The organism is Candidatus Pelagibacter sp. PS_16, from assembly GCF_059417965.1.
The window spans coordinates 915,178-1,030,520 of the sequence record NZ_CM182074.1 but is presented as its reverse complement, the minus strand read 5'-3'; the positions used below and the strand labels follow the sequence as shown (position 1 = coordinate 1,030,520).

The window sequence follows — 115,343 nt, the reverse complement described above, 5'->3', positions numbered from 1 at the left end:
CTGTAAGTTTTTAAATTTACTGAGTTTCTTTGACTTAATCAGTTTAAAACCCCAATTTAAATTTATTTTTATGTGTTGTTATTAGCATTACTTTAAACAATTCACCCATTTGATTTTTATCTATAAGTCTTTTTATTCTAAAATAAATATCAGCTTTTTCACTAAATAACATTTTCTTGGACAATATTTCTGCTCTTTCAAGAATACCAAGTTTTGTTAAAAATTCACCTTGAGTAGTATTCATTGAGGTAAGTGAGCTTAATTCTTTAACTATTCTATTTAATAAACTAAAACTTAAATTGTAGGTAATATCAGAATTACCAAACCCTTTTAGTACATCACAATATTTATGTTTCGATACAGCTTGCAGGGTATTTTTCATTTTTTTATCAGTATACGCATAATCTATTATTAAAATTCCACCATTATTACGTTTAATCTTATTGAAGATAATTTCTAGGTATTCGGTTGATTGTGGTGAATACTCAATAAAGTTCTGTTGTTTTGTAATTTTAAATTTAATTTTATTTACAAATTTTTCCATATCAAAAGGAACATCAAAATACTCAAATTTATTGTTAAAAAATCTGACATGTCTTTCAAACCATTTTCTTTCTTTCTTTATGAATTGTTTAATAGGTAAGGCGTCAAAAAATTCGTTTGCCAAAAAAATACATGGCGAATTATCTAATTCGCTTAAATCATTTAACCATTGAATATTTTTTTTATTGATATTAATTTTTTGTTTTTTTCGAAGCAATTTACTTCTTTCTAAAATCTTAATGTGACAAGAATTTTTAAATATTTGAAATTTTTCAAAGGTATTGACTAAAACTTTCATCATTTCACCATTACCGGCCCCTAATTCGATTAAATTAAATTTTTTAGGGCAACCTAGATTTTGCCAAAATGAAACCACCCAAATTGCAATCATTTCTGAAAATAATACAGATATGTTAGGTGAAGTTATGAAATCACCCTTTTTGCCAAAGGGATTTTTTTTCATGTAGTAGCCTGATGTTTTATTATAAAGAGACTCCTCTATAAACTTATCTAGGGTAAACGACTGATTATTCTTAATTTTCATTTTTTAAAGATAAAAGGTAAACCCCAGTCAGAAAAAAAAGAACACTTATCAATTGACCTAATGTTAGATTTAAAACTAAGTAACCGATTTGTGGATCTGGAGATCTGAAAAACTCTATAAAAAATCTAAATAGAGAATAAAAGATCAGGAATAAAGCAGAGATTTTTCCAGGTACTTTTAAATAATCTTTTTTAAAAAAATACCCAAGTACAAAGAAAAGAATTATTCCCTCAAAAAAAGCCTCATATAATTGTGAAGGGTGCCTTTTGATATTATCTATTAGAACAAATTGAACTGACCAAGGAAGGTCTGTAGCTCTTCCATAAAGCTCTGAGTTTATAAAATTGGCAATTCTACCAAAAAAGATTCCAATTGGAGCAGATAGGGCAACCAAGTCTAAAAATATAAACGAATTTGTATTGTGTTTTTTTGAGAACAATATTGATGCAATTATAATTCCAATTAAAGCACCATGAAATGACATTCCTCCATTCCAAACCATCAATATTTCTATAGGGTTATCTAAATAATATTTTAGATTATAAAATAAAGTATAACCAAGCCGACCTCCCAAAATCATACCTATAATGAGATAGGTTATAAAGTCATCAAATAGCTGAAGAATATGAGAGTCTTTTATTAATTTTTTTTTACAATACAGCCAACCAAGTGCAATACCCACAATATAAGCCAAAGAATACCATCTGATTTCTAATGAAAATATTTGAAACGCAACTGGGTCAAAATTATTAATAAACATTTTTAAAAAACTACGTATAAAGTATATTAATTTTATAAGCGAATATATGACAAAATCAAAATTTGTAATTGATAAATTAACAAAGCTATTTGAACAAGGGCTAATTTCTTATAAAGATTTAAGTTCTGAAATAATAAATGTTTTAAGATCTAAAAGAGAAGAGATCATTTTTAAAATGAAATTAACTAGCAAAGAAGAAATGGATATATTAATTAAAAGAGTTGAAAATTTAGAAAAAAAAATCAACAAATTTGAAAAAAAAAGTCCAAATAAAAAATCTACAAAGGTAAAAAAATCTTAACTCTAAGGCCGTTTAAAGGAGATTTATCTAATAAAATATTTCCTCCATGGGATTTGATTATGTCAGATGTAATTGACAATCCAAGACCAACACTAGATTTAGAATCCCCTCTACTTTTATCTACTTTATAAAATGGTTTGAAAACATTCTCGAACTCTTCTTTAGGAATACCGACTCCATCATCATCAATAGTAATTATTATGTTGCTGTCTTTTTTTGATAGATGAAAATTTATATTTTCAGCATATTTAATTGAATTATCAATTAAATTATTTAAAGATCTTTGTATTAAATTCTTTCTTCCATTCATGTAAACTCTTGGAATTATTTTTTTGATTATTTTATCATTATTATAATTTTTTATTGTAGTTTCGATTAATTCTGAAATATCAAAGGTTTCATCTTTTTCTAAATATGATGAACTTGTAAACTGCAGATATTCATTAAGCATTTTTTCCATTTCATCTATATCTAAAGACATTTTTTTTGATAAATCTTTATCTTTCATAAAAGATAGCTGAAGTTTTAGTCTTGTTAAGGGTGTTCTTAAATCATGGCTTATGCCAGATAACATTTCAGATCTTTGATTGAGGTGTCTTATTATTCTTTTTCTCATTTTATCAAATTCCAAACCTGCTTGTCTGATCTCTAAGGCACCTGATGGCCTGTACTCATCAATGTTTTCTCCTTTACCAAATCTTTCTGCAGCTTTAGCCAGGTTTATAATTGGTCTGGTTTGATTTTTTAGAAATAGTATAGCTATGGTTATCATTAGTAGAGCTGGTATAGTGATCCATAACGCAAATATTCTAGCAGATGAGCTTGCAACCCTGTCTTTTGGAATAAAAAATTCAAAGTAACCCTCGTTATGTTTAATATTTATATGAATAAGCTCTTTATAACTTGTTGTATCGAACCAGAAATTTTGAGTGCCCATATTAGATTTCAGTTCTCTTCTAAGTGTTCTATCTATTGGACTAAACCATCTTTCTTTTTGAGCTTTTTCAAATAAATCATCTTTTTTAAACTGAACATTAAGATCTAAATAAATTGAGAATAAGCCTGAAAGGTCGTTATTATTATATTTTCCATTATCGTAAGCTGTTATGAATGTTTTCATCTCACCGATTAATGCTCTTGTCATACCTTTATTTGTTTTAATCCAAAGACTATCAAAAAAAACAATCGATATGACTACTTGAAGAACAATTATTGGAACTGCTACGATTAATAAAGCTCTATAAAATAATCTTTTTGGTAGTAAATTTTTTACAAAATTATTCAATCCATAAAACATAGCCAGCACCTCTTAAAGTTTGTAAGTATTTTGGATTTTTTGGGTCCATTTCAATTTTTTTTCTAAGTCTTGTAATTATCACATCTATTGACCTTTCTTTATCAAGATCAGTTAGTTTGCCAATATCCTCTCTTGAAAAGGTTTTGCCAGGATTGTTAATCATTTTTTCTAATATAATTTTTTCAGTACTATTTATTTTATATTCAATATCATTTTTTATGATTAAAAGTTTGTTAAGATCAATTTTAATATTATCAAAGGTTATAATTCTTTTTTCATCATTTCTTTTTGTTTTATTTAAAATATTTTTTATTCTTAAAATAAGTTCTTTTGGCTCAAAAGGTTTTGGTAAATAATCATCAGCACCTATCTCTAAACCTTCAACCCTATTTTCAGCTTCTCCTTTAGCCGTTAATAAAATTATAGGGGTAACAATTTTAGATTTATTTTGTTTGATAAAATCCAACCCACTTTTGCCTGTCATCATTATATCCAAAACGATTAAATCAAATTTAATTATTGAAATTTTTTCTTCTGCATTTTCTGCACTATTTGATGTAGTAACCAGAAAATTATTTTCATTTAAATATTGTTTAATTAGGGATCTAATTCCCTCATCATCATCTACAACTAAAATATGGGCTACAAAATCATTCATTAATTATTTTCTTTAAAACATTGTCAAAGTTTAAGACTTGATCTGAACTTGAATTTAAAAGAGCATTATAAATTCTTTTTTTTTGTATCGAAAATATTTCGTCAAAAATTTTTTCTCCTTTTTCATTTAAAAAAATGTGTTTTACTCTTGTGTCTTGTTGGTCTTTTTCAAAAAAAACCACATCAAGTTTAATTAAATCTTTTAAAACTCTATTTAAACTCTGCTTGGTAACCTTTAACTTCTTTAATAGATCAGAAATTGTAATCCCTTTATACATTGATAAAAGATGTAAAACTTTGTGGTGAGCTATACCTATAGAGTATTTATCTAATGTTTTCTTGGCATCTGAAAAAGACTCACGGTAACTTGTAAATAACTTTTCAATCAGCTGCTTTAACTGAGTATCCTTTAAATATAAAAGTTCTTTCATTATGGGTAAGTTATATTGACATATTATAGATACAAAGATAATTTTAGATAAAATTTAAATTATTTCATTCATGATACCATACGATAAAAGATCAGGTAAAATTTGGTTTAATGGCGAGCTCGTTGATTGGGCTGATGCTAAAATTCATGTTTTAAATCATGGCCTTCACTATGCTAGTTGTGTTTTTGAAGGTGAAAGAGTCTATGATAATTCAATTTTCAAATTAGAAGAACACACATCTAGACTTTTTTATTCTGCAAAAAGAATGGGTATTAAAATTCCTTATACTGAAGAAGAAATAAATTTAGCATCAAAAAAAATAATTTCAGTTCAGGGTGTCAAAGATGGATATGTTAGACCAACAATATGGAGAGGTAGCGAGATGATGGCTATATCTGCTCAACAAACAAAAATTCATGTTGCCATAGCAACTTGGGAGTGGGGTTCATATTTTGATCCAAAACTAAAAATAGAAGGTATTAAATTGAATATATCAAATTGGAGAAGACCTGCGCCAAATACGATACCTTGGGATACGAAAGCTTCTGGATTATATATGATTTGTACTTTATCAAAACATGAAGCTGAACAACAAGGCTATACAGATTCTCTAATGCTTGATCATGAAGGAAATGTTGCAGAAGCAACAGGTGCTAACATTTTTTTTAAAGATAAAAATGGAGAAATTCACACACCCATTCCAGATTCTTTTTTAGACGGCATTACAAGAAGAACGGTAATTGAAATTGCAAAATCTAAAGGAATAAAAGTCAATGAACGAAAAATTGCACCAGCTGAATTATCAAATTTTGTAGGCTGTTTTTTAACAGGTACGGCAGCAGAGGTTACGCCAGTTTCATGTATTGCTGAAAATAAGTTTAAAGTTTGCGAAACTATAATTGACTTAAATGAAAGTTACCAAGCATTAGTTAGAAAAAGAAAAGCAGCTTAGTTTTTGTTATCTTCAGATATTGCATGGTCAATGCCTTTTCTTAAATATTCATAACCAGTATACAAAGTTAAAAATGCAGAAAGCCAAAGCAGGATTATGCCAATAGTTTGAGCATTATAATCTTGAAAATTTAAAATTTTATTACCAGTTTCACCAGTTAGTAAAAGAGCTATAGCAACCATTTGTAAAAAAGTTTTTAATTTTGCTAAGTTAGTTACTGGTAATTTAATTTGTCCTCTAGCTAAAAACTCTCTTAAGCCTGAAATTAGTATTTCTCGTGTAAGTATTATAATTGCTGCAATAACCTCGTAATGTTTAATTGTTCCACTCATGACAAGCAATATAAGTGCAGTAGCAACAATAATTTTGTCTGCTATAGGATCAAGTAATTCACCCAACTTAGACTCTTCACCCATCATTCTCGCCAACATTCCATCCAAAAAATCAGTAAATGAAGCAATTACAAACAATACGCATGCAGTTAAATCACCATAAAAACCAGGTAAATAAAATGCTAGAACAAAAAAAGGTACAATTATTATCCTACCTATTGTTAAAATATTTGGAATTTTTTTAAGCATAATTATTCGTGAAAAAAGTTATATATCTTTTTTGCAACTTTTTCCTCAACACCTTCAACTGATTTAATTTCATCAAAACTTGCAGATTCTACTGCTCTAGCAGAGCCAAAATGGTTCAATAGCGCTCTTTTTCTAATCGATCCAATACCATCAATTTGATCCAGCAAGGATTTTGTAATTCCTTTTGCTCTTTTTGCTCTATGAGAGGTGATAGCAAATCTATGTGCTTCATCACGTAGTCTCTGCATAAAAAATAGAGTGGGGTCATTCTTATCAAATTTAAATGATTTTCCTTTGTAAAAAAAAGTTTCATCTCCACTATTTCTTAGTTTACCTTTAGCAATGGCTATCATAGGAAGATCATGTAAACCAAATTCATCTAACACTTCTTTGGCAGATGAATATTGACCTTTACCACCATCAATTAAAATTAAATCAGGAAGAGTTAAATAATTTCCTTTTTCTAACATTGCTCTTTTAAATCTTCTCGTAAGTACTTCTTTTAACATTGCAAAATCGTCTTGTTCATTACCTTTTGTCTTAATATCAAATTTTCTATATCTTTTTTTAACAAATCCTTCATTTCCAAAAGTAATCATAGCACCCACACTATTTGTTCCTGAGATGTGACTATTATCATAAACCTCAACTAAGTTTAGGCCATTTTTAAGATCAAATTTTTTAGCAACACCCTCAAATAAATTTTTATTATTATTTGTTTCATAAATTTTTCTATTAAGTGACTCTTTGGCATTTTTTTCTGCCATAGCAATTACTTTAGCTTTAGTGCCTTTTTTTGCTACATTAATAGAAATCGCACTATTTTCTTTTTTGCTTAAAGTTTCTTCAATTAATTTTTTGTCTTCTATTTCTGTATTAATGATTATTAATTTTGGAACATTTTTATTTTCATAAAACTGCATCAAGAACGAAGACATTATTTCAGATAAGCTTTGATCAGGATCATGTTTTGGAAAATAAGCTTGGTTGCCCCAATTTTGTTTAGACCTATAAAAAAATACTTGAATACACGTTTTACCAGATTCTTTGTATGCAGCAATTACATCTGCATCAATTAAATTTGCTTCATTAATTCTTTGTGAAGATTGAATTATATTTAAAGATTTAATTCTATCTCTAAAAATAGAAGCTCTTTCAAAATCTAGCTTTTCACTAGCTTCCTCCATTTGTTTAGATAGATTTTTTTGTATATCTCTTGATTTACCCGATACAAACTGAATTGCTTGATCTACTGATTTTTTATAATCTTCTTTATCAATATAATCGACACAAGGACCAGAACATCTTTTTATCTGATAAAGAATGCAGGGTCTTTTTCTATTCTTGAACGTGCTATCATCACAAACTCGAATTTGAAATATTTTTTGAAGCATCTTAATAGTCCAATTTGCAGTTCCTGCTGAAGCAAACGGTCCAAAGTAAAATCCTTCTTTATCCTTTTTGCCTCTATGTTTTGTAACTTGTGCCCATTGGTCTTTATTGCTGATGAAAACAAAGGGAAAAGATTTGTCATCCTTGAGCAATATATTGAATTTAGGTTTATGTTTTTTTATTAAATTAGCCTCTAAAAGTAGAGCTTCACTTTCATTGGCAGTAGTTGTTATCTCTAGCTTAAAAGTTTGAGAGAGCATTCTTGCTGTTCTAATAATGTGGTTTTTTTCAGCTACATAGCTTTTTAATCTATTGGGTAGGTTTTTTGCTTTACCTACATACAAAATCACATCTTTATGATCAAGCATTCGATAAACTCCAGGGCTTTTAGGAATTAATGGGAGCTCTTTTCTAATTACGTCTTTACCTAATTCAGAGCTCTTCATGACTTCTTTTTTTGGTAATTTGGATACCAACAGAGGCACACTCTTTTATAATTTCTAATTTTTCAATCTGAAGCATAATTTTTCCAATTCGTTTGTCTTTAAATAATACATCAAAAACATCTTCAGCAAGTGTTTCTAAAAAATTATAATGTTTATTTTTTGCAAGTTTTGTAATTAATTTCACAACCTGACCATAATTAACAATTGATTTAATATCTTTGTCATTTGTTGGTTTTCTATCTTCATAATCAATCTCTAAGCTAAATTTTACTTTTTGAGTTTTTTCTTTTTCAAAATCATAATAACCAAGCTTTAAATCTAGAGTTAACTCTTTAATAAGAATTTTTTTTTCGTAATTAAATAAACTTTTATTTTTATCTATTTTAATAATATTTAAATTAGTTTTTTTCATTCTTTTCCGATTACATCTGGTGTTTGCCAGTTTAAACTTTGTCCACTATCTATTGCTATTACTTGACCTGTAATTGAACTGTTTTTGATAAAAAAGTCAACAGCAGAACATATATCCTGTACATTTACCTGCTGTTTTAAAGGAGTTGCCAAGTACTGCTTTTTAAAATGCATGTCAGTTTGTCTTTTATTTTTAATAGTAGGACCAGGAGCTATTCCATTAACTCTTATATTTGGAGCTAATTCCATGGCGCTAGTTTTTGTTAGAGTATAAAGCCCTGTTTTACTTAAAGTATAAGAAAAGAAAAAGGGAGTTAACTTAAAAACTCTTTGATCAATTATATTTATAATATTGTTATTTTTACCCTTAACGTTTTTTGAAAATTCTTTTGTAAGATATGCGGGTGCTTTTAAATTTACATCAATATGTTGGTTCCAGCTTTTAGAAGAAAAATTTTTAAGACTATCATTTTCAAATAATGAAGCATTATTAATTAAACAATCAAAATATTTTAATTTTAACTTTGAGAATTTTATAATTTTTTTTAAATCTTGTTCTTTTGCAAGATTACCTTTTACCAAGTAAACTTTTGTTTTATTTTTTGATAATTCTTTTTGTAATTTTTCAGCTTCAGATTTAGAGCTATTGTAATGAATAACCATTTCAACTCCTGGACCTGAGAGTTTCTTTGCAATAGCAGCGCCCATTCTTGTTGCGGCTCCTGTGATAATTATTTTGTTTGCTTCCATTTTTTCTTACCTTTTTGTGCTCTTGTACCAGGTAAGCCCATCTTTGATCTACCTTTTGGATACACTCTATTTTCTTGATTATAGTGTTTTACTTTTGGATTTAATACAATTTCTAACTCTGACGCTTCAAGGTTTCTTATTTCATCTCTAATTTTTGCAGCTTCTTCAAATTCAAGGTTTGTTGCAGCATCTTTCATTCTTTTATTTAATTGTTTTAAATGTTTCTTTAAATTGCCACCAATATTGTCACCTGTTCCAACTTTTAGGTAGTCTTTTTCATAAACACTTTCTAAAACATCGCTAATTTCTTTTTTAATTGAGGTTGCATCAATGTTATGTTTTTTGTTATAGGCTACCTGAATTGTTCTTCTTCTATCAGTTTCTTGAATTGCTTTTTTTATACTTTTAGTTTCTTTGTCAGCATAAAGAATGACTCTACCATCTAAATTTCTTGCTGCTCTTCCTATGGTTTGGATTAGTGATGTTTCAGATCTTAGAAATCCCTCTTTATCAGCGTCTAGAATTGCAACTAATGCACACTCAGGTATATCAAGCCCCTCTCTTAAAAGATTTATACCAACCAAGACGTCGAAAACTCCTAGTCTTAGATCTCTCATAATTTCTATTCTCTCAAGTGTATCAATGTCAGAATGCAAATATCTAACTCTAATACCATTTTCGTGAAAATATTCAGTTAAGTCTTCAGCCATTTTTTTAGTTAAAGTTGTAATCAATACTCTAAAATTTTTATCGATTGTTTTCTTACACTCATGCATTACGTCATCGACTTGGTTTTTAGCTGGTTTGATTTCAACTGGTGGATCAATTAAGCCAGTAGGCCTTATTATTTGTTCAACGAACTTACCTTTAGTCTGTTCTAACTCCCATGGACCAGGTGTTGCTGATACAAAAACTGTCTGCGTTCTCATTGCGTCCCACTCTTCAAATTTAAGTGGCCTGTTATCCATACAAGAGGGTAGTCTAAAACCATATTCTGCAAGATTACTTTTCCTTGATCTGTCCCCTTTGTACATTCCATTTAATTGTGGAACAGTAACGTGACATTCATCTACAAATATAAGTGTGTTGTCTGGAAAATATTCAAATAGAGTAGGAGGTGGCTCTCCAGGTTTTCGTCCTGATAAAAATCTAGAATAGTTTTCAATACCAGCACAAGAACCAGTAGCCTCAATCATCTCTAAATCAAATTTTGTTCTCTCTTCTAATCGTTGAGCCTCAAGAAGTTTATTTTGTTCTTTAAATTTCTTAAGAGTAACCTCAAGCTCTCTTTTAATTTTTATTACTGCTTGTTCGATAGTAGGTTTTGGAGTGATGTAGTGACTATTCGCATAAACTTTTATAACATCTAAATCTTTTAATAGATCTCCTGTTAAAGGATCAAATTCTTCGATTTTTTCTAGTTTATCTCCAAATAAACTTAATCTCCATGCTCTATCTTCAAGGTGTGAGGGGAATATTTCAATGTATTCACCTCGTGCTCTAAAGGTACCTCTATAAAAACTTTGATCATTTCTTTTATATTGTAGGTGTACTAAGGTTTTTATTAACTGTTCTCTATTATAGTCATAATCCTTCTTTAAACTTAAAGTCATTTTACTGTAAGCTTCAACTGAGCCTAGTCCATAAATACAAGAAACACTGGATACAATAATCACATCATCTCTCTCTAGTAGCGACCTTGTTGCTGAGTGACGCATTCGATCTATTTGTTCATTAATAGATGCTTCTTTTTCAATATAGGTATCAGATCTTGGAACGTATGCTTCTGGTGTGTAGTAATCATAGTAAGAGACAAAATATTCAACAGCATTTTCTGGGAAAAATGATTTCATCTCTCCATAAAGTTGAGCCGCTAATGTTTTATTGGGAGCAAGTATAAGAGCAGGTCGATTAGTTCGTTCAATAACTTGAGCCATTGTAAAAGTTTTACCCGAACCAGTTACACCAAGTAAAACTTGGCTTAACTCATCTTTATTTGCACCCTTAACTAATTGTTTAATTGCCTCAGGTTGATCACCTGCGGGTTTAAAATCTGTTACAAGTTTAAACTTTTGTCCACCTTCTAGTTTCTGGTGAATTTCTGGGTTTTTACTTTGGATTTCAGTAATTAAATCTTGATAAGTATTTTGCATTATCTATAAAACTATTAGAATAAAATTATATTTCAATGAGCATTATATCAAACAGTTTAAAAAAGATTAAACCATCGCCAACTATTGCTGTAACTCAAAAGGCAAGAGAGTTAAAAGCTGCTGGAAAAGATGTAATAGGACTTGGGGCAGGTGAGCCTGATTTTGATACTCCAGATAATATCAAACAAGCGGCTATAAAAGCCATTAATGATGGTGATACTAAATATACGGCCGTTGATGGAACTGCTGCTTTAAAAGATGCCATTGTTAAAAAATTTAAAAGAGAAAATAATTTAGACTACACAACTGATCAAGTCACCGTTGGTGCTGGTGGAAAACATGTAATTTATAATGCCATGATGGCAACTCTAAATGAAGGGGATGAAGTTATTGTTCCTGCACCTTATTGGGTTTCTTATCCTGACATGGTTTTATTAGCGGGTGGAACTCCAATTATTTTAGAGTGTAATGAAAAACAAGGGTTTAAAATTAATCCAACTGAATTAGAAAAATCTATAACACCAAAAACAAAGTGGATCATATTAAATTCACCATCAAACCCAACGGGTGCTTGTTATACTGAAGGTGATATTAAAGGAATTGCAGATGTTTTAGCAAAACATCCTCATGTTCATATTTTAAGTGATGATATTTATGAGCACGTAACATATGAAGGATTTAAATTTTTCACCATTGCCCAAATTGATAGCTTGAAAGAAAGAGTTCTAACAATGAATGGTGTAAGTAAAGCTTACTCAATGACTGGCTGGAGAATAGGGTATGCGGCTGGTCCTAAAGAAATTATTAAAGCAATTGCTAAAATACAATCGCAATCAACAACAAATCCATCTTCAATTAGTCAAGCTGCAGCTGTTGAAGCATTAAATGGAACTCAAGATTTTATAAAAGAAAGAGCAATATCTTTTCAAGAAAGAAGAAATTTTGTTGTTAAAGCACTAAATGAAATTGATGGAATTGAATGTTTAAATCCAGATGGAGCATTTTATGTTTTTCCAAGTTGCAAAGGATTAATGGGGAAAAAAGATACAAGTGGCAAAGAACTTAAGACAGATACTGATTTTGTTCAGTCTTTATTAGAGAATAGTGGTGTAGCAGTTGTTCAAGGTTCTGCATTTGGTTTAGAAGGTTTTTTTAGAATTTCATATGCAACTTCAATGGACAATCTTAAAAAAGCTTTAGAAAAAATATCTACTTTTTGTAAAAGCTTAAACTAATGTTAAACGTATATTTAGCAGGTGAAATTCATAGTAATTGGCGAGAAGAAATTACTCAACTTTGTGAAAAAGAGAAATTAGATATTAAATTTACATTTCCCGTCACCGATCATGAGGCATCTGATAATTGTGGTGTTGAAATCTTAGGAGCTGAAGAAAAAAATTTTTGGAAAGATAGAAAAGGCGCTAATATTAACTCCATTCGAACCAAAAAATCTATTCAAGATTGTGATGTAATTATTGTTAAGTTTGGTGAAAAATTTAAGCAATGGAATGCAGCTTTTGATGCAGGTTATGCTACTGCACTTAATAAATCTATGATTGTTATTCATAACGACGATCATCAACATGCTCTTAAAGAAGTGGATGGTTCAGCTGCTGCTGTTGCATCAGATCAAAAACAAGCCTTTCGTATATTGAAATATATATTGGAAGGGTCTTTAGACTAACCCAAGTCTAATTACTGAGTTCCCAGCATCTACAATACTTTCTTTTGCAGGTTTAAATTTCATACCCAATAAATCTTCAGAATATGAAGTGTCTGTCTGCATTAAAATTCCAAGATCAGGCAACATAATCTTTACAGAAGAATCTAAGTAACTGATCAATTTAACCACGAAATTTGGCATTTCTTTTTTTGGAAGTTTTTTTGCATACTTTGGAAATGCTTCAGCCATAATTTTAGAAACTTCGAGCATTTTTTTTACTTCTGAACCAATAATCAATCGTCTTCCATTAACCTTGGGATTTTTTATAGATAAAACATGAGCTCTTGCTACATCTTTTACATCAGAAATTAATATTCCAAAATTTGGCGCCATAGGATATTTTCCTTTAAGGAAAAGTTCAACATAGCTAGTTGAAGTGTTTGTTTTTTTATCTAAAGCATCACCAAAAACTCCTCCTGGATTAATTACAGTTAATTTATCTTTTAATCCTTTGCTTTCCATTAATTCCCATGCAGCTTGTTCAGCTTTTGCCTTTGATATAGTGTAGTCATTCGACCCACTCCAATCAGTATCTGTCCAATCACTTTCCCCAAAAGTATATGGGTTTGTTCTGTTAGGTTTTTTAAACATTGCTACTATTGACGAAGTAAGAATTATTTTTTCAACATTAGCTTCTATACCAGCATTTAAAACTCTTAACGCCCCACCTTTAGCAGCTGGAACTAAAGCTTCTCTATTTCTTGAACTTTTCATAGGGTAGGGAGAAGCAGTATGTATAATATATTTACAATCTTTAGCAGCCTCAACCCAACCATCATCTTTTAATAGGTCCAATTCAACAAATGATAATTTATCTGTTGAAATATATTCACTTAGAGTTTTCTTTGTTTCATCTAATGAATTTTGACTTCTAACAGTTCCTAAAACTTCATATCCAGAATTTAATAATTCAATTGCTATATGTTTTGCTATCCAGCCACTTATTCCAGTTAGTAGTACTTTGTCAGTCATTTTGTTTCCCTTTAGTTTGTATTAAGTTTTAATGGTTCTTATCAGTGAGATAAAAATTTTTCAGCTTCAAGCGCAGCCATACAACCCATTCCAGCAGCTGTAACTGCTTGTCTAAACGTTTTGTCTTTAACATCACCCGCAGCATAAACTCCAGGGATATTCGTCTCTGTTGAATCTGGTTTGGTCAATAAATAACCTTCTTTATCCATTTCTAACTGTTCTTTAAATAAAGCTGTTGCTGGGTCGTGACCAATTGCAATAAATAAGCCATCTATTTTCATTTCTTCAATTTTATTAGTTTTTAAATTTTTAATCTTAATAGCTTTAACATTTTTAGGTTCGCTATCCCCAATAACCTCTTCAACAGCACTATCCCAAATTATTTCAATTTTTTTATTTTCCATTAATTTTTTCTGAAGTAATTTTTCTGCTCTTAAAGTATCTCTTCTATGAATTAATTTTACTTTTGATGCAAATTTTGTAAGAAACATTGCCTCTTCAACTGCAGCGTTTCCACCACCAACAACTGCTACAACTTTTTCTTTAAAGAAAAAACCATCACATGTTGCGCATGCTGAAACTCCAAAGCCTCTATAAGCTTGTTCTGATTCTAAGTTTAACCATCTTGCTTGAGCACCAGTTGAAATAATTATGCTGTCAGCTGTATATTTTTGTCCACTATCTCCAATAGCTTCAAAGGGTGTAGATTTTAAATTAACTGAAGAAATATGATCTTCAATTAGATCTGTTCCAACTGCTTTTGCTTGATCTCTCATTTGATCCATTAACCATGGACCCTGAATTACATCTGAAAACCCAGGATAATTTTCTACATCGGTTGTTGTCGTTAATTGCCCACCAGGCTGAACTCCATAAACTAGAATAGGATTTAGCATTGCTCGGGCAGCATATACAGCGGCTGTATAGCCAGCTGGACCTGACCCTATTATTAACACTTTTGTGTGTTTAATTGGATTTTCACTCATGCAGAAGTTATATAAGGATAAATGACAAAATTAAAAGGGATATTATTGACTGAGGGTATGCACGGCATGATCAGCCAAGTAGAAGGTTTAGCAAAGGCCCTAGATTTAGATTTTATACACGAGAAGATTGAACTTAATAATTTTTGGAAATTATTTCCCCCAAAGCTAACACCAGTTTCAAGTAATGTTTATAAAAAAGTAGAATCTTCTGATTTTGATGTAATCATTTCATGTGGAAGAAAAAGTGTAATTCCATCTATTCATTTAAAAAAGAATTCTAATAAAAGAGTTATTAATATTCATATTCAAAATCCAAAAGTTAATTTTAAAAATTTTGATTTCATTGTGGCACCAGAACATGATGGAATTGAAGGCCAAAATGTTATCAGTACAAAAGGTGCAATTCATTACCTTACTGAAAGTGAAATAAATGAAAATAAAGATTATTTAAATTCATTTATAAAAAAAGATGAAAGAAAAATTTGGGCTTTAATAATGGGTGGTCCTACAAAGTATTATGAATATTCAAGAGAAAATATTAAAGCTATTTTTGAAAATTTAAACAACTTAAATAAACAGAACAACTTTCAACTAGTTGTGATCCCTTCAATGAGAACACCAAAAAATATAATTCAATATGTAAAAGATTATTTTGGTGAAAATCATACAGTTATTGAAACTATTGATAAGAAAGCTTATCTATCAGCTTTAGCAATTTCAGAAAAAATTGTAGTAACATGTGACTCTAGCTCCATGATATCAGAAGCTGCTTTAACTGGAAAACCAATCTACGTAGCTAATATTTCACCTAAAAAAAATGACAAAAGATTTCAAAGATTTAGAAATTTATTTAAAGAATTAAATATTACTAGAAATTTAGGTGAAGAAGTAGAGAATTGGAACTATCAAAAATTGGATGAAACGAATAGAGTAGCAAATATTATTAAACAAAAAATTAATTCTTAATGTCATTCTTAAATTCAATTCAAAATCAGGCAAAAAAACATGAATTTCCTTTTGATCACTGGGAATATAATAATGCACTATCTGACGGGGCCATTGAGGAAATTATTAAAGCTGATATTCCAGATGTCAGTAAGCACAATCTTAATTATGATGGCACCAGAGCAATTGATGGTGGTGCTGCAGAGTTTAGAGAGGGAATAGCTTCGGGCGGTGAGGCAATTAAATTTAGATGTTTTGTAACAAAAGAAAATGAAAAAAAATTTCCAAACTTAGTAAAATTTATTAAAGAACTTCAATCCAAGGAAGTTCATGGAACTATTTCAAAAATGATCGATAGAGATTTATCGAACTCATATGTTAGAGTTGAAGTTATTTGTGATAGGGAGGGTTTTTGGTTAAAGCCCCACTGCGATATCAAAGAAAAACTGATGTCTGGATTAATTTTTATAAATAATGCTAACGAGTCTGAAGATCTTGGAACAGATTTTTATAATGAAAAATTAGAAAAAGTTAAAACAGTTCCTTACAAAAATAACTATGGCTACATGTTTACTAGTGGGCCCAACACTTGGCATGGTATGGAAAAGAAAAAAATAGTTAAGGAAAGACGATGCATTCAGGTTAACTATGTTACTTTTGAAACAGATTGGAAAGTTCTGTAATTAAATTAAAACTCTTTCATTATTAACAATAACATCTATTAGTCCCCATTCTGATTGCTTCATTACCTCCAAATAAAAGAAAAAACTTATTTTGAACACAGATGACTAAGTAAACATTGTTTTTGTTAATATTTGTATGTAAAAATTCATCATGTTTGAAAAATTAGAAGAATTAGCAAAAAATAATAAAAAAATTTCAGATTTTCATATTAGAACTGGTTGGCCATTAGCGTTTAGGCAAACTGGAGAAATACACAAAATTCAAGAAATTGTTGTTAAAGAACAAGATCTTCAAGATCTAATATCTACTAATTGTAACGAAACTGAAATGAAAAAGTTTAGTGAAACTCATGAGTTAGATTCATCAGTTACATTAAGTGGATTAAGATTTAGAGCTAATTTTTATAAAACTATTCAAGGACCAGCTGCTGTATTAAGAAGAGTAGAGAGCGTTATTCCTGAAATGGATCAATTTGATTTACCCCAAGTTCTTTATGATATTGTCGATATGCATAAAGGATTAGTTTTAGTAACTGGACCAACAGGGTCTGGTAAGTCTACAACACTTGCGGCAATTGTAAATGAGATTAATAAAACTAGAACTTCAAATATTATTACAGTTGAAGATCCAGTTGAATTTATTCATAAAGATTTAAAAAGTATTGTGTCTCATCGAGAAGTAGGAAAGCAAACCAAAACATTTTCTAGTGCATTAAAAGCTGCACTCAGAGAAGACCCAGATGTAATTCTAGTTGGGGAGATGAGAGATTTAGAAACAGTTTCACTTGCATTAACTGCTGCTGAAACAGGACACCTAGTTTTTGGAACACTTCACACTAGTGGTGCTCCTAATACCATCAATAGAATTATTGACGTTTTTCCACCTGAGCAACAAGCTCAAATAAGAGCACAGATATCTTCTTCTTTAAAGATGGTGGTTACTCAAAGACTTCTTAAAACAAAAGATGGTCAAGGCCGTTGTGCAGCGTTTGAAGTGATGAAGTGTACGCCTCCAATTCAAAACTTAATTAGAGAGGCTAAAATTCATCAAATACCTAGCATCATGCAAACTTCTGTGAGAGATGGTATGATTACTATGACTAAATCATTAGAAGAATTAGTTAAGGCAGGTAAGATAGATGCGAGTGCAGGACGAGAAGATTAAAGGATTTAACGTCCTTGAATTAATTGTTGTCGTTGTACTTATTGGCGTCATCTCAGCCATAGGTTATCCCAATTTTTCTGAATGGCGAAAAGATAGAGAGACTAGAAGCGCAGTACTTAGCATAAAATCTTTAATCGAAGGAATAAATTCACAAGTTCAAAGAGGTCAATATGCATTTGTTCAAGTACATATATTAGAAGAAGTGAATGGCGCAGAAAGAAATTTAATTGTTACATCAAAAGGAATGAAACCAGAAAAACTAGCAAGTTTGTTAAATGATGGAACTAGTGACTGGTGGGCAAAAATTGGTGATCGATGTAATATAACAGACGATGCATATTGGGATGATGATCCAGATCAAGGTGCTGATAATGTTGAAGTAAGACAAATTACTTATGATAATATGGCAACTTCTTGGGAAGGGGATGACGGAGCTATTTGTTTTAGTAAAAATGAGAAATGGTACAGTGGCGCAGGTAAATTACAATCATCCTTGCCTGAAGAGGGGGATGTAGCAAGATCTGTAGATAATACTTTATTTATTTGCAGAAGAACAAATGATCGATCAAGTTGCGATGTTGATAGCGATGGAACACCTGCTTCAGAGCATGATCATTTATATGTTATTGAATGGTCAAGATTTGGCAATGTGATACTTGAAAAATGGGATACAAGAAATTCTGATTGGGTTAAACAATAACAAGATGAAAAAACAAAAACATAATATTTCTGGACTTTCTTTAATAGAAGCACTTGTCTCAGTTGTGATTATTGGAATTGGATTTGTTTCAATTTTACAAATGACAAATTTTTCCGTTCAATCAATAGATAATTCAGGAGATAGAACTAAGGCAAATTTTTTAACTGAGATGATAGTAGAAGACGTCATTGGAAGTAAAAATTCTTTCTATGGAGTAAATTCTGATAATGAAAATATAATCTATAGTACTGATGGGACCGCATCACTAGATGGAGACACATTAAATACATTTTCAAAGCATCTAAGTGACAATAGTTGGAGTGCAGATCTGAGCTGTGGTGGAAGCAGTTCTAATACCACTACACCAGTTGAGAATAAACAAAACATCTATGAAACTCAACAAGTGGATGCTCCTCGAAATAAACAAGCTAAGTGGAATACTATATTTGAAGAAAATAGATTTTTAAAATGTAAAAGCACAACTGAAGAAAAAAAATTGCAAGTATTTGAAATATGTAAGTGGGATGCTTGTGATTATAAATTAGATTCTATAACAGATGAGCCTTTGTACATTGGTAGAGTGGAGATGAAATTAAATGAAGGTAAAAAAAGAAAATTTATATATTTTCAGTCAGACTATAAACTTAAACAATGAATAAAAAAAATTTAAAATCTATTGCTGGTCTTACATTAATTGAGATTTTAATTAGTGTGGTGGTGTCATCGATAATGATGGCTGCAATTTATACAACTTATTCAATTGTAAATTCAACTTATACTCAAGTGTTAGAAAAAGCTAAAGTAAGCAGATCTTCTAGAGATTTAATCGAGTTATTAATTCGTGATACACGAATGGCAGGATTTAAATATTATTTAGGTGATAATGATTTGGGTTTTCCAGTAGAAAGTTATTTAGAATTTGTTGGTGGTGCTACTACGGTAAAAGATAGCCATGATCCAATTGTGATAATTCCAAATGAACTTGGACATTCACTAAGTGATGCTATTGCTACTCCAACTCCAAAACATAACTTAGATGATACTTGCTGTGATAAAATTCATATTGTTTATGATGATTTTAATCAAAATGATGCTACTCAACCTTACAAAAGATATAAGCTAACTTATTTTGCAAATCCATTATCAGATGGTTCTAATGCTGATGGCCCTATAAATCCAAGATACGGCATATACAAATCCAAAATTAGTTGGCAACAAAATATTGGTCAAGAAACTGGAAGTTGGGTATCAGATTGTTCCGAGTGTTATCACAATGAATTAGTAAGAGATTATGTTGAAGATATGGAATTTATTGCATTAGATCAAAATGGAAAAGTTTTAAGTCCTTACCCAAGTACAAATTCTGAAGCTTCGAGGGGAAATTTATATAAAATTAGAGCAGTAGATATTAGGATCGCATTTATTTCTGAAAAGCCTTTCTTTAGATTTGAAAGTAGGACAGGAAATGAAAGACAATTAAGTGGATTTTCTAGAGCGATAAGATCTTTTTCAGATAGAAACTTAAGAGATAATGTAGTGGTGACCGTATACACAAGAAATATTGTTGGACAGGATATATTTTAATGAAAATAAATAATCAAAATGGATTTACACTAATTTTATCACTTGTGATGTTATTAGTAATGTCGTTGATGGGTGGAGCTTTAATTGTAATTTCTTCAGGGGATCATCAAAGCAATAATACTAGTGATCAATATCAACAAACTTTTTATGTTGCTGAACATGCCTTAATTGAAGCAGAGAAAAGAATAATTAATAGAATGATTGGACCTTGGACAGAAGTGAGTACGATTACCACACCACCAGTTGGATCTACACCTACAGAGATCACTGCTCACAATAATTATATTGAGCAACTTACAGCCACAGCAATTGATGGCTTTGCAAGAAACACAGATGGAAGAGATACTCCTAGAAATACTCTTACTCCTGTAGAAACTCCTTGTTTTAAAAGTTTTAGAAATTTAATCAGAAATGATAGTGGGGGAAATTTATCTTTAGTTACAGATCATTTTACTAATCAAAATTTTGGAAGTTTAATTGAGCCAATTTTAAATACCCCAAGTGATGTAGGATTAGAGGCAGATGATGCAGAAAAAGAAAAAGAATATTTAAAAAGGTATAGATATGAGTTTTTTTCAATTAATGTTGGTTCCTCTACCTTTAAAGGAGCGGGGGCTAGTCTTAAAAAAACCTCTACTAACGCTCAAAGACAAGGAACAGCTTATAGAATATATGGTTGTGGATATTTAATGCCTAAGGGCGCAGAATTAGGCGAATTTGAGGATCCTGAAATTTTAATTCCTTTAGAAACTTTAATTATTTTATCTAGTTAAACACAAAATGAACACCATAATCATTACTTTAATTACAATCTTAATTACAATCTTTTAAAATACGGGCTATTATTAATGATAATGAAAAATATCTTTATTGGATTTTTATCACTTTTTTTATATTTCAGTTCATTAAGCATGAGCGGGGCGTGTGAATTTTTAAAAGAACAAATTGGTACCCCAGTTTCAAGCATCATTGAAAAATATGATAATTTAGACGAGCCTCCGGGTGGTGGTGATCCAACTGCTACCTACGTTAAAGAATATGACAGTTTAAATTTATGTGAAAATTCTCAATTAGAAAATAGTGTTTTAAAAGTATTTATTAAAGAAGGAAAACTCATTGGAACTGAAATTGAAGGTGCTTTGGGTGAAGCAAAAAATAACAAAATTATAGACTTTGCAAAAACACATTTAGGGTACAAAAGTGAAGTAGATTTTGATGAAGAGTGGACAGGGGCTATATCTTTGTCATCTTTTGGTGATGACGTCATTTATGGTAGAGTTAGTGATTCAAGTGGAATTTATGAAATGTTAATTATTACAAAGCCAGAGTTTGATTCATTTTTGTTCGGACCTAATGTCATAAAGTTTTTTTAATTTATGAAAATATTATTTAAATTATTTAGTTTATTAATTTTAATTATTAATTTTAATCAAACATCTTATGCAAAACCATTGCCACCTGGATCAGGTGAAGGGGATGTACCAGCTAATATTTTAATTTTATTAGATAGCTCCGCTAGTATGAGACGTACATTAGGAGATGGTATTCCTGTTATAAGCTCTGCTGCAATCGATGGAAATGGAAATAGGGTTTTAACAAGTGCCGATAAATCGCTGGGAGGATTATATCTTTTTAATTCTGCCGGTGAGAGAATTAACTTTACTGGAACCAATCAATCAGGCGGATCTTATACAAGAGATACTTGGTGGGCAGGAAGTAATACTGATCAACGATGTGATTACCGTTTAAGGGATGGATCCAGAACAACTAATCATCTTATTTCTACAACTAGAAAATATCATGAAGCTCGCTATGTAACAGGAGTAACTGTTCCAGGAACTAATATCAGTAACGAAAATCTTTTATTTGCTGTTCAATTTGATGATGGGTCCTCTTCTGTTGCAGTTATTGCCCTTGATACACAATATAGATGTAGACTTGCACTAACGGTAAATAGTGTAAAACATATTCGCGGTATGGACATTAGTGCTAATGCAGCAGGACATATTATTGTAGGAGTTTTTGGTAGATCGGGTAGAAAAAATGCTTTTCAAATGACCTGTAATCTAAATCAAGCTGATTGCGAAGAAATTACAGGTAGAGGTAAAGGTCAAACGGATGTGTTTGGCAGAATATATGACGGAAACCGTTATAGATTAAATAGCGACTCTACAAGAATGTATATTTCTGATGATGGGAATCTTTATGAATATGCAACAAGAAATGTTGGAGGACAAAATGTAATTTCATATGCCTGGGGTGAAAAAAAGGAGTGTCGTGCTAGCCGTAACTCAACTATAAACCAAATTACACAATTTGAGTTATCTAGCAATGACGATGATATTTTTTTTGTAGGAGGTAGCGGAAGAGAACTTGTAAGAGTACAATGGACTGCTGGGTACAACATTTGTACACGTATTACCGGTCTAGGAACCGCTAGTTCACTTTCAAACGCTGGTCAAGCTGCTGGAAATTTAGCTGCTGATAGCGTTAGAGTTACAAATGCACTAACTGCTATAAGTAAATCTGGTGGGAGAATTTTATTTAGTCATAATAGTTATGTTGATGAATTAACAGAAGCTAATTTTACATCTGCAAATAGAAATACAGCTTGGCAAATTCAATATGGTGGGCCAAAAATAACAAGACTAGACGGAGCAAAAGCAGCAATTATTGCCGTTTTGACAGATAGTACTTTAACTAGTGGTGCTAATTTTGGTTTTGGTCACTGGAACGCTGGCGAAGGTAGTCAGGGAAAAACTGGTAGAAGAGGTGGCAAATATTGCCATGGTAGTGGTACTTCTTGCAATTATTATGGAGGTTGGTCCGGCAATCATCCTGCTGGTCAAAGCAGAATATGTACTGGTAATTCTTGTTTAAATGTTGGAATTGGTCCAGAGGGTGCTGGTAACGCTATTCCTGTTGTTGAGAGATTAGGAGTGGAGTGGGGCACAGACTCTGAAGCATTTTCTCAGATTGCTCATGATTATTTTTTTGGTCCAGTTTCTCCTCATGACCCAAACTCTGACTGTCAGTTAAATTATGTAATTGTTATTGGTGATGGTGAGATGTCTGGTACAGGAACTGCTTCAACTAGTTTTCAAGGGCGTACGGCAGGCAGACTTACGAGAATGAGAGAGGAATTAGGAATTAAAACTTTGATGGTTGCTTATGGAGATGGAATAAAAGCTAGTGGTATGAATAGATTTAATGAATTAGCTTTAGTTGGTTCATGTGATGCAGCAGGTGGTGAAGATTGTGAACAAACTATTGTAGCCACTACACCTCTGGAACTTCAGACTGAGCTTCAGCAGAAAATTAGACAAATTTTAGCTGAGCGATTAGCATTTACCGCACCATCCATTACAGCAACCATTCAACAAGGGGGTTCATTATACCAAGCGCAATTTGCTTATGAACAATTTGGAGAGTGGAAAGGAACCATATTGAGGAAAACTTTAAATGCAGATGGAACAGTTGAACATGATCCTAACGCACCAGGAAACTGGGATGCAGCAGCTCGAGTAAGAACGCAAGCAGCTGGCGGGCCTACAGATCCTGGTACAGCTGATAGCAGAAATATATGGACACCCATTGCAGATCAAAGTTTAGATTATTTAGGAAATTGGGATAACGTTAATGAGGCTACTGCACCAACTTTAGAACCTGAGATGGAAAGACTAGGATATGTTCTTAGAAATTATCATTCCTCAACATCAAAATGTGGTGGAGATGATACCACAGATGATGAGCGAGATGGAATTCTACGTTTTTTAGCTGGTCAAGATTTTTTTGATTATGATGGAGATTGTGACACTACAGAATTAAGAAGCCATGTTCTTGGAGATATATATCATTCTCAATTAATTGAAATTGGCGCACCAGATGGAAATACCCAATTTACTGATAATAACCAAGAAGCTTACTTTAGAACTATAAATAATTATCAAGCCTTTAAAGCTTCACAACAAAGTAGAAGAAATATTTTATATGCAGGTTCTAACAGTGGATTACTCCATGCTTTTTCTGCTGAAACAGGAAATGAAGAATGGGCATTCTTACCACCCTTTTTAATTGGAAAATTACCTACATTAATTAACTCCAGACTTGATGGAGCAATTGATGGATTTAAGGGAGGTAGTAATGCAGTGTTTGGAGTAGACGGCTCTCCAGTTGTCCATGATGTGTTTATGAAAGGCTTAACTCCAGAGGGTGATGTCGAAGGTTCCGCTAGTTGGCATACCATATTATTCCAACCGTTTGGAAGAGGTGGATCTGGTTTTTCAGTATTAGATGTAACCACTCCACTAGTAAGAGATGGTTTAGGACCAATGCATATGTTCAGTGTATATAATGATTATATTAATAATGTTGTATATATCATGGACAACGAAGGAGAAGTTAGAGAATTAGAGTATTTTTCAAGCTCTGCAGAAATATCTGCTTCAGATGAAGCCCTAAAAGCGCAATCAAATTTTAATGAAGCTGTTACTGCTGATGAAGCCATCGACTCGGAGACGACTACTAATCAAGATGCAATTGCTGTATGTCAGTCTGATGCAGATGTGACTGGAGAATTTAAAACTGCTGGAACTGCTTCTTGTTACATAGGAAGAACTTTCACTTTTAGTGATATATCTTTTAATACCCCAAATAATCAATCCATACCTGAAAACATGATAAATGTTTCAGAAATGGTTGATGGTGAATTTTTGCCAGTAGAATTTTCAGATGCAAGAATGATCGATGGCCAATTTGTAATTACTTTTGATGAAGATAAAATTTATAATCCAGGTGGAAGTGTAAATGAAACAAGAGAAACAACAAATATATTTGTTCAAACCTCATGCACATCATCTTCTGGAATTGATCCATTCTTTGACTATAGTAAATTAGGTGAAACTTGGTCAACACCAAGAATTGTAAGATTACCATCAGACATTGAAGCAGAGAGAGAAGACCCAGCAAATGATAAATATGTTGCAATTATGGGTGCAGGAATGGCTAATAATAATTTATGTGCGGGCTCTGCTTTGTTTATGGTTGAATTAGACAATATGGATGAGCCAGGAAAACTTTACGGTGGAGATCAAAACGGTGGACCAATTACAATTGTTGATACATCGCCATCAGGCGTGGCTCTTGGAAATGATATAATTGAAACACCTAACGGTAGCAATATTAATAATGCGGTTCCAACGTCCCCACTTGTGATCACTCCTGATACTGGATTTGGAATTCCTTGGCGTGGGGCAATGGTTTATATTAATGATAGAGAAGGAAAAATTACTAAAATAAATTTAACAGACTCTACAAAAAATGATGCTAAATTATTTGATCAAACAACCTTATTTAGATTAAACGCAAGTACTACCAATAAAAGATATACTTTTTTCTCAATGGATGCAGGTGTAGGAGTTACCACAAAAGATTTTTGGTTGTTTGGTGGTACTGGAGACTTTAATAAACTTGGAGATATAGATAGAAATATGGATAATATTTTATATGGGATTAGAGATTTTGATTATCCTTATTTTAAACATTTAAATGGAGTGACTATTCCTTCATTTGATGATCAAGCTTTTACATCCACAGCTCATCAAGGAGCTGATAATGCTAAATCGATTGATGATGCAACTGTTTGCTCAGATGTTACAGGAGATACTGATGCTAGTCTTTGCCCAGATTCTGCAGAAAGTGCCTGGGTAATCCATTTAGATACACAAGGTGATAATAATTCACACAGAAAAGCATCTGCCCCACCAACTTTATTTAAAGGACAAGTATATTTTCCAGTTTATGAACCGCCTCCAGGATCAAATCGATGTAATATTGGAAATGCATATATTTGTGTAGCAGATGATGAATGTGGAACTAATAATTCACATAAACTTGTTAAAGGCGCAGAAGCTAACGGAAGCAACTGTACATTCATTAGAGAAGGGGTTTTATCTGAATTAGTAATATTTGGTGACAAACTTTACGCAAACGTTGCAGGGCCTAGTGAAGACAGTGATACTTTATATTCTGTTATAGCTGTTCCTGGTGAGATCTTGTCAAATACAGGTGGTTGGAGAGATACAGGATATTAATTCAAGTTATAACACTCTCACAAGTGGATCTAAGAAGCTGAAAACAACCTAAAATAGGAATATATAACCCACACAAACATATCAAGCATAGTTATAAATATAATTGCCAAACCAACAATTGAATCTTGTTTTATTTTTTTTCTCCATTTGATTGGAAAAAAATTTAAAGAATATGCATAAACTAAAATGAATATATTTAATGATGCAATAATAATGTTGATAAATAAAAAAGTATTCATTTAGTTAATCAAACCTTTCAGCTTGTTCTTTAATTTGTCTTTTACTGTATCCTCTATTTGCTTGATATCCAAATTTTTAACAGCATCTAATAAATTATTACTCATTATTTTTTCTCGTACATCAACCACCATGTCTTTAAATACTTTTTTTAAAATATCTTTGTAGTTTTTACTATCCTTAGTATTACCAATATCTTTAAAATTCATATCATTAATTGTAAAGGTTTTTTTAAAATCAAAATCAGAAGATAATACGGCTAAATTAATATTCTTAGCATCTAGGTTTTTAATATTAAAGTATTTGCTTGATTGAGAGTCGGTATTTTTAAATTCAAGATCTTGTTGAAGATTTCTTAGATTGTCTGAAGTAATTCTGTCAGAAAATTTAAAATAATAATTTAAATTTATATTGTTTAATTGAACATCGTTAATCAATATATCATTAGAAAAAATTGAGAATGTATCTAAATTTACTTTAACAAAATCTACTTCTGCTAAATTACCATCAAACTTTTTGTTAAGTATCTTAATGTTATTTGCACGAGCTTCACCACTTAAATAATCAATACTTAATTTTTTAATTGATACTTCTCTATTTAATGAACTTGAAATATTATCTTCTAATATATTTTTAATTAATCTGTCTCCTATAAATTCAACCAATATATAAAAAGATAAAGTGAATATGGTTATTATGGAAAGAAATTTTTTCATACACACTGATCTATATTAATTTAAAAAATAATTCTAATGGTTAATCGACCACTCTGGGTTATATTCTTAATTCAAAAATAATCTTATCTGTTCATTAAAAATAAGAAAAACTAAGTTTCCTATAATTAAATAAGGACCAAAAGGAATTTGAGACGAAAGATCTTTTTTATTTTTAATTATATCTGGGACAACACTTAAAAGTGCAATGACAGATGAAAAAAATATTACAAAAGGAATTGAAGCCCATCCAAACCAAAAACCAATTACAGAAAGTAATTTAGCATCACCCAAACCCATTCCTTCTTTGTTTCTTAATTTTTTATAAGTAAAAATTATTAACCAAATGATTATGTAACCAAACAAACCACCTATTAAAGAGTTAACTAAATTTGGAAACAGAGTGGTATTTAAATTTGGATCAAATGATTTTAATAAACCAATTATCATAAGAGGGTATGTTAACTCATTTGGAATTATGAAATGTTTTAAATCAATAAAAAAAATAATCACAAAACAGATGCTTAAAATAAAAAAAAGAAGAGTAGTTAATGAAACTCCAAAGAAATGAAAAATTACTACAAAATTTATTGCTGATATTAATTCTACTAAAAAATATTTAATATTAATTTTAGCCGAACAACCTCTGCATTTTGCTTTTAAAAACAAATATGAAAATAATGGAATGTTATCGTGCCATTTAATTAGGGTTTTACAGGATGGACAGTGGGATCTTCCTGTTACAACGCTTATATCGTCAGGAATTCTATGGATACAAACGTTACTAAAGCTGCCCCATATACTTCCAAAGATAAATGCTATAAGATATAACACAACTTATAATTTAATTTTGGAGGACAGTTCTATGAAACCATCAATGCAATATTGTACAAGCATCATTGCGTCTGTAAGGTGTAAGTAGAAGTTAGGACTATGAATAATGAGTTCCATCAGTCTCAAAACTATCAAAAATTTAATGAATATCAATTTATAAATAACATGTTCTTTGGTGCTAAAAAAACAGAAACAATAAAAGTCGACAATACAAGCGTTAAAGACTTAGAATTGGTTACAAAAATGGGCCAGGAGTTTGCTAAAACTCTTGATTTAAAAGAAACACTACAAACTTCATTAGAGCTAATTATTAAAAGAATTAATGCTCAAGCTGCTAACATTTTTTTAATAGATAATGATAAGCAAAACTTTCAATGTATTGCATCAAAACACCAAGCATATCTAGAAGATTTTGAAATTCCAATTACTCAAGGTGTCATGGGAAAAGCAGCACTCATGAAACAATGTATAAGAGTTGGAGATGTTAGAAAGGATGTAAGAGAAATTGCAGAATTTTATTTTGATTTAGATAATAAAACAAATTTTACAACTTATTCTGTTTTATGTTCACCATTAATTGTTTCAGATGAATGTATTGGTGTTATTCATTGTTTAAATAAAAAAACAGACAACAAACTTTTTGAAGAAAGCGATAGAAAACTTTTAGAAACTTTATCTGGTCCTGCTGCATTAGCAATTAGAAATGCTAAGATGGCAAAAGATTTGATTGTTAAAAATAGAATAGAAAAAGAAATAGAAATTGTTGGAGAGATTCAAAAAACATTACTATCTCAAAACATTAAAGAAAATTTTCCTATTGCTGGAATAAATATTCCTGCCAAAGTTGTTTCTGGAGACTTTTATAATTTTTCAGAATTATCTAATGGAGTTTACGGATTTGGAGTTGCAGATGTTTCAGGTAAAGGAATTAAATCTTCATTACTAATGTCTAAAGCATCTAGTCTTTATAGATGTTTAAGTAAAACAAATTTTTCTGCAGCAGGTCTTTTAGATATTTTAAATACAGAAATTTGTGAAACTACTTCAAGAGGAATGTTTGTAACAATGCTGGTTGGAATTTACGATAGTAACAAAAAAGAATTAACTTTATCAAACGCTGGTCATGAACCTCCGTTAATTTATTCTAAAGATGGAAACTTTTCTAATTTTGAAGAAGCAGGACCTCCTTTAGGCATTGCTCCTAAGTTTAAATTTAAAGAAACCAAAATTAATTTTTCAAACAGCTCAATGTATATTTTTACTGATGGTATTACGGAAATAAGAGATGCTAAAGGAAGTATGTTAGAGGCAGAAGGATTTAAAGATTATATAAAAAAGTATCAACAAATTCCAAACCATGAAAGATTAAACAAGATTATCGAGGATATAATTAAATCTGGTCGAATACAAAAGGATGATTTAACAATTGTAACGGTTGATGGTTAATAATTATGGATAGATGTTTTTATTTACACTCTTTAAGATAGAGTAAAAATGTTTATGGGATAGTTTCCAGTTAATAAGAGTAATTACCCCCAGTTTCATGTAATAATTCTAATTTTGGGTCAAATATCTGATAATTAGAAATAAATCCTGCAATCCTAGTCAAATCTCTAATTTAGAGTGAAATCTCTCATAATTTGCTATAAATCCTATACTGGTAGTCAAATCTCTAATTTAGAGTGAAATCTCTCATAATTTGCCACAAATCAGATTTAATTAGTTAATTTGAGTTTAGTCCCCAGATTTAGGCTTTAACCATAATATAAATTGTATCAAAATCTAATATTGCCATCCGCAATAATCAACAATTTGATGGATCAATGTTAAAATTTATATATATTATCCCAAAGGGATGAGTGATGTAAGGCTGTTTGAGCTTTTGTTAATATTCATATTTATCTCTAACACACAGCATAAAAAATATAAATTATCTCTAACACATAGGATAAAAATTAAAATTATCTCTAACACAAATCAATAAATTTATTGAAAATATAAAAAATGTTGATTTTATTGACTTTTTTAAAAATATGATAATATTAATAATTATAACACAAAATAAATATAGCTCTAACACATTTTATGTTTTATATTCATAATATTAAAAACGTTGATTTTGCTTACTTTTTTAAAAAAGAATATTATGTTAATTTTCTAACACAAAATGAAATAATTTTTTTTTTTTAAATGTGTTAGAATAAAATTTTTGTGTTAGAGAAAAAAAAATAATTTTTTTTTTATAAATTAGAATAATTCTAAAATTTGCAAAAAATATATTAGAATCTTTCTAAAGTAAAATAAAAATATATTAGAATCTTTCTAAAGAGAAAAAAAATAGTTTGGAATATTTCTAATGTAGGAAAAAAAAATATATTAGAATAATTCTAAACAAAAAAAATTAAAAAAATTATAACACAAATAAATTTTTCTCTCACACAAAAAAAATTTTCTCTCACACAAAAAACAATTAAAAGTTGTTTTAATAAAAAATAGCTATTTTACTTATTTTTTAAAAATAGAAAAAAATATTAAATTTCTAACACAATATAAAAAGATAAAATTATGATAAATGTGTTAGAGAAAATATTATTTAGAAAAAAATATCTTAAATTTAATTTTTTTCAATGATTTTAATAAACTGTTGATTTAATTGAATATTTTGTATTTCATTATTAAATTCAACCCATTTTGAACATAATGATTATAATCTTGTGTTAGAATTTTATTAATTTTGTGTTAGAGAATCAATTAACAATTTAAATATTAATTTTTATTTATAAGTTTTATGGACGAAGATAATAAAGATAAATTTGATTATAAAGAGGAAGATACTCTCAAGAGTGATCAGGAAAACCAATCTGAAAACGATTCAACTGATACTTTAAATCCTCAAGAAACTGATAATAATGAATCAGAAAAATCCAATGAAAATGATTATTTAACTGAAAATTCAGAAACTTTACAATCTCAAGATGAATCTGTTGAGCAAAATGTAAGTGCATCAAATACTAATAATGATGAAGAGACTTTAAAGAGTGATCAGGAAAACCAATCTGAAAACGATTCAACTGATACTTTAAATACTCAAGAAACTGATAATAATGAATCAGAAAAATCCAATGAAAATGATTATTTAACTGAAAATTCAGAAACTTTACAATCTCAAGATGAATCTGTTGAGCAAAATGTAAGTGCATCAAATACTAATAATGAGGAACAAAAAAAAGAGCATGAGGTAATTCATAAAAAAGATGGAAGACTACATATATATGTAAGGCAAGATAAATATAAAGGTGAACTTAAATCAAGAAACTGGGTAGGTAGACTTTATATTGATGGTAAACAAAAAATTTCATCTTCTGGAACAACAAATTTAGATGATGCAATACCAATTTTGGAAAAATGGTTTGATGATGTTCATGAAGAAAGTAAAAAATTAAAAATTGAAGAAAATATTAAGCCAGAAGAGGGTGAATCTTCACAAATTGATATTTCAACAACCAATCAAAGTAATAATGAAGCACAACCACAAACTTCAAGTGTTCCATTAAATGAAAACTCAGAAATATCTACCCAAGATCAGGTAAAAAGTAAATTATCAAATATTTTTGGAAAAATTAAGGAAATTAAAATTAAAAAACCAGATTTTGCTAAAAATATAAAAAAATCATCTTTTAATAATTCTAAAGTTGGAAATTATAAATCAAAAATACAAAATTTTTTCAAATCCAAATTAGGTAAATCTAGTGTTCAAGGCGAAGAAATAATTGGTATTGAGTTAGCAAATAAAGAAATAAGAATAGTCCAAGTTTCTAGTAACAAAGCTAATCAATGGGTGTTAGAAAAATTACATATTCACCCCGTCGACATTACAGATGATAGTACTCCAATTGATAATGCGGATAAATTTTCAGAAGAATTAGTATTAGCAATTCAAAAATACAAAATAACTTCACCAAATGCAGCAATTGCTATTCCGGTAACTAGTGCAATCATAAGAGTAGTCACCGCACCTTTAATGAAAGAAGATGAATTAAATAAAGCAATCGAAACTAATTCATTGTGGGAAAACCTAGTTCAACTAACAGATAGTTTGGAAGATTATTCTATTTTTCATCAAGTCATAAATAGAAATGATAAAGAAAATACAATGGATATTTTATTCGTTGCATCAAAATTAACTGATATAAATAGTTATACTTCAATAATTAAAAATGCAGGTTTAAATCCTGTAATCATAGATGTTAAATGTTTTGCTTTAAAGTCATCAGTTGATCAAGTTAATCAAATAACAAATAAAACTGAGGATGCCAATTTAACTGCTGTTTTAGAATTTGGATTAGATGAAAATTATTTAATGATCCTCTATAATAATAACCCAATAATAACTGATATTTTTATTAGAGGGCAAGATAGAAAAATTTTACAAGATTCCCAAGATACTGAAGAAAAAGAAGGATTAGTTAGAAGATATGTTACTCAAGTTAAGCAAGCAATTCAAGATTTTGAGACTAAATATGAAAAGAGAATTCGAAACATAAAAGTTGTTTCAGATATTAAAAATGTCGATGAATATTTAGGAAGTTTTAGAAAAATTTTAATGAATGTTGGATTTAACACTTTTGATCCCACAGAAGGATTAAAAATTCCAAGTCAGTATCAACAAATTTTAGATAATAAGTTAAATAGATCTTATCTATCTACTTCTGTTGGCTTAGCCTTTAGAAAACTTGATGTCTTTGGTTATTATAAATTTGTTACTGCAGTTAAAAATATAAATCTTCTTCCAGATAGATCAAATGTAATGAAGCAAAAGAAGATGAAAGCAATTTCAGGTTTTGCATTCAAGGGTATTACTGCTGCTGTAGTTGCAATTTATGTGGTATTATTTGGTTTATCTTTTTGGAATATTGTTTCCTATAATAATAAATTAAAACAATATGAAACTGTAAAAATAGATCATGCTAAAATTATTAAACAGAAAAATATAGTTTCAAAAGAACTTAGTGTAATTAATACGTCTTTAAAATTAAGTAGAACACTTAAATCAAATAAAGAATTAACTTATAGAATTTTAGCTCAAGTAGCCTCAAGTGTTCCAAACCGTGTAAAATTTGATCAAGTTGAATTTAATGGATCTAGAAGATTAACTATTCAAGGAATAGCTGCAAGTGATCAAGATATTTTGAAATTTATAGAAAATTTAGGAAATCAAAAATTGGTTGAGCAAGCATCATTATCATCAATGCGATTACCAAAATCTACAGCAGGTGGTGCTACAATGAAAGGTTTTAGAGTGTTTGTAAAAATTAAAACAGGTAAAATATAGCAATGGATATAGATTTAAAAAATATTAACATGTCTGATATCAAGGATCAGATTACAAAATTAGCTGATAAAAAAACTCTTATAAAAATAGGAATAATCTTTGGTGCAATTGTTTTTTTCTTAATAATTTATTACGCAATTTTAAATCCAATGGTTGAGTCTAGAAAAGCTAAATTGGACGACATGAATTTGAAAATACAAGAAACTGCAAAATTTACTTCTGAAATTTATTCAATGAGAGCAAGAATTAAAAAACTTAAGCCTGATTATGAAAAATACTCTAGCTTGTTTCATTCTAAAGCTGAAGTAGAGGGTCTTTATCAAACATTAAGTGAATACGCCGGACAAAATGATCTAGTAATCACTAGAATTGAAAAAAAGGTAATTCAAGAAGTATTAAAAGCACAAGCCTTAGCCCAAGCAGACGGTAAAAAAACGAAAAAAAAGAAAAACAACCAAGTTAAAAATGTTGCAAATATTGCCTATTATTTGATCCCTGTTGATTTTGAAATTGATGGTAATTTTATTGGTTACATAAAATTTAAAAGAGCTCTATCGCTTTCTAACAAAATGTTAAACTTTGACAAAGAGTCTATTCAGGTGGTAAAAGGGAATACAACTGGAGCGATAAAAGTAAAAGGTACGTTAACAATAGTGGGGTTACCAAATGAATTTTTTTAAAATAATCATTATTTCAGTGTTTTTTATGTTGCTATCAAAAGTTTCCATGGCTGATAGTCATGATAAAGAGCAAAACATTATTGATAAAGCTAAAGAGATAAATAAAAAGATCAAAGAAAAACAGGCAAATTCACAATCGAATATTTCATCAGAAATTAAAGATGAAGAGCCTCTTCCATTAAACGATCCTTTTGCTGGAGATAGTTCATTAACTGGTGGTAATACAATTTTATCAAGTAATCCAGAAGAGGCACAAAATGAAATGAGCTTATATAAGTTTAAATTAGTTGGGATAATGACCTCTGCAAATGATGATGGGTTCGTATCTTTAATTAATTCAAGTGGAAATATAATTACTTTAGCTAGGTTTGAAGAATTAAGCCCTGGAGTAAAATTAGTTGGATTAAATAATAGAGAAGCAGTTTTTGAAAAAAATGAAAACTCTCTCTTAGTGATAAATTTTAATAATAAAATTACAGAAAGAACAAAATAATTATGAAATTTAAAAACAAAATATTATTTTTAATTTTACCTTTTTTATTTATTTTTTTAACAGGTTGTGCTGAAAAATTTGCTAAAAACACTGGTTCTTTTAAACACGACACCCCACTAATAAAAACTGATATCAAGAAAACTGGAAAACTAGAGGTTGAAAAAAGTGTAGAAATGGGACCAACTCCTGCTGAAGGTGATGTCGTAAAGCTTAAAAAAAGAAAACAAATATCATCTGTTAAAGAGAGAAATTATTTATTAATTTCGGAAGATTTCAAATCTTTAAAACAAAATGTTTCTTTTAAATTTCAAGCTTTAGATTTTAAAGAAGCAATGAAATTAATGTCTGAAGTTGGTCAAATTAATATTTTAGTAGGTGACGATGTGGCAGGATCAATAAGTGCAGAGTTAGATAATGTTCCATGGGATAAAGCATTTAATGCATTATTAGATTTAAAAAATTATGCAGCAGACATAGATGTAGCAAGTAATATTATTAGAGTTTCTACTCCTGCTAATCTAACGTCACAAGAAGGTTATAAATCAGCGAGAGCTTCAGCAGTTAAGAAAAAAGTTGAATTAGAAGATTCAGTAGAACCAATTATTTCAGAAATTTTTAGACTTTATTATATAACTCCATCAGAAGCTAAAGCCACAATCACAGAATTATTTACAACTGTTGGAACGAATGGAAATTTTATACCAATACAAGTAACGGAAGAAGCAACCACAAGATCAATTATTGTTAGAGGTAAAGAGAAAGATTTAGATATCGTTGATAAAGTTATTCGAGAAATTGATAAAAGAACAAAACAAGTTTTAATAGAAGCTTTTATAGTTGAAGCTACTTCAACATTTGAGCAAAGTTTAGGAAAAAGACTTGGAGCTGCTTACACAAGAAAAAGTTTAAGAATGGGTGGTACACAAGGAGGTAGCAGTGTAGGAGCTGCATCAGGAACAGGGGCTGCATTATCTGATTCAACAGGTGCTTTTACAAGCGGTGCTGGAACAGATAATTTAGTAAATTTTGGGTCAGCTGCTGCAACAAGTGGAATTGGAATATTGAAAAAAACAGGTTCTGCTGTTTTAAAACTTGAACTTGATTTTTTAGAAGCTCAAGGCTTATCAAAAACAGTATCTAATCCAAAATTATTTACATTAGATAATCAACAAGCAAGTATTAATCAGGGTGAAACAATTTATATTGATGGTGGAGAAGGGGAAGATAAACCAGTTGATGCATCATTAAAACTGATAGTTACTCCTAATATCATAGGTGATGGAAACGTTATGCTTTCAATTCAAGTAAACAATGATACTCCAAATAGAGCAAATGCAGCATCAGTAGGTGTAAATAAAATGGAGATAAATACAAAATTATTAGTAGCTGATGGGGATATAGTTGTAATTGGTGGTATTAAAAAAAATAACGTAGCGAATAATAGACAAGGTGTTCCAGGAACGTCAAAAGTACCAATTCTAGGAAAAGTACTTAGTGGAAAATCAAATTCTGATACAATGAACGAGTTATTGGTATTTATCGCTCCAAGAATTTTATAATGTTTAAAATAAGTAGAGAGAGTGAAATTAATTTAGTTAATGTCTTAATTGATAATGACATTATTTCTGGAAAAGATTTAATAGATATTAAAAAAGTAAGCACTGAAAACAATAAATCTCAAATTGATGCAATATTTGAATTAAAGCTTACTGATGAAAAAAAAATAATTGATTTATTAATTAAAGAACAAAATCTAGAAATAATTGATCTAAAGTCAGTTGAAATTACTGAAGAAGTAAAAACAGTTTTACCATCAAACTATATTAAGATGAATTTTGTAGCACCATTTAAAATTGATGGAAAAACTTTACACATGGCAATCCCAGATAGTTCAAAATTGGGATTGATGCGAAATTTAAAAGCTATTACAAAAAAAAACATAGAACTTCATGCTGCAAAAATAGGTGATATTTCTGAATATATTGAAAGATTATCAAGTGAAACAGATGAAGTAACTATTGCGTCAATTCGAAATGAGAATAGGAGAAAAACAAAAACTTTTGAAACAGATTTAGGAGATGCAGGGGAAGTTTTAGACAATAAACCAGAAGAAGATATTGAAGCAATTGAAAATGAGTCAGAGGTAATAAAATTTAGTACGGCAGTGGTAGCAGATGCAATTAAAATGGGTGTTAGTGATATTCATATAGAGCCTTACCGATTTAGTTCAAGAGTAAGATATCGATTAGACGGTATGCTTCAAGAACAAGAAACCTATAGACAGTTTCTGCATGACAATTACGGGGCAGTAGTTACTCGATTTAAAATTATGGGTAAATTAGATATTGCAGAAAGAAGATTACCACAAGATGGAGCTATTAATTTTAAAATTGGTAATAAAGTAGTTGACTTACGTTTATCAATTTTACCTACTGCAAATAATGAGAGAATTGTTATGCGTATTCTTAACAAAGACGCGGGAGATATTACCCTTGAACAATTAAATTTTGAAAAGCAAGATTTAGAAAGTCTAAGAAAAGGAATTCACGGTAGTCAGGGATTAATTTTGGTAACTGGACCAACAGGATCTGGGAAATCAACAACGTTATATAGTATTTTAAAAGAAGTAAGTAAGCCCCATTTAAATATTTTAACAGCTGAAGATCCTGTGGAATATGAATTAGATGGTGTAGGACAAGTACAAATTAAAGATGATATCGGTTTTACCTTTGCTAAAGCTTTAAGATCTTTTTTAAGACAAGACCCTGAAATTATTCTAGTTGGTGAGATGAGGGATAAAGAAACAGTTGATATCGGATTAAAGGCTGCCCTTACAGGTCACTTAGTATTTAGTACTCTACACACTAATGACGCTCCAAGTACTATTACTAGATTACAAAACATGGGAACGCCAGATTATTTAATAAGTGCTGCCTGCCAACTTGTTGTAGCCCAAAGACTAGCTAGAAAAAATTGTAAAGATTGTAGAGTGCCTGATGATGATGTTAATCCTAAGGTTCTTAAAGATATGGGGTTTAGTGATGAAGACGCTTCAAAAGTAAAAGCCATCAAAGGTAAAGGTTGTGCAAAATGTAGTGACTCAGGATACAAAGGTCGACAAGGTATTTATGAAATCTTAGTGGTCTCAAAACCAATTAAAGAAGCTATTTTAAAACAAGCAACCACTCCTGAATTAAGAGAAATAGCTATTAAGGAAGGATTTAGAACGATGCAAGATATGGGTAGAAGAATGATTGCATCTGGTGAGCTTAATTTTAGAGAGTATGAGAGAATTCTTTCAAGCGAATAAAAATGGAAGCTTTTACTTATAAAGGAATATCCGAAGGTAAATATGTAGAAGGAGATATTGAGGCAATCAACCTTGATGAAGCTTCTCATTTATTAAAAGAAAAAAAAGTAATAATCACCAACATAATTAAGTCTAAGAAAAAAAAAGGTGAAGCAAAAAAAAAATCAGGTGGCTCATCTCTTTTTGGGAAAAAAAAAGTTAAAGTAGAAGAAATTCTTATATTCTCAAAGCAATTTGCAACCATGGTTAAGGCGGGCTTACCTATTTTGCAGGTTTTAATAATGTTAAGGGACCAATTAGAAAGTCCTGCTCTTAAAGACATTATAGAAGATATTAGAAAAAGTTTAGAAGGGGGTGTGAACCTATCAAAATGTTTTGAAAAGTATCCGCAATACTTTGATAATATTTATGTCAACTTGATTAAGGCTGGTGAAGCAAGTGGTAAGCTAGATGTATTTTTACTTAAAATAGTAGATTCTTTAGAGAAAAAAGAAAAGATTAAGAAAAAAATTAAGGGAGCTTTAATGTATCCAGCGATAATGTTTACAGTAGCGATTACTGTAAGTGCTTTTATGTTGATTAAAGTAGTTCCAGTATTTGCAAAAATGTACGATGGAATGGGCTTAGAATTACCCGCTGCAACAGCAACCATCATGGCAATGAGTGATTTTTTAAGTGGTACAGGTGGAAAAGTAATCCTGTTTGGTGGAATAGGCGGATATTTCGGGTTTAATTTTATTGTAAAAAGAAATGCTGCAATTCGTTTTAGATGGCATAAACAAATTTTAAAATTACCTATTTTTGGAGATATGATCTTAAAATCTCTACTGGCAAGAATTGCATTGATTTTGGGTAATTTAAGTGCAGCAGGTGTAAATTTATTAGAGAGTTTAGAAATTGCAAAATCAGTTAGTAATAATGATGTGATAACTGATGCACTAGAGAGTGTAAAAAAAGGTGTGTTCTCTGGTGATACCTTAACAAAACTTTTTTTAAAAGAACCACTCTTCCCACCAACTTTTAGTCAATTAATTTCTGTCGGAGAACAAACAGGTCAATTAGATGAAATGTTTAATTCAGTATCTGCTTATTATGAAGAAGAATTTGATACGACAGTCGATAACATGTCTGCTTTAATTGAACCTATCATGATTGTTTTCATGGGAGTAATGATTGGTGGTTTAATGATAGCCATGTACTCACCAATATTTAACGTGGGTGCTTTAATTAACTAATTTTTAATTTTTTGGTTAAAACTAAATTATTAATCCAGGGTTCTTTTCCTGGTTCAAAATTAATTGAATCCATAATTTGTTGAATAAAAAATGTTCCTAGTCCACCTGGTTTAATATCATCGATTGCTCTATGCTTAACTTTGCTTTTTTCTACTGGTTTACCTTTATCAAAGAAAGAAATCTCTAGAACATCATCACTACAAGATATTCTTACAACCATTTTATCTTGAGTGTCAGGCATATCTTTATATGCATGTTTAACTATATTTTGCGCAGCTTCAGCAATCGCTAAAACTAACTCTTCTCTTAAATCTTCATCAATTTTAAATTTTTCAAAAACATCTCTAGAAAAAGCTCTGACATCTTTCAAACTTGCTGAGCTAACTAAAAAATCTTTTTTTTCTGAACGATTAAAGTTTTCTAAACTCATAATTTATTTACTCCAAATTTAAAATTTGTTCTAACTTTGCCATCATGATTACTTTTAAAACAGATTTACTCACATCTTTAATGACAAGCTTGGTTCCCTTCTCAAGGGCTTTTTGATGACTTTCTATTAAAACTGAAATACCAGAAGAATCCATGTATTGAACATTACTTAGATTTAAAGCAACATTTTTACCAGAGTCGATAACAGGAAAGATAACTCCCTTAACTTCATCCGTTTTATCCATGTCTATTTCACCATCTAAAAATATGGTGCTTATATTGTCTTCTTCTGTAATTTTGTATGTCATAAAAACTTTCTTGCCATTGCTAGAACTTTTTCAACAGGTTGACTAACCTCTTTAAGTTCAACTTTAGTATTTTTCTCTCGAGCTCTTTGATTGCTTTCTATAATTATCGATATACCAGAAGAGTCCATGTAGGGTACATCTTTTAAATTTAAATGAACTTCTTTTCCAGCATCAATTAAAGGAAAAACAATTTCTCTTACCTCATCTGCAACATCCATATCTATTTCTCCAGTAAGAAAAACAGTGCTTACATTTTCATTATCTGTAACTTTATATTTCATATTTTATTTACTATTTATAGCTATTAACAAAAATAAGAAACAAGTAAACCCAATATGGTCAATTATCTTTGATTATTATTTAATATAATAAGATTTTTAGTTTACATCATCAATAATTATAATAAATTTAATAATAATAACTAATAACAGAGGAAATTATGAAAAATAATAAAGGTTTTACACTTATTGAATTGCTAGTTGTTGTAGCAATTATAGGTATTTTAGCTGCGGTAGGTGTTGTTGCTTACAATGGTTACACTAAGAGTGCAAAAATTAATGCTTCTAAATCAAACCAAGGGGCAGTAACAAAATATTTAGCTGCTGAAATTCAAAAATGTAACATGGGTACAGAGTCTACTGCAATGAGTGGAAACTTAACATGTTCAGGCAGAACAGAAGCTTTAATCATGAGTGGTGCTGTTGCTGCACTAGCAGATTTTAAAAACACATACACGCCAGTTTGTAAAGGAGTAACAGACGGTAGTACTGTGCCAACGGCTTCAGATGGTAGTACAACATGTCTAGCATCAGGAAAAGGTGTTACAACAATAACAGGGGATGATGCTGGAACTATTACCGTTTCAACACAGTATGGTGACGACGCAACTGTTGACGTACTAACTAATGCTGTTGCAATAGAATAATCATCTCGATTGCAAGAAACAAAAAAAATAAAAATTAAAAGCTCACTAGGGTTTTCCCTGGTTGAGCTTTTAGTTGTGGTAGCAATAATTGGTATTTTAGCTTCTGTAGGAGTTATTACTTACAGCGGTTATATTTCAGGCACTAAAGAAAAATCTGCAAAAAATGTGATGCTACAAATATCACTAGCTCAAACAGAAGAATATTCAAATAGTGGAAATTATTACACGCAGGATAATGATAGCTGCACACCTACCTCATCAACATCAAATGATATTGAAACAATTTTGTTTGGTGGAGGAGATCAAATTGGTAAAGATATGGGTTATGAAATTTGTGTTGCAAGCATAGGTTCTTCAAATTTTAATATAATTGCTAAAGAAATCGATGGAGCTTGCCAATTAATCCTTAGTCGTAACGGCAATTTTACTAGAGGCGATGATTGCTAAAAAAATTAGCTAACCACCCATAATGGATAGTTTTACAGTTTCAAATTAAATATTCTTGTATAAATTGAAGATGTGAAAAAAATTATTTTAATATTCTTGCTTATACCGTTATTAAATAATTGCGGTCCATATTCTGCAGCACTTGGGCCAAGCTTAACTCTAGTTAACTCTGGAAGTATTTTACAAGCTTCAGCATCTTATGCTGGCTCCTCAACAATGAAAAAATTTAAAAAAGATTATATTAATGAATTAAATGTAGAAAAAATTTGTCCAACGGTTCATTCTAGTGAGTTAAATGAAATTTTTTTTGAAACTATAGATCATATGGATTGTTATTTTGATCCAATGAGTATTCATAGATAATATATAAATTATTCAAGAAATATAGATATTTGAGTTCATCTTAATCAAAAAGGCTCATTTTGGGCGATTGACGAATTTTAAAATGAATTGATGCGTGATAGCTTTGACTTATAATTAACAATAGGAAAAACTATGTTCAAAAAATATATACTATTTTTAGGTTTTGTTTTATTTTCAACCAATTTATTTGCAGCTCAAACTCAAATTGCCCAAGTAAATGGAATGATGTGTATTAAATGCCAAAAAATGGTAACTAAAGCACTTCAAGCAGCTAGCCCATCTGCTACTGTTAAAGTCTCATGGCCAGAAGGTGTTGCGGTATCATCTTACCCTGATAAATCTGATTTATCTAATGAAGATTATAAAAAAGCAATCCTTGGAACCGGCTTTGAAGTTATTAAAGTGGTGAGTGTTGATAAGATTATTACTGATGCTGGTGAAGCTAGAAAATTAGTAGATTAATTAAAATAAAATTATGACTGCAGCTGATACTCAGATATTGCTCAATAAGCTGCAGTCCAACATAAATCAATTAGAGCTTACTAATAAGGGAGCTTTAAATGCATTAGAATTTCGCTTAGATGCAATCTTACAAGCAAATTTAGATACCTTTTGGCTTTTAATTTGTGCAATCCTTGTTTTTTTAATGCAGGCAGGCTTTATGTGTTTAGAGACTGGTTTGTCTCGGAACAAGAACAGTATTAACGTTGCCCTTAAAAATGTTTCAGACTTTGGAATATCTGTTGTAGTTTTTTGGGCGTTTGGTTTCGCATTAATGTATGGAACCAGTGTATCAGGACTGTTTGGTACCAAATTTTTTTTCTTCACCACTAAGGTTGCAGGCTATCAAACATATTTTGTCTTCCAAGCAATGTTTGTTGCAACAGCTGCAACTATTATCTCAGGTGCAGTTGCAGAAAGATTAAAGTTTTTCTCATATATAATTATTACATTATTAGTTTCTGGCCTCTTTTATCCAATTGTAGGTCACTGGTCTTGGGCATTTAATTTTGAAAATCCTGATCAAAAATTTGGTTGGTTAGGTCAATTAGGATATTTAGATTTTGCAGGTGCATCCGTTGTACACTCTGTAGGAGGATGGATTGCTTTATCAGTATTACTGGTAGTTGGTAACCGTACTGGAAGATTTAGAGAAGATGATAAAAAAAAATCTTTTCAAGGAAGTAATACACCAATGGCAGCTTTAGGTGCTTTAATTTTGTGGTTTGGTTGGTTTGGATTTAATGGAGGTGCTAATGGTGCAATGGATTTAAAAATTCCATTAATTTTAATTAATACTTTTTTATCAGCATCCTTTGGACTTATTTTCTCAAGTGTTATGGGTATCATTGTTTTAAAAAAACCAGAGCCATTATTTATGATCACGGGTCCCCTTGCTGGACTAGTTTCAATAACTGCTTCTTGTGCTTATGTTGATCCCACTCATGCAATTATAATAGGAAGTATTGGTGGAATTATTTCAGGCTCAACAATTGTATTACTTGAAAAAATTAAAATTGATGATGTGGTTAGTGCAATACCAGTTCACTTAGCATGTGGAATTTGGGGAACTATTGCAGTTGCTTTGTTTGCAAATTTTGAATTGATGGGTGTTGAAAAAACAAGATTAGAACAAATATATATTCAACTAATTGGCATAAGTTCAATTGGTGCTTTTTGTTTCATTGGTTCTTATTTAATATTAAAAACTATTAATTCATTTTTCCCTCTAAGAGTAAGTAAAATTCATGAAGAACTTGGTTTAAATATTTCAGAACACAATGCATCAACGGACACGCACGAATTACTTGAGGTATTAACTAATCAAGCAAAATCAGACAATTATTCAAGCCGCGCACCACAAGATCCTTTTACTGAAAGTGGAATTATTGGCACGCAATATAATGTCATAATGAACAAATTGGAACAAAGTGAAAAGCAAAAAAACAAATGGAAGAATAGAGTTTCTAAAGAAATTAAACTTGCAATGAATGTTCAGCAACGATTAATGCCAAAAAGAGATATAGAAAACTATCCAATATTTGGATTAAATATTCCTGCAAGAGAAATCTCGGGAGATTTTTATGATTTTTACCTTCATGATGATGAGGTGTATTTCACCCTATCTGATGTTTCAGGAAAAGGGGTGAATGCAGGAATGGTTATGGCAAAAGCTATTACTTTATTTAAGATCTTCGCTAAGCAAAAATTTAAGCCTAACGAAATTTTATTAGAGATGAATAATGATTTGAAAGAAACTAATCCTGTTGGTACCTTTATTACTTCAATTGTTGGAAGATATAATTTGAAAACAGATTTAGTTGAAATTGCAAATGCTGGACATCAGCCAACTTTATTAAAAGTGGGTAAAGATTTTAAAGAATATCCTTCAAGCTCAATGCCTTTGGCAGTGATTAAGCACAAAGATGAAAGTGTTTATCAATTAGAAAGCTTTAAATTAAATGGTGGACGAATTTACTGTTTTACAGATGGATTTTCAGAATGCTTGGATGAAAATAAACAAGAAATTGGAATTGATGGTGTAAAAGAATTAATTTTAAAACACACAAACTCTTCATTACAAAAAGAATTAACAAGTGCGACAGAAGAAATTCGTTTAAAAAGTTTAAAAAAAGAAATTGTGGAAGATGGTGTTAAAAAAGATAACGATATTCTTGATGATGATTTAACAATTATTGCAATTGGTAAATAAGAAATTTTAAGAGTTATTATTAATTTTAGCTAATTAATCGCATCTATAACGATTGATAAATTTTAAAATAAATTTAAAGATGATATTTATAAATTGATAGAAAATGGAAAGTATTAGTTTGGAATCTGTAAAATCGTTTGTTGATACTCTTTGGGTTATTGATTGTGCGATATTAGTTTTCATCATGCAAGCTGGTTTCATGTGTATGGAAACTGGTCTTTCACGACACAAAAATAGTATTAACGTTGCTCTTAAGAATGCTGCTGATTTTGGTTTATCAGTTGTAGTTTTTTGGATTTTTGGTTTCGGCTTAATGTTTGGGACAAGTTATAATGGTTTTTTTGGAACAGATCTTTTTTTCTTTAAAACCGAAAAAGCTGATTACATGACATATTTTGTGTTCCAAGCCATGTTTGTTGCAACTGCTGCAACAATAGTTTCTGGAGCTGTGGCTGAAAGAATGAAATTTAATGGATATTTAATAATAACGATAATTGCAACTGGCATAATTTATCCAATTGTTGGTCATTGGGCCTGGTCATCCAGTTATCTAAATAATATGAATGATACTGTAATGCAGTTATCGGCTGTTACGGGAGAAATTAAAAATACTGGATGGTTAACAGAACTTGGTTTTGTTGATTTTGCTGGTAGCACTATTGTTCATTCTGTTGGAGGATGGATTGCACTTGCTGCTGTATTAATTTTAGGGCCAAGAATTGGTAAATATTCTGAGTCTAATAAAGGTAAATTTACTGGCTCTAGTTTTCCGTTAGCCGTTTTAGGAACCTTAATTTTATGGTTTGGTTGGTTTGGTTTTAATGGCGGAAGTAATGGAGCAATGGATGAAACAGTGCCATTAATATTGATAAATACATTTCTTTCTGCTGCTTTTGGGTTGTTAACTGGACTAGGTATTTCATTTTTATTATTTAAAAAACCAGATCCATTTTATGTAATATTAGGTCCTCTTGCAGGATTGGTTGCTATAACAGCTGGTTGTAATTCAATGACATCAGTTACGGCAATTTTTGTTGGTATTATTGGTGCAATCGTAGCAATTTTTATAAATGAACTGTTAAACAAATATGAGATAGATGATGTCGTAGGTGCAGTGCCAGTTCATTTAGGAGCAGGTGTATGGGGAACTATTTCAGTTGGTTTGTTCAGTGATTTAGAAAAATTAGGAACAGGACTTACAAGGTTAGAGCAAATTGAAGTCCAGGTTATAGGAATATTAGCAATTGGTGCTTTCGCATTTTTTGGATCTTATATTATTTTAAAAATTTTAAATTATTTTTATCCATTAAGAGTAACTCCTTTACAAGAGGAATTAGGATTAAATATTGCTGAACATAATGCAGTTTCAGTAGAACATGATTTAATTTCAATCCTTGAAAAACAGTCTGAAAGTGGAGATCTCTCTGTTAGAGGCCCACAAGATCCTTTCACTGCAGGAGGGGTAATAGGACTTTATTATAATAAATTGATGAACAAGCTTGAGGTTAGCGAAAATGAAAAAGAAAAGTGGCGAAGTAGAATTTCCAAAGAAATAAATTTGGCTGTAAAAGTTCAAGAAAATTTTTTACCAAAAAGAGATTTACAAAATTATCCTGTGCAAGGAATTAATATTGCTTCGAGAGAAGTTTCAGGTGATTTTTTTAGTTTTTATCCCCATAATGATAGTATTAATTTTATAATTGCAGATGTAGCAGGTAAGGGAGTTCATGCTGGAATGGTGATGGCAAAAGCCTCTACTTTATTTGAAGTCATGTCAAGAGATCAGGTAGATCCAGATGAAATGATGCTTCATATGAATAACGATTTATTTCTCACCAAAACATCAGGCATGTTTGTGACATGTGTTCTTGGAAAATATGATTTAATTACCAAAGAAGTTTCATGGGTAAATGCGGGACATCAACCAGCTATCATTAGAGACAAAAATGGTAAATACCAAAATTTTGATAGTGAAGCGCCGCCGATGGGGGTTATTCACCAAAAAAATAAATCAATTTATAAAATTAATAAACAAGTTTTAAATGGAAACAAATTTTATGTTTTTACAGATGGATTGTCTGAAAGTTTAAATGCTGAAGGACAAGAAATAGGTATTGAAGGTTCAATTGAAATAATTGAAGATAACTACACAAAAGATTCGAAGAAACACTTATCAGATATTAGTAAAAAAATAATTGACAGCTCTAAATCTGGAAAATTAAGTGATGATCTTACTTTAATATCAATTGGATAGTTTTTGCTTTTTTTAAACACCATCTTTTAAAAGATAAAAATCTTATAATTTCTTAAGCATCTTAGTGTATTTAGAATAAATCTTTATTAGTTCTTTAATCGAATTAACTTTAATATTTGTAGTTTTTTTTTAGGATTTATCTTGTCATGTTTACAACCGACCAAAATGGGTTGACAAATGATCAAAATGGGTGGAACTATGCATGAAATTTTAAATTAAATTAATGGAAATAGTAACCAACATCGCTCCAATCGCTCTAGCTATTATTATGCTTGGACTAGGAGCTTCTTTAACAGTAGATGACTTTTTAAGAGTTGCAAAAAACCCTAAAGATTTTTTTATTGGTTTTATTTGTCAGTTAATTGTTTTACCAATCGTTGCCTATCTACTTATCATTACCTTAGGTGTGCCGATTGAAATGGCCTTAGGAGTAATGCTAATTGCAGCTGCTCCAGGGGGTGTAACCTCCAATGTTCTTACAAAATTTGCAGAGGGTGATGTAGCGCTATCAATATCACTGACAGCAGTTATGAGCTTATTAAGTATAGTAACAGTGCCATTCATTGTGATCAATTCAATTAATCTGTTTGATATCACCTATGTTGAGAGAGAAATAACAATGGTATCCATTTCTTTAAAAATGTTTTTTGTAGTTACGGTTCCAGTAATAATTGGAATGACTATCAGGCATTTTACTGGTGACCTTGTCATAAAAAATTTGAAGTTTATTCAAAGATTTTCTATTGCATTATTTTTACTTGTTTTTGCTGCAATATATATTGAAGAGTGGGATAAAATTGTAAGCTTTTTAACTCGAGCAGGTTTAATAGCCTTAATATTAAATGTAACTATGATGGTGATAGGATTTTATGTTGCTAAATTTTTTGCATCAGGGACACCTCAACAAAGAGCTATCTCTTTAGAATGTGGTTTGCAAAATGGAACCCTAGCAGTTTTTGTTGCTACTCAATTATTTGATAATATTATTTATATGGTACCCACAGCTGCCTATGCATTAGTAATGATGGCAACCTCCGTAATCTTTGTTTTTATTTTAAGAAAATCTAATTAGTGTTTATTATTTTAATCTGATTAAAAACCTTATACAAAAATTTACCCAAAGCTTTCATATTTTTATCTTGTAATTTAGTGAGCACTTTAAATTGTTTAGTTTGTGTCCCCATAGCAAAGTTATAAAGTTTTTTTTCACTAATATTTAAAAATTTGTTTTCGATTAAAAATTGTAATTTTCTTACAACGGTAGCCCTTGGAATTCCCGTAATATCAGCTATAGAAAATGCGTTAATACCAATGTGATTAGATTTTTGAACTGCTTTAAAATATTTTTGTCTATCTAAATTCTTGTCTTTGAAACCCCTATTTTGAACAGTATTAATCATTACAATTAATCCCACACATATTGTTTCTAAATCCTGAGTTTTAGTATCTGTTTTCCAACGGTTAGAAAATATGAATAAAAATTTGTAAAATTGATACCAACAAAAAGAAAAATTTTCTTTAATTAAATTTGAAATTTGATCTGTGTTTAAAGGTTCTTTAATTATTTTTTTATCTTTTAAAATTTCACTAAACGTAGAAACCAAACTACTAAAATCTTTTAAAGTTATATTAGCTTTTGTTTGTATAAAGCCAGGTCTTTCAATAAAGATCTTTTTTCCTGCTCTTTTAATAATACCTTTTTTCTCTAATTCAGATATTTTTCTTCTTACATTTTCCTTAGGTATAAGAAGGTCTCTTGCAATATCTGAAATATTAATATTTGGAATTTCTAGTGTTTTATCCTTATAAAACGTATCATAATCAACCATTAGTCCATTTTTTCTATAGTGAATAAAGTCTTTATTAATCAGATAAATTAAAATTATATACTTATCGATACCTTTAAAATTTTTATAAGCATTAATAAACCAATGAGTTACCAACGAATAATATGAGGGTGCTAACTGACTAAAATTTTCATTAATAATTTTGAAGATTTGTTCTTCATTAGTTTTATTTGTAATTTTAATCATGATTTCTATTAAAGTCTTACAAGTTGTTTTTTCCACCCATTTTGATCAGTTGTCAACACGACATGTGAGAAAACTCTAAAATGATATTATAGCTAACAAATTTAATTCGATTTGGGCATCAACACGGTTGTATTTATCCTAATTTCATTAATCTGCTAAGGTGAAAAAAATTCTCAAAACATCATTTTTTGTATTTAGCTTTTTAGCATTATTTTATTCTAATGCTTTTGCTTTTTTAGAATTTCAAAAAGAAAAAATACTATCCACAGATGTACCTGGTGTTAGAGGAATAAACTTTAAACTAGACGGAAGCATAATGTATATAACAAATCGTGTTGCAAATCATGATGCCTACATAGTTCAATATTCGCTCAGCACTCCATTCGATATAAGTACAGCAACAAGAACATTTGTTGATGGAGCTGGAACAAAATTAACATGTAGTACAGATATGCAGTTACCACACGCTATTGAATTTAAACCTGATGGAACAAGAATGTTTATAACTACCAACAAAGATCACTCTGGAAATCCTGGAGTTGCAGTCTATCAATTTAAATTAACAACTGCTTGGGATACTTCTACATTGGATTGTGAGAAAATATTTGAAGTAGACATAACGGGTGTTGGCAATGAAGATCAAGTAAGAACTTTAACATTTAAACCTGACGGAACACGTATGTTTGTGGGTGGAAAAACTCAAGATAAAATAAGAGAATATATATTAACAACTCCTTTTGATCTTCGATCTGGAGTTTCAGTGGGTTCTTTATCAGCCAGTCTAGCCAGCTCTTCTGACGGAGGAATGAGAAATATTCAATTGCATTCGGATGGGTCAATTTTGTATGTCGCAGGTGATGGTAATAATAATATACATAAATACACTCTAAGTACACCTTGGGATATCACAACTATTTCTTCTACTTCTACTGAATACGAGCTAGGTAGCAGAGTTAGTCATATGAGAGGCTTTATTTTCACAGCAAATTTTACGAAGTTGTTTGTTACTAATGATGCTGGCTCTACTGCTTCAACAAATAAAATTTTTGAATATAGTTTAGCTTGCGCTGGTACCATTACTTGTATTGATGCCTCAAATAATAATGATGTTAAAGCAATCATTGAAGCAAATGTCGAATTATCAAAACGTATAATTAAGAATAATACGCTTCCAATCTTTCACCGAATTGAATGGTTAAGAAGACATAAAAACAAAGACAATCTTTCAAATCTTAATGCAGAAATTGATTTTACAAATGAAAAAATATCAAAATTAGTTAGTGCTCTTAAAAGCTCAAAAAAAGAAGTTGATAGAAGTTATGAGAGTGAGGATTGGTTTCAGTGGAGTGAAGGTAGAGTTAGTTTGGGTAAAAATAAATCTATAAATTCATCATCAAGAGATTTTCACAGCTATGGTATCTCAGTTGGTGCAGATAAAATTAAAGATGATGACAGAGATGCTATGCATGGATACGTCTTTCAGTATGCAAACGATAATGTTGATATTGGAAGTAGTGGAACAAAATTAGAGACAGATGCATATAGTTTTGCCCTATATGATACCAAACTTAGAGATGATCACGTTTTTACAGATGCATTAATTGGAGTTAGTTTACTAGATATAGATCAAAAAAGGGTTATTTATGGTAACATTTTAGAGGGAAACCGAGAAGGTCAACAGATATATGGATCATTTAATTTTGGAAAAAGAATAGTTGATGAAGATTTAAATCTCAATCCAGGTATTAAATTAGATTTAGGGTACACAAAACTAAAAGCATTTAGAGAAAGAACTGTTGTTGGAGATAGTTTAGCTGATGCACTACTTTATAAAGAGCAAAATATTAAATCAGCATTAATAACACTTGGTGTCCTTTTAGATAAAACAGATACAGATAAAGAAGAAGATGAAATTATTAATCACCATGGTCGATTAGAATATATTACTGATCTAAGTCCATCATCAGATGCAGAATTTTATTATCTAAATAGTCAAAGTACTGTTTACAATTATAATGTAGAAAATAAGTCCAAACATAATCTTAGAATTGGGTACGGTTTTGATGTCACTTCCATAACAGGATGGTCATTCGTTGGAAATTTTGAGAGACTTCAATCTAATGGAAAAGGTTATAGTAATGACATTTATTTATCTGTAGGGTATGTTCCAATAGACGCAATGAAATTTGTATTTGATTTGAATAATTTTGAAAATACTAGTTTCTCATATAAGAATAACATAAATGGATTTGATTTAAAGATGAGCTCTAATTATAATTTTATAAGTGATGTACCTGACTATGGCACAAATATAGAAATTTCAAATAAATTTTGATTTAATAATTATTCTATAACTTCAATTTCATTAATAATGCTTACAATTTTTCCACCTATAAGGACGGCGTTCACTCTTGCGCATTCATAGTATGCAGAGGAGCTCTCTTCTGCTGTTTGTTTCATTTCTAAACATCTAGATTTATTCTTAGTTAATAAATGTTCATATAACTCTGGTGGGTCACCTAAATACATCATGAGACCAATTACTTCACCTTCTTTTTCAAAATCTGCTTTTTCTTCTATAGCTGCAACCCTGTCATCAACACCAATTTCAAAATTTTGAAATGCAACAAAGCCTTTATAAAAAATAAAAGCTAAAGCTAAGTAGAAAACTATTTTTATTTTACTCATTAAAATTTACTTAATATAGATAAGTTAGCATTATGATTTTCTTGATTTGAAAAATTATTTTCTAAATCAAATTCTAAATCAAATACACCTAGTGCTTTAGAAATTTTAAAGCTCGAAGTCATTTCTTCATCAAGACCAAGTGCAAACTCTGTTTCTTTTCTATATAAAAAGCCTGCTGATAATGTAAATTTATTAATATAACCATGACCCTTGATTTGCTGTCTTTCGTAATCAGTACTAATTATTAACCCTTGGTCATGCTTAAAATCTAAACCAAGTCCTGCTGTGTATATATCTCTATTTTTGTTATCAGCTTGATATTCAAAACTTTCACTGTTTGATACGTAGCTTGTTACCACCTTAGAGCTTGAGGCAAACTCTTTACTGTATTCAAGATTAATTCTAGATCTTACAGTTGAATTTTCTAGATCAACATCTTGGTCTATTAATACTCCTAAAGAAGCCATTAATGAACTGATGTCTTGATCATTATAACTAAGTGCTGCAATGCCACTTTCTGTATAACCATTAAGTGCTGTATAACTTCCATCGATACGACCTGTTGGAGTAATAATTAAATCACTATTTTCATATTCTTTTCCAAAATTAAGTGAACCAAAAACCTGTTTACCTTCACGTTCACCCTTATTTGCGTCGGTATTTCCGTCATATTTTCTTGCAATATTGCTATCTAAATAACTAACTCCAAAAACGTGTTTTAAATAATTACTGTTTTCTAAACTGTTAATTCCATAAAGAGATAAACTTAATGCATTTGTATCAACTTTAGAACCAAAGGTTCCAACATCAACATCAGTGCTACCCACTCTTAAAGCAACTCCTAATATTTTATCATCATCCATTTTTGTATCAACACCCACAGTTATACCAAGGCTATCAATATCTTGAGCAGAACTTAAGGAGCTCTCACCAATTTTTCCAAAACTAATGCTACCTTCGGACCATACCTCCCAATCATTAGGTAAAATTTGATCTAATTTTTGAAGTGGGTTTAATTTAGCTTGTGCGGAACTTAAAACATTATTGGATACTTTCTTTAATAATTCATTTTGAAAGTTTAACTCTATATTTTGTGCACTTGCGTTGTAGTATTTATTCGCTCTTAAAATAGATAATCTTTTTAAAGCAGACTGACTTGAATCTTTAGCAAAATTTTTAGCAGTATTAATTTGTGCATCAACTACACCCCTTACATCTTTATTTTTTTGTGGGGCTCCACACGTTGATGAACTAACAACTGCAAAAGGACAGCTTAAGCTATACTCATTTACATTGTCAGCATCAGTAAGTGTATGCCAATCTAAGTGATACATTTTTGTTCCAGAACTATTGAAAGCAAAGCCACTTAACCTTTTATTTGTAACTGGAAATGTCGGTGAGACTGTACCAGTTAATGTTGCGCTTGATAGATCGAAAGCAGTAGATAAAGCATATTCATCAATTTTATTGTCTTGTTTTACTATAAATATTTTTGATCCATCATTATTAAAACCTAGTCCCTGATGACTAGCACTCCTTGCATTACCAAGTGTGTTGGCTACAGAACCTTTAGTATCAGGGTTATATGGTGTTGAAAGATTGTATTCTTCTACCCGCTGAGCAGTATTATCCAAAATAAACATTTTTGTTCCATCATTATTAAAAGCTAATCCTCTTGGGTTATCACCACCAACTTCAGTAAAAGTGGTATTTGCTGGAGTGATCGATCCAATATCATATGGTGTACTTAAAGACCATCTATGAATCCCATTTCTAGCAGCATCCACTCCATCTATTACTCCAGTTCCCGTTCCTAAAAGAAAAATTACAGTTCCATCTGAATTAAATTTTACATCTTGTGGTTTATCCTGTTCTACTTGGATTAACACAGACTTTTCAAAAGCTGCTGAAGTAACATCAAAAGCTGTAGTTAAATTATATTGTAGTATTTTTCGCATATTTATTCCTGTAATAAACATTTTGGTACCATCAGGATTAAATGTTATCCCAGTAGGTGAAGTTTCTTTGTCTTGGACATTAAAATTAGCAATAAATGTAGGTTCAGCTAAAGCTAGTGATGAAAAAAATAAACTAAATAAAACTAAAAATACTTTTAGTTTAAGAGCACCTTTTATAATTAATTTTTTACTTTTTTTTATTAAATTAAGCATCTTGATTTATTAAAATTTATATATTTGAATTTTTGATGAAGATTATTTTATCCTCGATAAAACGCACTCAATATTAGAATTTCTGCCCGTTTTGAGCACTTAAAAGAGCTGAAAAACCGCTAAATTAAATTTTATATAGTATTTTTCATTATGGTATTTTTTTTAAGAAAATTAGCTGTCGGTTCACTTGTGTCATCATTTTTTATTTTGATGCAAGCACAAGCTGGAATAGTTGAAGTGGTAAATAAACAATTTAAAGACCTGAGTATTAAATTGTCAACAACATTTTAATCTTATGAAATTTATAAAAAACTTTATTTTAATTTTATTATTTATACTTCCCATCTCAAATTCATTTGGAGCTATGGTTACCAAAATACAGTCAGCAGCAGTCAATGATAGGAGTGACTTTATAAACGGCATCCATTTTAATTCTGATGGAACAAAAATGTTTACAGTGACCCAAAGAAAAGTTTCAGCAATTTCTAGTGTTTATGCACATATAAATGAATATGATTTAAGCACACCATTCAATGTCTCTACAAAAACTTATGCGAGTGATGATGAGGTATGTATATTAAATAGTGGTGACACGACTTCGGGTCCTATTAGTGCTATTACTGATCTAGAATTCTCTAATGATGGATTGATGCTGTTTGTGTCTAGGGGAAATGCTAAAGGTACTGCAAATGATGATAGAGTATTTAGATTTGATTTAACTTCCCCCTATGATGTTTCAACATGTGCATTCGCAAATCAAACTTCAGACCTTGATACTGGTACTCTACAAGATGGTAGTAATGCTGGAGATATTACTGAGGGAACTAATAACAGACTTCAAGGTATTGAGATTAATAATGATGGAACAAAATTATTTGCAATTTTTCATGGAGCGACGGGTCAAGACACAAGATTATTAGAGTACCAACTTTCAACTGCATACGATCTAAGTACCATATCAATTATTACAGATGCAGGAATAGAACTAAATGATGAAGTATCAAACCCTCAAGGAATAAGATTTAGTCCAGATGGAAAAAGATTTTGGGCTGTTGATCACAATGGTAGTACACAAGATGTAACTCAAATTTCCCTTGATGTGGCTTTTTCCACTTCTTCATTTACAATAGACGGTACAGTTTCAATATCTAGTGATATTACTCAACCAAGAGGAATTGCATTTAGTGCGGTTGGTCTTAAAATGTACATTGGTAGTGACAGAGATGAAAACGGAAAGGATGAAGTTTTTGAATTTGATTTAGTGTGTCCTTTTAATATTATTGAAGGAAAATGTCCGAGTATCACAACAGGTGTCAGAACTGGAATAGCTATTGCACAAATAGAAGTTGCAACAAGAACTATAGAACACTCAACGGACACTGCTTTAAATAGATTAAAGTGGATTAGAAGAAACAAAGATAATCAAAACTTAACTAATCTTAATTTAGATCTTAATTTTACCAATCAAATGCTTGCCTCTCTTACTAAAGTTGTAAAAACCTCAGCTACTACAAAGAAAAAAGATAAACAACAAGACGTATTTTATTGGAGCGAAGGAAGTATTGCAGTTGGCAGAGTTGGAGAGACAAATGTTTCTTCATTTAAAAAGATTAAAACTAACGCAATTACAGTTGGAGCAGATAAATTTACCAAAAATAATGGCATAAGGGGGCTTGCTTTTAGGTTTGGTAAAAATGATGTTGATGTTGGCTCAGCTGGAAGCAATTTAGATACGAATACTTATAATTTAACCCATTATTCCTCATCCCCAATTGAAGATGATACAAAATTTATAGACACAGTTATTGGAGTAGGTGTCCTTAATTCAGATATTTTATCAGTGCTTGATGGTGAACGTGTAACAGCTGATAGAAAAGGTAGACAAATATATGGAACAATTAAATTAAAAGATGAGATTAAGAAAAATAATTTAATTCTAATCCCTTCTGGACAAATAGACCTTGGTTACACTTTATTAGATGGTTATCAAGAAAGTGGTAACACTGCTATGAAATTTAAAAAGCAAGGCATTCGATCAAGAAATGCAAGACTTTCAATTGCTGCAGTTGATGAATTAAAAAATGAAAAATATAAAATTAGAAAGCATGGAAAATTAGAATACAAAGCAAACTTAAATCGTTCTTCTAATATAAAATATTCTTACGTCTCTGATGCAACAAGTGGTGAATTTGATACCAAGTTAAACTCAGGTGCTTTACACAATTTAAATGGTGAATTAGGTATAGATATAATTTTACCAGATAGTTTTAGTATCTTTTTAATCTATGAGAGAAATCAAGCATTAGGCACCGGTCATACTGATAAAATACATTTAGCTATAGGATATTTACCAAACAGAAAAACTAATTATGCTTTTAAATTAGCAGGCTCAGAAAATTTAGGATCTGAATTTAAGATAAGTAAAAATATTAATGATTTTGAAATTGATTTTAAATTAAACAATCAAGATGTATTGAAACCAAATACTTTTGATGAAGCAACGATTAATTTAAAGAAAATCTTTTAATAATCATTAATATTTTTATAGATCGTACGTTTTAAACCTTGATATGAGTTACGAAGATATGATTTTCAGTATTGCAAATACTGGTTTGTCTTCACATTAAATATCTTGAAGTGCAGTTACTGTAATCTCTTTTGTCTTTAAAGATCTAATCCCCATCAAGCAAGCTTGAGCAGTAGACATGTTTGTACAATAAGGAACCTTATTACCCAGTGTTGCTCTTCTTAAAGCCATTGCATCATGAAGACGATGCTCACTATTTCCACCACCCGTATTAATAACTAAAGCAATTTTTTTAGAATTTAGTACATCAACAATGTGAGGAGAGCCTCCGCTTACCTTGTTTATTGTTTTACACTTTATTCCATGTTTACGAATGTAATCAGCAGTTCCACCAGTGCCACATAAAGTGAAATTTAATTTTATTAATTGTTTTGCAAGATCTACACCTTCATCTTTATGACCATCTTTTAGAGAGATAAATGCTAGACCTTTAGTGGGCAATGAGTTTGAAGCAGCAATTTGGCTTTTTGCGTAAGCCATACCAAAGTCTTTATCAAATCCCATAACTTCACCTGTTGATTTCATCTCAGGCCCTAACAATAGATCACTATTTGGAAATTTATTAAAAGGAAATACAGCCTCTTTAACTGCAAATAGGTTTTTGTTTTTATTTTTTAAATTGAACTTTGATAGTTTTTCACCAGCCATTACACGTGATGCAATTTTAGCAAGAGGAAGACCTTTTGCTTTAGACACAAAAGGAACCGTTCTACTTGCTCTTGGATTAACTTCAATTACGTAAATTTCATCATTTTTAATAGCAAATTGAATATTCATAAAACCTTTAACATTTAATGCTAGAGCTAATTTTTTAGTTTGAATTTCTATTTCAGAAATTAGTTTAGGTTTAATAGATACAGGAGGCAGACAACAAGCAGAATCTCCTGAGTGAATACCCGCTTCTTCAATATGCTGCATGATACCTGCAACAAATACTTGCTTACCATCAGATATCGCATCAACATCAACTTCCATAGCATGACTAATAAACTTATCTATTAATATCGGATTATCTTCCGCAGCTTTAAATGCTTCTTCTACAAAATTTTTTAATTGGCTTTTCTCATGAACAATTTCCATTGCTCTTCCACCTAATACATAAGAAGGTCTTACCATTAAGGGTAGTCCAATTTTTTCAGCAATTTGAATGGCTTGCTTGTAAGTTTTAGCAATACCACTTTCTGCTTGTTTTAATTTTAATCTATCAAGTAATTTTCTAAATCTATCTCTATCTTCAGCTAAATCTATTGAAGTGTACTGCGTACCTAAAATTGGAAGTTTGTTATCGTGTAAAAACTTTGCAAGTCTTATAGGGGTTTGCCCACCGAACTGAGCAATGATACCTACAAGGTTTCCTTTCTGCTGTTCTTTTTTAATAATATTATAAACATACTCTTCTTTAAGAGGTTCAAAATAAAGTCGGTCACTTGTGTCGTAGTCTGTTGAAACCGTCTCTGGATTACAGTTAATCATTATAGTTTCAAAACCACTATCTTTAAGAGCATAACTCGCTTGGCAACAACAATAATCAAACTCAATACCTTGGCCTATACGGTTTGGTCCACCACCCAAGATTATAATTTTTTTTCTTGAAGAAGGTTCTGCCTCACATTCTGAGTTTAAAGCATAATTTCTTTGGTAGGTTGAGTACATATAAGGAGTGAATGATTTAAATTCAGCAGCACAGGTATCTACTTTTTTGTAAACGGGTAATACTTTTAAAGCTGTTCTTTTTTTTCTAACAAGGTCTTCAGGAATTTTAGTGATTTCAGATAATTTTTTATCAGAAAAACCTATTGATTTAATTCTGTTAAACTCATTATAGTCTTTAGGAAGCCCTTTTTTTTGTATCTTATTTTCTTCATCAACAATTTCCTTTATTTGCTGTAAAAACCAAGGGTCTATTTTGCAAAGTTGGTGAATTCTTTTAAGATTTATTTTTTTTCTAAACGCTTCAGCAGCTAATAATATTCTGTTTGGAATATTTTTTTTTAATTCTTTTTCAATTTGTTTTTTGTTTAATGGAAAAATACGATCTAAACCTGAAAAGCCAATTTCAAGAGAAACCAATGCTTTTTGCAGAGATTCTTTAAAGTTTCTCCCAATTGCCATTGCTTCACCAACTGACTTCATTGATGTTCCAAGAACCGCCTCAGATGTTGAGAATTTTTCAAAGGTAAATCTTGGTATTTTAGTTACGACGTAATCAATACTAGGTTCAAAAGAAGCAGGCGTTGTTTTAGTAATTTCATTTTTTAATTCATCAAGGGTGTAACCAACTGCTAGTTTTGCTGCAACTTTTGCAATTGGAAATCCAGTTGCTTTAGATGCAAGAGCAGATGAACGTGACACTCTTGGGTTCATTTCAATAATAACCATTCTGCCGTCTTTTGGATTGATTGCAAATTGAACATTTGATCCACCTGTTTCTACTCCAATTTTTCTAAGACAAGCAATTGAGGCATTTCTCATAACTTGATATTCTTTATCTGTGAGTGTTAGAGCGGGTGCAACGGTAATCGAATCTCCTGTGTGAATTCCCATTGGATCAATATTTTCAATAGAACAAATAATAATACAGTTGTCTTTTTTATCTCTGACAACCTCCATTTCAAATTCTTTCCAACCCTCAAGGCATTCTTCAATTAAAATTTGGTTAACAGGGGATTCGTGCAATCCATCTTTAACTATTTTAAGATATTCTTTTTCAGTTTTGGCAATTCCTCCACCCAAACCACCCAAGGTAAAAGCAGGTCTAATGATTGCAGGCAACCCAATTTGTTTTAAAGCTTTTGCAGCATCTCTAATATGAGATACCACTTTAGATTTTGGTAAGTCCAAACCAATATCTAACATGTTTTTTCTGAATTTTTTTCTGTCCTCTGCATTAGAGATCGCTTTAGAATTAGCTCCAATTAACTCAATTTTATATTTTTTAAGAATTCCCTTTTTTTCTGCCTCCATTGCTAAATTCAAAGCAGTTTGGCCACCCATTGTTGGTAAAATTGCATCTGGTTTTTCTTTTTTTAGAATTTTTTCTAATACCTCTAACGTTATTGGTTCAATATAAGTTTTATCTGCAACACCAGGATCTGTCATGATCGTTGCTGGGTTAGAGTTAATTAAAATAACTTTATAACCTTCATCTTTAAGGGCTTTACAGGCTTGTGTCCCTGAGTAGTCAAACTCACATGCTTGACCTATGATAATCGGTCCAGCACCAACGACTAATATAGTTTTAAGATCTTTTCTTTTTGGCATTTTTTTTTATGTTGTTAATAAATTCTTCAAATAAGTAAACACTATCTTGCGGTCCTGGATTTGATTCAGGGTGATATTGAACAGAAAAAACAGGTTTATTTTTTAATTTAATTCCTTCAATACAATTATCAAATAAAGATTTGTGAGTGACTTCAATATTTTTTGGCAATGATGCTCTTACAATTTCAAAGCCATGGTTTTGACTGGTGATTTCAACATTGTCTTTAATTAAATTTTTAACTGGATGGTTAGCGCCTCTATGACCTAGTTTCATTTTTTTAGTTTTTGCACCTAGTGTTAGAGCTAGAATTTGATGACCAAGACAAATACCAAAAATAGGTAAATTATTTTTGATTAATTCTTTAATGATTCCAATTGCATATTTACCAGTTGCTGCAGGGTCACCAGGACCATTAGATAAAAAGATCCCATTTGGCTTTAATTTAAGTATGTCTTTTGCACTCGTTTTGCACGAAACCACTGTTACTTTACAATTAAGATCTGAGAAATATCTTAGAATATTTTTCTTTATCCCATAGTCAATAGCAACAACATGTAATGAACTTTTCTTATTTTTTAAATAACCAGTTTCTTTTTTCCAAGTTTTAAAACCTGACCAAATATAATTTTTTTTAGTAGTTACTTGTTCTGCTAAATCTAAATTATTTAATCCACTCCATTTCGCTGTGATATTTGCTAATTTACTAATATTGAAATTTCTTTTACTAGAAAAAGAAATAGTACCTTTAGGGGCTCCTTTATCTCTAATATAATTAGTCAAGCCTCTTGTATCCAAACCAGTGATCCCAACAATTTTATTTTTTTTTAACCACAGGTCTAAATTAGCTAAAGATCTATAGTTAGAAGGATTTGTTATTTCAGAGTTAAAAATTACACCTTTGGTCCAAACTTTATCAGACTCTAAATCTTCTTTATTAGTTCCAACGTTACCAACGTGAGGGAAGGTAAAATTGATAATTTGCCCAGCGTAAGAGGGGTCTGAAATAATTTCTTGATAACCAGTTAGAGAAGTATTGAAACATACTTCACCCGTTGCTGTTCCTTGATAGCCAATACCAACTCCTTTAAAGATAGTTTTATTTTCAAGAACTAAAACGCCTGTGTGAATCTGTGAGATTTTGTTAGAGCTAATCTTTTTTGCTTTTTTGATCAATTACAACTCATGAGTTAAAGGTTAATACAATAAAACCCTAATTATCGCAACAGAGATGTATTATAAAATTATAAAAAAACAATTTTTCTTTTGAAGAATTTTCACTTTGCAGTAGATTAAAAAATATTATGACATTGAAAGAAAAAATAGAAACTAACTATAAAAATTCTCTAAAATCAAAAAATAAGGTTGAAATCTCAACCTACAGGTTAATTTTATCTGGAATAAAAGATCTTGATATTGTCAATCGATCTGGAGCCAACATAAAAGAAACAGACGATGATGATATAAAAAAACTTTTAAAGAAAATGATTAAGCAAAGAACCGAATCAATAGAGATCTATAAAAAGAATGAAAGATTGGATTTGTTAGAAGTTGAGCAAAATGAATTTGATCTTTTATCTAGTTTTTTACCACAGCAGTTAAGTGATGAAGAAACTAAAAAAATATGTGTAGATACAATAAGTAAATTGGGTGCTGCATCAATTAAAGACATGGGTAAAGTAATGGGTGAATTAAAGAAGTCATACCCTGACAATCTAGATTTTGCTAAAGCTGGACCTTTGCTAAAAGAACTATTAAATAAATAATGAAATACCCAAAAGAGTATTTGGACGAAATTAAAACTCGTTTAAAGGTTTCGACAGTTGTATCAAAGTCTGTCAGTCTAAAAAAAAGAGGCAAAGAATTTGTAGGTTTATCACCCTTTAAAACTGAAAAAACGCCTTCATTTACAGTTAATGATGAAAAAGAATTTTATCATTGTTTTGCAACATCGGAACATGGAAATATTTTTGATTTTGTAATGAAAACTCAAAATTTGAAATTTGGAGAAGCGGTAAAATCATTAGCAAATCTTGCAGGTATGAGACCTTACACATTTTCAAAGCAAGATGAAGAACGTGAAAAAAATTGGCAAGAATATTGCTCAATCTACAATCAATATGTTCAATTTTATCATGATGAAATTTTAAAAAATGAAAGCTTAACTATTGCAAGAGATTATTTAAAAAAAAGAAACCTTAGTAAAGAAGAGGTTAAAAATTTTAAAATAGGTTTTGTTGAAAGAAACTCAAATTTTTATGAAAAATTAAAAGATGAATTTAGTGAAAAAGTTTTGGTTGAAAGTGGTCTTTTTTATTTAGATGAAAAAAAGAATACATACGTTGAAAGATTTCGAGATAGAATAATATTTCCAATTAATAATATTTCAGGCCAACCTATTGGATTGGGAGGAAGAACCATCCAGGAAAATAGTTATTCAGCAAAATATATTAATTCTCCCGAAACACCTTTTTTTAAAAAGGGTTCTAATTTATATAATTTAGATTTAGCTAGAAGATTATCTAATAAAATAGATCATGTATATTTAGTCGAGGGATATATGGATGTAGTTGGTTTAAGTAAAAATGGAATTGAAAATGTTGTGGCAAATCTTGGAACTTCTTTAACAGATCGACAAATTTTAATGCTTAACCAATTCTTTGAAGATATCATTATTTGTTTTGATGGTGATGAAAGTGGATATAAGGCTGCGCTTAGAGCAGCAGAAAATTCAATTAAAGAGTTACAACCAGAAAAACAAATCTCGTTCCTTTTTTTACCAGATGGAGAAGACCCTGATAGTTATGCAAATAAAAATGGTAAAGCAAATTTTATTGATTTTACAAAACAGGCAAAAATTTCAATTCATCAGTTTATATTTAACCATTATAAACAACAAACTGATAGCAATCCTTCATCAATGGCTATTTTTGAAAAAAAATTAAGAGCTATTGCTGCAACTATTAAAGATGATTTCATAAAAAAATATGTACTAGAGTTTTTCTTGGAGAAAATTTCATCCTTAACCCCACATAGCAATATTGGAAAAAAACAATTTTATACTAAAAAAGTTAAATCATTACAGTCCACTCAAAAACACTTTAACGAAAGTAAATCATTGAGTGGTGTTGAGCTTAAAGAATTTTCATTGCTTTATTTAATAATGAATAACTTGGATTTATTTCAAGAAAATATTCACATGATTGAAAATATAAAACTATTTAGCGAAGAAAATAAATTAATCCTTGAAACTTTGATAGCTAAACTAAAGAGTGGAGAAAAACTTACCTTAGATCAAATTCCAATTGACCCTCAATTAACTGAAAAAATCTTTAAATTTGCCTCAATAAAACATATTCTAAATAATCACCAAAATGATCAGAATAAAATGTTTGAATTATTAGACGAAGTATCTAGAGACCTCAAAAACTACGATTTAGAGTTTAGGATTGAAGAGCTCGAGTCGAAGTTCTCTAAAGATTTAAGTGAAAGCACTTTCAACGAAATAAGAGAGCTAAAAAAACAAAAAAACATCAATTAAATCCTTCAAAAAATACGTGGATTTTTCTCAAATTGGGCTTATATAAGTCTTCTCAAATATACTATTGTGGAAAGAATAATTACAAAATCATTTGCTAGACTTATGGGTCGTGGAACCCATAGAGGATTTATAACTTTTGATGAGCTGAATAAATCATTAGGTAAAAGAAATCTTTCAGACGAAAATTTAGAACAAGCCTTCATGTACATTCTTGATGAGAGTGTAGCATTGGTTGAAAAAAAATCTGACTTTAAAGTTTTAAGAAAAAAAGAAAATTCATCTAAAGAAGAAGGCAAGACAATTGAGAAAAGTGATGACCCTATAAGAATGTATTTAAGAGAGATGGGTGGAGTAGAACTCTTGTCTCGTGAAGGTGAAATTGCAATTGCAAAAAGAATAGAAGCTGGAAAAGATGTAATGCTTATCGCATTAGCACAAAGCCCAATTACTGCACAACAATTTGTAGAATGGGATGAAAAACTTCAAAGTGATGAAATATTAGTTAGAGAAATTATCGATATTGATACTAACTACATGGAAGACGAAAATACAGGTCCAAGTGCTAAACAAAGAAATTCTGGGGAAACTGATAAAAATGAAGAGAATAATGGAGACGATGATGAGTTTAATCCAACGCTTGCAGCAATGGAAACTGAAATTAAACCAAAAGTTTTAAAAACTGTTAATACTTTAACAAAAGAATATGCAAAATTAATTAAGTATCAAAAAGAAAAACTTGATTGTATTTTAAATGCAGTAAGTTTCTCAGCTGCTAAAGAAAAAGGACATGATAAAATTGTAAGTGATATTTTAGAAAATATTAAATCATTACAATTGTCACCATCTGTATTAGAGGAATTGGTTCAAAAACACTATGTGGAAAATAAAAAAATTGTTTCACTAGAAGGAAATCTTCTAAGGTTGGCAATGGATCAAAAAATTCCAAGAAATGAATTTATTAAGTTTTATATTGGTAATGAAATTAACCCAAATCTTAAAAAGTTCTTGGATACTAACCCCATGTGGAAACAGTTTTTTTCAAAAAATAAAGATGAATTTAAAAACATAAGAGAGAGATTAATTGAGATTAGTCATAAACTTGGAATTTCAGTAACTGATTATAAAAAAATAGTTAGTAGAGTTCAAAAAGGTGAAAAAGAATCTAGAATTGCAAAAAAAGAAATGGTTGAAGCAAACTTAAGATTGGTAATTTCAATTGCAAAAAAATATACAAATAGAGGACTTCAGTTTCTAGATCTTATTCAAGAAGGAAATATCGGTCTTATGAAAGCTGTAGATAAGTTTGAATACAGAAGGGGTTATAAATTTTCAACATATGCCACTTGGTGGATTAGACAAGCAATCACCAGATCTATTGCTGACCAAGCGCGAACGATTAGAATTCCAGTTCATATGATTGAAACTATTAATAAAATTGTAAGAACCCAAAGATTAATTTTAAGTGAGTTTGGTAGAGAGGCTACACCTGAAGAGCTTGCACAAAAATTAAGAATGCCTTTAGATAAAGTTAGAAAAGTTTTAAAAATATCAAAAGAACCAGTATCTCTTGAAAAACCAGTTGGAGATGAAGAAGATAGTAGTTTGGGTGATTTTATCGAAGATACAAAAGCATTAGCACCTTTAGAACAAGCTATAAAATCTAATCTAAGTGAAGCTACGACTAAAATTTTATCAACTTTAACACCAAGAGAAGAAAGAGTTCTTAGAATGAGATTTGGTGTTGGAATGAATACAGACCATACTCTTGAAGAAGTGGGTCTTCAGTTTTCTGTAACAAGAGAGCGTATTAGACAGATAGAAGCTAAAGCTTTAAGAAAATTAAAACACCCAAGCAGATCCAAACAGTTAAAAAGCTTTTTAGAAAGTTAAAATTCAAAGGGACTGTAGCTCAATAGTAGAGTACTGCATTGACATTGCAGGGGTAGTTGGAGCGTAACCAACCAGTCCCACCATTTTCATTATCTTTTACCTATGCTAGACATCGGTTACATTATAATATAATTAAAGCTTAATTTTTAGGGCCTGTAGCTCAGTTGGTTAGAGCAGTACACTCATAATGTATTGGTCCCAGGTTCGAGTCCTGGCGGGCCCACCAAAAATTATTTTTATAGATGATTATTTAATAAACTCTTTTAAAATAGAAAAAAGAGCGTTGATATCCCCATCATTACTTTGAATGATAGAAGAAAATTCTTCCTTTTGAGTTCTTGCTAGACTTAAGCCCTCAATAATTAAATCTCTGATTAAAGGATTTTCTGGATTTTTTGTATAAATTCTCCAATCAATTTTAACCTCAGGCCTTTGTTCTGTTCCAACTAAAATACTAGATACCATTGTATAATTTTCATTTAATTTCTCTTTAGACACGACTTCAATCTCTGGATTTGAGTATTCAGCCAGTCGACTAGAAAAACTTTTTAGAAAATATTGTTCAAAAAGCATCTCATATTGATTTATTTCATTTTCACTTATATTTTTTCTATAAGCTCCTAAAGTGTAATAACCAATACCATTGATATCAACTGTTTCACTTGCAATTTGTTTTAGCTTTTCTATTTTTTCTTCTTTTGAATATTTGTTATTTAAGGCCTCAGAAGCTCTATTCACAGTTGATTGAACAAATACATCTGGTTCAATTGAATATGATTGATTAATACCAACAAAGTTAATTATGACGAAGGTAAATATTAAAAACTTTTTTAATCTCATTAAGTTTTATAATTTATTGAGCTTCTATTTCTTCCCAATCACTATCGTTTTGGGTTTCAGTTATTGCATTAGAGTTAGCTATTTTTTGTTGTCTATCTTGCAAATATAAACTTCTAACTGAAGCATAAAAGTCTATTGAATTTTTTTCTAAGTTTTCAAACGAGTCTATATTTTTTGCTCTAAAATCTATCCCAGAACTTGCTCTTGATGCGTAATAATCAAAGTCAGAAAAATGCTGAGTATCATTAGCTACAGTAACGTTATACCAAGCATCTCCACCTAATATATTTGCAAATGATCCAGCTGTATCTCTAACAGTGGATGGTCCTAAAACAGGTAGAACAAGATAACATCCTGGACCAACACCCATTACGCCAAGGGTTTGGCCATAATCTTCTTTTTCATACTCTGGAAAACCAATTTTTTCAGCCACATCAAATATTCCAACAACTCCAACTGTTGTATTAACAATAAATCTACCTGTGTTAACTCCAGCTTTTTTAAATTCTCCTTGGAGAATATTATTAGGTATTGTTACAAGTGTAGAGAGATTGTCTAGAGCATTACCTGTCCCAGCTCTAACTGGAGAGGGTAAAATTCTATAAGCTTTTGCAACAGGTTCAAAAATAACACCATCTAACACTTGGTTAAATTTAAAAGTTGCTCTATTTACATTTTCAAAACAGTCTTTAACTTCACCAGAATTTTTTTTAGATAAGTTGTTTTCACCGTCTGTATCAGCACTCACATTTGTTGCTAACATTAGACTTATTAGTGAAGTTATTAAAATTTTTTTCATTATCCTATGATTATATAATGTATATAATATCAATGTAAATCTAGATTTAGCTCTAAATATGACGCAAAAATGGCTTTAAAAACAATATTAAACTATTCCCCAAATTTTAATCCTAAAAAAAGAACCTCTAAGCAAATCAAATTTATTATCTTTCATTATACGGGTATGAAAAGCGAATCTGATGCTTTGAAAAGATTAACAGAAATACAATCTGAGGTTAGCTGTCATTATTTAATCAAAAATAATGGAGAAATTGTAAAAATAGTACCTGATTTATATATTGCATGGCATGCAGGAAAATCTTCTTGGAAAAATTATAAGTCTTTAAATCAAAATTCTATTGGTATTGAAATTACAAACCCAGGACATGAGTACGGTTATAAAAATTTTACACAAAAACAAATTACTACTCTTGTAAAGTTAAGTAAGTTTTTAATAAAAAAATATAAAATTAATCCTAAGAATATTTTGGGACACTCAGACATAGCAGTACTTAGAAAAAAAGATCCAGGTGAAAAGTTCCCATGGGAATATTTGGCTAAAAATAAAATAGGGATATGGCACACATTAAATAAGCAAGATTTACTAAAGAATAGAAAGCTAAAAATAAGCAAGGTAGAAGAGAATATTTTTTTTAGAAACCTGTTTAAGATTGGATATTCAAAAACATTTCCAAAAAATATTGGTAGGAATAAATATTTAAGAGAATTAATAAAATCTTTTCAAAGAAGATTTAGACAAGAGTTGGTTGATGGAAAAATTGATCAAGAATCCTTATTAATCAATAAAAGCCTCATCAAAGCATACAATTAAATTTTTCTTGAAGTTCTATAATTAAGTAATAAATTACATTTGCTAGATGAACGACTTATCGCTTTAATTTATTAAAGAGGAAAGTCCGGGCTCCGCAAAGACACAGTGCCAGATAATACCTGGCGGGGGAAACCCTAGGGATAGTGCCACAGAAAATATACCGCCATAACATGGCAAGGGTGAAAAGGTGTGGTAAGAGCGCACCGGTTCTATTGGTAACAATGAACGCTGGAAAACCCCACTGGGAGCAAGACTAAGTAGAGATGACATTGTTGCAAAACTAAAAGCCGTCTTTGGCTAGTCATCAGGGTTAGTTGCATGAGCTTAAGAGTGATCTTAAGCCTAGAGAAATGATAGGTTTAAATGACAGAACCCGGCTTATAGTTTGTCTAGCAAACTTATCCACAGTTCAATTTTAATTAACTTTAGATGTTCACCTTTTGATTCATAATTGAATCATTTCTGTTCTTATTTTTAGTCTTAGAATTGTATTGAGTTAAAACTAAAAATTGATTTTTGACTTTATGTAGATACATAAAAGTTATCTACAATCATTGCCAAATAAGCCTAAAATGAACATATTGACTCTATCTTTAAAAACCCATATTGTCCCATATATTCCCAAATATGGAATTTATGAAATATAAAAAATATGTTTTTATCTACTTACGAGAACAAAATAGACAAAAAGGGAAGGGTATCTGTGCCTGCTAGTTTTAGATCTCACCTTTCTAACTTAGGATACAATGGTGTTATCTGTTATCCCTCATTTAATAATCAGTCTATAGAAGCTTGCTCACAAGATAGAATTGAAAAACTTTCTGCAAGTATAGATTCATTAAGTCCATTTGAAGAAAAAAGAGATTATTTTGCAACATCAATTTTATCTGAGAGTATGAATTTACAATTTGATAGTGAAGGTAGAATTTCATTATCAACAAAATTATTAAAACATGCAAAAATAAAAAATAGCATGTTGTTTGTTGGTCAAGGTCAAACATTCCAAATATGGGAACCAGCAGCATTTGAAAAATTTAAGATCAACGCAAGAAAAAAAGCAAATCTAAATCGTGCAAGTCTTAAATGGGAAAAACATTTTAATAACAATGAGGGGAAATAAAAATGACAATTAACTTTAAATCACCAGAAATAAAAGAATTACAACCAAGATTATTAGTAGTGGGAGTTGGCGGAGCAGGTGGAAATGCACTTAATGAAATGATTGATAATGGACTTCAAGGAGTAGAGTTCATTGCTGTAAATACAGATGCTCAAGATTTAAAGTTAAGTAAAGCTAAAGCAAGAATTCAAATTGGCCTAAGTTTAACAAAAGGTTTAGGTGCTGGAGCAAAACATGACATTGGTCAAGCAGCTGCAGATGAATCTTTAAATGAAATTGTAAATACTCTTCAGGGTGCAAACATGGTTTTTATAACTGCTGGTATGGGTGGTGGAACTGGCACAGGTGCTGCACACGTTATTGCAAGAGCTGCTAAAGAATTAAATATTTTAACAGTAGGTGTTGTAACACTTCCTTTTTTATATGAAGGGCCATCAAGAATGAGAAGAGCTCAGGTAGGCCTAGAAGAATTAAGAAAACATGTGGATACAATTATTGTAATTCCAAATCAAAACCTATTTAAGGTTGCAAATGAACAAACTACATTTGAAGAATCTTTTAATCTTTCAAATAATGTTTTAATGCAAGGTGTACAGAGTGTGACCGATCTTATGGTTAGACCAGGTATAGTTAATCTAGATTTTGCTGATGTTGAAACTGTAATGGCTTCAATGGGTAAAGCAATGATGGGAACTGGTGAAGCTGAAGGAGAAGGTAGAGCAGCTAAAGCAGCAGACATGGCAATTAGCAACCCATTGATTGATGATTATACGTTAAAAGGTGCGAAAGGATTACTAGTAAATATTACCGGTGGTAAGGATCTTAAACTTTTTGAGGTTGATGAAGTGGTTAATAAAATAAGAGCTGAAGTAGATCCTGAAGCAGAGGTGATTATTGGTGCTATTACATCTGGCGACCTTGATGGAAAAATTAGAGTATCAATAGTTGCAACGGCATTAGATGGACAACAACCAGAAAGTAAATCTGTAATCAATATGGTTCACAGAATACAAAATAGAAATCCTGGTTATTCAGATTTTAACAGTGCTAGTTCTGCTCAATCGTTTAATTTTTCACCTACAATGACTAGCCCTATTTCTCATGGAGCAAATGCATTAAAGTTAGAAAATGAAATAATTGCAGAACCAGTTACAAATACTACATCATCAGAAATGATGAATGAGCAAACTGTTAGCAATCAAGAAGTTGAAAGTATTGTTGAAAACAATCAATCAAATGATTATGAGCAATCTTTTTCAGAGGAGGCACTTACAACTGCAAAGCCTGAAGAAAATAGCCCAATGGAGGAGGAGCATGTTTCTAATGGACTTGAAAACTTTGGTGTAGAAGGTGAAGACGCGCCAGATCTATTTAGTTCGGATAGTGCAACTTCAGAGACAGAAGGATTTTTATCAACTGAAACTTCGGAAAATACCTCAGAAGAGGATGATCTAGAAATTCCAGCATTTTTAAGAAGACAAAAGAATTAATGGTCTTCAAAAAAATAAATGATAGCCACCATAATACCAGATGTGAGAAATCATTATCCGGTATTGCTAAGTGAAATAATTAGCATTATTACCCCTCAATATGGTGGCACATTTATTGACTGTACGTTTGGTCAAGGCGGATACACAAAAAGAATATTAAACTTTCCTGAAACAAAAGTAATTGCATTAGATAGAGATTCTGAGAGCTCTATAAAAGCTCAAGAACTTCAAAATAGTTTTGAGGATAGGCTATTATTTAAAAATATAAAATTCAGTCAATTAAACAATCTAAAGTTAAAACATGAAAATATAAAAGCTGTAATTTTTGATTTGGGGTATTCCTTGAACCAGATTAAAGACCCAAAAAAAGGTCTTTCATTCGATAGCATTGGTGAACTTAATATGAAAATGGGTATAAATGAATTTTCAGCAAAAGAAGCAATTAATCAATTAGATGAAAAAGAACTTACCAAAATATTTAAATATTTTGGGGATGAAGCAGACAGTAAAAGAATAGCACACAATATTGTTGAAGACAGATCTAAAAGAGAGATCACAACAGAAGAGCTAGTTAGGATTATAGAATCTTCGAAAAGAAAAAGAAATTATAAGACACATAGTGCAACTAAAATTTTCCAAGCATTAAGAATATTTGTAAATAAAGAAATTAGTGAACTAATTTATGGATTAATTAATGCTGCTAAAGTTGTTAAAAAGGATGGAGTTATTGCAGTTGTAACATTTCATTCTTTAGAAGATAAAATTGTTAAATACTTTTTTAAAAGTTTATCTGAAAATAAAAGCATCTCAAGACATATGCCAAAAACAGAAGAAAAATTAAATTTATTTAAATCTGTTATAAAAAAACCAATAGTACCAAGTGATAAAGAAATTAGAGAAAATCCACCTTCTAGATCAGCCAAGTTACGTTATGTAATTAAAAAAGAAGATTTTTTCGATTTTGAAACAGATATCTTGGATAAATTTAAACATTTAATTGACATTGAAAATTTGTCAAAAAAACTATGAAACAATTAGTGGTAGCTGTTATTTTAGTATTAATATTAATTACATCACTTATTAAAAATTCTACAAAAGAAATAGAAGATCAAATTTTTATAGTTAAAGAAAATATAAGACCTTTAAAATCGGAACTTGAAGATGTATTGCTTGAGTTTAACTATTTGAGCTCTCCTGAAAAACTAGTTCAGTATCAAACGCAATATTTTGAAAAAGATTTAATCAAAATTGAAATTATGAATATTAAGGAAATCTTTAAAAATAATGAAACTTTAGAAATAAAAGACTTAATCAGCAAAAATGGAAATGAATAATAAAAAGAATATTATTCTAGAAGAATATGAAAATGAATTTTCATATAAAAAAAGTAAAACTAATTTAGACATACAATTTAATAGAATAGCGTTTATTTTTTTTGTTTTTTTGGTGATTTCAGTAATTTATTCAATACAATTGCTTCATTTAGGCTCGTTAAAAGAAGAAAATAGCAAGGAATTCTCAACTATAAATAAAAACTATAGAGCAGACATACTTGATAGAAATGGAAATTATTTAGTTAAAACAGTTAAGTCGATAGATATTGGTATTAACCCTATTGAAGTAATTGATAAAAAAAAACTATTAATTAATTTACAGTTAATATTCCCAGATAAAAACTATGAAGAGATTACTAAGAAGCTTGAAAAAAATAAATTCTTTTATTTGGAAAAAAAAATATCTTCTGACAATTATGAAAAAATTATGTTACTTGGAGATAAATCAATTAAGTCAGAAGAAAAATTAACTAGAATTTATCCTCAAAAAAATCTCTTTAGTCACATCATTGGTCAAATAGATGATGACAATAAAGGTATATCAGGACTTGAAAAATCCTTTAATGAAAAATTAAAACAAACAAATAAACCACTTAAATTAACAGTAGATACTGACATACAATTTTTAATTAGAGAAGAGTTAGTAAAGTTTCAATCTATATTTAGAAGTAAAGGTAGTACAGCAATTTTGATGAATGTTAATAATGGAGAAATTATATCTATGGTTTCATATCCAGATTTTGATCTAAATAAAAGAGAGAAGATAGTTGATCTCAACTTTATTAATAGAGCAACAAAAGGAGTGTATGAGCTGGGTTCGGTATTTAAAACTTTTACAGTAGCAGCTGGATTAGAGGAAGGCTTAATTGATACTGACACAGAATTTTTAAATTTAGAAAAAAAACTACAATGTGGAAAAAGTAGTATTTCTGAATATGACAATAAAATACCATCAGATCTTACTGTAGAACAAATTTTAATTAGGTCTGGAAATATAGGATCTGTAAGAATTGGACAAAAATTAGAAATTATTAAATTAAAAGCTTTTTTAGAAAAAATTGGAATCTTAAGTAAAATAAATTTTGACATAGAGGAGGTTGGAGAGCCTATTCCATTTAAGTGGGGAAAATGTAAACTTGCGACAGTGTCTTTTGGACATGGAATAACTACCACTCCATTACAATTAGCAAAAGCTTATGCAATAATTTCAAATGGTGGTTTTGCTATTGAGCCCAGCTTAATAAAAAAAGAATTAAAAGATCCTGAAAAAGAAAGAAGAATAATCAAAGCTGGTATTTCAGAGAAGATAAATCCAATACTTAGAAAAATTGTAAATACTAAAGAAGGTACAGCAGGACTTGTAAACATTGAAGGTTATGAAGTTGGTGGAAAAACAGGAACTGCTCAAAAAACAATAGTAGGAGGTTATTCTAAAGCAAAAGTAAATACATTTGCAGGTATTTTCCCCACTTCTAAACCTAAATATGTGCTGATAGTTCTACTTGATGAGCCAAAAACTTCATCAGACTACGTATATGAATATAAAAATAAAAAAGGTTCATATAAAGGAACCCCATTTAATACAGCAGGGTGGACATCTGTTGAAGTAGCTGGAAAAATCATAGAAAAAATTGGGCCTATTTTGGCCACAAAACATATAGAAAATTAATACTTATATGTTGATTGGCAACTTCCTTAAAAATATTAAAAAAGAATTTAAAAATCATCAGTTTGCTGGTCTTAGTTTTAACAGTGAAGATTGTAAAAAGAATTATATTTTTTTTGCAATCCAGGGAACAAAATCAGATGGAACTAAATTCATAGACCATGCAATTAAAAAGGGTGCAACAGTTATTATTTCAGAGCAAAAATTTGAAGGTATTAAAAATAAAGTGTTATTTTTAAGATCAAAAAATGTAAGAAAAGTATTATCAGAATTATCATATAAGACAAAAAAAAATATACCTAAAAATTTAATTGCTGTAACAGGAACAAATGGAAAGTCATCAATTGCAGATTTTTATTTTCAGCTACTCAACTTAGGTAATAAAAAAGTAGCTTCTATTGGAACATTAGGAGTTAAGACAAAAAATAGTTTAAAGAAAGTTTCTAATACAACATTAGATCCAATTAAATTAAGCAAAATATTAAATGATTTAAAAAAACAAAAAATTGACAATGTTATAATGGAAGCTTCTAGTCATGGTCTTAAGCAAAATAGACTTGATGGTTTAAAATTTAATACTACAATTTTTACAAATTTGTCTCATGATCATTTAGATTATCACAAAACATTTAATGATTATCTCAAATCAAAGTTATATCTTTTTGAGAAGCTATTAAAACCTAGAGGAACTATCATCACCGATAGTAAAATTCCCGAATATAAAAATTTAAAAAGAATATCGCTAAATAATAAATTGGATCTTCAGGCTTTATCAAAAAGTAATAATGGAATAGATATTTATTCTCATCAATTTAGGGATGATAAACAAATAGTCGAAATTAAATATAATCAGAAACATTATAAATTAAAAATAAACTTAATTGGTAAAATTCAATTAAAAAACTTATTTATGGCAATGCTTGCTGCTAAAAAAAGTAATTTAAAATTTGATCAAATAGTAAAATTAGCTTCAAGAGTAAAATCAGTAATTGGTAGGTTTGAAAAAATTGGAACTTTAAAAAATAATTCAAAGGTTATTTTAGATTATGCTCATACACCTGATGCATTAAAAACTTGTTTGACTAATTTGAAAGAACAATTTGAAAATAAAAGAATTTTCATTGTATTTGGATGTGGTGGTAATAGAGATAAAGACAAGAGACCCATAATGGGAAAAATAGCCAATCAATATTGTGACAGAGTTTATTTAACTGACGACAATCCAAGAGACGAAAATCCAAAAAAAATAAGACTAGCTATTAAAAAAACTATTGATAAATCAAAAGTTTTTGAGATTTCAAGCAGGTCTAAAGCTATTCATAAGGCTATATTAGACTTAAAAACTGGTGATATCTTAGTTATTGCAGGCAAAGGTCATGAACAGACACAAGATTATGGAAATTTTGTAAACAAATTTTCTGACAGATTAGAAATACTTAAGAATATTAAATTAAAAAATAAAATTCTTTCAACTAATATTAAAATAAATATTTTAAAAGAAATCAGCAACTCTCCCCAAATTAATTCAAATATAAAAATAAAAAATGCATCAATTAATTCAAAAACAATAAAAAAAAATGACATATTTTTTGCAATAAAAGGAAATAATAAAGATGGAAATCTATATGTTAATGAAGCTTTCCAAAATGGTGCATCATTAGTAATAGCTAACAATCAAAAAAAATCTAAAAAAAAAATTGTAGTAGATGATACATTGCAACTTTTAACAGAGGCTTCATCAAAATTAAGAGAAAATTTATCTAGTAAAATTATATCTATAACAGGCAGTTGTGGAAAAACTTCTCTTAAAGAATTATTAGGAAAAACTTTAAGTAAGATTAGTAATGTAACTTATTCACCAAAATCTTTTAATAATAAATTTGGTGTACCATTAAGTTTATTTAATCTAAAAAAAAATGATGAATTTGGTATTTTTGAGATTGGAATGGATAAAAAAGGTGAGATTGATTATCTATCAAAAATTATCAAGCCTGATGTGGGTGTTATTACAAATATTTCCTACGCACATATTAAAAATTTTAAAAACATTCATCAAGTAGCTTTAGCAAAGTCAGAAATTATTAATAATATAAAAACAAATGGAATTCTTGTTTTAAACCAAGATGACAGATTTTATAATTTACATAAAAAAATTGCCAAGAAAAAAAACATAAATATTTTTACATTTAGTTTAAAAAATAAATCAGCAAATATTTATCTAGAAAAAATAGTTAAAGAAAGATCTAAATACAAAATATTTGTAAATGTTAATAAAAAACAAATTTATTTTTATGTAAGATTAATTTTTGAAAATAATTTAAAAAACTTATTAGCCACAATTGCAATTATATCAATTTTTAAAGATACACAAAAATTAGAAAAAAATATATTTCTTGATTATGAGATGACAAAAGGCCGTGGTGATATTATAAAAGTTAAATTAAAAAAAAAGAGTATTTACATTGTAGATGAGAGTTATAACTCTAATCCATTATCATTAAAGTCTGCTATAAAAAATTTTGATGAATTAAAAATTGATAATTCTAAAAAAAAATTAATACTGAGTGACATGTTGGAGTTAGGAAATTATTCAAAGAAACTACACTTAGAGGCTGGCAAAGAAATTAATAAAACTTCTCTTAAAAATATTAATGTAGTGGGTAAACATATTTTACATACTTATAAAAACCTTGATAAGCACCGAAGAGGGGTCATTTTGAAAGATAAGTCTAAAATAATTGATTTGATTAAAAATGATTTAAATAATAATGATTATTTAATGATTAAGGGCTCAAACTCTACTGGACTTAACAATCTAGTTAACAAATTAAAAACTGGAAAGTTTAATGCTTTATAGTCTTATTACGCAATTAATTGATCAATATAGTTTTCTAAATGTATTTAAGTATTTAACATTTAGAACGGGCCTTTCAATGTTTACATCAATGTTTGTAGTTTTATTAATTGGCACTCCTTTTATTAAATTTTTTTCAGCAAGAAAAATATTAAATCCAATAAGAGATGATGGTCCTACTGAACATATCGTTAAGAAAATTGGAACACCAACAATGGGAGGTGTTTTAATTTTACTTGGACTTTTTTCAGGAATATTACTTTGGGGTGATTTATCAAATTACCATATATGGTTTTTGTTATTTATTGTTTCGGGGTTTGGGCTATTAGGTGCATATGATGATTATAAAAAAATTAAGTTTAAAAATTCATCTGGCGTTTCATTTAAATTTAAGATTATTTCTCAAATTTTAATAGCCATTGTTGGAATTTATGGTTTAACTCAATTATCTCAAAACACTGAACTTACAAATTTATATTTTCCTTTTTTTAAAAATTTAATTATTAATCTTGGATGGTTTTTTATTCCATTTTCAATTTTTATAATTGTTGGATCCTCCAACGCAGTTAATTTAACAGATGGTTTAGATGGCTTAGCAACGGTGCCAGTGATATTAGTTGCAGCATGTTTTGCATTTATTAGTTACGTAACGGGCAATATTGTATTTTCTGAATATTTAAATATTCCCTATCTTGAAGGTATGGGGGAAGTTTCAGTTTTTTGTGGATCAATTATAGGAGCTTGTTTAGGATTTTTATGGTTCAATGCTCCACCTGCTAAAATATTTATGGGTGACACTGGTTCATTAGCATTAGGTGGATCTTTAGGGGCAATTGGTATTATTACTAAACATGAGATTGTTTTAGCAATAACAGGAGGGTTATTTGTACTAGAAGCTGTATCAGTTATAATCCAAGTATTTTCATTCAAACTTACAGGTAAAAGAATTTTTAGAATGGCACCTATACATCATCATTTTGAAAAAAAAGGTTGGGCAGAATCAACAGTTGTAATTAGGTTTTGGATTATATCAATAATCTTAGCAATGATTGGATTAGCGACATTAAAACTTAGATAATGTTAAATCTAGAAAAAAACTTTTTAAAAAAAAGAATACTGATATATGGTCTGGGTAAAAGTGGTCTATCCACTTATAGTTATTTAAAAAAAAATAATATTATTAGTTTATATGATGACCGAATAATTACTAAAAAAAATATAAAAGATACTTACACAACATACAAAGAAATAATTAAAAAAAAATTTGACTGTATTATAATTAGTCCAGGAATAGATATTAATAATTGTAAATTAAGTAGATTTTTAAAAAAAAATCATAAAAAAATTTATACAGATTTAGACATTTTTTATAGTCGATATGCTTTTAATCAAAAAATAACTATTACAGGAACAAACGGAAAATCAACTACTGCTAAGCTTTTGTATGATATATTAAAGGATCAAAAAAAAGATGTTCGTTTAGTTGGCAATATAGGAAACCCAGTTTTACTTGAAAAAAAGATCAAAAAAGACACTTTATTTGTAATAGAAGCTTCATCCTATCAACTAGAATACAGCAAGTTATTTAAAACAAATATATCTTTAATCTTAAACATTTCACCAGATCACCTCGAAAGACACAAGACTATAAATAAATATGTAAGTGCTAAATTTAAATTAATAAAAAATCAATCTAAAAATGATATTGCAATTTTAAATACAAAAAATTTTTATATTAAAAGAAAATTAAAGCAAAAAAAATTTGCACCATCAATTTTGAAAATAGAAAAATATGTAAGTGATAGGTTTATTAAAAAAATTGATAATCATTATTTTGATACAGATGGTAATAAAGAAAATTTGACATTTGTGCTTAAGGTTTCAAAGATATTAAAGTTAAAGAATAACTTGCTATTAAAATCATTAAAAAATTTTAAAGGACTAAGTTTTAGACAAGAAATAATTCATAATTCTAAATTTTTAAAAATTATTAATGATTCTAAAGCAACAAGCTTTTCTTCATCAGAAAGATTATTGAAATCATTAAAAAATATTTATTGGATAATAGGTGGTTTACCTAAAAAAGGAGATAAATTTCTACTTAAAAAAAACGATTGTAAAAAGATCAAATTATACATTTTTGGTAAAAATCAAAAATTTTTTATTAATGAATTAAAAAATAAGATGGCGTTTAAATCATTTTTAAATTTAAAGAGTCTAATTGCTAAGGTTTTTTTAGATATTAAAAATGAAAATAATTTTATTAAAAAGACAATTCTTTTTAGTCCAGCCTCTGCATCATTTGATACTTTTAAAAACTTTGAAGAAAGAGGTAGATATTTTAATAAACTTATTAAAAATTATATAAAATGATAAATAATAGCTCGCTCAACTCAATATATTATAACTGGTGGAAAAATATAGATAAAACAATTTTTTTATTGATAATAATTTTATTTAGTTTGGGTTTATTTTTTTCTTTAGTTTCAACTTCATTAATTGCTTCTGATAAATTAGATACAAATAATTATTTTTTCTTTTTTAAACATTTGGTATATTTTTTCATTGGCTTGTTGACCTTAGTGTTTTTCTCTTCTCTAAGTGAAAAGAATCTTTTTAGATTCTCTATTTATCTTTTTTTTATTACTTTATTTTTTTTATTTTTAGTGCCAATTTTTGGTACTGAAGTTAAAGGATCAAAAAGATGGTTAAATCTTTTTTTTCTTCCTCAATTTCAACCAATTGAATTACTAAAACCATTTATAATTATTTTTGTGGCAACAATTTTATGTAGTGAAAAAAATTATAATATTTATATCAAATACTTATTGACTATTATTTCTATTATCCCAACTGGGTTACTATTAATAATGCAGCCTGACATCGGACAAACACTTTTGGTGTTTTTATCGTGGGCAATATTAGTTTTTGTATCTGGCATAAACTTATTATTCATTTTATTATTTATAAGTCTTTCTATTATAAGCCTGCTATATGTAGTTTTTTTTATCCCAAAATTTATTTATATTAAAAGCCGTATACTCTCTTTCTTCAACCCTGATGGTGGAACCCATAATTTTCAATCTGATAAAGCTATAGAAGCAATTAGTAGTGGTGGCTTTTTTGGTAAAGGAATAGGAGAAGGTACCTTAAAAACAAGAGTTCCAGAGGCTCATACCGACTATATAGTTTCAGTTATCTCAGAGGAGTTTGGTGTTATTGCAATAATATTTTTATTAATTTTATTTTTATTTCTTATTTACTCTGTTTTTAAAAAAATTTATTTAGAAAAAAGCGAAAAAAATAAATTAGTGCTAACTGGAGCAATAAGTCTAATAATTTTTCAAGCATTAATACATCTTGGCGTGAATATAAGACTATTTCCCACAACTGGAATGACATTGCCATTTTTAAGTTATGGGGGTTCTTCAATTATAGGAGTTTCTATATTATCTGGAATAATTTTAAATTTAACAAAAAGAAAAATTAATTAAATGAATAAAAAAATACTAATTAGTACTGGCGGATCAGGAGGTCACGTTATACCCGCAACCATAATATATAAACATTTAGAGGGCAATTTTGATGTTTCAATGACATCTGACTTTAGGGGTATCAAATTTTTAAACAAAGATGAGTACAATTTAAAAATATTTAATGTGAGGCCAATTTCAAAAAACTTATTAATAATACCACTTGATTTTATTTTTATGATATTTTTGATTTTTAAATCAATTTCTTTTTTAAGAAAAAATAAAATTGATACATTAATTTCGACAGGCGGATACATGTCACTACCCTTATGCTTAGGAGCTAGAATTTTAAATATTAAGCTGTTGTTATTTGAACCAAATATGGTTTTAGGTAGATCAAACAAATTTTTTTTAAGTTACTGTCAAAAAATATTTTGTTATTCTAATAATATCAAAAAATTTCCTATTAAATTTAAAAATAAAATTAAAGTAATTCCAGCATTATTAAGAAAAAATTTTTATAATAAGAGAGATTACAATAAATCCTTAGATACAATTAATTTGCTTATAATAGGTGGTAGTCAAGGAGCTAAAATATTTGATGATTTAGTTAAAAATGCAATTATTGAATTAGCAAAAAAATATAAACTAAAAATTTACCAACAAACTAGTTCTATTAACTTTGAAAGTTTTAAAAAAACTTACGAAGATAAGAATATTCAATGTGAATTATTCAATTTTAACGATGATGTCATAAATTTTATGCAAAAAGCAGACCTGTGCATTACTAGAGCAGGAGCATCAACATTAGCTGAGTTAAATTTTACTGAGACTCCATATTTAGCAATACCTTTGCCAACTGCGAAAGATAACCATCAATTTGAAAATGCACATTTTTATAATAAACTTGGCTTTAATTGGTTGTTAAATCAAAAAGAAATAGATGAGAAAACATTACTCAATAAACTAATTAATATTATTGATAATAAAGAAGAATATCTTGTTAAAAAAAAGAACATGAAGGATTTTAACTATGAAAACACATGGAATAATATAAATCTGAAAATTATATCTGTTATTAATGAAAATTGAATTAGCTAAAACTGAAATTATACATTTTGTTGGTATAGGGGGTATTGGAATGAGTGGCCTTGCACTCATTATGAAAAGGATGGGATTTAATGTTCAAGGGAGTGACGTCCTTGGAAATAAAAATATTGAAAGATTAAAAAAAGATAAGATCAAAATTACAATTAGTCATACTAAAAAAAATATAGCAAAAGCAACAATTGTTGTCATTTCGTCAGCTATTAAAAATAATAACCCTGAATTAATTGAAGCCAAACTAAAACAATTACCTATTTATAAAAGAGGAGAGATGTTGGCAAATATAGTCTCTTTAACAAAAAATATAGTTGTTACCGGTTCACATGGAAAAACAACAACTACATCTTTATTAGCCTCAATATTTTCAAAGACAAAATTGGACCCAACAATTATTAATGGAGGTGTCCTTAATGCAATAAAAAATTCTGCAAAACTAGGTAAAAGTGATTGGTGTATATTAGAAGCTGATGAGTCAGATGGTAGTTTTATACATGTGCCACCAACTTATTCTATAGTAACAAATATTGATCGTGAGCATATGGATTTTTATAATTCAATGAAAGATCTTAAAGAATTATTTATAAAATTTATCAATAAGGTCCCTTCGTTTGGGAAGTCTTTTATTTGTATAGATGACAAGAACAATAAAGATTTATTAAGTAAATTAAAAATGAAGAATTATTATACATATGGAACTGATAATAAATCAAATTTCTATATTAAGAATATAAAACAAGAAAAAGAATATTCTCAATATGATTTAGCTATAAATTTGCCAGGAAAAAAGAATTTAACTATAAGAAAAATTAAATTACCATTATTAGGAATTCACAATATTAGAAACTCTACAGCAGCAATTGCTGTGGCAGTAACAATAGGAATATCACAAAATATAATCAAAAAAGGATTAAAAGAATTTAAGGGTGTTCAAAGAAGATTTAATAAAATTTTTACACATAGAGAAACTAATTTTTATGATGATTATGCCCATCATCCAACTGAAATTAGAGAAGTATTAAATGGTGTGCGAGCTGCTTATAAAAATGAAGAAGTGATTTGCATATTTCAACCACACAGAATTTCCAGATTAAAAGATCTTAAAAAAGAATTCAGCTTATCATTTAAAAAAGCTGATGTTGTAATATTATGCCCTATTTATACCGCTGGAGAAAAAATAAAATTAGGTTTTAAATATAATAAGTTTGCAAAAGATATTATTAAAAATTCAAAAGTAAGATTGTTTATGGTTGAAGATCAGTACCAGTTAGCAAAATTTATTAAAAATACTATTTTTGGCAAAAAGATAGTTGTTGGTATGGGTGCTGGTACAATTTCAGCATGGATGAGACAATTACCAGAATTGATCTAATGAGCATTGAAGAAATAAGAAAATTTTCTAATGAAATTAGTAGTAAAATTAACTTTGATTATGATTTAAAAAAGAGCAATTGGTTTAATATTGGTGGACAAACTAAAGTTTACTTTAGACCAGATAATTTACCTGACTTAATTTTGTTTTTAAAAAAATTTGGAGAAAAAGAAAAAATACATATTTTAGGTGCAGGTTCAAATACTCTTATAAGTGATGAAAAATTTGATGGTGTTGTTATCAAACTAGGAAAAAATTTTTCCAACATCTCTATATTACCAAATGATGTCATTATAGCTGGCAGTGCCTGTCTTGATAAAAAGCTTTCTGATTTTGCACTGAATAATGGAATAGGTGGATTTGAATTTTTAGCATGCATACCTGGTACTATAGGTGGTGGATTAAAGATGAATGCTGGATGCTTTAATAAAGAGTTTAAAGATGTGCTAGTATCAATCCAAGCAATTGATAAAAATGGACAGGTTTTTACAATACCAGCGAGTAAAGTTATATTTAAATACCGAAGCAATGATTTAAAAGAGGACTTAATTTTTTTAAGTGCATCGTTTAAAGGAACAAAAAAAAATAAAGAAGAAATAGAAAACGAAGTTATAGAATTAAAGAAAAAGAAAGATAAAGCACAACCAACAAAATTAAAAACAAGTGGTAGCACATTCAAGAATCCAATTGATCAAACTGATAAAAAGGTCTGGGAGTTGATAAAAGATTCTGTGCCACTAGATATAAGCTTTGGGGATGCTCATATTTCAAATAAGCACTGTAATTTTTTTGTAAATAAAAATAATGCTAGTTTTGAGGATATGAATAAATTGATTGAATTTGTTAAGACAAGTGTGGAAAAAAAAACTGGAATAGTGCTAGAAAAAGAAATTAAAATTTTAAAATAAAATGACAAAAAAAATCTTAATATTATCTGGTGGTATATCTAAGGAACGGTTAATTAGCTTAGATACTGGAAAGCAAGTTGCCAAAGAGTTAATTAAAAATGGATATAAGGTTTTAATTAGTGAGCCTGATAAAAATCTTTCAAAGAATATCACTTCATTTAAACCAGATGTTATTTTTAATGCGCTACATGGACAATTTGGTGAGGATGGATACATTCAAGCAATTTTAGAGACTAAAAAAATTCCATACACACACTCAGGTGTAATTGCATCATCAATAGCAATGGATAAAGAAATTTCAAAAAAAATTTTTATAAAAAATAAAATACTAACTCCAAAATATATTAAATTTAATCATAAAAAAAATAAACTTAACATTATAAAATTAATTGAAAAAAATTTAAAATTCCCTGTAGTAGTAAAACCTATAAATGAAGGGTCTAGCGTTCATGTATATATTTGTGACAAGACCAATATATTAAAAAACTTAAAAGTATTAAAAAGTTATAATGAAATATTAATTGAGGAATTTATACCAGGTAGAGAAATCCAAGTTGCAATAATGAATAATAAATCACTTGGTGCAATTGAACTTGAGCCTAAAAGAAAGTTTTATGATTATGAGGCAAAATATAATTCTAGTGCTAAGACAAAGCACTTAATTCCTGTAGATTTGAGTAAAAATAATCTAGCTAAAATTACTGGCATAGCAAGAGCAGCTCATAAAATTATAGGCTGTAAAGGTGTTACAAGATCTGACTTTAAATTTTTTAACGGGAAGTTTTATTTGTTAGAGATTAATACTCAGCCTGGAATGACTAAACTTTCATTAGTCCCTGAGATTGCAAAACATAAGGGTATAAGCTTTATAAAATTAATTGAATGGATTTTAAAAGATGCATCAATCAATAGGTAAAAAAAATAAAATAATAATTTATTTATTATTTTTATTCATTTTAAGCACTACTAGTGCAAAATTTATAAACGATCAAAAAAAATTATCTTCATCAATAACTAAAATAAACATTACAGGTCTTTCTGAGAGAAAAAATTTGGAGATCTTAGATAACCTTAATAACCTTTTATACAAAAGTATATTTGTCATTAATGAAGAAGAAATAATAAAAATTTTAGAAAAACATAATATTATACAAGAGTTTAATATAAAAAAAATTTACCCATCAACACTTAACATTAAAATTAAACCAACTAAATTAATTGCTCGAGTTTCTAATAATAGTCAATATCTAGTAGGTGCCAATGGTAAGTTAATTAAAGATAAAAGTAACAACGAACTACTCCCATACATTTTTGGTGAATTTAATTCTCAAGATTTTTTATCATTTAAAAAAAATATTGAAAAATCTATGTGGTCTTTTTCAAATTTAAAAGAATTATCTTTTTTCCCATCAGGTAGATGGGATATTTTAACCGATAAGGATATTTTGATTAAGCTACCACAAGAACATATTGTAGCGTCATTAAACTTATCTAAGGAACTTATCAATAATGATAATTTTAAAGATTTTAAATTTATTGATTTGAGAATTAAAAATCATTTAGTTGCTAAGTAATGAGTGATAAAAAATTTCAAATAATAATTGACTGTGGTTCTTCAAAAATAAGAGCAGGTGCATTTAATGAGGAAAGTAAGAATAATCCTTTTTTTATTGAGAGTAATTTTTATACAGAGCAATTTAATCTTAAACCAGATATTCAAAAAATTATTGCTTCGCTAGAAAAATCCACAAATGAATATATTGATAATATAGATTTGATGATAGATAGTTCAAAAACGATTTCTGTTGCAATTTCTGTATTTAAAAAAATTGAAGAACTGAAATTAAGACAAGATGATATCATATTTTTAATTCAAGAAGCAAAGCAACAAATAAAAAAATATTATTCAGATTATGATATTGCACACATAATCATAAATAATTATAAAATTGATAATGTTGATTATTCTGAGTTACCAGATGAAATCGATTGCCAATTTATATCGCTAGACATTATTTTTATCTGTCTTCCAAGTGAATTAGTCTTTAGCTTTAAAAATATTTTTTCAGAATTAAATATATCAATTAATCAAATAATTTGCTCTAGTTATGCAAAATCAATCAATTATAAAAATAATTTAAATTTAACAGGAGAGGTATCTTTCATTGATATTGCTTTTAAAAAAACATCAATTATTTCCTTTTATAATGATAAATTAATCTTTTTGGACGTTCTGCCGATAGGTGGAAACCATATTACTAAAGATATTTCTCTACTTTTAAAAATTGATATTAATGAAGCAGAAAAACTTAAATTAAATTTTGAAAAAAATAACGAACATACTGATAATCCAAATTTTTCTTTGGAAATGCTACAAAAAATAGCTTTTGCTAGAACGGAAGAGATTCTTGAATTATGTGATAAATCTCTTGTCTCAAATGCAAAGGTAAAGACCCAATCTAAGATGATACTGATGGGAGAAGGATCAAAAATTTTAGATAATAAATTTAAAGATAAAATTTCATTTTCTAAAGATATTGATTTTTTAGAGGAAACCCTAGGTGATGTTTGTCAATCTGGGTATAAACTAAGAAAAATGTATGACAAACGAGAGGTTGTAGTTGTGCCAAAAAAACAAATAAAACAAGGTTTTTTTGAAAAACTTTTTCATTTTTTCAAATAGACTAGTATTTTCTCGTAACATTTGTTGTTTTTCTAAATTTAAACCAATTATTTATAAGAATAATAATGTCTGTTCTTAATCAAAAAACTATCAATAGAGATATTATTTTTAAAGGCGTTGGGCTTCATAGTGGAGCAAATGTAACTATGACGGTTAAGCCAGCAAAACCAAATTCGGGAATCCTTTTTAAAAGAGTTGATTTAAAAGAAAATAATATAGTAGTTCCAAATATTTTTAATGTTAGTAGTGCAGTATTTTGTACAACCATAGCAAATGAAAGTGGGGTTAGTATTTCAACAATAGAGCATTTAATGGGAGCATTATATGGTTTAGGAATTGATAATGTCCTAGTAGAGATTGATAATCAGGAAGTACCAATTCTTGATGGGTCAGCAAAAATTTTTATTGAAGAAATATCAAAAGCTGGAATAAAAAGTAGTGAAGCACCAATAAAGATTATTAAAATTGAAAAAAGAATTGAATTTAATGATGGTAAAAAAACAATTTCTATAGAGCCAAGCAAAGTTAGTTTGGATATAGATTTTGAACTAAAATATGAAAATAATTTAATTGGAACGCAAAGAAATTTAGTAAGTGTATTCGAGTCAGATTTGACTGATATTTATAATTCAAGAACCTTCTGTCTTTTTGAGGATATTGCAAAGCTAAAAGAAATGGGATTAGCTCAAGGAGGAAGTCTTGAAAATGCAATAGTTGTTAAGGACAATGAAATTTTAAATGAAAAAGGTCTTAGAAATAAAAAAGAATTTGTAAACCATAAGATTTTAGATTGTATGGGAGATCTATATCTAGCAGGTTATAAAATAATTGGAAAAATTATTTGTTCTCAAGGAGGGCATAAATTAACTAACCAATTATTGAGAAAAGTTTTTCAACAAGACGAAAATTTTTCATTAATAGAGATTACAGAAAAACATTTGCCAAATACCTTCATAAATAAGAGTCACCTAAGATCTATTGCTTAAAAAATAGAGTTTTATTCATAATCTGTTAGAATAAGACCATGCTTTCTAAATTAAAAATTATACTTCTTTTAATCACTTTTATCTTTATTTGGTCTTGTGGAGATAAAACAAAACAAATATCTGAAATTGTAGAAGTGGATATGGAAATGCAGATGTCTGATGCATACAAAGAGGGTTATTTTGAACTTCAAAGAGGAGATGTTTTATTAGCAGCTAAAAAATTTAATGAGGCTGAGTTGTTATTTCCACAGTCACCCTGGGCTGCAAAATCTGCAATTATGGCAGCTTATGCATACTATACTCAAGATTATTACACTGATGCAATTTTTGAGTTAGAAAGATATTTAGTAACATATCCAAATCATAAAGATAAAGTTTATGCACATTTTCTTCTAGGTATGAGTTTTTATCAACTAATAGTTGATGAAAAAAAAGACTTAAAATCAATATTAGATTCTAAGGAGCAATTTGAAACTATAATTAGAGATTACCCTAGTACAGAATTTGCCATGGATGCTAAATTTAAAATAGATTTAATTAATGAAATTTTGGCAGCAAAAGAGATGTACATAGCTAGATATTATCTAAAAAAAACTAAGTGGATCCCAGCACTTAATCGATTTAAAACAGTTGTTAAAGATTACAATACAACCATTTATACAGAGGAAGCTCTTCATAGACTGGTTGAAATTAATTATAGACTTGGATTAATTAATGAGTCAAAAAAATATGCAAGCACTTTAGGATACAATTACCAATCTTCTGATTGGTATAAAAATTCTTACAAAGTATTTAATAAAGATTATAGAGATAGTGTAAAAGAATTACAAAAAGATAAAAAGAAAAAGATAGGCTTAATAAAAAGATTTAAGGGATTATTCGAGTAAAATGAATGATAAAGATCTTGAAATTGAATACTTAAAAAAAATTGATTTATTTCAGAGACATAACAAGCATTATTATGATAAAAACAAACCTATCGTATCAGATCAAGAATTTGATCTTTTAAAAAATGATATAATAGATTTAGAGAGTAAATATAAATTTTTAAAAAGTGAATATTCTCCCACTAAATCCATAGGATTTAAACCATCAAAAAACTTTCAAAAAATAAAACATAAAGTTCCAATGTTGTCGCTTGGAAATGCTTTTAATGAAGAAGACTTAAAAAATTTTGAAAAAAAAATAATTAATTTCTTAAGTTTAAAAGATGTAAATACTATCGAATATAGTGCTGAACCAAAAATTGATGGAATATCTGCATCTCTAATTTATATTAATGGAAAATTAACCAAAGGGCTTTCTAGAGGAGATGGTAATGAAGGAGAGGATATTACACAAAATTTAAAAACAATTAAGGATATACCTTTAGAGATTACTAAGAGTAACTTCCCCAAGGAAATAGATATTAGAGGTGAAGTTTTTATAGAAAATAATGATTTTAAAAAAATTAAAGACAAGTTTGCAAACCCTAGAAATGCTGCTTCTGGATCATTAAGACAAAAAAATTCATTAATAACTGCAAAAATTCCATTAAAATTTATTGCCTACACATATGGTTATGAAAAAAAAATGAATATCAAAAATCAAACAAGTTTCTTAGAAAATTTAAAATTATGGGGGTTTAAAACAAACCCATTTAATAAAAAAATTATTGGGGTTAAAAATTTAATATTAAATCATAAAGAATTAGAGGAAAAAAGAAAAGAGCTGGCATTTGATATAGATGGAATTGTTTATAAAGTTAATGATTTTGATTTACAAAAAAGACTGGGTTTTGCTGCTAATGCACCAAGATGGGCGATAGCACATAAGTTTTCAGCTAATAGCTCAATTTCAGAAATAATGAATATTGAAATACAAATTGGTAGAACGGGGGCACTTACCCCGGTTGCAAAAATTAAACCAGTTAATATAGGGGGAGTAATAGTTTCAAATGCAACGCTTCACAATGAAGATGAAATTGTTAGAAAAGATATAAGAGTAGGGGATACGGTCACTGTCGAAAGAGCTGGAGATGTAATTCCACATGTAGTTTCAGTAGATTTAAAAAAAAGAAAACAAAATTCAAAGAAATTTATTTTTCCATTAAAGTGCCCATCGTGTGGAAGCAAAACAATTAAAGATTATAATGAGACAACTAAAAGACAAGATGCTGTAAGAAGGTGTGCTAGTGAGGGGTTTGAATGTGAAAAAATTGCCATAGAGAAAATTAAACATTTTGTTTCTAAGGACGCATTTAACATAGACGGATTTGGCAAGAAAATTGTTGAAAATTTTTGGAATCTAAAATTAGTAAGACTTCCACAGGATATATTTAAGCTTAATTATAATAAAATAGAAGAACTCGAAGGATGGGGAAAATTATCAGTTGCTAATTTAAGATTCTCAATTGAAGAAAAAAAAAATATTTCTCTAGAGCGATTTATTTATTCATTAGGAATAAGACATATTGGACAAGAAAATGCTAAGCTTATTGCAAGACATCTTAAAACAGCATCTAATTTTTTTAGACTATCAGGTGAAAAGAATATTGAAAGTTTATCTAATATTGATGGAATTGGAATAACTCAAATTCAATCCATTAAAAAATTTTTCCTAAATAAAACTAATCTTAAAGTATTGTCTGAGTTAGAAAAGAATTTATTAATCAAAGATATAATTTTAATAAATAATAATGGATTGTTAAAAAATAAAACTTTTATGTTAACGGGGAAGTTAAATGGAATAAGCAGGGCGGAAGCAAAATCATTGATAGAGCAAAATTCAGGAAAAATAATTAGTAACGTTAATAAAAAACTTGATTATTTAATTGCTGGAGACAAACCAACTCTAAAAAAAATCAACACAGCTAAAGAGTGGAATATAAAAATTATTAATCAGACAGAATGGTTAAAAATGTTAAATAAGAGTGGCTAACCACTTTCTTTCTTTTTTATTAAGCAAACCAGATAATTCTGAATAAATATTTAAATGATATTTAAATAAATAATCTTTTTCTATTTTATTTAACAACTCGTAGTTAATTAAATCTTTTTCTAAAGGAGCAAGTGTAAGGTTTTCAAAATTAAAGCTCCTTTTGGTTTTTTTGGCATAGATTAAGTTTTCGATCCTAATACCAAAGTAGTTTTTTTTATAAAAACCAGGTTCATTACTCAGGATCATTCCATTTTTTATCTTTATCGAATTATGTTTTGAGATAGATTGAGGTCCTTCATGGACGTTTAAAAAAAAACCAACTCCATGTCCTGTTCCGTGAGCATAATCTTGACCTTCTTTTTTTAAAAATTTTCTAGCTCTGATGTCGATTTTTTTTCCAGTGTCATCTTTATTCAAATTTGTTAAGGCAACTGCAATATGTCCTTTTAATACGTTCGTATAAGCATTTTTGATAAATTTATTTTGTTTTGAGAATGAAATAGTCCTCGTAACATCTGTAGTACCGTAATGATATTGTCCACCAGAATCTACCAATAAAATATCATTCTGTTCAATTTTTTTAGTTGTTTTTTTATTAGCCCTATAATGAACAATTGCCCCATTTGAGCCAGCGCCAGCAATAGTATCAAAACTTGGAAATAAATAATCTTTATTTAGTTTTCTGAATTTTTCTAATTTATTTTGCGCATACACTTCTGTAATTTTTTTTTTATTAATATTTTTAATCCAATAAATAAATTTTGTTAACGCTAAGCCATCTTTTTTATGGGCTTCGATCATATGTTTTATTTCATTAGAATTTTTGATTGATTTTAATTCATAAACAGGATCATCAAATTTAAGTATATTAAAATTTGATTTAATTATTTTTTCATAAAAAATTGAGCAGGTTTTATTATCAATAATAAAATTTTTACCTTTTAAATTATCTAAAAATTGTGGAAGTGATTTGATTGGTAAAATTTGTTTCTTTTTAATCTTTTTATCCAATAGAAGATTTTTTAATTTTTTTTCATTTGCTATTAAAAAAAATTCTTTTTTTTTATTTAGTATCAATCTTGCATTTGCAATTGGGCTATTTGGATTATCATATCCACGAATATTTAAAAGCCATGCCACATTTTCAGGTGCAGAAATGAAACAATAATCTACTTTGTTGTTTTTAAGAAATCGCACTACTTTAGAAATTTTAGAACTATATGGCTCACCTACAATTTTTGTGTCTAAAGAGTAGAATGGCTTAGTAGGTTTATCTTTGAATCTAAATATTTGGTCAATTAAGTTTTGGTCAATTGAAATTAAGTTATTATTCTTAAAATATTTATTAAGTAATTTTGATGTAAATAGTGTTGGGTCATATCCTAAATTCAAATTTTTAATAATTGTATGAGGTAGTTTTTTATGAATTTCAATAATCTTAAAATTTTTAGATGATTGTTGATGGGCTTGAATAGTATACCTTCCATCGACAAATAAATAATTTTGTTTTTTTAAAACTATAGCAAAACCTGCAGAACCTGAAAATCCTGTAATATTCTTTAACCTGTCATTTTTTGCATATTCAGAAAAATATTCATCATTTTTTGGAATAATATAACCATCAATTTTATATTGTTTAAATTTTTTTCTTAGAACTTTTATTTTTTTTAAAATCATTTAATTCTTTTTTGATATCTTATCCACCCAGGACTTCTAGTTCCCTCTTCAATTTCAAAATCTTGATTAAATTCAAAATCTTCTTCATTATCTTTAGAGTCGTCAAAAAAAGAATTCTTTTCTAAAAATTTTTCTGGTAATTCCTCAATAAATCTTGAAGCCATACTGTCTATCCAATTTCCTTGATAAAACCTATTCATAGCAAAAGATATCAGTGCTTTTTTTTTGGCCCTTGTTATTCCCACATAAGCCAATCGCCTTTCTTCTTCAAGCCCATTTTGGCCTTTCTCTTCAATAGATTTTTGGTGTGGGAAAAGACCTTCTTCCCAACCTGGTAAGAAAACTACATCAAATTCAAGTCCTTTAGATCCATGCATTGTCATCATATTAACTTTTTCCCCATCCCAATCCTGATCAACTGAGGTGGCAAGAGCAACATGTTCTAGAAAATTTTCTAAATTATCAAAATCTTTCATCGCACTTAAAAGCTCTTTAATGTTTTCAAGTCGGTTTTCATTTTCCAAATCTTTTTTGTTTTTTAACATACTTGAATAACCAGATTCATCTAAAACTAGTTGTAATAATTTAACATGGTTAATTTTTTTAATATTAATGTCATTCCTCCACTTATCCATTAAGAATAAAAATGAGCTAAGACCGATTTTAGTTTTGGGTTTAATCAAATTTTCTTCAATTAATTTTTTAGAAGCAATTTCCAAACTAACAGCGTTTGTTTTTGAAAACTCATGAATTAATTTTATAGTACTTTCTCCAATAGCTCTTTTAGGATTATTGACTATTCTATCAAAAGCTAAGTCATCTTTTGGTTGGTGAATCAATCTTAAATAGGCTACACAATCTTTAATTTCTGCTCTTTCATAAAATTTTGTACCACCAAGAATTCTGTAGGGTAAGCCAATTTTTAAAAATCTTTCCTCAAATTCTCTTGTCTGAAAAATAGCTCTAACTAGAATAGCAATATTATTAAAAGAATATTTTTTTTTAAGTTTTTTTTCAATTTCATCAGAAATCCCTATTGCTTCATCTTTTCCATTCTTAAAACAATTAAGCTTAACAAGATCTCCTTCCTCCATAGTTGTCTTTAAAGTTTTTCCAACTCTGTTTTGATTGTTAGCTATAAGATTTGAAGCAACAGATAATATATTTTGTGAGGAACGATAATTTTCTTCTAATCTTATTACTTTTGAATTTTTATACACTTGATCAAATTCTAAGAAATTTTTTATTTCTGCTCCACGCCAACTATAAATGGATTGATCATCATCTCCAACACAACATAAATTTTTATGTTTTTCTGAGAGTAAGTTCAGCCATCTACTTTGTATATAATTAGTATCTTGGTATTCATCCACAAGTATATATTTAAAATTATTTGAATAAATATTTCTAATGTCCTGATTTTTTTCTAAAATTTTAACCACGTGTAAAATTAAATCTCCAAAGTCACATGCATTTAAATCTAATAACTTTTGTTGATAAATTTTATATAGAGGACGTATAGTTCTTTCAAAAATATCATTTTTATTGATAACGACTTCATCTGGATAGAAGCCTTTATTTTTCCACCTATCAATTATTGAAAGAATAAACTTTGGGGCTAATTGTTTTATGTCTATATTTTCAGCTTTACATATATTTTTGATTAATCTCACCTGGTCATCTGTATCAATAATTGTAAAATTAGAAGTTAATCCAGCTGCAGGTGCATGTTTTCTTAGAAGTTTTGCACATATAGAATGAAAAGTCCCGAGCCATGAAAGCCCGATTGCCTCAGAATTTAATATAGAGCTTACTCTGTTTTGCATTTCTTTTGCAGCCTTATTAGTAAAAGTCACTGATAAGATTTGATTTGGAAAAGCCTTTTTTTCATTGATTATATGAGCAATTCTTGAGGTTAGAACTTTTGTTTTTCCAGATCCAGCTCCCGCAACAATCAATAATGGTCCATCAAGATATAAAACAGCCTCTTTTTGAGCATTATTCAGGTTGTTTAAATATTCAGAGTTTATCATTTTTTAAATTTGATTATAAGCTATTAAAACCTTCAATGTGATTTATGAAACAAATTGTTAAAAATTTTAATAACTTAATTAAAAAGACAATATTCAAACTTAAAAAAAAAACAAATAATAAGTTTCATGTTAGTACTTTTAATAAATATATAATAACCGCAATTAGTATATTATTTGCCTATATTTTTTATTTATTAATACCTCTATTGTATGACAAAAATTGGGTACAAAATAAGATTGTTAGTAAATTAAGCTCTGAATTTAATATAAATTTAACTAACTCTTTTGATATCTCATATCGCATTTTACCAAAACCTCATTATTTAATTAGAGACAGCAAAACTTCTTTAGCAGAGATTAAAACATTAAATGTTTTAATTAGTCAAAATAATTTTTTCAATAAGGATAGTATTAGAATAAACGAAGTATTTATTGAAGAGGCAAATTTTTCTTTATTAAGTAATGATTTAAAACCACTTTATAAAGACAGTGAAAATAAATTTTCTAAAAAAAAAATTAAAATTAATGATAGTAATGTTTTTTTTAAGAACAATTTAAACGAAGTAATTTCAATTATAAAAATCTCCAATGCATTTTTATTTTTTGATGAAAAAAATTTATTTAATCTTTTTGATTTAAAAGGAGAAATTTTTAATATACCTTTCAAACTAAATTATCAAAATACAATAAATTCACAAAAAAATATTAAGATAAAGGCTTCCGATATTAAACTTAAAATTATAGACAAATTTTTTAAAAAAGATGAAGATTTAAACAGTGGAATGAATAATATTTCTATACTAAATTCATCTATCAATACGAAATACAGTATTAAGGATCAAATAGTAATATTTCAATCAGATGGCTCTAAAACTCTTAACTCTAAAATAAACTATAATGGACAACTTGCAATAAATCCATTCGATCTAAATCTAAAGATTGATTTATATAATTATAAAATTTCTAATTTATTTACACCAAACTCTATAATCAACGAATTTATTAAATCAGGTTTATTATTTAATGAAAATATTAGTGTACACACTTTAGTAAATATTAAGTCTACAAAAAAAGATAAAATCTTTAATGAAGCTAAACTGAAGTTAAAAATTTTAAATGGCAAAATAAGTTTTGATAAATCAATATTTATCAACAATAATATTGGTTTAATAGAAGTTTCTAATAGTGATTTATTTTTAGAAAACGATAAATTAATTTTATCAGCTAATTTATCAATAGATATTAAAGATCCTGATAGATTGTATTCTTTTTTAAGCACCAATAAAAGATTAAGAAAAGATATTAAAAACATCAAGCTAAATATAATTTATGATTTTCTGGGTAATGAAATTACTTTTAAAAATATTAAGATAGATGACAACAAGGTGAGTGATCAATTCTATAATATAGCTGAGGGTTTTAATGATAATAGTTCTAATAATTTGACTAAAAGTAGAAGATTATTAAACGAACTAATAGGTCTTTATGAGGGGTAGATCATTTTTTTAGGATCTACTATTTTTTCATAATCTTTCTCATCAACAAGACCTGTTTTAAGAGTCTCATGTTTTAGTGTTGTCCCATTTTTTAAAGCTACCTTTGCAATTTTTGCTGCATTATCATATCCGATATGTGGAGCTAGTGCTGTTACTAGCATTAAAGAATTATCCAGATGCTCTTTAATTCTTTTCTTGTTAGCTTTTATTCCTTTAACACAATAAATCGCAAAATTTTTAGTACTATCAGCAATAAGATCTATCGATTGAAGTACATTATGAGCAATCATTGGCTTAAATACATTTAATTCAAAATGCCCGTGCGATCCAGCAATTGTAATTCCAGTATGATTGCCTATTACTTTGGCACAAACCATTGTTACTGCCTCACATTGAGTAGGGTTAACTTTTCCTGGCATAATAGATGAACCAGGTTCATTTTCTGGCAATATTAATTCACCATATCCAGCACGAGGTCCTGAACCTAAAAATCTTACATCATTTGATATCTTCATTAAAGCAACAGCACAAGTATTTAGTGTGCCTGAAAAATTTACAACAGAATCGTGAGCTGCAAGTTCTGCAAATTTATTAAAGGCTGGCTTAAAAGGAATTTTAGTATACTTGGCAATCTCTTTAACAATTTTTTTATCAAAACCTTTTTTAGAGTTAATACCTGTCCCCACAGCTGTTCCACCTTGTGCTAAAAAATATATTTCTTTAAGAGCAAGCTCTATTCTTTCAATACATTTTTTTAATTGTACCTGGTAGCCCGAAAATTCCTGTCCAAGTGATAATGGTGTTGCATCTTGCAAGTGGGTTCTGCCAATTTTAATAATATTTTTGAATTCTTTAGATTTTTTTGCTAATTCTTTTTCTAAAATTTTTAAGCTAGGTAATAGTTTTGATATAGTCTCTTGAGCAACAGATATATGCATAGCTGTTGGAAAAACATCGTTTGTTGATTGAGATTTATTTACATGATCATTTGGATGAACAGGTTTTTTTGAACCTTTTTTTCCACCTAATATTTCAATTGCTCTATTTGCAATTACCTCGTTAACATTCATATTAGTTTGTGTGCCAGAGCCTGTTTGCCAAACTTTTAAAGGAAAATTTTCATCTAATTTTCCTTTAATAACCTCATCTGAAGCTTTAATTATTGAATTGGTAATTTTTTTATTGATCTGTTTTTCTTTATAATGCACTAAAGCAGCAGATCTTTTAATGATTGCAATAGATTTTATTATTGAAATATTAACTAAAATTTTTCCAATATTGAAAAATTTATTAGATCTTTGAGTTGATGCGCCCCAATATTTATCACTAGGTACGTTGATACTTCCAATGCTGTCGAATTCTTTTCTTAATTTCATTGATTAATATATAATTAGTAATTTAGTATACTTATATATTAATTTTTAAAAACTTACAGGAGCTAAATGTCAAATTTTAACAAAGTAAAAACTTTTATGGAAACCTTTGGTCAAGAAGTCAAAACTAAGCCATCTTTTAGCACTGATAAGATCAATAGTCTTAGATATGATTTAATAAAAGAGGAATTAGAAGAGCTTAAAGAAGCAATGGAAAATAAAGATCTTTTGGAAGTTGCAGATGCTTTAACTGACATATTGTATGTAACTTATGGGGCTGGACATGCATTTGGCATTGATCTCGATAAGTGTTTTGAAGAAGTTCAAAGCTCAAATATGAGTAAGTTAGGTGAGGATGGTAAACCTATTTATAACGAATCTGGAAAAGTTATGAAGGGCCCCAAGTATTTTAAACCTGATCTAACTAAATTTATAAATTAGTAGGGGCGTTCTGTTACCCGGTGCCCCGGACCGTGCTTCTATAATTAACCTAAGTTAATTATGCAGCAATAGCGTAACTTTCGTTAGCATTTAAAGTTTAGCCCGTTACGGTGGAACAATCCCGAACGAAAGAATAGCCTTTAGTCACCCGTCGATCCTATTTCACCCCCATAAATTTTAATGGTGGAGGTGGTGGGTACTGCCCCCACGTCCGTAATGGTTATTACGAAATTCGTTTATCGTCGTAGTTGGCAAGCCAACATGTAATTATACGTTAGTTTAAAAATTTACTCCACATTAATTTTTGTATATATTATGACTTTCATAAAGCAAAAATTTAATAAATCAAAGTATGTATAAAAAATCATTTTTTTTAAAAAATTTTTTTTTGATTTATCTTATTTTTTTATGCTTTGCCTCAATTTTTTTCTTTAGCAAAATTTATTTATTACACACAAATAATAGTATGGCTGAATGGGTAATTAACTATCACGGTGGTTTTGGTAGAAGAGGTTTCCTAGGGGAGATTTTAGCTAAAATAAGTTTGGTTACTGGACTCTATCTAAAAAATACAATTTTATATTTTTTATATTTTTTATTTCTTAGTTATTATTCTCTAATTTATTTTTTTTTTAAAAATATAGATTTTAAACCAATCTTTATATTAGCTATTCTTTCCCCTTTATTCTTGATTTTTCCTCTAGCTGAACTTGAAGCATTAGGAAGAAAAGATATCTTAATTCCAATTTGTTTTTTACTTTTTTCATATTTATTTAAAAAATTTGAATTTGAAAGCTTGATGGTTTTTTTGGTTTTAATTTATACTTTATTATTATTAACCCATGAAGTTTCAATTTTTTATCTACCTTTTTTTTATTTGATAATCTTTTTTAAATTACAAAAAATAAATTTAAGTAATATTATAACTATTTTCTTAGTTTCGTTATATTTTATATCTATAGTTTTTTTATTATCAAACTCTGTTCACACAGATTCTTCTATAGAAAAAATGTGCGAAAGTTTAAAAAATTCTTATAATACAGAGTGTGGCCTTGGCGCATCTGTTCTAAATAGAAAATTGATGGACAATGTAAGAGAATTAGGTGGTTTAAATATTACACATATCATCAGAGGTTTATTGGTTTTTTTAATTGGTGCTTTTGCTTTAATTACTTCTATAAAAAATTCAGAATATAGTAACAGAAATTATAACTTTATTTTTAAAAGAAAAGCATTTGCGATTAATTTTTTAATTATTTTTTTACCAACTTTAATTCCATTCATTATTGCTGTTGACTGGGGTCGTTGGTTTAATTTAAGCTATACCATGTCTTTGCTTTTTTATTTTTTTTGTTTTAAAAATAATTTAATTTATTTGAATGAATCAGATTTTATTAAATTTATAGATAAAGTTAATAAAAAGAAAATATTGTTTGTCTTTATGATATTTATAATTTGTTTTACATGGAATCCAAAAGCTGTACATCACGAAGATATTGGCTCTATTCCAATTTATAGAGTTATAGCTAAGATTATTAAGTATTATTAAATTTATGAATCTAATTAAAATTTTGAAAATTTTATTTTAAATAACCCGATTGTATTTCTTAAAATTATACCTGGCATTTGATTTAGTTGATATCCTGCATCTCCCTCAGATCTTTTAAAATGCTCAATTTCAACTTCATCAAATTTAATCTTCATTTTTCTTGATGCAGCAACGAAACCCCACCAAAATCCTTCTCTCATTTTGAGTAAAAATTCTTGAGGTAATTTATTAAATGTTTCCTTTGTGCCAAGTACAAATGGGCAACTTGGATCTGATAAATTAGATCTAAAAAGGAAATCATGAAGCACTTTAAACATTTTGCTATAAATTATTCTATGGATAGGGTCATTTCTTGGGGTTCTACTGCCAAATAAAAAAATATCATCACCCGGTAAGTTCTTAATATTTTCAATTAGTGAATTTACCTTAATTTGATTGTCGCTATCAGTGCAAAGAATATAATCTCCGTTTGAAGCCTTAATGCCATCTAATACTGCTTGACTATAGCCTCTTTTATTTTCAGAGCTTAAATTTATGATAGGAAAGTTTTTTTCTAGTTCCTCAATTAACTCTTTAGTTCCATCTGTGCTTCCATCCTCCACTATTACAAATTCATATTTAATTGAAGAAATTTTTTTTAATTCACTATTCCAGCTCTCAATCAAGAATCTTAAATTTAGTAATTCATTGTGAACTGGTAAGACAATAGAGATTAAATTAGACATTTTTTTATTCTTTCAATATTTATTTTTATTTTTCATATTATAAATTAATAAAATTAGATTATAGTCTTATTTACACAATTCACTAATGTTTACTAAAAAAAAAATTAATTATATTTATCTTATTTGTTTCTCTTGCATATTTTTTTTACATTTTTATCAATTAAATAATCAACACTGGTCGGGGGTCTTAGATCAAGATCTTATAATAATTTATAATTCTATATTATTGAACTCAGGAATTGAACAGGAGTATAGAGACCACCCCGCCTTAACCACTTTTTTATTCCACAGTTTCATTTATAAAATTGCAAGTCTTTTTTTTAATGTACCTGCTGACATAAGCAATATTTTAAACTCTAAAAATATTAATGAAATATTTCAATTTTATTTTTATATTTCAAGAATTATTAATTTTTTTATTAATTTGTGGTTAATCATAATATTTAATAAAATTTTAAAAAAATTAGATTTAAATAAAAATTTACGTTTTTTAATATGTATAACATTTATTATATCGATTGGATATATAAGTTCATACTTTGTGATAAGGTCTGAAAATCTAACTTTACTTCTTTTGTGCCTTTCAATAAATACAATTCTTTCAAAGAATCGAGATTTATTATTAAATTTTTTTATTGCTGGAATCTTTTTTGCACTTGCTATGCTAGCAAAAATTCAAATAATTTTTTTATCTTTATATTTAGTTTATCTAATTATATTTGTTAATAGAAATACAAATTTTAAATTTGTTGGTAATTTATATATCAAAAACTATCTTTTTTTATCCTTTTTTATTGGAGTATTGATTTTTTTTATTTTTCAAATTCATATACAAGAGTATCCACGATTTGTAACCAATAAATATTTAGATTTAATATTTTTTATTCTAAGTTTTTCATTATTTATAATTTATTTTTATCTATCTAAAAATTTTAAAAAAAATTTATTACTTTTTTCCTCAATGTTAAATGGTTTTGTTTTTCTTGTTATTTTTTTACTTATTTTAGATAAAATTAATTTATTACATATTAACGATTATATTCTTCTTAGAATTACAAATCCTATACATTATATGACTGAGTTTTCTGGCAAGTCTGCATATGGGGCTAATAATGCTGAATATATATTGCAAAATATTTTTCAGTTTTTTTCTTACTATAGATTTAATTTAATTGAATTATTTATTATTTTATCTTTATTGATAATTAATTTTAGAAATAAAAATTATATTCTAATAATATTTTTAATTTTTCTGATAAATACATTAGTGATGAATTTTAGATATAATACAATATATCATCTTTTTTACGTATTTATTTATTTAATTTTATTCACTGAGTCTATTAAAAAATTTAGATACAACTTATCATTAAAATTTTCTTATTTTGTATTATTCATTTTTTTTACAAATAGTTTTAATTTTTTTGTAATAAAGGAGGGTGGAGATTTAAAAAAAATTTTTCATCGTGAAAATGTCATGTTAAAAATTTGTAATGAACTTAAATTCAGCAATGGTTCAGGAGCAAATAAGGGTGTTGTTTATATTAAATATTGGCATACTAAAATTAATGATGAAAAAATAAAAAAAATTTGTGATGAGATAGTTTAAGTAATTTTAAAGAAACTTTTTACCATATATAAAAGTATTTTTAATCCATCGTGAAATTCATTTACTTTTTTTTCTCCAGCTAATCTTTTTCTTTCATAACTTGCTAAATCAATAAATTTCATGCCTGCCTTTTTGGCTTTTAAGGGTATTTCAACACATAAACAGAAGTCATTTGAGATCAAATTAAGTTTTTTAAAAGAATCTGTCTTTCCAAGTAGAAAAGTATACAGAATGTCAGAAATATTAAGTGAAAAAAAAATATTTCCAATTTTAGTAAAAACAAAGTTTCCCAATTTTGTAACAATTGTATCATCATCACTGCCAGCATTATTCATGTACCTTGATGCGAATATAAAATCTAGATTATTTTGGCAAGCAATAAGCATTTGTTTTAAATATTTGGGGTCAAAAGACCCATCTGCATTAAATATGCATAAATACTCTGTTTGAACATTATTCATTCCTTCTATTAATGCATTTCCATAACCTTTTTTAGATTGATATAAAATCTTACAATCATAGTTTCTGGCTACATTAATAGTTTCCGTATCAGAGAATTCTAAAATAATTATAACCTCACAATCATAATCTTTAATTTCCTCTAAAACACTCGGTAGCGAGTCACTCTCATGTTTAGCTGGAATTATTAATGTTAAATTTTTCATATTATTAATATCTATCAGAATTTATCATAGTAATATTATTTAACACTCCTTAAAGTTGTATTTTTTCATAAGATATTATTATTGAATTTATGATATAAAAAATATTTAACCGATTCATTAATACTAAATCATACAAATATGAAATTAACTAAAGAACAATCACAAGAGATCAAAGATCAACAAGGTCAGCAAAATCAAACGAAAAGGGTTACTGCTCCAGCACTTGAAAGCATTCTTTATGAGGCTATGCCAGCATTAGATCATGGTTTTGTGAGAGTTATTGATTACATGGGTGATGATACTTCAATTGTTCAGTCGGCTAGAGTTTCATATGGAAAAGGAACCAAAAAAGTTTCAACAGATGAAGGTCTAATTAAATATTTAATGAGACATTGGCACAGCACACCATTTGAAATGTGTGAAATTAAATATCATGTTAAGCTTCCAATTTTTATTGCACGTCAATGGATCAGACATAGAACTGCAAATGTTAACGAATATTCAGCAAGATATTCAATTTTAGATAAAGAATTTTATTTACCATCAGCAGAAAATTTAGCAGCACAATCTTCAAGCAATAGACAAGGTAGAGGTGATGTGATTGAAGGTGAACAAGCAAAGGAAGTTTTAGAACTTTTAAAAAATGATGCAGAACAAACCTATGACAATTATGAAATGATGTTGAATGAAAGGTTTGATGGAACAACTATTGATGAAAATAAAAAAGGGTTAGCAAGAGAACTTGCCAGAATGAATTTAACTTTAAACACTTATACACAGTGGTATTGGAAAACTGACTTACTAAACTTGATGAATTTTTTAAGATTAAGAGCGGATAGTCATGCTCAATATGAAATAAGAGTTTACGCCGATATCATGTTGGATACTGTTAAGAAATGGGTGCCCATAACTTATGATGCGTTCATGGATTATAGAGTGGGGGGCACAGAAGTTTCAGCTAAAGGAAAAATTATCATTCAAAAACTTATTAAAGGTGAAGATGTTAATCCAGATAGTTCAAGTTTATCCAAAAGAGAATGGAATGAACTAATGGTTTCTTTTGATCTTAAAGATAAGTTGATTTAATTTTTCTAGCAAAGTCTAAATATATTTTAGAAATTTCATGCTCAGGGTTAGCTTCAACAATTGGCTTTCCTTCATCACCACATTTTCCAACATCAGGATTTATTGGAATTTCTCCTAAAAATTCTTTTTCAAATTCTTCGGCAGTTCTTTTAACTCCACCTTCACCAAATATTTTATATTTTTTACCATCATCGCCAGTGAAATAGCTCATATTATCAACCAGACCTAAAATTTTAACTCCAAGTTTATCAAACATTTTAATACCTCTTTTAACATCAAGAAGTGCTACTTCTTGAGGAGTAGAAACAATGATTGCACCATCCATTTTAATTTCTTGAGAAAAAGTTAATTGAGTATCTCCAGTCCCTGGAGGCATATCAACAATGATAAAATCTAAATCTTTCCAACCAACTTTTTGTGTAAATGTTTTAATTGCACTAGTAACCATTGGTCCACGCCAAATCATTGGAGTTTGTTGATCTGCAAGAAAACCAATGGACATACATTGAATGTCATATTTTGTAATTGGAGTTAAGGTTTGACCATCACTTTTTGGTTTTTCATTAATATCAAACATCTTTGGAATTGATGGACCATAAATATCAGCGTCAAGTAAACCAACTTTGCAGCCAATTTGTTTTAATGCTAAAGCAAGGTTGGTTGCAAAAGTTGATTTTCCAACTCCTCCTTTTGCACTTGAAACAGCTATTGTAAATTTTGTTCCTAAAATTGGGTTCTTTGTGAACTTTCTAGGTTCCAGTTTTTTTTTCATTGCGTCACTTAGTTCCGGCTTTTTATCTGTCATATTTTTATCATTACTTGTTTTTTGTGAGAAAGACATTATATACTTTGTCATATGTCAGACGATTTTCAAGGTAGAGGCGGAAGCCCATGGGGAACACCCCCAGGAGGAGGAAATGGTTCGGGAAAAGGACCTACACCACCTGATGTAGATGCAATTATTAGAGATATTCAAAGTAAAATAAATAAATTTTTACCTGGTGGAAGCTCATCAGGAGGAAAACCAATTATACTAGTTCTAATTATTTTAGCCTTCGTATGGTTAGCAAGTGGCCTATATAGAGTGCTTCCAGATGAACAAGGTGTTGTTCTTAGATTTGGTAAGTTTATTAAAACTACACAACCAGGGTTAAATTATCATATTCCTTTTCCAGTAGAGGCTGTTGAAACACCAAAAGTTACAAAAGTTAATAGAATGGATATTGGTTTTAGATCTGAAAGAGAAAGTGGTTTTTCACAAGGTGGAGGAGTGGCAGACATTCCTCAAGAAAGTTTAATGTTAACAGGGGATGAAAATATTGTTAATATCGATTTTTCAGTATTCTGGATAATTAAAGATGCAGGAAAATTCTTATTTGAGGTCCAAGACCCAGAAAGTACAGTGAAGGCTGCTGCAGAAACTGCAATGAGAGAAGTTGTTGCTAAAAGTAATATTCAATCAATTTTAACCGAAGGAAGAGCTAAAATTGAAATTGAAACACAAGAAATTATTCAAAAGATATTAGATGAATACAATAGTGGTATTCAAGTAACTCAAGTACAAACGCAAAAAGCAGATCCACCTAATCAAGTAATTGATTCTTTTAGAGATGTGCAAGCTGCAAGAGCGGATATGGAAAGATCAAAAAATGAAGCTGAGGCTTATGCAAACGATGTGATCCCAAGAGCTAGAGGAGAAGCTGCAAAAATTATGCAAGCAGCTGAAGCTTATAAACAACAAGTGGTTGCTCAAGCAGAAGGTGAAGCTAGCAGATTCGTATCTATCTATGAAGAGTATGCAAAAGCAAAAGAAGTTACTCAAGAAAGAATGTACTTAGAGACTATGGAAAAAGTTTTAGCTGATATTGATAAAGTAATTATAGAAAAAAATGCAGGTTCAGGTGTGGTGCCGTATTTACCATTACCAGAGCTAGGTAAAAAAAAGGCAAGTAACTAATGAAAGTACAAAAAATTTTATTACCAATAATTATTGCAGTAGGAGCATTAGCGTTTCTATCTATGTTTATAGTTAAAGAGACAAATCAAGCAATTGTTCTCCAATTTGGTGATCCTAAAAGAATTATTACAAAACCAGGTTTAAATTTTAAAATTCCTTTTATTCAAAACGTAGTTTTTCTAGATACAAGAATTTTAAATTTAGATACACCACCAGAAGAAGTTATTGCATCAGATCAAAAGCGTTTAATTGTTGATGCATTTGCAAGATTTAGAATTGTAGACCCTTTAAAATTTTATATTTCAGTAGGCAATGAAAGAGTTGCAAGATCACGACTAGCAACGATTATTAACTCAAGACTGAGAAATGTACTCGGTCAGCAAGAATTACAAACTTTACTTTCAAAAGACAGAACTAAACAAATGGCTTTAATACAAGAAGGTGTAAATACTGAAGCTGAAAGTTTTGGAATTAAAATAGTAGATGTTAGAATTAAAAGAGCGGACCTTCCACAAGCAAACAGTGATGCAATTTATAGAAGAATGCAGACTGAAAGGGAAAGAGAAGCAAAAGAATTTAGAGCAAAAGGTGCTGAGATGGCAGTTACAATTACTTCAACTGCAGACAAAGATGTTTCTGTAATTTTAGCAAATGCTAATAAAGAATCTGAAATCATGAAGGGTCAAGGTGATGGTGAAAGAAATAAGATCTTTGCAGAAGCCTTTGGAAGAGATGCAGAATTTTTTGCTTTCTACAGAGCGATGCAAGCCTATGAAACTGCTTTAATTGGTGGACAGACATCTTTAATTTTATCACCTGACAGTGAATTCTTTAAATTTTTTGGTAACATAAAACCTAAAAATTAATCTAAAATAATGAAAGAGCTAATTATAGCTTTTGGACTTTTTCTTTTTATAGAAGGAATTTTATATGCCTTATTTCCATCAAAAATGAAAAGTATGTTAAAAAAAATGGAGATGATAAAAGATTCACAATTAAGAAGTGGTGGGTTAATTTTTGCAGTTATAGGTTTTATAATTATTTGGTATATAAAAAGTTAAAATGAACAGAATTAAAAAATTATTTATTATATTTTTTGCAATAAGTTTTGCATCACAAGTATTAGCAAAAGACGCACCAGCATCATTTGCGGATCTGGCAGAAAAATTAATGCCATCTGTTGTAAATATTTCTACAACGACAACAATTACTACAAATTCAAATCCATTTCCTGGTTTTCAGTTTCCCCCAGGATCACCTTTTGAAGATATGTTTAAAGAATTTGGAACACCTCAAACAAGGAAGTCTGCTGCACTTGGTTCAGGATTTATAATAGAAGAGAGTGGAATTGTAATCACTAACAATCATGTTATTCAAAATGCAGAAGATATTTTAGTTCGAGTTGATGGTGATAAAGAGTATAAAGCAACGGTTGTTGGTGCTGATCCCTTATCTGATATTGCAGTCCTTCAAATAGACTCAAAAGAAAAATTTACACCAGTTAAATTTGGAAATTCTGATCAAGCGAGAATTGGTGATTGGGTTATCGCAATCGGCAATCCCTTTGGCTTAGGAGGAACGGTTACTGCAGGAATAATATCAGCAAGAAATAGATCAATCGGACTGTCTCGTTATGAAGATTACATTCAAACTGATGCATCAATAAACTCAGGAAACTCAGGCGGACCTTTATTTGATATGAATGGTGATGTAATTGGAATTAACACAGCAATTTTGAGTAAAGGTGGCTCTATTGGGATAGGTTTTTCAATACCATCGAACGATGCAAAAAGAGTTGTAAATCAATTAATAGAATTTGGTGAAACTAAAAGAGGATGGCTGGGCGTTAGAATTCAGGTAGTTTCTGAAGAAATTGCTGAAGTTGAAAAATTAGATGAACCTAGAGGAGCATTAGTTGCTAGTGTTGCAGAAAATAGCCCATCTGACAAAGCAGGAATTAAAGCAGGAGACATTATATTAGAGTTTAATAATACTAAAATTAAAGAGATGAAAGAATTACCAATAATTGTTGCGCAAACAGAAGTTGGTAAAACTGTAGATGTTAAAATCTGGAGAAATAAAAGAGAGATTACTAAAAAAATTAAACTAGGAAGGCTTGAAACTTCAGAGGATTTTAAAGTAGAAAAAAAAGAAACCAAAGAAGAAACACCTGAAATTTCTGAAATTAAATCTTTAAAAATAATTGTAAGACCATTGAATGATGAAGATATTGAGCAAAGAAAATTACCCAATCAAATAACAGGTTTAGTTATAACAAATATTGGAAAAAATAGCCCAATAGATTATTTAAATGTTGGAGATGTTATTGTTGAAGCTCAAAAGAAAAAAATAAAATCTACTAAAGATCTTGAAGATATTGTAGGCACTGTTTTAAAATCTAATCAAAAAACTATTTTGATTGTAATTTACAACAATCAAAACCAAAGAAGATATATTGGTGTTAAGCTAGATTAATAATGGACAAGCAGTCCAAAATTATCTTAATTTCAGGACCGACTGCATCAGGTAAATCAAATTTTGCTGTTAAGATTGCAAAAAAAATTGAAGGAGAAATCATCAATGCCGACAGTATGCAGGTTTACAAAAAATTAAAAATATTAACTGCAAGACCCAACAAGCAAGAACAAAAAAATATTAAACATCATCTATATGGATTTGTTGATTTAAATGAAAAATTTTCAACTGGACAATGGTTAGAACTAACAATTAAAAAAATTGAAAATATTCAAAAAAAGAAAAAAATTCCAATTTTAGTTGGTGGAACAGGTCTATATTTTCAATCATTAATCAATGGACTAGTTAAAATTCCAGAGATACCTCTTAAGTTTAGAAATAAAGTTAGACTAATGTCTAAAAAAGAAGGACAAAAAAAATTTTATAAAAAACTTTTAAAACTTGATCCTAAAATCAAAGACAAATTTGATCCAAATGATACTCAAAGATCCATACGAGCTTATGAGATTAAATCTTATACAAATATATCTATGTATGATTGGTTAGCTAAGACTAAATCTGAATTTAATGATAGTGACTTTTTAAAACTACATATTGATACAAAAAGAGAAAAGCTTGTTGAAAAAATTAATTTAAGAACTTCTAGCATGCTAAATAATGGAGCCATTTCTGAAGTTAAAAAATTTCTTAAACTAAAAATTAAAAAAGATCAGAGTGTAAACAAGGTAATTGGGATTGCCGAATTGACACAGTATCTAAATGATGAAATTACCTTGGATGAAGCAGAAGAGTTAATATCAATTAAAACAAGACAATACGCTAAAAGACAAGCGACTTGGGCAAGAACTAGGATGACATCGTGGATTAAAATTGATTCAATCAAATTAGATGGTTATATAAAAAAATTAAAAAAATCTTCTCTTAAACTTGACCAATTAACATAAAGTCCGATAGATTGCCTGGATGCCAAAATTATATTCAGGAGCAGAGATAGTATTCAAGTGTCTTGAAGACCAAAAAGTTGAACATATTTTTGGATATCCAGGTGGAGCAGTTCTTCCTATCTATGATGAACTAAAAAATCATCCAACTATAAAACATATTTTAGTTAGGCATGAACAAGGAGCGGGTCATGCTGCAGAAGGTTATGCAAGATCAACTGGAAAACCAGGTGTTGTATTGGTTACTTCAGGACCAGGTGCAACAAATGTTGTAACTGCATTAACCGATGCATATATGGATTCAGTTCCTCTAGTTTGTATTTCAGGACAAGTACCTACACACTTAATTGGAACAGATGCTTTTCAAGAATGCGATACTACAGGAATTACAAGACCTTGCACCAAACACAACTGGTTAGTTAAAGATATAAATGATTTACCAAGAATTATGCATGAAGCCTTTGAGGTTGCAACAACAGGAAGACCAGGACCAGTATTAGTTGATATTCCAAAAGATATTCAATTTGCAAAAACAAAATACTCAAAACCAAATAAAGATAAAAAAGTTGTTACTAAAAATTTAAATAGATTTAATCAAAAAGACATAGATCAACTTATTGATTTAATGAGTAAGTCTAAAAAACCAATATTTTATACTGGTGGTGGAGTAATTAACTCAGGACCCAAAGCAAGCGAATTGTTAAGAGAACTAGTTTCTTTAACAGGGTTTCCTATAACCTCAACTTTACAAGGCCTAGGTGCTTATCCTGGAAATGATAATCAATTTTTAGGAATGCTTGGAATGCACGGAACTTATGAAGCTAATAATGCAATGCATGACTGTGACTTATTAATTAATATTGGTGCAAGGTTTGATGATAGGATCACAGGAAAAATAGATGAATTCTCTCCTAAATCAAAAAAGGTTCACATTGATATAGATCCATCCTCAATCAATAAGATAGTTAAAGTTGATTTATCAATAGTTGGTGATGTATCGGATGTAATCAGTTCAACGACCAAGACATTAAAAAAGAAAAAATTAAATCTAGAAAAATCTAATAAACAAAAAATTTCAAACTGGTGGTTACAAATTGAAAAATGGCGGACTAAACAATCTTTAAGTTTTGTGAACAGCGATACAATTATTAAACCTCAGTATGCAGTTCAACGATTGTACGAATTAACAAAAAACAGTAACACTTATATTACAACTGAAGTCGGACAGCATCAAATGTGGGCAGCACAGCATTATAAATTTGATAAACCTAATAGATGGATGACATCTGGGGGTCTTGGAACTATGGGTTATGGATTACCAGCAGCTATTGGTGTTCAGGTAGCTCATCCAAAAAAACTAGTGGTAGATATAGCAGGTGAAGCCTCAATTCTTATGAATATGCAGGAGATATCAACAGCAGTTCAGTATAATTTGCCAATAAAGATATTTATTTTAAATAACCAATATATGGGAATGGTTAGACAGTGGCAGGAGCTACTACACGAAAAAAATTATTCTGAAAGTTATTCAAAAGCTCTACCAGATTTTGTTAAATTAGCAGAAGCTTATGGATGTGTTGGTATTAGAGCAAAAGATCCAAGTGAATTGGATGAAAAAATTGAAGAAATGATTAACACAGATAGACCTGTTATTTTTGACTGTCTTGTAGATCAAGGAGAGAATTGTTTTCCAATGATCCCATCTGGAAAACCTCACAACCAAATGCTTTTAGGTCCAAAGGATCAGGATGCAAATAAAATTACAGGAAAAGGAAAAGCGTTAGTTTAAATGGTAAAATCTAAATCCGCATATAGCACACCGAGTAAATCTGGAAAAATTGATACACACATTATTGTTGTATGGGTTGATAACGAAGCAAGTGTTTTATCAAGAGTGGTAGGGCTATTTTCAGGTAGAGGATATAATATTGAATCTTTAGCAGTTGCTGAAATTGACCATAAAAAAAATCTTTCTAGAATTACTATTGTCACAACAGGGACACCACAAGTTATAGAACAAATTGTATTGCAGCTTAAAAAATTAGTTCCAGTGCATAATGTTGTTAATTTTAAAAGAGAAGATAAAAAAGTGATATTTAAAGAAATGGCACTATTAAAAATTGTTGCAAATTCTATCAAAATTAAGAAAGCTTTAAATGCTTGTAAAAAGTATAATCCAGTTATATTAGATCAGACAAATAAATCTGCTGTAATTCAAATAACAGCTTTAAGAAGAGAAATAGATAGTATGATAAAGAATTTAAAACCACTTGGTCTTGTTAGTGCCTCAAGAACGGGAGCGGTAGCAATGACTAGAGGTGCAGAAATTTTAAATTAATTACCAATAGGAGAAAAAAAATGAAAATGTTTTATGAAAAAGATGCAGATGTAGATTTAATTAAAAGTAAAAAAATAGCAATTTTTGGTTATGGAAGCCAAGGTCATGCACATGCACTAAATTTAAAAGATAGTGGAGCCAAAGAAGTTGTTGTAGCGCTTAGGGATGGATCAGCAAGCAAAGCAAAAGCTGAGTCAAAAGGATTAAGAGTTATGAATATGTCAGATGCTGCTGAATGGGCAGAAGTTGCAATGATCTTAACACCTGATGAATTGCAAGCTTCAATTTATAAAAATCATATTGAGCAAAGAATCAAACAAGGAACAAGTTTAGCTTTCGCTCATGGATTAAATATTCATTACAAGCTGATTGATGCTAGAAAAGATTTAGATGTATTTATGGTTGCTCCAAAAGGACCGGGTCACTTGGTTAGAAGTGAGTTTGAAAGAGGTGGTGGAGTTCCATGTTTATTTGCAGTTCATCAAGATGGAACAGGTAAAGCAAGAGACCTTGCATTATCATATGCCTCAGCAATAGGTGGGGGAAAATCTGGTATTATCGAAACTACCTTTAAAGATGAGTGTGAAACAGATTTATTTGGTGAACAATCAGTTTTATGTGGTGGATTAGTTGAGCTTATTAAAAATGGCTTTGAAACCCTAACTGAAGCTGGCTATGAACCAGAAATGGCATACTTTGAATGTCTACATGAAGTAAAGTTGATAGTAGACTTAATTTACGAAGGTGGAATTGCTAATATGAATTACTCAATTTCCAATACAGCAGAGTATGGAGAGTATGTATCTGGTAAAAAGGTTGTTGATAGTGATAGCAAGAAAAGAATGAAGGAAGTTCTAGCTGATATTCAATCTGGTAAGTTCACCAAAGACTGGATGAAAGAGTGTGAAGGTGGCCAAAAGAACTTTTTAAAAATGAGAAAAGATCTTGCGGATCATCCAATTGAAAAAGTTGGTGCAGAACTTAGAGCCATGATGCCTTGGATCGGTAAGAAAAAATTAATAGATAGCGATAAGAGTTAATTTTTACTTAAAACCTAAATCGATCATAAATTATAACCAAAATATAACATTTATTTTGCAATCTCTATTATAGATTGTATTATAGATTTTCTAAAATTATTGGTTATGAGCGATAAAGATAAAGTTATTATATTTGATACTACGATGCGAGATGGTGAGCAGTCACCTGGTGCATCAATGAGTATTGAAGAAAAAATTCAAATTGCAAGAATTTTTGATGAATTAGGCATAGATGTAATTGAAGCTGGTTTTCCAATTGCATCCCCTGGTGACTTTGAGGCTGTAACTGCAATAAGTAAAATTCTAAAAAATTCTATTCCATGTGGCTTATCAAGAGCTAGCAAAAAGGATATAGATGCATGTCATGAAGCATTAAAAGCTTCCCCAAGATTTAGAATTCATACTTTTATTTCCACAAGTCCATTACACATGAAACACAAATTAAATAAAACTCCAGAGCAAGTTTTGGATGCAATAAAAGAAAGTGTAACTTATGCAAGAAATTTAACAGATGATGTTGAGTGGTCTTGTGAAGATGGAACTAGAACAGACATGGATTTTATGTGTAAGATAGTTGAGACAGCAATCAGCAGTGGAGCCAAAACAATAAATATTCCTGACACTGTTGGTTATACAATTCCATCAGAATTTACTAAAATTATCACAACTTTAAAAAACAAAGTTCCAAATATAGATAAAGCTATTTTATCTGTTCACTGTCATAACGATTTAGGATTAGCTGTTGCAAATTCTTTGGCTGGAGTTCAGGCTGGTGCAAGACAAGTTGAATGTACAATTAATGGTATTGGAGAAAGAGCAGGTAATGCTGCACTTGAAGAAATTGTAATGGCGATAAGAACAAGAAATGATTTAATGCCTTTTACAACAGGAATTAAAACTGAATTATTAAGCAAAGCTTCAAAAGTTGTCTCTAATGCAACGTTTCCAGTTCAATTTAATAAGGCAATTGTTGGAAAAAATGCTTTTGCTCATGAAGCAGGTATTCATCAAGATGGAATGCTTAAAAATAGAGAAACTTATGAAATTATGACACCAGAGAGTGTGGGGGTTAAGAAAACTTCATTAGTAATGGGTAAACATTCGGGGCGACATGCTTTTAAAGAAAAGTTAAACGATCTTGGTTATGCAGATGTAACTGATGACGTAATCCAATCTGCTTTTGGTAAATTTAAAGTTTTAGCTGACAAGAAAAAACATGTTTATGATGATGATATTATGGCCTTAGTTGATGATAGTTTAATTTCAGACAATAAAATTAATGCAATAAATTTAAAGTCTTTAAAAGTTTTTGCAGGAACAGGTGAGCCTCAAAAAGCAGAAATGACACTTGACGTTTATGGAGAAGTAAAATCAACATCAGAAACAGGTGATGGTCCTGTAGATGCTATTTTTAAATGTATAAAAGTTTTATATCCACACGACGTTAAATTACAACTTTATCAAGTACATGCAGTTACTGAGGGAACAGACGCTCAAGCTACAGTAAGTGTTAGAATTGAAGAAGAAGGTAAAACTACAGTTGGACAAGCTGCTGATACTGACACATTAGTAGCGTCAGCTAATGCTTATTTAAGTGCTTTAAATAAAATGATTATTAAAAGAAAAAAAACTGTTCCAATGGAGCATGAAACTCAAAAAGTGAAAGGTATATAATTAAGATGGCTAATTGGTTTAAAAATTTAAGTAGTATTTGGAGTCAAGATATGGCGATTGATCTTGGAACTGCTAACACACTTGTTGTTTTAAAAGGGCAAGGAGTAGTTTTAAATGAACCCTCTGTAGTAGCCATTGCTGATAATATGGGAAAAAAAACTGTGTTAGCTGTAGGTGATGAAGCAAAGACGATGCTTGGAAGAACACCTGGTAACATTAGTGCTATTAGACCTTTGAGAGACGGAGTGATTGCAGACTTTATAGTTACAGAGGAAATGATTAAACATTTTATAAAAAAAGTTCACAAAAATAAAACTTTTGCAAACCCAAGAATTTTGATCTGCGTTCCTACAGGGTCAACACCAGTTGAAAGAAAAGCCATTCAAGATAGTGCGTTAGCAGCAGGTGCGAGAAGAGTACAATTAATTGAGGAACCTATCGCTGCAGCAATTGGTGCAGGTCTTCCAATCTCAGAAGCAACAGGATCAATGGTTGTTGATATTGGTGGAGGTACTACGGAAATAGCTGTTATGTCACTGGGAGGTCTTGTTTATTCTAGGTCATTAAGAGTAGCTGGAGATGCAATGGATACAGCTTTAGTTAATTATATGAGAAAAGAATACAATTTAATGATTGGAGATAGTACCGCCGAAAAAATAAAAAAAGAAATTGGTACAGCTATACCATCGAACAGCAATACTTATGCTGTTAAAGGTAGAGATTTAAGATCAGGAACACCTAAAGAAGTAAATATTACTGAAGAAGATACAGCAGAAGCTTTAAATGATATTTTAAAAGAAATGGTGAATGGGATAAAAGATGCTCTGGAAAATACTCCTCCTGAATTATCAGCTGATTTAGTGGATATGGGTTTAACTTTAACAGGCGGTGGGGCTTTATTAAAAAATATTGATAAAAGGTTCTCAAAAGAAACTGGATTGCCAGTTTTTATAGCAGATGATCCGTTAGCATGTGTTGCAATTGGGACAGGAAAAGCGCTAGATCAAGAAGAAACATTCTCTACTATGTTATCTGAGTATTAGAAATAATGGAAACAAGCAGAGATGATTTTGTAATTGCATTAAGATCTGCTTTTTTAAAAAAAGGAACAAAGCAAAGATTCTCATTATTAAGTTTAATATTTTTTTCTATAGTTTTTTTAATTTTGGGCAGCTTTAATTTTAAAATTATAAACTATGTAAAAATAGGCATTAAGGAAGTAGTTTATAGATCGTCTTTTATAGTTTCTGTGCCAGAAAATTTATTAAAAGATAGTTATATTACAATCCAAAATTACAAAAAACTTTATAAGGAAAATGAAAAAATAAAGTCTGAACTAGAAATTTTAAAAGCCAAAGATTTATTAAATGAATTTATAATTTCAGAAAATCAAAGGTTAAAAAATATTGTTGATGATTATTTGATTAAATCAGCAACTATAATTGCTAAAGTTTTAAGTGATAAAAGTAGTCCATATTTAAGATCAATCATCATTAATAAAGGCAGCAAACATAAAATAAACCTTGGAATGGTTGTAATAGATGGTGCATATCTTGTTGGAAAAATTGTTGAGGTTAACTATTCCTCATCTAGGGTATTATTACTTTCAGATTTGAATAGTAAAATTCCAGTCATAGTAGAACCAAACACAGTATTTTCTATACTTTCAGGGACGGGTAAAGATTATGGGATAATTCAGTATAGCAAAAAATATGAGGATATCAAAAATGAGTCCGTTATTTACACTTCAGGAGCAGGCAGCTTATTCAAGGCTGGAATACCCATAGGAAGAATGAATATTAATAACTTGAGTGATGAAAAAAAAGTAGATTTTTTTTCAGATTTTTCTCAATTAAAATTTGTAAAAGTTGTTTCATTTAAAAAAAGTGAGAACAAATGACAGTATTAAGAAATAAAAATTTTATTAGAATGATATTATTAAAAGTACCCTTAATTTTACTTTTTGTATCTGTTTTAAATGATTATGATTTTAATTATTTGGGTTTAAAATATTTTTCATTTAATTTTTCATACATTTTAATTTTTTACTACAGTCTAAAAAAAAATGAAAGTTTAGGATACACCTATATTTTTATTGCAGGTTTGTTTAACGATGTTGTGATAGGAACTCCAATTGGATTAAGCAGCTTAATGTATCTAATTCTTTGTGGAGCAGCATCCTATCTTAGAAATATCACTTTAAGACCAAGTTTACTAAAAGATGGTATATTTTTTCTTTTAACAATTTTAATTATAAATTCATTATTGTTTTTATCTTTAAAATTTATTTTTAATTATGAGTTAAATTATTTTGAACAAATAATAAATATTGCATTCACTTTTTTGTTTTATTTTTTATTTTCAAATTTATTTAATTTTTTTGAAAATTATGTAGTGAGAAATAATAATGCTGGGTGAAGATTCTGGTGTAAAAAAAGTTCACACTATTAATAGAAGAATGTTCATTATTGGTGTTGCCAAGTTGGTTGTATTTACTGGAATAATTACTCGATTATTTTCATTACAAATTACAGAGAATAAAAAATATTTAACTCTATCTGACAAAAATAGGTTACGTGAGTGGAGATTACCTCCAATTAGAGGTGAGTTTTTAGATTATTTTGGAAATATTATTGCTGGAAATTTAAAAGTGTATCAATTGCACGTAATTCCAGAGGAAGTAGAAAACTTTAAATATTTGATGGTAAGGTTAAAAGATATTTTATCAATCACTAATAATGATTTTAAAAAAATAATAGACCAAAAAAATAAACAAAAACCCTGGGAAACTATAATCATCTCTAAAAATTTAACATGGGAGCAGTTTACAAAAGTTAATTATTACTTGCACGATTTAGTAGGAGCCAAACCAGTTCTATCTGTATCACGAAACTATCCCTTTAATGAAAGTTATACACATGTCTTGGGCTATGTTAGTGAAGCGAGTGAAAAAGATATTCTAAATAATGAAATTATAAGAAGTACACATGTACCAGGACTCAAAGTGGGAAAAAATGGTTTAGAAAAAACTTTTGAAGATGAATTAATTGGTACGAATGGTATCCAAAGGTATGAAGTTAATGCCTATGGAAAAAGAATTAACCAACTTGATCATACCGATGGATTAAATGGCAAAACAATTAAACTGACAGTAGATACAGAAATTCAAAAGTTTTGTAATGAGCTTTTAAAAGGTGTAGCTGGCTCAATAAGTGTAATGGATATCTATACGGGTGAAATAGTTGCTATGCAATCTTCACCGTCATTTGACCCTAATTTATTTCTTTTTGGAATTAATCAAGATGATTGGCAGTTAATTAGAAATAATCCATTAAAACCATTGGTTAATAAAACTTTATCTGGTTTGTATTCACCAGGCTCAACATTCAAACC

General features: G+C 29.3%; 102 protein-coding genes, 2 tRNA genes and 2 other RNA genes (2 of these 106 only partly in view). 73 read left to right on the top strand and 33 right to left on the bottom strand.

Annotated elements, in window-relative coordinates; translation table 11 throughout:
- From pgeF to lgt, 3 genes are all read right to left on the bottom strand, one after another.
- Window positions 1–39 carry the start of a peptidoglycan editing factor PgeF gene (pgeF, locus tag AC5SL0_RS05425; protein WP_267878655.1) on the bottom strand. Its footprint begins 723 nt before the window's first position, so 39 of the gene's 762 nt are visible here — the first part of the coding sequence; its start codon is at window positions 37–39; its stop codon lies off the left edge, out of view.
- Window positions 40–43: 4 nt separating this feature from the next.
- Window positions 44–1,006, bottom strand: coding sequence for an SAM-dependent methyltransferase (locus AC5SL0_RS05420; protein WP_494618045.1), 963 nt, complete (start codon window positions 1,004–1,006; stop codon window positions 44–46).
- 70 nt (window positions 1,007–1,076) lie between these two features.
- On the bottom strand, window positions 1,077–1,847 hold the full coding sequence (gene lgt, locus AC5SL0_RS05415; RefSeq protein WP_006997817.1) for a prolipoprotein diacylglyceryl transferase: 771 nt from the start codon (window positions 1,845–1,847) through the stop codon (window positions 1,077–1,079).
- A 46-nt stretch (window positions 1,848–1,893) separates the two neighbouring features.
- Here lgt and AC5SL0_RS05410 point away from each other — a divergent pair, with 46 nt between their 5' ends.
- Window positions 1,894–2,148 (top strand): hypothetical protein, encoded by a 255-nt coding sequence (locus AC5SL0_RS05410; RefSeq protein ID WP_006997818.1) that lies wholly within the window; start codon window positions 1,894–1,896, stop codon window positions 2,146–2,148.
- On the opposite strand, the gene AC5SL0_RS05405 is transcribed toward AC5SL0_RS05410, so the two are convergent.
- The 3 genes from AC5SL0_RS05405 to AC5SL0_RS05395 are packed head-to-tail and all read right to left on the bottom strand — an operon-like array spanning window position 2,126 to window position 4,533.
- Window positions 2,126–3,445: an ATP-binding protein gene (locus AC5SL0_RS05405; RefSeq protein ID WP_494618044.1), complete on the bottom strand. Its 1,320-nt coding sequence runs from the start codon at window positions 3,443–3,445 to the stop codon at window positions 2,126–2,128. The two genes, AC5SL0_RS05410 and AC5SL0_RS05405, sit on opposite strands and share 23 nt — an antisense overlap.
- Window positions 3,426–4,103 carry a response regulator transcription factor gene (locus AC5SL0_RS05400; protein WP_018413527.1) on the bottom strand — a complete coding sequence of 226 codons (678 nt, stop codon included), beginning with the start codon at window positions 4,101–4,103 and terminating at the stop codon, window positions 3,426–3,428. The genes AC5SL0_RS05405 and AC5SL0_RS05400 overlap by 20 nt, the downstream gene beginning before the upstream one ends.
- Window positions 4,096–4,533 carry a MarR family winged helix-turn-helix transcriptional regulator gene (locus tag AC5SL0_RS05395; protein ID WP_006997821.1) on the bottom strand — a complete coding sequence of 146 codons (438 nt, stop codon included), beginning with the start codon at window positions 4,531–4,533 and terminating at the stop codon, window positions 4,096–4,098. The genes AC5SL0_RS05400 and AC5SL0_RS05395 overlap by 8 nt, the downstream gene beginning before the upstream one ends.
- Before the next feature lie 70 nt (window positions 4,534–4,603).
- Between AC5SL0_RS05395 and AC5SL0_RS05390 the strand changes: the two genes are divergently transcribed.
- Entirely contained in the window at window positions 4,604–5,485 is an 882-nt protein-coding gene (locus AC5SL0_RS05390; RefSeq protein ID WP_006997822.1) for a branched-chain amino acid aminotransferase, read from the top strand.
- Here the strand turns inward: AC5SL0_RS05390 and pgsA are convergent.
- The 5 genes from pgsA to uvrB are packed head-to-tail and all read right to left on the bottom strand — an operon-like array spanning window position 5,482 to window position 11,218.
- On the bottom strand, window positions 5,482–6,066 hold the full coding sequence (pgsA, locus tag AC5SL0_RS05385; RefSeq protein ID WP_006997823.1) for a CDP-diacylglycerol--glycerol-3-phosphate 3-phosphatidyltransferase: 585 nt from the start codon (window positions 6,064–6,066) through the stop codon (window positions 5,482–5,484). The two genes, AC5SL0_RS05390 and pgsA, sit on opposite strands and share 4 nt — an antisense overlap.
- Window positions 6,067–6,068: 2 nt before the next feature.
- Window positions 6,069–7,904 carry an excinuclease ABC subunit UvrC gene (gene uvrC / locus AC5SL0_RS05380; RefSeq protein WP_006997824.1) on the bottom strand — a complete coding sequence of 612 codons (1,836 nt, stop codon included), beginning with the start codon at window positions 7,902–7,904 and terminating at the stop codon, window positions 6,069–6,071.
- Window positions 7,891–8,316 (bottom strand): dihydroneopterin aldolase, encoded by a 426-nt coding sequence (locus tag AC5SL0_RS05375; RefSeq protein WP_011281463.1) that lies wholly within the window; start codon window positions 8,314–8,316, stop codon window positions 7,891–7,893. Before AC5SL0_RS05375 ends, uvrC begins: the two co-directional genes overlap by 14 nt.
- Entirely contained in the window at window positions 8,313–9,065 is a 753-nt protein-coding gene (locus tag AC5SL0_RS05370) for an SDR family oxidoreductase (protein ID WP_011281462.1), read from the bottom strand. The genes AC5SL0_RS05375 and AC5SL0_RS05370 overlap by 4 nt, the downstream gene beginning before the upstream one ends.
- Window positions 9,047–11,218: an excinuclease ABC subunit UvrB gene (gene uvrB / locus AC5SL0_RS05365; protein WP_011281461.1), complete on the bottom strand. Its 2,172-nt coding sequence runs from the start codon at window positions 11,216–11,218 to the stop codon at window positions 9,047–9,049. The genes AC5SL0_RS05370 and uvrB overlap by 19 nt, the downstream gene beginning before the upstream one ends.
- A 35-nt stretch (window positions 11,219–11,253) precedes the next feature.
- Between uvrB and AC5SL0_RS05360 the strand changes: the two genes are divergently transcribed.
- Complete coding sequence (locus tag AC5SL0_RS05360; protein ID WP_494618042.1) at window positions 11,254–12,453, top strand: pyridoxal phosphate-dependent aminotransferase; 1,200 nt, start codon at window positions 11,254–11,256, stop codon at window positions 12,451–12,453.
- Window positions 12,453–12,902, top strand: coding sequence for a YtoQ family protein (locus AC5SL0_RS05355; protein WP_011281459.1), 450 nt, complete (start codon window positions 12,453–12,455; stop codon window positions 12,900–12,902). The genes AC5SL0_RS05360 and AC5SL0_RS05355 overlap by 1 nt, the downstream gene beginning before the upstream one ends.
- On the opposite strand, the gene AC5SL0_RS05350 is transcribed toward AC5SL0_RS05355, so the two are convergent.
- Both AC5SL0_RS05350 and trxB read right to left on the bottom strand, forming a co-directional pair.
- Entirely contained in the window at window positions 12,894–13,913 is a 1,020-nt protein-coding gene (locus AC5SL0_RS05350; protein ID WP_011281458.1) for an NAD-dependent epimerase/dehydratase family protein, read from the bottom strand. The genes AC5SL0_RS05355 and AC5SL0_RS05350 overlap by 9 nt on opposite strands.
- A gap of 41 nt (window positions 13,914–13,954) precedes the next feature.
- The gene (gene trxB / locus AC5SL0_RS05345) at window positions 13,955–14,899 is read right to left on the bottom strand and encodes a thioredoxin-disulfide reductase (protein WP_011281457.1); all 945 of its coding nucleotides are present in this window, start codon (window positions 14,897–14,899) and stop codon (window positions 13,955–13,957) included.
- A gap of 21 nt (window positions 14,900–14,920) precedes the next feature.
- Between trxB and AC5SL0_RS05340 the strand changes: the two genes are divergently transcribed.
- The 9 genes from AC5SL0_RS05340 (at window position 14,921) to AC5SL0_RS05300 (ending at window position 26,068) form a co-directional block, all read left to right on the top strand.
- The gene (locus AC5SL0_RS05340; RefSeq protein WP_006997831.1) at window positions 14,921–15,865 is read left to right on the top strand and encodes a mitochondrial fission ELM1 family protein; all 945 of its coding nucleotides are present in this window, start codon (window positions 14,921–14,923) and stop codon (window positions 15,863–15,865) included.
- A complete protein-coding gene (locus AC5SL0_RS05335; protein WP_006997832.1) occupies window positions 15,865–16,527 on the top strand; it encodes a hypothetical protein in 663 nt (220 codons plus the stop codon). Before AC5SL0_RS05340 ends, AC5SL0_RS05335 begins: the two co-directional genes overlap by 1 nt.
- Before the next feature lie 151 nt (window positions 16,528–16,678).
- Window positions 16,679–17,692, top strand: a complete 1,014-nt coding sequence (locus AC5SL0_RS05330) for a type IV pilus twitching motility protein PilT (RefSeq protein ID WP_006997834.1) — start codon at window positions 16,679–16,681, stop codon at window positions 17,690–17,692.
- Window positions 17,667–18,392: a prepilin-type N-terminal cleavage/methylation domain-containing protein gene (locus AC5SL0_RS05325; protein WP_018413520.1), complete on the top strand. Its 726-nt coding sequence runs from the start codon at window positions 17,667–17,669 to the stop codon at window positions 18,390–18,392. The genes AC5SL0_RS05330 and AC5SL0_RS05325 overlap by 26 nt, the downstream gene beginning before the upstream one ends.
- A gap of 4 nt (window positions 18,393–18,396) precedes the next feature.
- Complete coding sequence (locus AC5SL0_RS05320) at window positions 18,397–19,047, top strand: prepilin-type N-terminal cleavage/methylation domain-containing protein (protein ID WP_011281455.1); 651 nt, start codon at window positions 18,397–18,399, stop codon at window positions 19,045–19,047.
- Window positions 19,044–19,976 (top strand): PilW family protein, encoded by a 933-nt coding sequence (locus tag AC5SL0_RS05315; RefSeq protein ID WP_027307146.1) that lies wholly within the window; start codon window positions 19,044–19,046, stop codon window positions 19,974–19,976. The genes AC5SL0_RS05320 and AC5SL0_RS05315 overlap by 4 nt, the downstream gene beginning before the upstream one ends.
- The gene (locus AC5SL0_RS05310) at window positions 19,976–20,749 is read left to right on the top strand and encodes a pilus assembly PilX family protein (RefSeq protein WP_027307145.1); all 774 of its coding nucleotides are present in this window, start codon (window positions 19,976–19,978) and stop codon (window positions 20,747–20,749) included. The genes AC5SL0_RS05315 and AC5SL0_RS05310 overlap by 1 nt, the downstream gene beginning before the upstream one ends.
- 81 nt (window positions 20,750–20,830) lie before the next feature.
- Entirely contained in the window at window positions 20,831–21,349 is a 519-nt protein-coding gene (locus AC5SL0_RS05305) for a hypothetical protein (protein WP_027307144.1), read from the top strand.
- A gap of 3 nt (window positions 21,350–21,352) precedes the next feature.
- The gene (locus tag AC5SL0_RS05300; protein ID WP_041185765.1) at window positions 21,353–26,068 is read left to right on the top strand and encodes a PilC/PilY family type IV pilus protein; all 4,716 of its coding nucleotides are present in this window, start codon (window positions 21,353–21,355) and stop codon (window positions 26,066–26,068) included.
- Window positions 26,069–26,097: 29 nt separating this feature from the next.
- Here the strand turns inward: AC5SL0_RS05300 and AC5SL0_RS05295 are convergent, their stop codons facing one another.
- The 3 genes from AC5SL0_RS05295 to AC5SL0_RS05285 form a co-directional block, all read right to left on the bottom strand.
- Complete coding sequence (locus tag AC5SL0_RS05295) at window positions 26,098–26,307, bottom strand: hypothetical protein (RefSeq protein WP_006997841.1); 210 nt, start codon at window positions 26,305–26,307, stop codon at window positions 26,098–26,100.
- Window positions 26,308–27,021, bottom strand: coding sequence for a hypothetical protein (locus AC5SL0_RS05290; RefSeq protein WP_494618041.1), 714 nt, complete (start codon window positions 27,019–27,021; stop codon window positions 26,308–26,310).
- 66 nt (window positions 27,022–27,087) lie between these two features.
- Window positions 27,088–27,852: a prepilin peptidase gene (locus tag AC5SL0_RS05285; RefSeq protein WP_027307142.1), complete on the bottom strand. Its 765-nt coding sequence runs from the start codon at window positions 27,850–27,852 to the stop codon at window positions 27,088–27,090.
- A gap of 99 nt (window positions 27,853–27,951) precedes the next feature.
- Here AC5SL0_RS05285 and AC5SL0_RS05280 point away from each other — a divergent pair, with 99 nt between their 5' ends.
- The 7 genes from AC5SL0_RS05280 to AC5SL0_RS05250 all read left to right on the top strand — a co-directional run bounded on the left by AC5SL0_RS05280 (window position 27,952) and on the right by AC5SL0_RS05250 (window position 38,902).
- Window positions 27,952–29,298: a GAF domain-containing SpoIIE family protein phosphatase gene (locus tag AC5SL0_RS05280; RefSeq protein WP_006997844.1), complete on the top strand. Its 1,347-nt coding sequence runs from the start codon at window positions 27,952–27,954 to the stop codon at window positions 29,296–29,298.
- A gap of 1,342 nt (window positions 29,299–30,640) precedes the next feature.
- Window positions 30,641–33,184: a pilus assembly protein PilM gene (pilM, locus tag AC5SL0_RS05275; RefSeq protein WP_494618040.1), complete on the top strand. Its 2,544-nt coding sequence runs from the start codon at window positions 30,641–30,643 to the stop codon at window positions 33,182–33,184.
- A 2-nt stretch (window positions 33,185–33,186) separates the two neighbouring features.
- Entirely contained in the window at window positions 33,187–33,864 is a 678-nt protein-coding gene (locus tag AC5SL0_RS05270; protein WP_006997846.1) for a hypothetical protein, read from the top strand.
- A complete protein-coding gene (locus AC5SL0_RS05265; protein ID WP_006997847.1) occupies window positions 33,851–34,357 on the top strand; it encodes a hypothetical protein in 507 nt (168 codons plus the stop codon). The genes AC5SL0_RS05270 and AC5SL0_RS05265 overlap by 14 nt, the downstream gene beginning before the upstream one ends.
- Window positions 34,358–34,359: 2 nt before the next feature.
- A complete protein-coding gene (locus tag AC5SL0_RS05260) occupies window positions 34,360–35,916 on the top strand; it encodes a secretin GspD/PilQ domain-containing protein (protein ID WP_494618039.1) in 1,557 nt (518 codons plus the stop codon).
- Window positions 35,916–37,667 carry a GspE/PulE family protein gene (locus AC5SL0_RS05255; RefSeq protein ID WP_006997849.1) on the top strand — a complete coding sequence of 584 codons (1,752 nt, stop codon included), beginning with the start codon at window positions 35,916–35,918 and terminating at the stop codon, window positions 37,665–37,667. The genes AC5SL0_RS05260 and AC5SL0_RS05255 overlap by 1 nt, the downstream gene beginning before the upstream one ends.
- A 2-nt stretch (window positions 37,668–37,669) precedes the next feature.
- Window positions 37,670–38,902, top strand: a complete 1,233-nt coding sequence (locus AC5SL0_RS05250) for a type II secretion system F family protein (protein WP_006997850.1) — start codon at window positions 37,670–37,672, stop codon at window positions 38,900–38,902.
- Here the strand turns inward: AC5SL0_RS05250 and AC5SL0_RS05245 are convergent.
- From AC5SL0_RS05245 to AC5SL0_RS05235, 3 genes are read right to left on the bottom strand one after another with little or no spacing between them, the layout of a single operon-like run.
- Window positions 38,895–39,332 (bottom strand): ATP-binding protein, encoded by a 438-nt coding sequence (locus tag AC5SL0_RS05245; RefSeq protein ID WP_027307138.1) that lies wholly within the window; start codon window positions 39,330–39,332, stop codon window positions 38,895–38,897. The genes AC5SL0_RS05250 and AC5SL0_RS05245 overlap by 8 nt on opposite strands.
- A 7-nt stretch (window positions 39,333–39,339) precedes the next feature.
- A complete protein-coding gene (locus tag AC5SL0_RS05240; protein ID WP_006997852.1) occupies window positions 39,340–39,639 on the bottom strand; it encodes an STAS domain-containing protein in 300 nt (99 codons plus the stop codon).
- Window positions 39,636–39,920: an STAS domain-containing protein gene (locus tag AC5SL0_RS05235; protein ID WP_006997853.1), complete on the bottom strand. Its 285-nt coding sequence runs from the start codon at window positions 39,918–39,920 to the stop codon at window positions 39,636–39,638. The genes AC5SL0_RS05240 and AC5SL0_RS05235 overlap by 4 nt, the downstream gene beginning before the upstream one ends.
- A 158-nt stretch (window positions 39,921–40,078) precedes the next feature.
- Between AC5SL0_RS05235 and AC5SL0_RS05230 the strand changes: the two genes are divergently transcribed.
- The 7 genes from AC5SL0_RS05230 (at window position 40,079) to AC5SL0_RS05200 (ending at window position 47,413) form a co-directional block, all read left to right on the top strand.
- The gene (locus tag AC5SL0_RS05230) at window positions 40,079–40,564 is read left to right on the top strand and encodes a prepilin-type N-terminal cleavage/methylation domain-containing protein (RefSeq protein ID WP_011281445.1); all 486 of its coding nucleotides are present in this window, start codon (window positions 40,079–40,081) and stop codon (window positions 40,562–40,564) included.
- Between the two features lie 9 nt (window positions 40,565–40,573).
- A complete protein-coding gene (locus AC5SL0_RS05225; protein WP_027307137.1) occupies window positions 40,574–41,011 on the top strand; it encodes a type IV pilin protein in 438 nt (145 codons plus the stop codon).
- 72 nt (window positions 41,012–41,083) lie between these two features.
- A complete protein-coding gene (locus AC5SL0_RS05220) occupies window positions 41,084–41,374 on the top strand; it encodes a hypothetical protein (protein ID WP_011281443.1) in 291 nt (96 codons plus the stop codon).
- A gap of 132 nt (window positions 41,375–41,506) precedes the next feature.
- Entirely contained in the window at window positions 41,507–41,836 is a 330-nt protein-coding gene (locus AC5SL0_RS05215) for a heavy-metal-associated domain-containing protein (protein WP_011281442.1), read from the top strand.
- A 13-nt stretch (window positions 41,837–41,849) separates the two neighbouring features.
- Window positions 41,850–44,087, top strand: a complete 2,238-nt coding sequence (gene amt, locus AC5SL0_RS05210; RefSeq protein WP_027307136.1) for an ammonium transporter — start codon at window positions 41,850–41,852, stop codon at window positions 44,085–44,087.
- A gap of 118 nt (window positions 44,088–44,205) precedes the next feature.
- Complete coding sequence (gene amt, locus AC5SL0_RS05205) at window positions 44,206–46,341, top strand: ammonium transporter (RefSeq protein WP_011281440.1); 2,136 nt, start codon at window positions 44,206–44,208, stop codon at window positions 46,339–46,341.
- Window positions 46,342–46,564: 223 nt separating this feature from the next.
- Window positions 46,565–47,413 carry a bile acid:sodium symporter family protein gene (locus AC5SL0_RS05200; protein WP_006997859.1) on the top strand — a complete coding sequence of 283 codons (849 nt, stop codon included), beginning with the start codon at window positions 46,565–46,567 and terminating at the stop codon, window positions 47,411–47,413.
- On the opposite strand, the gene AC5SL0_RS05195 is transcribed toward AC5SL0_RS05200, so the two are convergent.
- Complete coding sequence (locus AC5SL0_RS05195; protein WP_027307134.1) at window positions 47,406–48,374, bottom strand: MarR family transcriptional regulator; 969 nt, start codon at window positions 48,372–48,374, stop codon at window positions 47,406–47,408. The genes AC5SL0_RS05200 and AC5SL0_RS05195 overlap by 8 nt on opposite strands.
- 160 nt (window positions 48,375–48,534) lie before the next feature.
- Here AC5SL0_RS05195 and AC5SL0_RS05190 point away from each other — a divergent pair, with 160 nt between their 5' ends.
- Window positions 48,535–50,709: an autotransporter domain-containing protein gene (locus AC5SL0_RS05190; RefSeq protein WP_494618037.1), complete on the top strand. Its 2,175-nt coding sequence runs from the start codon at window positions 48,535–48,537 to the stop codon at window positions 50,707–50,709.
- An 8-nt stretch (window positions 50,710–50,717) separates the two neighbouring features.
- Here the strand turns inward: AC5SL0_RS05190 and AC5SL0_RS05185 are convergent, their stop codons facing one another.
- On the bottom strand, window positions 50,718–51,062 hold the full coding sequence (locus AC5SL0_RS05185) for a hypothetical protein (protein ID WP_006997862.1): 345 nt from the start codon (window positions 51,060–51,062) through the stop codon (window positions 50,718–50,720).
- The gene (locus AC5SL0_RS05180) at window positions 51,062–53,233 is read right to left on the bottom strand and encodes an autotransporter family protein (RefSeq protein WP_011281435.1); all 2,172 of its coding nucleotides are present in this window, start codon (window positions 53,231–53,233) and stop codon (window positions 51,062–51,064) included. The genes AC5SL0_RS05185 and AC5SL0_RS05180 overlap by 1 nt, the downstream gene beginning before the upstream one ends.
- Before the next feature lie 150 nt (window positions 53,234–53,383).
- Here AC5SL0_RS05180 and AC5SL0_RS05175 point away from each other — a divergent pair, with 150 nt between their 5' ends.
- Both AC5SL0_RS05175 and AC5SL0_RS05170 read left to right on the top strand, forming a co-directional pair.
- Complete coding sequence (locus AC5SL0_RS05175) at window positions 53,384–53,524, top strand: hypothetical protein (protein ID WP_011281434.1); 141 nt, start codon at window positions 53,384–53,386, stop codon at window positions 53,522–53,524.
- Window positions 53,525–53,528: 4 nt separating this feature from the next.
- Entirely contained in the window at window positions 53,529–55,760 is a 2,232-nt protein-coding gene (locus AC5SL0_RS05170) for an autotransporter outer membrane beta-barrel domain-containing protein (RefSeq protein WP_027307132.1), read from the top strand.
- Between the two features lie 96 nt (window positions 55,761–55,856).
- On the opposite strand, the gene carB is transcribed toward AC5SL0_RS05170, so the two are convergent.
- Window positions 55,857–59,081, bottom strand: coding sequence for a carbamoyl-phosphate synthase large subunit (gene carB / locus AC5SL0_RS05165; RefSeq protein ID WP_027307131.1), 3,225 nt, complete (start codon window positions 59,079–59,081; stop codon window positions 55,857–55,859).
- On the bottom strand, window positions 59,059–60,255 hold the full coding sequence (gene carA, locus AC5SL0_RS05160) for a glutamine-hydrolyzing carbamoyl-phosphate synthase small subunit (RefSeq protein ID WP_027307130.1): 1,197 nt from the start codon (window positions 60,253–60,255) through the stop codon (window positions 59,059–59,061). Before carA ends, carB begins: the two co-directional genes overlap by 23 nt.
- Window positions 60,256–60,383: 128 nt before the next feature.
- Between carA and AC5SL0_RS05155 the strand changes: the two genes are divergently transcribed.
- The 5 genes from AC5SL0_RS05155 to AC5SL0_RS05135 all read left to right on the top strand — a co-directional run bounded on the left by AC5SL0_RS05155 (window position 60,384) and on the right by AC5SL0_RS05135 (window position 64,736).
- Window positions 60,384–60,845 carry a GatB/YqeY domain-containing protein gene (locus tag AC5SL0_RS05155; protein ID WP_020169684.1) on the top strand — a complete coding sequence of 154 codons (462 nt, stop codon included), beginning with the start codon at window positions 60,384–60,386 and terminating at the stop codon, window positions 60,843–60,845.
- The gene (dnaG, locus tag AC5SL0_RS05150) at window positions 60,845–62,620 is read left to right on the top strand and encodes a DNA primase (protein ID WP_494618035.1); all 1,776 of its coding nucleotides are present in this window, start codon (window positions 60,845–60,847) and stop codon (window positions 62,618–62,620) included. Before AC5SL0_RS05155 ends, dnaG begins: the two co-directional genes overlap by 1 nt.
- Window positions 62,621–62,686: 66 nt before the next feature.
- Window positions 62,687–64,510: an RNA polymerase sigma factor RpoD gene (gene rpoD, locus AC5SL0_RS05145; RefSeq protein WP_020169682.1), complete on the top strand. Its 1,824-nt coding sequence runs from the start codon at window positions 62,687–62,689 to the stop codon at window positions 64,508–64,510.
- Window positions 64,511–64,518: 8 nt separating this feature from the next.
- A tRNA-Val gene (locus AC5SL0_RS05140) sits at window positions 64,519–64,593 on the top strand.
- A gap of 66 nt (window positions 64,594–64,659) precedes the next feature.
- Window positions 64,660–64,736 (top strand) — tRNA-Ile (locus AC5SL0_RS05135).
- 20 nt (window positions 64,737–64,756) lie between these two features.
- On the opposite strand, the gene AC5SL0_RS05130 is transcribed toward AC5SL0_RS05135, so the two are convergent.
- Window positions 64,757–65,350, bottom strand: a complete 594-nt coding sequence (locus AC5SL0_RS05130; protein WP_494618034.1) for a Tgt2/MlaC family protein — start codon at window positions 65,348–65,350, stop codon at window positions 64,757–64,759.
- A gap of 13 nt (window positions 65,351–65,363) precedes the next feature.
- The gene (locus AC5SL0_RS05125; protein ID WP_006997873.1) at window positions 65,364–66,149 is read right to left on the bottom strand and encodes an MlaA family lipoprotein; all 786 of its coding nucleotides are present in this window, start codon (window positions 66,147–66,149) and stop codon (window positions 65,364–65,366) included.
- 69 nt (window positions 66,150–66,218) lie between these two features.
- On the opposite strand from AC5SL0_RS05125, the gene AC5SL0_RS05120 reads away from it, so the two are divergent.
- The 20 genes from AC5SL0_RS05120 to ligA all read left to right on the top strand — a co-directional run bounded on the left by AC5SL0_RS05120 (window position 66,219) and on the right by ligA (window position 88,871).
- Entirely contained in the window at window positions 66,219–66,962 is a 744-nt protein-coding gene (locus tag AC5SL0_RS05120; RefSeq protein WP_271480108.1) for an N-acetylmuramoyl-L-alanine amidase, read from the top strand.
- 42 nt (window positions 66,963–67,004) lie between these two features.
- An RNA gene (gene rnpB, locus AC5SL0_RS05115) (RNase P RNA component class A) lies at window positions 67,005–67,359 on the top strand.
- A 255-nt stretch (window positions 67,360–67,614) separates the two neighbouring features.
- The gene (gene mraZ / locus AC5SL0_RS05110; protein ID WP_006997875.1) at window positions 67,615–68,082 is read left to right on the top strand and encodes a division/cell wall cluster transcriptional repressor MraZ; all 468 of its coding nucleotides are present in this window, start codon (window positions 67,615–67,617) and stop codon (window positions 68,080–68,082) included.
- Between the two features lie 2 nt (window positions 68,083–68,084).
- Window positions 68,085–69,572, top strand: a complete 1,488-nt coding sequence (gene ftsZ / locus AC5SL0_RS05105) for a cell division protein FtsZ (protein WP_494618033.1) — start codon at window positions 68,085–68,087, stop codon at window positions 69,570–69,572.
- Window positions 69,573–69,590: 18 nt separating this feature from the next.
- The gene (gene rsmH / locus AC5SL0_RS05100; RefSeq protein WP_006997877.1) at window positions 69,591–70,601 is read left to right on the top strand and encodes a 16S rRNA (cytosine(1402)-N(4))-methyltransferase RsmH; all 1,011 of its coding nucleotides are present in this window, start codon (window positions 69,591–69,593) and stop codon (window positions 70,599–70,601) included.
- The gene (locus AC5SL0_RS05095; protein ID WP_011281424.1) at window positions 70,598–70,906 is read left to right on the top strand and encodes a hypothetical protein; all 309 of its coding nucleotides are present in this window, start codon (window positions 70,598–70,600) and stop codon (window positions 70,904–70,906) included. Before rsmH ends, AC5SL0_RS05095 begins: the two co-directional genes overlap by 4 nt.
- A complete protein-coding gene (locus AC5SL0_RS05090; protein WP_020169676.1) occupies window positions 70,893–72,575 on the top strand; it encodes a peptidoglycan D,D-transpeptidase FtsI family protein in 1,683 nt (560 codons plus the stop codon). Before AC5SL0_RS05095 ends, AC5SL0_RS05090 begins: the two co-directional genes overlap by 14 nt.
- 7 nt (window positions 72,576–72,582) lie before the next feature.
- The gene (gene murF / locus AC5SL0_RS05085) at window positions 72,583–75,429 is read left to right on the top strand and encodes a bifunctional UDP-N-acetylmuramoyl-L-alanyl-D-glutamate--2,6-diaminopimelate ligase MurE/UDP-N-acetylmuramoyl-tripeptide--D-alanyl-D-alanine ligase MurF (protein WP_027307126.1); all 2,847 of its coding nucleotides are present in this window, start codon (window positions 72,583–72,585) and stop codon (window positions 75,427–75,429) included.
- Window positions 75,419–76,504 carry a phospho-N-acetylmuramoyl-pentapeptide-transferase gene (gene mraY / locus AC5SL0_RS05080; RefSeq protein WP_006997881.1) on the top strand — a complete coding sequence of 362 codons (1,086 nt, stop codon included), beginning with the start codon at window positions 75,419–75,421 and terminating at the stop codon, window positions 76,502–76,504. The genes murF and mraY overlap by 11 nt, the downstream gene beginning before the upstream one ends.
- A complete protein-coding gene (gene murD / locus AC5SL0_RS05075; protein ID WP_006997882.1) occupies window positions 76,504–77,799 on the top strand; it encodes a UDP-N-acetylmuramoyl-L-alanine--D-glutamate ligase in 1,296 nt (431 codons plus the stop codon). Before mraY ends, murD begins: the two co-directional genes overlap by 1 nt.
- Window positions 77,796–78,920 (top strand): FtsW/RodA/SpoVE family cell cycle protein, encoded by a 1,125-nt coding sequence (locus AC5SL0_RS05070; protein ID WP_494618031.1) that lies wholly within the window; start codon window positions 77,796–77,798, stop codon window positions 78,918–78,920. Before murD ends, AC5SL0_RS05070 begins: the two co-directional genes overlap by 4 nt.
- Window positions 78,921–79,991 carry a UDP-N-acetylglucosamine--N-acetylmuramyl-(pentapeptide) pyrophosphoryl-undecaprenol N-acetylglucosamine transferase gene (locus tag AC5SL0_RS05065; RefSeq protein ID WP_006997884.1) on the top strand — a complete coding sequence of 357 codons (1,071 nt, stop codon included), beginning with the start codon at window positions 78,921–78,923 and terminating at the stop codon, window positions 79,989–79,991. It abuts the gene before it with no gap.
- Window positions 79,981–81,375, top strand: coding sequence for a UDP-N-acetylmuramate--L-alanine ligase (gene murC / locus AC5SL0_RS05060; RefSeq protein WP_494618030.1), 1,395 nt, complete (start codon window positions 79,981–79,983; stop codon window positions 81,373–81,375). Before AC5SL0_RS05065 ends, murC begins: the two co-directional genes overlap by 11 nt.
- The gene (murB, locus tag AC5SL0_RS05055) at window positions 81,345–82,283 is read left to right on the top strand and encodes a UDP-N-acetylmuramate dehydrogenase (RefSeq protein ID WP_018414342.1); all 939 of its coding nucleotides are present in this window, start codon (window positions 81,345–81,347) and stop codon (window positions 82,281–82,283) included. The genes murC and murB overlap by 31 nt, the downstream gene beginning before the upstream one ends.
- A 1-nt stretch (window position 82,284) precedes the next feature.
- Window positions 82,285–83,199: a D-alanine--D-alanine ligase gene (locus AC5SL0_RS05050; protein ID WP_018414341.1), complete on the top strand. Its 915-nt coding sequence runs from the start codon at window positions 82,285–82,287 to the stop codon at window positions 83,197–83,199.
- Complete coding sequence (locus AC5SL0_RS05045; protein ID WP_494618029.1) at window positions 83,180–83,857, top strand: cell division protein FtsQ/DivIB; 678 nt, start codon at window positions 83,180–83,182, stop codon at window positions 83,855–83,857. Before AC5SL0_RS05050 ends, AC5SL0_RS05045 begins: the two co-directional genes overlap by 20 nt.
- On the top strand, window positions 83,857–84,966 hold the full coding sequence (locus AC5SL0_RS05040) for a cell division FtsA domain-containing protein (RefSeq protein WP_494618027.1): 1,110 nt from the start codon (window positions 83,857–83,859) through the stop codon (window positions 84,964–84,966). Before AC5SL0_RS05045 ends, AC5SL0_RS05040 begins: the two co-directional genes overlap by 1 nt.
- A gap of 65 nt (window positions 84,967–85,031) precedes the next feature.
- Window positions 85,032–85,952, top strand: coding sequence for a UDP-3-O-acyl-N-acetylglucosamine deacetylase (lpxC, locus tag AC5SL0_RS05035; protein ID WP_006997890.1), 921 nt, complete (start codon window positions 85,032–85,034; stop codon window positions 85,950–85,952).
- Between the two features lie 38 nt (window positions 85,953–85,990).
- The gene (locus tag AC5SL0_RS05030; RefSeq protein ID WP_494618026.1) at window positions 85,991–86,839 is read left to right on the top strand and encodes an outer membrane protein assembly factor BamD; all 849 of its coding nucleotides are present in this window, start codon (window positions 85,991–85,993) and stop codon (window positions 86,837–86,839) included.
- A gap of 1 nt (window position 86,840) precedes the next feature.
- The gene (gene ligA, locus AC5SL0_RS05025) at window positions 86,841–88,871 is read left to right on the top strand and encodes an NAD-dependent DNA ligase LigA (RefSeq protein WP_494618025.1); all 2,031 of its coding nucleotides are present in this window, start codon (window positions 86,841–86,843) and stop codon (window positions 88,869–88,871) included.
- Here ligA and AC5SL0_RS05020 read toward each other — a convergent pair.
- Together AC5SL0_RS05020 and AC5SL0_RS05015 are read right to left on the bottom strand one after the other, a co-directional pair.
- The gene (locus AC5SL0_RS05020; RefSeq protein ID WP_494618023.1) at window positions 88,854–90,548 is read right to left on the bottom strand and encodes an aminopeptidase P family protein; all 1,695 of its coding nucleotides are present in this window, start codon (window positions 90,546–90,548) and stop codon (window positions 88,854–88,856) included. The two genes, ligA and AC5SL0_RS05020, sit on opposite strands and share 18 nt — an antisense overlap.
- Window positions 90,545–92,581, bottom strand: coding sequence for an ATP-dependent helicase (locus AC5SL0_RS05015; protein WP_494616964.1), 2,037 nt, complete (start codon window positions 92,579–92,581; stop codon window positions 90,545–90,547). The genes AC5SL0_RS05020 and AC5SL0_RS05015 overlap by 4 nt, the downstream gene beginning before the upstream one ends.
- Before the next feature lie 44 nt (window positions 92,582–92,625).
- On the opposite strand from AC5SL0_RS05015, the gene AC5SL0_RS05010 reads away from it, so the two are divergent.
- Window positions 92,626–94,077 carry a hypothetical protein gene (locus tag AC5SL0_RS05010; RefSeq protein ID WP_494618022.1) on the top strand — a complete coding sequence of 484 codons (1,452 nt, stop codon included), beginning with the start codon at window positions 92,626–92,628 and terminating at the stop codon, window positions 94,075–94,077.
- Here AC5SL0_RS05010 and fumC read toward each other — a convergent pair.
- Window positions 94,065–95,453, bottom strand: a complete 1,389-nt coding sequence (gene fumC, locus AC5SL0_RS05005; protein ID WP_494618020.1) for a class II fumarate hydratase — start codon at window positions 95,451–95,453, stop codon at window positions 94,065–94,067. The two genes, AC5SL0_RS05010 and fumC, sit on opposite strands and share 13 nt — an antisense overlap.
- Before the next feature lie 66 nt (window positions 95,454–95,519).
- On the opposite strand from fumC, the gene AC5SL0_RS05000 reads away from it, so the two are divergent.
- Entirely contained in the window at window positions 95,520–95,891 is a 372-nt protein-coding gene (locus AC5SL0_RS05000) for a pyrophosphohydrolase domain-containing protein (protein WP_494618019.1), read from the top strand.
- Here AC5SL0_RS05000 and ssrA read toward each other — a convergent pair.
- Window positions 95,890–96,190, bottom strand: a transfer-messenger RNA (tmRNA) gene (gene ssrA, locus AC5SL0_RS04995). The two genes, AC5SL0_RS05000 and ssrA, sit on opposite strands and share 2 nt — an antisense overlap.
- Window positions 96,191–96,357: 167 nt before the next feature.
- Between ssrA and AC5SL0_RS04990 the strand changes: the two genes are divergently transcribed.
- A complete protein-coding gene (locus AC5SL0_RS04990; RefSeq protein ID WP_494618018.1) occupies window positions 96,358–97,440 on the top strand; it encodes a hypothetical protein in 1,083 nt (360 codons plus the stop codon).
- 14 nt (window positions 97,441–97,454) lie between these two features.
- Here the strand turns inward: AC5SL0_RS04990 and AC5SL0_RS04985 are convergent, their stop codons facing one another.
- The gene (locus AC5SL0_RS04985) at window positions 97,455–98,165 is read right to left on the bottom strand and encodes a glycosyltransferase family 2 protein (RefSeq protein WP_494618017.1); all 711 of its coding nucleotides are present in this window, start codon (window positions 98,163–98,165) and stop codon (window positions 97,455–97,457) included.
- A gap of 226 nt (window positions 98,166–98,391) precedes the next feature.
- Here AC5SL0_RS04985 and AC5SL0_RS04980 point away from each other — a divergent pair, with 226 nt between their 5' ends.
- Window positions 98,392–99,774 (top strand): O-antigen polymerase, encoded by a 1,383-nt coding sequence (locus AC5SL0_RS04980; RefSeq protein ID WP_494618015.1) that lies wholly within the window; start codon window positions 98,392–98,394, stop codon window positions 99,772–99,774.
- Here AC5SL0_RS04980 and AC5SL0_RS04975 read toward each other — a convergent pair.
- Window positions 99,771–100,439 (bottom strand): glycosyltransferase family 2 protein, encoded by a 669-nt coding sequence (locus AC5SL0_RS04975; protein ID WP_494618014.1) that lies wholly within the window; start codon window positions 100,437–100,439, stop codon window positions 99,771–99,773. The genes AC5SL0_RS04980 and AC5SL0_RS04975 overlap by 4 nt on opposite strands.
- A 138-nt stretch (window positions 100,440–100,577) precedes the next feature.
- On the opposite strand from AC5SL0_RS04975, the gene thyX reads away from it, so the two are divergent.
- Window positions 100,578–101,525: an FAD-dependent thymidylate synthase gene (gene thyX / locus AC5SL0_RS04970; RefSeq protein ID WP_494618012.1), complete on the top strand. Its 948-nt coding sequence runs from the start codon at window positions 100,578–100,580 to the stop codon at window positions 101,523–101,525.
- Here thyX and AC5SL0_RS04965 read toward each other — a convergent pair.
- On the bottom strand, window positions 101,506–102,381 hold the full coding sequence (locus tag AC5SL0_RS04965; protein ID WP_494618011.1) for an Mrp/NBP35 family ATP-binding protein: 876 nt from the start codon (window positions 102,379–102,381) through the stop codon (window positions 101,506–101,508). The genes thyX and AC5SL0_RS04965 overlap by 20 nt on opposite strands.
- Between AC5SL0_RS04965 and hflK the strand changes: the two genes are divergently transcribed.
- The 13 genes from hflK to mrdA all read left to right on the top strand — a co-directional run.
- Complete coding sequence (gene hflK, locus AC5SL0_RS04960; protein WP_011281404.1) at window positions 102,382–103,482, top strand: FtsH protease activity modulator HflK; 1,101 nt, start codon at window positions 102,382–102,384, stop codon at window positions 103,480–103,482.
- Window positions 103,482–104,348: a protease modulator HflC gene (gene hflC / locus AC5SL0_RS04955; RefSeq protein ID WP_018414329.1), complete on the top strand. Its 867-nt coding sequence runs from the start codon at window positions 103,482–103,484 to the stop codon at window positions 104,346–104,348. Before hflK ends, hflC begins: the two co-directional genes overlap by 1 nt.
- Before the next feature lie 9 nt (window positions 104,349–104,357).
- The gene (locus AC5SL0_RS04950) at window positions 104,358–104,543 is read left to right on the top strand and encodes a DUF2065 domain-containing protein (protein WP_006997904.1); all 186 of its coding nucleotides are present in this window, start codon (window positions 104,358–104,360) and stop codon (window positions 104,541–104,543) included.
- 1 nt (window position 104,544) lies between these two features.
- Window positions 104,545–105,957 (top strand): Do family serine endopeptidase, encoded by a 1,413-nt coding sequence (locus AC5SL0_RS04945; protein ID WP_494618009.1) that lies wholly within the window; start codon window positions 104,545–104,547, stop codon window positions 105,955–105,957.
- Between the two features lie 2 nt (window positions 105,958–105,959).
- A complete protein-coding gene (gene miaA / locus AC5SL0_RS04940; protein WP_018414327.1) occupies window positions 105,960–106,901 on the top strand; it encodes a tRNA (adenosine(37)-N6)-dimethylallyltransferase MiaA in 942 nt (313 codons plus the stop codon).
- A gap of 19 nt (window positions 106,902–106,920) precedes the next feature.
- The gene (locus AC5SL0_RS04935; protein ID WP_494618008.1) at window positions 106,921–108,687 is read left to right on the top strand and encodes an acetolactate synthase 3 large subunit; all 1,767 of its coding nucleotides are present in this window, start codon (window positions 106,921–106,923) and stop codon (window positions 108,685–108,687) included.
- Window positions 108,688–109,236 carry an acetolactate synthase small subunit gene (ilvN, locus tag AC5SL0_RS04930; RefSeq protein WP_006997908.1) on the top strand — a complete coding sequence of 183 codons (549 nt, stop codon included), beginning with the start codon at window positions 108,688–108,690 and terminating at the stop codon, window positions 109,234–109,236.
- Between the two features lie 20 nt (window positions 109,237–109,256).
- Window positions 109,257–110,276 (top strand): ketol-acid reductoisomerase, encoded by a 1,020-nt coding sequence (ilvC, locus tag AC5SL0_RS04925; protein WP_020169657.1) that lies wholly within the window; start codon window positions 109,257–109,259, stop codon window positions 110,274–110,276.
- Between the two features lie 105 nt (window positions 110,277–110,381).
- Window positions 110,382–111,950 (top strand): 2-isopropylmalate synthase, encoded by a 1,569-nt coding sequence (locus AC5SL0_RS04920; RefSeq protein ID WP_006997910.1) that lies wholly within the window; start codon window positions 110,382–110,384, stop codon window positions 111,948–111,950.
- 5 nt (window positions 111,951–111,955) lie between these two features.
- Complete coding sequence (locus AC5SL0_RS04915) at window positions 111,956–112,993, top strand: rod shape-determining protein (RefSeq protein ID WP_494618006.1); 1,038 nt, start codon at window positions 111,956–111,958, stop codon at window positions 112,991–112,993.
- A gap of 5 nt (window positions 112,994–112,998) precedes the next feature.
- Window positions 112,999–113,850, top strand: coding sequence for a rod shape-determining protein MreC (gene mreC / locus AC5SL0_RS04910; protein WP_494618004.1), 852 nt, complete (start codon window positions 112,999–113,001; stop codon window positions 113,848–113,850).
- Window positions 113,847–114,368, top strand: a complete 522-nt coding sequence (locus AC5SL0_RS04905; protein ID WP_494618003.1) for a rod shape-determining protein MreD — start codon at window positions 113,847–113,849, stop codon at window positions 114,366–114,368. Before mreC ends, AC5SL0_RS04905 begins: the two co-directional genes overlap by 4 nt.
- A protein-coding gene (mrdA, locus tag AC5SL0_RS04900; RefSeq protein ID WP_494618001.1) for a penicillin-binding protein 2 crosses the window boundary here: on the top strand, window positions 114,358–115,343 show its 5' portion. The gene runs 982 nt beyond the window's last position; 986 of the gene's 1,968 nt are visible here — the first part of the coding sequence; it begins with the start codon at window positions 114,358–114,360; the stop codon falls past the right edge of the window. Before AC5SL0_RS04905 ends, mrdA begins: the two co-directional genes overlap by 11 nt.

Coding starts and splice junctions, on each gene's coding strand:
- AC5SL0_RS05420 (WP_494618045.1), bottom strand. CDS start 1,006: ATGAAAAAAAATCCCTTTGGCAAAAAGGGTGATTTCATAACTTCACCT.
- lgt (WP_006997817.1), bottom strand. CDS start 1,847: ATGTTTATTAATAATTTTGACCCAGTTGCGTTTCAAATATTTTCATTA.
- AC5SL0_RS05410 (WP_006997818.1), top strand. CDS start 1,894: ATGACAAAATCAAAATTTGTAATTGATAAATTAACAAAGCTATTTGAA.
- AC5SL0_RS05405 (WP_494618044.1), bottom strand. CDS start 3,445: ATGTTTTATGGATTGAATAATTTTGTAAAAAATTTACTACCAAAAAGA.
- AC5SL0_RS05400 (WP_018413527.1), bottom strand. CDS start 4,103: ATGAATGATTTTGTAGCCCATATTTTAGTTGTAGATGATGATGAGGGA.
- AC5SL0_RS05395 (WP_006997821.1), bottom strand. CDS start 4,533: ATGAAAGAACTTTTATATTTAAAGGATACTCAGTTAAAGCAGCTGATT.
- AC5SL0_RS05390 (WP_006997822.1), top strand. CDS start 4,604: ATGATACCATACGATAAAAGATCAGGTAAAATTTGGTTTAATGGCGAG.
- pgsA (WP_006997823.1), bottom strand. CDS start 6,066: ATGCTTAAAAAAATTCCAAATATTTTAACAATAGGTAGGATAATAATT.
- uvrC (WP_006997824.1), bottom strand. CDS start 7,904: ATGAAGAGCTCTGAATTAGGTAAAGACGTAATTAGAAAAGAGCTCCCA.
- AC5SL0_RS05375 (WP_011281463.1), bottom strand. CDS start 8,316: ATGAAAAAAACTAATTTAAATATTATTAAAATAGATAAAAATAAAAGT.
- AC5SL0_RS05370 (WP_011281462.1), bottom strand. CDS start 9,065: ATGGAAGCAAACAAAATAATTATCACAGGAGCCGCAACAAGAATGGGC.
- uvrB (WP_011281461.1), bottom strand. CDS start 11,218: ATGCAAAATACTTATCAAGATTTAATTACTGAAATCCAAAGTAAAAAC.
- AC5SL0_RS05360 (WP_494618042.1), top strand. CDS start 11,254: ATGAGCATTATATCAAACAGTTTAAAAAAGATTAAACCATCGCCAACT.
- AC5SL0_RS05355 (WP_011281459.1), top strand. CDS start 12,453: ATGTTAAACGTATATTTAGCAGGTGAAATTCATAGTAATTGGCGAGAA.
- AC5SL0_RS05350 (WP_011281458.1), bottom strand. CDS start 13,913: ATGACTGACAAAGTACTACTAACTGGAATAAGTGGCTGGATAGCAAAA.
- trxB (WP_011281457.1), bottom strand. CDS start 14,899: ATGAGTGAAAATCCAATTAAACACACAAAAGTGTTAATAATAGGGTCA.
- AC5SL0_RS05340 (WP_006997831.1), top strand. CDS start 14,921: ATGACAAAATTAAAAGGGATATTATTGACTGAGGGTATGCACGGCATG.
- AC5SL0_RS05335 (WP_006997832.1), top strand. CDS start 15,865: ATGTCATTCTTAAATTCAATTCAAAATCAGGCAAAAAAACATGAATTT.
- AC5SL0_RS05330 (WP_006997834.1), top strand. CDS start 16,679: ATGTTTGAAAAATTAGAAGAATTAGCAAAAAATAATAAAAAAATTTCA.
- AC5SL0_RS05325 (WP_018413520.1), top strand. CDS start 17,667: ATGCGAGTGCAGGACGAGAAGATTAAAGGATTTAACGTCCTTGAATTA.
- AC5SL0_RS05320 (WP_011281455.1), top strand. CDS start 18,397: ATGAAAAAACAAAAACATAATATTTCTGGACTTTCTTTAATAGAAGCA.
- AC5SL0_RS05315 (WP_027307146.1), top strand. CDS start 19,044: ATGAATAAAAAAAATTTAAAATCTATTGCTGGTCTTACATTAATTGAG.
- AC5SL0_RS05310 (WP_027307145.1), top strand. CDS start 19,976: ATGAAAATAAATAATCAAAATGGATTTACACTAATTTTATCACTTGTG.
- AC5SL0_RS05305 (WP_027307144.1), top strand. CDS start 20,831: ATGAAAAATATCTTTATTGGATTTTTATCACTTTTTTTATATTTCAGT.
- AC5SL0_RS05300 (WP_041185765.1), top strand. CDS start 21,353: ATGAAAATATTATTTAAATTATTTAGTTTATTAATTTTAATTATTAAT.
- AC5SL0_RS05295 (WP_006997841.1), bottom strand. CDS start 26,307: ATGAATACTTTTTTATTTATCAACATTATTATTGCATCATTAAATATA.
- AC5SL0_RS05290 (WP_494618041.1), bottom strand. CDS start 27,021: ATGAAAAAATTTCTTTCCATAATAACCATATTCACTTTATCTTTTTAT.
- AC5SL0_RS05280 (WP_006997844.1), top strand. CDS start 27,952: ATGAATAATGAGTTCCATCAGTCTCAAAACTATCAAAAATTTAATGAA.
- pilM (WP_494618040.1), top strand. CDS start 30,641: ATGGACGAAGATAATAAAGATAAATTTGATTATAAAGAGGAAGATACT.
- AC5SL0_RS05270 (WP_006997846.1), top strand. CDS start 33,187: ATGGATATAGATTTAAAAAATATTAACATGTCTGATATCAAGGATCAG.
- AC5SL0_RS05265 (WP_006997847.1), top strand. CDS start 33,851: ATGAATTTTTTTAAAATAATCATTATTTCAGTGTTTTTTATGTTGCTA.
- AC5SL0_RS05260 (WP_494618039.1), top strand. CDS start 34,360: ATGAAATTTAAAAACAAAATATTATTTTTAATTTTACCTTTTTTATTT.
- AC5SL0_RS05255 (WP_006997849.1), top strand. CDS start 35,916: ATGTTTAAAATAAGTAGAGAGAGTGAAATTAATTTAGTTAATGTCTTA.
- AC5SL0_RS05250 (WP_006997850.1), top strand. CDS start 37,670: ATGGAAGCTTTTACTTATAAAGGAATATCCGAAGGTAAATATGTAGAA.
- AC5SL0_RS05245 (WP_027307138.1), bottom strand. CDS start 39,332: ATGAGTTTAGAAAACTTTAATCGTTCAGAAAAAAAAGATTTTTTAGTT.
- AC5SL0_RS05240 (WP_006997852.1), bottom strand. CDS start 39,639: ATGACATACAAAATTACAGAAGAAGACAATATAAGCACCATATTTTTA.
- AC5SL0_RS05235 (WP_006997853.1), bottom strand. CDS start 39,920: ATGAAATATAAAGTTACAGATAATGAAAATGTAAGCACTGTTTTTCTT.
- AC5SL0_RS05230 (WP_011281445.1), top strand. CDS start 40,079: ATGAAAAATAATAAAGGTTTTACACTTATTGAATTGCTAGTTGTTGTA.
- AC5SL0_RS05215 (WP_011281442.1), top strand. CDS start 41,507: ATGTTCAAAAAATATATACTATTTTTAGGTTTTGTTTTATTTTCAACC.
- amt (WP_027307136.1), top strand. CDS start 41,850: ATGACTGCAGCTGATACTCAGATATTGCTCAATAAGCTGCAGTCCAAC.
- AC5SL0_RS05200 (WP_006997859.1), top strand. CDS start 46,565: ATGGAAATAGTAACCAACATCGCTCCAATCGCTCTAGCTATTATTATG.
- AC5SL0_RS05195 (WP_027307134.1), bottom strand. CDS start 48,374: ATGATTAAAATTACAAATAAAACTAATGAAGAACAAATCTTCAAAATT.
- AC5SL0_RS05185 (WP_006997862.1), bottom strand. CDS start 51,062: ATGAGTAAAATAAAAATAGTTTTCTACTTAGCTTTAGCTTTTATTTTT.
- AC5SL0_RS05180 (WP_011281435.1), bottom strand. CDS start 53,233: ATGCTTAATTTAATAAAAAAAAGTAAAAAATTAATTATAAAAGGTGCT.
- AC5SL0_RS05175 (WP_011281434.1), top strand. CDS start 53,384: ATGGTATTTTTTTTAAGAAAATTAGCTGTCGGTTCACTTGTGTCATCA.
- AC5SL0_RS05170 (WP_027307132.1), top strand. CDS start 53,529: ATGAAATTTATAAAAAACTTTATTTTAATTTTATTATTTATACTTCCC.
- carB (WP_027307131.1), bottom strand. CDS start 59,081: ATGCCAAAAAGAAAAGATCTTAAAACTATATTAGTCGTTGGTGCTGGA.
- AC5SL0_RS05155 (WP_020169684.1), top strand. CDS start 60,384: ATGACATTGAAAGAAAAAATAGAAACTAACTATAAAAATTCTCTAAAA.
- dnaG (WP_494618035.1), top strand. CDS start 60,845: ATGAAATACCCAAAAGAGTATTTGGACGAAATTAAAACTCGTTTAAAG.
- AC5SL0_RS05130 (WP_494618034.1), bottom strand. CDS start 65,350: ATGAGATTAAAAAAGTTTTTAATATTTACCTTCGTCATAATTAACTTT.
- AC5SL0_RS05125 (WP_006997873.1), bottom strand. CDS start 66,149: ATGAAAAAAATTTTAATAACTTCACTAATAAGTCTAATGTTAGCAACA.
- AC5SL0_RS05120 (WP_271480108.1), top strand. CDS start 66,219: ATGGCTTTAAAAACAATATTAAACTATTCCCCAAATTTTAATCCTAAA.
- mraZ (WP_006997875.1), top strand. CDS start 67,615: ATGTTTTTATCTACTTACGAGAACAAAATAGACAAAAAGGGAAGGGTA.
- ftsZ (WP_494618033.1), top strand. CDS start 68,085: ATGACAATTAACTTTAAATCACCAGAAATAAAAGAATTACAACCAAGA.
- rsmH (WP_006997877.1), top strand. CDS start 69,591: ATGATAGCCACCATAATACCAGATGTGAGAAATCATTATCCGGTATTG.
- AC5SL0_RS05095 (WP_011281424.1), top strand. CDS start 70,598: ATGAAACAATTAGTGGTAGCTGTTATTTTAGTATTAATATTAATTACA.
- AC5SL0_RS05090 (WP_020169676.1), top strand. CDS start 70,893: ATGGAAATGAATAATAAAAAGAATATTATTCTAGAAGAATATGAAAAT.
- murF (WP_027307126.1), top strand. CDS start 72,583: ATGTTGATTGGCAACTTCCTTAAAAATATTAAAAAAGAATTTAAAAAT.
- mraY (WP_006997881.1), top strand. CDS start 75,419: ATGCTTTATAGTCTTATTACGCAATTAATTGATCAATATAGTTTTCTA.
- murD (WP_006997882.1), top strand. CDS start 76,504: ATGTTAAATCTAGAAAAAAACTTTTTAAAAAAAAGAATACTGATATAT.
- AC5SL0_RS05070 (WP_494618031.1), top strand. CDS start 77,796: ATGATAAATAATAGCTCGCTCAACTCAATATATTATAACTGGTGGAAA.
- AC5SL0_RS05065 (WP_006997884.1), top strand. CDS start 78,921: ATGAATAAAAAAATACTAATTAGTACTGGCGGATCAGGAGGTCACGTT.
- murC (WP_494618030.1), top strand. CDS start 79,981: ATGAAAATTGAATTAGCTAAAACTGAAATTATACATTTTGTTGGTATA.
- murB (WP_018414342.1), top strand. CDS start 81,345: ATGGATGAGACAATTACCAGAATTGATCTAATGAGCATTGAAGAAATA.
- AC5SL0_RS05050 (WP_018414341.1), top strand. CDS start 82,285: ATGACAAAAAAAATCTTAATATTATCTGGTGGTATATCTAAGGAACGG.
- AC5SL0_RS05045 (WP_494618029.1), top strand. CDS start 83,180: ATGCATCAATCAATAGGTAAAAAAAATAAAATAATAATTTATTTATTA.
- AC5SL0_RS05040 (WP_494618027.1), top strand. CDS start 83,857: ATGAGTGATAAAAAATTTCAAATAATAATTGACTGTGGTTCTTCAAAA.
- lpxC (WP_006997890.1), top strand. CDS start 85,032: ATGTCTGTTCTTAATCAAAAAACTATCAATAGAGATATTATTTTTAAA.
- AC5SL0_RS05030 (WP_494618026.1), top strand. CDS start 85,991: ATGCTTTCTAAATTAAAAATTATACTTCTTTTAATCACTTTTATCTTT.
- ligA (WP_494618025.1), top strand. CDS start 86,841: ATGAATGATAAAGATCTTGAAATTGAATACTTAAAAAAAATTGATTTA.
- AC5SL0_RS05020 (WP_494618023.1), bottom strand. CDS start 90,548: ATGATTTTAAAAAAAATAAAAGTTCTAAGAAAAAAATTTAAACAATAT.
- AC5SL0_RS05015 (WP_494616964.1), bottom strand. CDS start 92,581: ATGATAAACTCTGAATATTTAAACAACCTGAATAATGCTCAAAAAGAG.
- AC5SL0_RS05010 (WP_494618022.1), top strand. CDS start 92,626: ATGAAACAAATTGTTAAAAATTTTAATAACTTAATTAAAAAGACAATA.
- fumC (WP_494618020.1), bottom strand. CDS start 95,453: ATGAAATTAAGAAAAGAATTCGACAGCATTGGAAGTATCAACGTACCT.
- AC5SL0_RS05000 (WP_494618019.1), top strand. CDS start 95,520: ATGTCAAATTTTAACAAAGTAAAAACTTTTATGGAAACCTTTGGTCAA.
- AC5SL0_RS04990 (WP_494618018.1), top strand. CDS start 96,358: ATGGCTGAATGGGTAATTAACTATCACGGTGGTTTTGGTAGAAGAGGT.
- AC5SL0_RS04985 (WP_494618017.1), bottom strand. CDS start 98,165: ATGTCTAATTTAATCTCTATTGTCTTACCAGTTCACAATGAATTACTA.
- AC5SL0_RS04975 (WP_494618014.1), bottom strand. CDS start 100,439: ATGAAAAATTTAACATTAATAATTCCAGCTAAACATGAGAGTGACTCG.
- thyX (WP_494618012.1), top strand. CDS start 100,578: ATGAAATTAACTAAAGAACAATCACAAGAGATCAAAGATCAACAAGGT.
- AC5SL0_RS04965 (WP_494618011.1), bottom strand. CDS start 102,381: ATGACAAAGTATATAATGTCTTTCTCACAAAAAACAAGTAATGATAAA.
- hflK (WP_011281404.1), top strand. CDS start 102,382: ATGTCAGACGATTTTCAAGGTAGAGGCGGAAGCCCATGGGGAACACCC.
- hflC (WP_018414329.1), top strand. CDS start 103,482: ATGAAAGTACAAAAAATTTTATTACCAATAATTATTGCAGTAGGAGCA.
- AC5SL0_RS04950 (WP_006997904.1), top strand. CDS start 104,358: ATGAAAGAGCTAATTATAGCTTTTGGACTTTTTCTTTTTATAGAAGGA.
- AC5SL0_RS04945 (WP_494618009.1), top strand. CDS start 104,545: ATGAACAGAATTAAAAAATTATTTATTATATTTTTTGCAATAAGTTTT.
- miaA (WP_018414327.1), top strand. CDS start 105,960: ATGGACAAGCAGTCCAAAATTATCTTAATTTCAGGACCGACTGCATCA.
- AC5SL0_RS04935 (WP_494618008.1), top strand. CDS start 106,921: ATGCCAAAATTATATTCAGGAGCAGAGATAGTATTCAAGTGTCTTGAA.
- ilvN (WP_006997908.1), top strand. CDS start 108,688: ATGGTAAAATCTAAATCCGCATATAGCACACCGAGTAAATCTGGAAAA.
- ilvC (WP_020169657.1), top strand. CDS start 109,257: ATGAAAATGTTTTATGAAAAAGATGCAGATGTAGATTTAATTAAAAGT.
- AC5SL0_RS04920 (WP_006997910.1), top strand. CDS start 110,382: ATGAGCGATAAAGATAAAGTTATTATATTTGATACTACGATGCGAGAT.
- AC5SL0_RS04915 (WP_494618006.1), top strand. CDS start 111,956: ATGGCTAATTGGTTTAAAAATTTAAGTAGTATTTGGAGTCAAGATATG.
- mreC (WP_494618004.1), top strand. CDS start 112,999: ATGGAAACAAGCAGAGATGATTTTGTAATTGCATTAAGATCTGCTTTT.
- AC5SL0_RS04905 (WP_494618003.1), top strand. CDS start 113,847: ATGACAGTATTAAGAAATAAAAATTTTATTAGAATGATATTATTAAAA.